This is a genomic window from Aureimonas psammosilenae, from assembly GCF_009176975.1.
Classification (GTDB): domain Bacteria; phylum Pseudomonadota; class Alphaproteobacteria; order Rhizobiales; family Rhizobiaceae; genus Plantimonas; species Plantimonas psammosilenae.
In genome coordinates, this window is the sequence record NZ_WEZG01000004.1 from 57,672 (window position 1) to 172,009 (window position 114,338).

101 protein-coding genes and 1 pseudogene (2 of these 102 cut by a window edge) are annotated in these 114,338 nt (G+C 66.8%); 43 read left to right on the plus strand and 59 right to left on the minus strand.

Annotated elements, in window-relative coordinates; translation table 11 throughout:
• Positions 1-617 carry the beginning of a type I secretion protein gene (locus tag F9929_RS09035; protein WP_152046241.1) on the minus strand. Its footprint begins 1,447 nt before the window's first position, so 617 of the gene's 2,064 nt are visible here — the first part of the coding sequence; the start codon lies at positions 615-617; its stop codon lies off the left edge, out of view.
• 99 nt (positions 618-716) lie between these two features.
• Complete coding sequence (locus tag F9929_RS24670) at positions 717-2,672, minus strand: hypothetical protein (protein ID WP_152046242.1); 1,956 nt, start codon at positions 2,670-2,672, stop codon at positions 717-719.
• 751 nt (positions 2,673-3,423) lie between these two features.
• On the opposite strand from F9929_RS24670, the gene F9929_RS09045 reads away from it, so the two are divergent.
• The 3 genes from F9929_RS09045 (at position 3,424) to F9929_RS09055 (ending at position 5,896) form a co-directional block, all read left to right on the plus strand.
• The gene (locus F9929_RS09045) at positions 3,424-4,122 is read left to right on the plus strand and encodes a helix-turn-helix transcriptional regulator (RefSeq protein ID WP_193227675.1); all 699 of its coding nucleotides are present in this window, start codon (positions 3,424-3,426) and stop codon (positions 4,120-4,122) included.
• Complete coding sequence (locus F9929_RS09050) at positions 4,119-4,625, plus strand: hypothetical protein (RefSeq protein ID WP_152046244.1); 507 nt, start codon at positions 4,119-4,121, stop codon at positions 4,623-4,625. Before F9929_RS09045 ends, F9929_RS09050 begins: the two co-directional genes overlap by 4 nt.
• A gap of 233 nt (positions 4,626-4,858) precedes the next feature.
• Positions 4,859-5,896 (plus strand): HD-GYP domain-containing protein, encoded by a 1,038-nt coding sequence (locus tag F9929_RS09055; RefSeq protein ID WP_152046245.1) that lies wholly within the window; start codon positions 4,859-4,861, stop codon positions 5,894-5,896.
• Positions 5,897-5,906: 10 nt separating this feature from the next.
• On the opposite strand, the gene F9929_RS09060 is transcribed toward F9929_RS09055, so the two are convergent.
• Together F9929_RS09060 and oiaX are read right to left on the minus strand one after the other, a co-directional pair.
• Complete coding sequence (locus F9929_RS09060; RefSeq protein ID WP_152046246.1) at positions 5,907-7,217, minus strand: four-carbon acid sugar kinase family protein; 1,311 nt, start codon at positions 7,215-7,217, stop codon at positions 5,907-5,909.
• Between the two features lie 5 nt (positions 7,218-7,222).
• Positions 7,223-8,497, minus strand: a complete 1,275-nt coding sequence (gene oiaX / locus F9929_RS09065; protein ID WP_152046247.1) for a 3-oxo-isoapionate-4-phosphate decarboxylase OiaX — start codon at positions 8,495-8,497, stop codon at positions 7,223-7,225.
• A gap of 108 nt (positions 8,498-8,605) precedes the next feature.
• On the opposite strand from oiaX, the gene F9929_RS09070 reads away from it, so the two are divergent.
• Positions 8,606-9,352: a transcriptional regulator NanR gene (locus tag F9929_RS09070; protein ID WP_152046248.1), complete on the plus strand. Its 747-nt coding sequence runs from the start codon at positions 8,606-8,608 to the stop codon at positions 9,350-9,352.
• On the opposite strand, the gene apnL is transcribed toward F9929_RS09070, so the two are convergent.
• The 11 genes from apnL to F9929_RS09125 all read right to left on the minus strand — a co-directional run bounded on the left by apnL (position 9,307) and on the right by F9929_RS09125 (position 22,614).
• Positions 9,307-11,220 carry a D-apionate lactonase gene (gene apnL / locus F9929_RS09075; RefSeq protein WP_152046249.1) on the minus strand — a complete coding sequence of 638 codons (1,914 nt, stop codon included), beginning with the start codon at positions 11,218-11,220 and terminating at the stop codon, positions 9,307-9,309. The two genes, F9929_RS09070 and apnL, sit on opposite strands and share 46 nt — an antisense overlap.
• 5 nt (positions 11,221-11,225) lie before the next feature.
• Entirely contained in the window at positions 11,226-12,254 is a 1,029-nt protein-coding gene (locus F9929_RS09080; protein WP_152046250.1) for a Gfo/Idh/MocA family protein, read from the minus strand.
• Entirely contained in the window at positions 12,251-13,606 is a 1,356-nt protein-coding gene (locus tag F9929_RS09085; protein ID WP_152046251.1) for an MFS transporter, read from the minus strand. The genes F9929_RS09080 and F9929_RS09085 overlap by 4 nt, the downstream gene beginning before the upstream one ends.
• 77 nt (positions 13,607-13,683) lie before the next feature.
• Positions 13,684-14,511, minus strand: a complete 828-nt coding sequence (locus F9929_RS09090; protein ID WP_152046252.1) for a phosphogluconate dehydrogenase C-terminal domain-containing protein — start codon at positions 14,509-14,511, stop codon at positions 13,684-13,686.
• A gap of 40 nt (positions 14,512-14,551) precedes the next feature.
• Positions 14,552-15,619, minus strand: coding sequence for an ABC transporter permease (locus F9929_RS09095; protein WP_152046253.1), 1,068 nt, complete (start codon positions 15,617-15,619; stop codon positions 14,552-14,554).
• The gene (locus F9929_RS09100) at positions 15,619-17,184 is read right to left on the minus strand and encodes a sugar ABC transporter ATP-binding protein (protein ID WP_152046254.1); all 1,566 of its coding nucleotides are present in this window, start codon (positions 17,182-17,184) and stop codon (positions 15,619-15,621) included. Before F9929_RS09100 ends, F9929_RS09095 begins: the two co-directional genes overlap by 1 nt.
• The gene (locus F9929_RS09105) at positions 17,181-17,831 is read right to left on the minus strand and encodes a DUF2291 family protein (RefSeq protein WP_152046255.1); all 651 of its coding nucleotides are present in this window, start codon (positions 17,829-17,831) and stop codon (positions 17,181-17,183) included. The genes F9929_RS09100 and F9929_RS09105 overlap by 4 nt, the downstream gene beginning before the upstream one ends.
• 68 nt (positions 17,832-17,899) lie before the next feature.
• Positions 17,900-18,811, minus strand: a complete 912-nt coding sequence (locus F9929_RS09110) for a D-ribose ABC transporter substrate-binding protein (RefSeq protein WP_407922219.1) — start codon at positions 18,809-18,811, stop codon at positions 17,900-17,902.
• Between the two features lie 158 nt (positions 18,812-18,969).
• Complete coding sequence (locus tag F9929_RS09115) at positions 18,970-19,440, minus strand: GreA/GreB family elongation factor (protein ID WP_152046257.1); 471 nt, start codon at positions 19,438-19,440, stop codon at positions 18,970-18,972.
• Between the two features lie 67 nt (positions 19,441-19,507).
• The gene (locus F9929_RS09120; protein ID WP_152046258.1) at positions 19,508-20,245 is read right to left on the minus strand and encodes a DUF4336 domain-containing protein; all 738 of its coding nucleotides are present in this window, start codon (positions 20,243-20,245) and stop codon (positions 19,508-19,510) included.
• Between the two features lie 8 nt (positions 20,246-20,253).
• Positions 20,254-22,614, minus strand: coding sequence for an FdhF/YdeP family oxidoreductase (locus F9929_RS09125; RefSeq protein ID WP_152046259.1), 2,361 nt, complete (start codon positions 22,612-22,614; stop codon positions 20,254-20,256).
• Between the two features lie 236 nt (positions 22,615-22,850).
• On the opposite strand from F9929_RS09125, the gene F9929_RS09130 reads away from it, so the two are divergent.
• From F9929_RS09130 to F9929_RS09145, 4 genes are all read left to right on the plus strand, one after another.
• Positions 22,851-24,221: an extracellular solute-binding protein gene (locus F9929_RS09130; protein WP_152046260.1), complete on the plus strand. Its 1,371-nt coding sequence runs from the start codon at positions 22,851-22,853 to the stop codon at positions 24,219-24,221.
• 91 nt (positions 24,222-24,312) lie between these two features.
• Positions 24,313-25,218 carry a carbohydrate ABC transporter permease gene (locus tag F9929_RS09135; RefSeq protein WP_193227697.1) on the plus strand — a complete coding sequence of 302 codons (906 nt, stop codon included), beginning with the start codon at positions 24,313-24,315 and terminating at the stop codon, positions 25,216-25,218.
• Between the two features lie 11 nt (positions 25,219-25,229).
• Positions 25,230-26,117 (plus strand): ABC transporter permease subunit, encoded by an 888-nt coding sequence (locus F9929_RS09140; RefSeq protein ID WP_152046262.1) that lies wholly within the window; start codon positions 25,230-25,232, stop codon positions 26,115-26,117.
• A gap of 12 nt (positions 26,118-26,129) precedes the next feature.
• Positions 26,130-27,269 carry an ABC transporter ATP-binding protein gene (locus F9929_RS09145; protein ID WP_152046263.1) on the plus strand — a complete coding sequence of 380 codons (1,140 nt, stop codon included), beginning with the start codon at positions 26,130-26,132 and terminating at the stop codon, positions 27,267-27,269.
• Between the two features lie 92 nt (positions 27,270-27,361).
• Here F9929_RS09145 and F9929_RS09150 read toward each other — a convergent pair whose 3' ends face one another.
• The 13 genes from F9929_RS09150 to F9929_RS09210 form a co-directional block, all read right to left on the minus strand.
• Complete coding sequence (locus tag F9929_RS09150) at positions 27,362-28,006, minus strand: DUF2076 domain-containing protein (protein ID WP_152046264.1); 645 nt, start codon at positions 28,004-28,006, stop codon at positions 27,362-27,364.
• 80 nt (positions 28,007-28,086) lie between these two features.
• Positions 28,087-28,809, minus strand: coding sequence for a Bax inhibitor-1/YccA family protein (locus F9929_RS09155; RefSeq protein ID WP_152046265.1), 723 nt, complete (start codon positions 28,807-28,809; stop codon positions 28,087-28,089).
• A 68-nt stretch (positions 28,810-28,877) separates the two neighbouring features.
• Positions 28,878-29,654 carry an anti-sigma factor family protein gene (locus F9929_RS09160; protein WP_152046266.1) on the minus strand — a complete coding sequence of 259 codons (777 nt, stop codon included), beginning with the start codon at positions 29,652-29,654 and terminating at the stop codon, positions 28,878-28,880.
• Positions 29,638-30,183, minus strand: coding sequence for a sigma-70 family RNA polymerase sigma factor (locus tag F9929_RS09165; protein WP_152046267.1), 546 nt, complete (start codon positions 30,181-30,183; stop codon positions 29,638-29,640). The genes F9929_RS09160 and F9929_RS09165 overlap by 17 nt, the downstream gene beginning before the upstream one ends.
• Positions 30,184-30,259: 76 nt before the next feature.
• Positions 30,260-30,727 carry a heme-degrading domain-containing protein gene (locus F9929_RS09170; protein ID WP_235919156.1) on the minus strand — a complete coding sequence of 156 codons (468 nt, stop codon included), beginning with the start codon at positions 30,725-30,727 and terminating at the stop codon, positions 30,260-30,262.
• 16 nt (positions 30,728-30,743) lie between these two features.
• The gene (locus F9929_RS09175; protein ID WP_152046268.1) at positions 30,744-34,202 is read right to left on the minus strand and encodes an ATP-binding protein; all 3,459 of its coding nucleotides are present in this window, start codon (positions 34,200-34,202) and stop codon (positions 30,744-30,746) included.
• Positions 34,202-35,470 (minus strand): metallophosphoesterase family protein, encoded by a 1,269-nt coding sequence (locus tag F9929_RS09180; RefSeq protein ID WP_152046269.1) that lies wholly within the window; start codon positions 35,468-35,470, stop codon positions 34,202-34,204. The genes F9929_RS09175 and F9929_RS09180 overlap by 1 nt, the downstream gene beginning before the upstream one ends.
• A 58-nt stretch (positions 35,471-35,528) precedes the next feature.
• The gene (locus tag F9929_RS09185) at positions 35,529-36,224 is read right to left on the minus strand and encodes a pentapeptide repeat-containing protein (RefSeq protein ID WP_152046270.1); all 696 of its coding nucleotides are present in this window, start codon (positions 36,222-36,224) and stop codon (positions 35,529-35,531) included.
• Positions 36,225-36,309: 85 nt separating this feature from the next.
• Positions 36,310-36,891 (minus strand): transglycosylase SLT domain-containing protein, encoded by a 582-nt coding sequence (locus tag F9929_RS09190; RefSeq protein WP_152046271.1) that lies wholly within the window; start codon positions 36,889-36,891, stop codon positions 36,310-36,312.
• Between the two features lie 62 nt (positions 36,892-36,953).
• Complete coding sequence (locus tag F9929_RS09195) at positions 36,954-39,209, minus strand: glycosyltransferase (RefSeq protein WP_152046272.1); 2,256 nt, start codon at positions 39,207-39,209, stop codon at positions 36,954-36,956.
• Complete coding sequence (locus tag F9929_RS09200; protein ID WP_152046526.1) at positions 39,206-42,394, minus strand: glycosyltransferase; 3,189 nt, start codon at positions 42,392-42,394, stop codon at positions 39,206-39,208. Before F9929_RS09200 ends, F9929_RS09195 begins: the two co-directional genes overlap by 4 nt.
• A gap of 77 nt (positions 42,395-42,471) precedes the next feature.
• Positions 42,472-44,733, minus strand: coding sequence for a UDP-galactopyranose mutase (gene glf, locus F9929_RS09205; RefSeq protein ID WP_152046527.1), 2,262 nt, complete (start codon positions 44,731-44,733; stop codon positions 42,472-42,474).
• A 164-nt stretch (positions 44,734-44,897) separates the two neighbouring features.
• Complete coding sequence (locus F9929_RS09210) at positions 44,898-46,079, minus strand: glycosyltransferase family 4 protein (RefSeq protein ID WP_235919157.1); 1,182 nt, start codon at positions 46,077-46,079, stop codon at positions 44,898-44,900.
• Between the two features lie 249 nt (positions 46,080-46,328).
• Here F9929_RS09210 and F9929_RS09215 point away from each other — a divergent pair, with 249 nt between their 5' ends.
• From F9929_RS09215 to F9929_RS09255, 9 genes and pseudogenes are all read left to right on the plus strand, one after another.
• On the plus strand, positions 46,329-46,919 hold the full coding sequence (locus F9929_RS09215) for an ANTAR domain-containing response regulator (protein WP_152046273.1): 591 nt from the start codon (positions 46,329-46,331) through the stop codon (positions 46,917-46,919).
• 8 nt (positions 46,920-46,927) lie between these two features.
• On the plus strand, positions 46,928-48,127 hold the full coding sequence (locus tag F9929_RS09220) for a CmpA/NrtA family ABC transporter substrate-binding protein (RefSeq protein WP_235919158.1): 1,200 nt from the start codon (positions 46,928-46,930) through the stop codon (positions 48,125-48,127).
• Positions 48,128-48,554: 427 nt separating this feature from the next.
• A complete protein-coding gene (locus tag F9929_RS09225; protein ID WP_235919186.1) occupies positions 48,555-49,793 on the plus strand; it encodes a CmpA/NrtA family ABC transporter substrate-binding protein in 1,239 nt (412 codons plus the stop codon).
• 32 nt (positions 49,794-49,825) lie between these two features.
• The gene (gene ntrB / locus F9929_RS09230; RefSeq protein WP_152046276.1) at positions 49,826-50,725 is read left to right on the plus strand and encodes a nitrate ABC transporter permease; all 900 of its coding nucleotides are present in this window, start codon (positions 49,826-49,828) and stop codon (positions 50,723-50,725) included.
• A gap of 14 nt (positions 50,726-50,739) precedes the next feature.
• On the plus strand, positions 50,740-51,546 hold the full coding sequence (locus tag F9929_RS09235) for an ABC transporter ATP-binding protein (protein ID WP_152046277.1): 807 nt from the start codon (positions 50,740-50,742) through the stop codon (positions 51,544-51,546).
• Positions 51,546-52,763, plus strand: a pseudogene (locus F9929_RS09240) (NAD(P)/FAD-dependent oxidoreductase); the annotation flags it as partial. The gene F9929_RS09235 and the pseudogene F9929_RS09240, both read left to right, overlap by 1 nt.
• A gap of 8 nt (positions 52,764-52,771) precedes the next feature.
• Positions 52,772-55,450: a nitrate reductase gene (locus F9929_RS09245; protein ID WP_152046278.1), complete on the plus strand. Its 2,679-nt coding sequence runs from the start codon at positions 52,772-52,774 to the stop codon at positions 55,448-55,450.
• 14 nt (positions 55,451-55,464) lie between these two features.
• Positions 55,465-57,216 carry a NirA family protein gene (locus tag F9929_RS09250; protein ID WP_152046530.1) on the plus strand — a complete coding sequence of 584 codons (1,752 nt, stop codon included), beginning with the start codon at positions 55,465-55,467 and terminating at the stop codon, positions 57,214-57,216.
• On the plus strand, positions 57,213-58,838 hold the full coding sequence (locus F9929_RS09255; RefSeq protein WP_152046279.1) for a sulfite reductase subunit alpha: 1,626 nt from the start codon (positions 57,213-57,215) through the stop codon (positions 58,836-58,838). Before F9929_RS09250 ends, F9929_RS09255 begins: the two co-directional genes overlap by 4 nt.
• A gap of 7 nt (positions 58,839-58,845) precedes the next feature.
• Here the strand turns inward: F9929_RS09255 and F9929_RS09260 are convergent, their stop codons facing one another.
• The gene (locus tag F9929_RS09260; RefSeq protein WP_152046280.1) at positions 58,846-59,508 is read right to left on the minus strand and encodes a TetR/AcrR family transcriptional regulator; all 663 of its coding nucleotides are present in this window, start codon (positions 59,506-59,508) and stop codon (positions 58,846-58,848) included.
• Positions 59,509-59,574: 66 nt separating this feature from the next.
• Between F9929_RS09260 and F9929_RS09265 the strand changes: the two genes are divergently transcribed.
• From F9929_RS09265 to F9929_RS09275, 3 genes are read left to right on the plus strand one after another with little or no spacing between them, the layout of a single operon-like run.
• Positions 59,575-60,699, plus strand: coding sequence for an efflux RND transporter periplasmic adaptor subunit (locus F9929_RS09265; protein ID WP_152046281.1), 1,125 nt, complete (start codon positions 59,575-59,577; stop codon positions 60,697-60,699).
• Entirely contained in the window at positions 60,696-61,790 is a 1,095-nt protein-coding gene (locus tag F9929_RS09270) for an efflux RND transporter periplasmic adaptor subunit (protein WP_152046282.1), read from the plus strand. The genes F9929_RS09265 and F9929_RS09270 overlap by 4 nt, the downstream gene beginning before the upstream one ends.
• Positions 61,787-64,861, plus strand: a complete 3,075-nt coding sequence (locus F9929_RS09275; protein WP_268915644.1) for an efflux RND transporter permease subunit — start codon at positions 61,787-61,789, stop codon at positions 64,859-64,861. Before F9929_RS09270 ends, F9929_RS09275 begins: the two co-directional genes overlap by 4 nt.
• On the opposite strand, the gene F9929_RS09280 is transcribed toward F9929_RS09275, so the two are convergent.
• The 5 genes from F9929_RS09280 to F9929_RS09300 all read right to left on the minus strand — a co-directional run bounded on the left by F9929_RS09280 (position 64,845) and on the right by F9929_RS09300 (position 67,567).
• Complete coding sequence (locus F9929_RS09280; protein ID WP_152046283.1) at positions 64,845-65,219, minus strand: response regulator; 375 nt, start codon at positions 65,217-65,219, stop codon at positions 64,845-64,847. The genes F9929_RS09275 and F9929_RS09280 overlap by 17 nt on opposite strands.
• A gap of 41 nt (positions 65,220-65,260) precedes the next feature.
• A complete protein-coding gene (locus F9929_RS09285) occupies positions 65,261-65,986 on the minus strand; it encodes a Crp/Fnr family transcriptional regulator (protein WP_152046284.1) in 726 nt (241 codons plus the stop codon).
• A 208-nt stretch (positions 65,987-66,194) separates the two neighbouring features.
• The gene (locus F9929_RS09290; RefSeq protein ID WP_152046285.1) at positions 66,195-66,389 is read right to left on the minus strand and encodes a hypothetical protein; all 195 of its coding nucleotides are present in this window, start codon (positions 66,387-66,389) and stop codon (positions 66,195-66,197) included.
• 8 nt (positions 66,390-66,397) lie between these two features.
• Complete coding sequence (locus F9929_RS09295; protein WP_152046286.1) at positions 66,398-66,901, minus strand: MarR family winged helix-turn-helix transcriptional regulator; 504 nt, start codon at positions 66,899-66,901, stop codon at positions 66,398-66,400.
• Between the two features lie 108 nt (positions 66,902-67,009).
• A complete protein-coding gene (locus F9929_RS09300) occupies positions 67,010-67,567 on the minus strand; it encodes a GNAT family acetyltransferase (RefSeq protein WP_152046287.1) in 558 nt (185 codons plus the stop codon).
• Positions 67,568-67,813: 246 nt separating this feature from the next.
• Here F9929_RS09300 and F9929_RS09305 point away from each other — a divergent pair, with 246 nt between their 5' ends.
• On the plus strand, positions 67,814-68,122 hold the full coding sequence (locus F9929_RS09305; RefSeq protein ID WP_152046288.1) for a hypothetical protein: 309 nt from the start codon (positions 67,814-67,816) through the stop codon (positions 68,120-68,122).
• A 4-nt stretch (positions 68,123-68,126) separates the two neighbouring features.
• Here the strand turns inward: F9929_RS09305 and dhaL (F9929_RS09310) are convergent, their stop codons facing one another.
• The 8 genes from dhaL (F9929_RS09310) to F9929_RS09345 all read right to left on the minus strand — a co-directional run bounded on the left by dhaL (F9929_RS09310) (position 68,127) and on the right by F9929_RS09345 (position 77,152).
• On the minus strand, positions 68,127-68,732 hold the full coding sequence (gene dhaL / locus F9929_RS09310) for a dihydroxyacetone kinase subunit DhaL (RefSeq protein WP_235919188.1): 606 nt from the start codon (positions 68,730-68,732) through the stop codon (positions 68,127-68,129).
• Between the two features lie 109 nt (positions 68,733-68,841).
• On the minus strand, positions 68,842-70,926 hold the full coding sequence (locus F9929_RS09315; RefSeq protein WP_152046290.1) for a bifunctional sugar-binding transcriptional regulator/dihydroxyacetone kinase subunit DhaK: 2,085 nt from the start codon (positions 70,924-70,926) through the stop codon (positions 68,842-68,844).
• Between the two features lie 106 nt (positions 70,927-71,032).
• Positions 71,033-71,680 carry a dihydroxyacetone kinase subunit DhaL gene (gene dhaL, locus F9929_RS09320; RefSeq protein ID WP_152046291.1) on the minus strand — a complete coding sequence of 216 codons (648 nt, stop codon included), beginning with the start codon at positions 71,678-71,680 and terminating at the stop codon, positions 71,033-71,035.
• 19 nt (positions 71,681-71,699) lie between these two features.
• Positions 71,700-72,695 (minus strand): dihydroxyacetone kinase subunit DhaK, encoded by a 996-nt coding sequence (locus F9929_RS09325; RefSeq protein ID WP_152046532.1) that lies wholly within the window; start codon positions 72,693-72,695, stop codon positions 71,700-71,702.
• 17 nt (positions 72,696-72,712) lie between these two features.
• The gene (locus tag F9929_RS09330; protein ID WP_152046292.1) at positions 72,713-73,486 is read right to left on the minus strand and encodes an SDR family oxidoreductase; all 774 of its coding nucleotides are present in this window, start codon (positions 73,484-73,486) and stop codon (positions 72,713-72,715) included.
• Between the two features lie 70 nt (positions 73,487-73,556).
• Positions 73,557-74,546, minus strand: coding sequence for a substrate-binding domain-containing protein (locus tag F9929_RS09335; RefSeq protein WP_152046293.1), 990 nt, complete (start codon positions 74,544-74,546; stop codon positions 73,557-73,559).
• Positions 74,547-74,618: 72 nt separating this feature from the next.
• On the minus strand, positions 74,619-75,620 hold the full coding sequence (locus F9929_RS09340; protein ID WP_152046294.1) for an ABC transporter permease: 1,002 nt from the start codon (positions 75,618-75,620) through the stop codon (positions 74,619-74,621).
• Between the two features lie 50 nt (positions 75,621-75,670).
• Positions 75,671-77,152 (minus strand): sugar ABC transporter ATP-binding protein, encoded by a 1,482-nt coding sequence (locus tag F9929_RS09345; protein ID WP_152046295.1) that lies wholly within the window; start codon positions 77,150-77,152, stop codon positions 75,671-75,673.
• Positions 77,153-77,380: 228 nt separating this feature from the next.
• Between F9929_RS09345 and F9929_RS09350 the strand changes: the two genes are divergently transcribed.
• Positions 77,381-78,295, plus strand: a complete 915-nt coding sequence (locus F9929_RS09350) for a glycoside hydrolase family protein (protein WP_152046296.1) — start codon at positions 77,381-77,383, stop codon at positions 78,293-78,295.
• 28 nt (positions 78,296-78,323) lie between these two features.
• Here F9929_RS09350 and F9929_RS09355 read toward each other — a convergent pair whose 3' ends face one another.
• On the minus strand, positions 78,324-79,352 hold the full coding sequence (locus F9929_RS09355) for a LacI family DNA-binding transcriptional regulator (protein ID WP_193227676.1): 1,029 nt from the start codon (positions 79,350-79,352) through the stop codon (positions 78,324-78,326).
• Positions 79,353-79,475: 123 nt separating this feature from the next.
• Here F9929_RS09355 and F9929_RS09360 point away from each other — a divergent pair, with 123 nt between their 5' ends.
• From F9929_RS09360 to F9929_RS09385, 6 genes are all read left to right on the plus strand, one after another.
• A complete protein-coding gene (locus F9929_RS09360) occupies positions 79,476-80,723 on the plus strand; it encodes an ABC transporter substrate-binding protein (RefSeq protein ID WP_152046298.1) in 1,248 nt (415 codons plus the stop codon).
• Positions 80,724-80,814: 91 nt separating this feature from the next.
• Entirely contained in the window at positions 80,815-81,717 is a 903-nt protein-coding gene (locus tag F9929_RS09365; RefSeq protein ID WP_152046299.1) for a carbohydrate ABC transporter permease, read from the plus strand.
• Positions 81,714-82,640, plus strand: a complete 927-nt coding sequence (locus F9929_RS09370) for a carbohydrate ABC transporter permease (protein ID WP_152046300.1) — start codon at positions 81,714-81,716, stop codon at positions 82,638-82,640. The genes F9929_RS09365 and F9929_RS09370 overlap by 4 nt, the downstream gene beginning before the upstream one ends.
• A gap of 2 nt (positions 82,641-82,642) precedes the next feature.
• Positions 82,643-83,731, plus strand: a complete 1,089-nt coding sequence (locus F9929_RS09375; protein ID WP_152046533.1) for an ABC transporter ATP-binding protein — start codon at positions 82,643-82,645, stop codon at positions 83,729-83,731.
• Between the two features lie 28 nt (positions 83,732-83,759).
• Positions 83,760-84,524, plus strand: coding sequence for a sugar phosphate isomerase/epimerase family protein (locus F9929_RS09380; RefSeq protein ID WP_152046301.1), 765 nt, complete (start codon positions 83,760-83,762; stop codon positions 84,522-84,524).
• A 3-nt stretch (positions 84,525-84,527) separates the two neighbouring features.
• On the plus strand, positions 84,528-85,688 hold the full coding sequence (locus tag F9929_RS09385) for a Gfo/Idh/MocA family protein (RefSeq protein ID WP_152046302.1): 1,161 nt from the start codon (positions 84,528-84,530) through the stop codon (positions 85,686-85,688).
• Positions 85,689-85,694: 6 nt separating this feature from the next.
• On the opposite strand, the gene F9929_RS09390 is transcribed toward F9929_RS09385, so the two are convergent.
• The 6 genes from F9929_RS09390 to F9929_RS09415 form a co-directional block, all read right to left on the minus strand.
• On the minus strand, positions 85,695-86,588 hold the full coding sequence (locus F9929_RS09390) for an SMP-30/gluconolactonase/LRE family protein (protein ID WP_152046303.1): 894 nt from the start codon (positions 86,586-86,588) through the stop codon (positions 85,695-85,697).
• Positions 86,589-86,599: 11 nt separating this feature from the next.
• A complete protein-coding gene (locus F9929_RS09395; RefSeq protein ID WP_152046304.1) occupies positions 86,600-87,565 on the minus strand; it encodes an ABC transporter permease in 966 nt (321 codons plus the stop codon).
• Positions 87,562-88,506, minus strand: a complete 945-nt coding sequence (locus tag F9929_RS09400; protein ID WP_152046305.1) for an ABC transporter permease — start codon at positions 88,504-88,506, stop codon at positions 87,562-87,564. The genes F9929_RS09395 and F9929_RS09400 overlap by 4 nt, the downstream gene beginning before the upstream one ends.
• Positions 88,506-90,005, minus strand: a complete 1,500-nt coding sequence (locus F9929_RS09405) for an ATP-binding cassette domain-containing protein (protein WP_152046306.1) — start codon at positions 90,003-90,005, stop codon at positions 88,506-88,508. The genes F9929_RS09400 and F9929_RS09405 overlap by 1 nt, the downstream gene beginning before the upstream one ends.
• Positions 90,006-90,335: 330 nt before the next feature.
• Entirely contained in the window at positions 90,336-91,355 is a 1,020-nt protein-coding gene (locus F9929_RS09410) for an ABC transporter substrate-binding protein (protein ID WP_152046307.1), read from the minus strand.
• A gap of 177 nt (positions 91,356-91,532) precedes the next feature.
• Positions 91,533-92,543, minus strand: coding sequence for a zinc-binding alcohol dehydrogenase family protein (locus F9929_RS09415; protein WP_152046308.1), 1,011 nt, complete (start codon positions 92,541-92,543; stop codon positions 91,533-91,535).
• 109 nt (positions 92,544-92,652) lie between these two features.
• Here F9929_RS09415 and F9929_RS09420 point away from each other — a divergent pair, with 109 nt between their 5' ends.
• Together F9929_RS09420 and F9929_RS09425 are read left to right on the plus strand one after the other, a co-directional pair.
• On the plus strand, positions 92,653-93,348 hold the full coding sequence (locus F9929_RS09420; RefSeq protein ID WP_152046309.1) for a FadR/GntR family transcriptional regulator: 696 nt from the start codon (positions 92,653-92,655) through the stop codon (positions 93,346-93,348).
• Positions 93,349-93,362: 14 nt separating this feature from the next.
• Positions 93,363-94,895, plus strand: coding sequence for a UxaA family hydrolase (locus F9929_RS09425; protein ID WP_152046534.1), 1,533 nt, complete (start codon positions 93,363-93,365; stop codon positions 94,893-94,895).
• On the opposite strand, the gene F9929_RS09430 is transcribed toward F9929_RS09425, so the two are convergent.
• The 7 genes from F9929_RS09430 to F9929_RS09460 all read right to left on the minus strand — a co-directional run bounded on the left by F9929_RS09430 (position 94,888) and on the right by F9929_RS09460 (position 101,921).
• Complete coding sequence (locus F9929_RS09430) at positions 94,888-95,907, minus strand: Zn-dependent oxidoreductase (RefSeq protein WP_152046310.1); 1,020 nt, start codon at positions 95,905-95,907, stop codon at positions 94,888-94,890. The genes F9929_RS09425 and F9929_RS09430 overlap by 8 nt on opposite strands.
• 22 nt (positions 95,908-95,929) lie before the next feature.
• Positions 95,930-97,336: a TRAP transporter large permease gene (locus tag F9929_RS09435; RefSeq protein ID WP_152046311.1), complete on the minus strand. Its 1,407-nt coding sequence runs from the start codon at positions 97,334-97,336 to the stop codon at positions 95,930-95,932.
• A gap of 5 nt (positions 97,337-97,341) precedes the next feature.
• Entirely contained in the window at positions 97,342-97,914 is a 573-nt protein-coding gene (locus tag F9929_RS09440) for a TRAP transporter small permease (protein WP_235919159.1), read from the minus strand.
• 105 nt (positions 97,915-98,019) lie between these two features.
• Positions 98,020-99,006 (minus strand): sialic acid TRAP transporter substrate-binding protein SiaP, encoded by a 987-nt coding sequence (locus F9929_RS09445; protein ID WP_152046313.1) that lies wholly within the window; start codon positions 99,004-99,006, stop codon positions 98,020-98,022.
• Positions 99,003-99,770 (minus strand): FadR/GntR family transcriptional regulator, encoded by a 768-nt coding sequence (locus F9929_RS09450; RefSeq protein ID WP_152046314.1) that lies wholly within the window; start codon positions 99,768-99,770, stop codon positions 99,003-99,005. Before F9929_RS09450 ends, F9929_RS09445 begins: the two co-directional genes overlap by 4 nt.
• 133 nt (positions 99,771-99,903) lie before the next feature.
• A complete protein-coding gene (locus F9929_RS09455) occupies positions 99,904-100,935 on the minus strand; it encodes an Ldh family oxidoreductase (protein WP_152046315.1) in 1,032 nt (343 codons plus the stop codon).
• An 89-nt stretch (positions 100,936-101,024) separates the two neighbouring features.
• Positions 101,025-101,921 (minus strand): LysR family transcriptional regulator ArgP, encoded by an 897-nt coding sequence (locus F9929_RS09460; RefSeq protein WP_407922216.1) that lies wholly within the window; start codon positions 101,919-101,921, stop codon positions 101,025-101,027.
• Between the two features lie 62 nt (positions 101,922-101,983).
• On the opposite strand from F9929_RS09460, the gene F9929_RS09465 reads away from it, so the two are divergent.
• The 8 genes from F9929_RS09465 (at position 101,984) to F9929_RS09500 (ending at position 106,618) form a co-directional block, all read left to right on the plus strand.
• A complete protein-coding gene (locus F9929_RS09465) occupies positions 101,984-102,601 on the plus strand; it encodes a LysE/ArgO family amino acid transporter (protein WP_152046317.1) in 618 nt (205 codons plus the stop codon).
• A 59-nt stretch (positions 102,602-102,660) separates the two neighbouring features.
• A complete protein-coding gene (locus F9929_RS09470; RefSeq protein WP_152046318.1) occupies positions 102,661-102,975 on the plus strand; it encodes an ArsR/SmtB family transcription factor in 315 nt (104 codons plus the stop codon).
• Positions 102,972-103,334, plus strand: coding sequence for an SRPBCC family protein (locus F9929_RS09475; RefSeq protein WP_152046319.1), 363 nt, complete (start codon positions 102,972-102,974; stop codon positions 103,332-103,334). The genes F9929_RS09470 and F9929_RS09475 overlap by 4 nt, the downstream gene beginning before the upstream one ends.
• 40 nt (positions 103,335-103,374) lie before the next feature.
• The gene (locus tag F9929_RS09480; RefSeq protein WP_152046320.1) at positions 103,375-103,980 is read left to right on the plus strand and encodes an ATP-dependent Clp protease proteolytic subunit; all 606 of its coding nucleotides are present in this window, start codon (positions 103,375-103,377) and stop codon (positions 103,978-103,980) included.
• Between the two features lie 113 nt (positions 103,981-104,093).
• Complete coding sequence (locus tag F9929_RS09485) at positions 104,094-104,513, plus strand: hypothetical protein (RefSeq protein WP_152046321.1); 420 nt, start codon at positions 104,094-104,096, stop codon at positions 104,511-104,513.
• Positions 104,514-104,958: 445 nt separating this feature from the next.
• Positions 104,959-105,705 carry a hypothetical protein gene (locus tag F9929_RS09490; RefSeq protein WP_152046322.1) on the plus strand — a complete coding sequence of 249 codons (747 nt, stop codon included), beginning with the start codon at positions 104,959-104,961 and terminating at the stop codon, positions 105,703-105,705.
• A gap of 31 nt (positions 105,706-105,736) precedes the next feature.
• On the plus strand, positions 105,737-106,075 hold the full coding sequence (locus F9929_RS09495) for a hypothetical protein (protein WP_152046323.1): 339 nt from the start codon (positions 105,737-105,739) through the stop codon (positions 106,073-106,075).
• A gap of 18 nt (positions 106,076-106,093) precedes the next feature.
• Positions 106,094-106,618, plus strand: coding sequence for a hypothetical protein (locus tag F9929_RS09500; protein ID WP_235919160.1), 525 nt, complete (start codon positions 106,094-106,096; stop codon positions 106,616-106,618).
• A gap of 67 nt (positions 106,619-106,685) precedes the next feature.
• Here F9929_RS09500 and F9929_RS09505 read toward each other — a convergent pair whose 3' ends face one another.
• The 3 genes from F9929_RS09505 to F9929_RS09515 are packed head-to-tail and all read right to left on the minus strand — an operon-like array spanning position 106,686 to position 109,680.
• Complete coding sequence (locus tag F9929_RS09505; RefSeq protein WP_152046324.1) at positions 106,686-107,330, minus strand: ThuA domain-containing protein; 645 nt, start codon at positions 107,328-107,330, stop codon at positions 106,686-106,688.
• On the minus strand, positions 107,327-108,439 hold the full coding sequence (locus tag F9929_RS09510; protein WP_152046325.1) for a Gfo/Idh/MocA family protein: 1,113 nt from the start codon (positions 108,437-108,439) through the stop codon (positions 107,327-107,329). Before F9929_RS09510 ends, F9929_RS09505 begins: the two co-directional genes overlap by 4 nt.
• Positions 108,440-108,471: 32 nt before the next feature.
• Positions 108,472-109,680: an ROK family transcriptional regulator gene (locus F9929_RS09515; RefSeq protein WP_152046326.1), complete on the minus strand. Its 1,209-nt coding sequence runs from the start codon at positions 109,678-109,680 to the stop codon at positions 108,472-108,474.
• A gap of 187 nt (positions 109,681-109,867) precedes the next feature.
• Between F9929_RS09515 and F9929_RS24675 the strand changes: the two genes are divergently transcribed.
• The 5 genes from F9929_RS24675 to F9929_RS09535 all read left to right on the plus strand — a co-directional run.
• Positions 109,868-110,002 carry a hypothetical protein gene (locus F9929_RS24675; RefSeq protein WP_268915645.1) on the plus strand — a complete coding sequence of 45 codons (135 nt, stop codon included), beginning with the start codon at positions 109,868-109,870 and terminating at the stop codon, positions 110,000-110,002.
• Positions 109,996-111,051, plus strand: coding sequence for a sugar phosphate isomerase/epimerase family protein (locus F9929_RS09520; RefSeq protein WP_152046327.1), 1,056 nt, complete (start codon positions 109,996-109,998; stop codon positions 111,049-111,051). The genes F9929_RS24675 and F9929_RS09520 overlap by 7 nt, the downstream gene beginning before the upstream one ends.
• A 22-nt stretch (positions 111,052-111,073) precedes the next feature.
• On the plus strand, positions 111,074-112,258 hold the full coding sequence (locus F9929_RS09525) for a Gfo/Idh/MocA family protein (RefSeq protein ID WP_152046328.1): 1,185 nt from the start codon (positions 111,074-111,076) through the stop codon (positions 112,256-112,258).
• A 166-nt stretch (positions 112,259-112,424) separates the two neighbouring features.
• Positions 112,425-112,670, plus strand: a complete 246-nt coding sequence (locus tag F9929_RS09530; protein WP_152046329.1) for a hypothetical protein — start codon at positions 112,425-112,427, stop codon at positions 112,668-112,670.
• Positions 112,671-113,060: 390 nt separating this feature from the next.
• Positions 113,061-114,338, plus strand: partial view of an ABC transporter substrate-binding protein gene (locus tag F9929_RS09535; protein ID WP_152046330.1) — the 5' portion only. 255 nt of this gene lie beyond the right edge of the window; the window shows 1,278 of its 1,533 coding nt (coding positions 1-1,278); its start codon is at positions 113,061-113,063; its stop codon lies beyond the right edge, outside the window.

Here is a 114,338-nt window from a genome sequence, read left to right on the forward strand (position 1 = left end):
AGCAGGGCGCGCGCATCCGCCACGAACTCGCCGATCGCACCCACTGAGCCCGGAACGTCCGCGCCGGGAAGAAGATCGGCGAACAGGGGATCGAGCCCGAAGGCGGCGTCGAGGAGCGGCGCGAGATCGCGCCCGCCCAGCATGGCGACGTCGAGGAAGAGACCGTGGTCGCCGAGGCTGATCGTGTCCATGTCGGACATGGTGGAATGCTGTTCGACGATCGCGACCACCGATCCCGGCGGAGCGATCTTGAAGGCATGGGCGGCGGCCGATGCGCGGCTCGCGCCCGCCCCCTCGTCCAGGCCCGCCTGGGGAGTGGTGCTCGCGAAATAGAATGTCAGGGGCACGAAATGGGAAGGAACGGCGACGCTCGGAACCGGGCCCGAATGCACGCGCTCCATCTCGGGCGCCGGGGCCTCGTGCTCCACGGACGGGTCGAAATCCTGGAAATCGAAGGGCGCCTTGATGACCACCGGCGCGGCCTCGAGGGGAGCGTCCTTGATGCCCTTTTCCGGTCGCACATAGAAAGCCTGATAGTCGTGACGGCTGCGCGCTTCCTCGCTCGCCAGGGCGAAGGCCCCGATGAAATGAGCGATCTCCTCGCTGATCTTGTCCATCACGGTCTCCCCCTCCAAGGAGGCCGGCTTTATCGCCGGCGGGTGGACCCGCGCGGGGGAACTTCCCCGCGCGGGCCCTTTTTCAGCGCTCTCGAAGGATCAGTTCGAGTTGTGGTCGCTGCCGTCCTGGCCCGAAACGGTCGAGTAGTGGTCGCCGCCGACCACAGTCATGTCGACCGTGTTGCCCTGGAGGTTGGCACCCATCACGAAGGACTGGTTGAAGGCGTTGACGTCGATCACCGCGTCGGCCGAGGCGTGGCTGTAGCCGGTGACATAGCCGTCGTCGCCGTTGTTGGAGCCCCAGGAGCCGCCGTCGCCGCCGGCCCCGCCGTAGCCGGACGCCGCCATCGCGTCGCCGACCGTGCCGCCGACACCGCCATAGCCGATCCCGCCGGTCGCCGCGCCCCCGGCGCCGCCTTCGGCCCAGGCGCCTGTCATCGCCGTCGCCGTGGAAGCCCCGCCGGTCGCCGCGCCGCTCGTCGCGTCGCCGCCATCGGCCATGCCGGAGGTTCCGGCGCCGGCCGTGGAAGCGCCGCCAAGTCCACCTTCGCCGCCGGTGGCCGAACCGCCGCCCGTGCCGCCGGCCGAGCCGTTGCCCGTGCCCGATCCGTCGCCGCTGTCGCCGGCCGCGCCCGAAGCGCCGCCGCTGCCGCCCGCGCCCGAAGTGCCGGACCCGCCGCCGGTGCCGCCCGTGCCGCCGGCGCCCGTGCCGCCGACGCCGCCGCCGTCGCCCGCCGCGCCGCTATTGTCGGTTCCATTGCCGCCGGCATTGGTGGCGGAGGAGTAGTTGTCGCCGAGCGACGACATCACGGGGCTCATATCGAAGCCGTCGCTCGAAGCGTCGCCCGAGGTCGAGGACACGTCGATCGGTCCGCCGTCGCCGCCCGTTCCGCCGGCGCCGCTGTCACCGCCAACCCCGCCGTCGCCGGCATCGCCGGTCGAGCCCGTGGAGCCGCCGCTGCCGGCCGAGCCGGTGTCGCCGCCGTCACCGCCGAGCCCTGCGCCAAGGCCGACGCCGAGACCGAGGCCAAGGCCGAGGCCCGCCGCCGTGCCGCCGGCACCGCCCGCGCCGCCCGTGGAGCCGCCGCCGGTGCCCGAGCCGGTGGATGCCGCGCCGCCCGTGACGGTGCCCGTCCCCGCCCCGCCGCCGTTGCCGGACGCGCTGGACGGACCCGCCGTCGACGAACCGCCATAGCCCGAGCCGCCATTGGCATAGCCGCCGGTGCCGCCTTCCCCGCCGCCGGCATAACCGCCGATGGCCCCGGCCGCTCCACCGCTCGCGCCCGAACCGCCGCCGGTGATGCCGTCGCCCGAAGTCGCCTCGCCGCCGTCGGCATTGCCGCTCTGGGTCAGCGTTCCGTCGAGGGAAATGGACGACGCCGTGTCGTTGTCCGACATATGGGCGTTCTGGCTGATCACGGCGGCGTTGTTGGAGCCGTCGCCGTTCAGGGCGTTGTTCAGGATGTCGTTGAAATCGACGCTGAACAATCCGTCGACGCTGGCATTGTCGATGTCGATGCCGTCGTCGTCGGTGGGCTGGTAGTCGTCGAGGTTCAGCCCGACATCCACCGTCACGTTGGTCGTGCTGGTGACGTCGGTAACGCTGGAAACGTCGGTGCTGCTGGCGTTTTCGTTGGTGTTGCTGGAAGCGTTCTCGTTGGTGTTGGCGTTCGAATTCTCGCCGATGCTGGAGCTTGTCGACGAGGCATCGCCGCTGGAGCTGGAATCGGAGGCCGAAGTCGAATCCGCGCCGCTATCGGAGGTCGAGCCCGAGTCGGAGGTGGAACCGGAGTCGGAATCGCTGAGGGCGCCCGAACCCGCCAGCGCTCCCGAGCCGGCAAGAGAGCCCGCGCCGCTGAGCGCGCCGCTGCCGGCCAGGGCTCCCGCCCCGGCGCCCGCTCCCGACATGCTGTCGGAACTCGTGTCCGAGGTGCTGTCGTTGGAGTTGCTGTTGGTGTTCGACTGCGTCTGGTCCTGATCCTGGGTCTGATCCTGGCTCTGGTCACCCAGCGGCAGGCCGCCGAATTGAGAGCTCTGATTTCTGTTGGCTGACATTGCCGTATCCCTCCCGGATACCGCGAATGCGGACCGCCTTCATCTTGGATGCGGCCATGGCGAAACGCGGAGGTTGATATTGATCTTCCTGCGATTTCCTCGAGAAGCGGACGGCCGGGCAAAACCCCCGATCCACGGATCGGAACAGCGTCGTATTTTCGGCAAATCCGCTTTCTTCGAAGAATACTCAAGCACACCGACATGATGCGTCATGTCGTTACGAACTCTACTTCGATATCTTTTTGGGCACGTCTTCCCGGCAACTTTGAGCCGAGAATGTAAGGATTTGTAAACCCAGAGTGAGCGAACGCCAGTCGTTACTTCGATCTAGATCGTTCCACCGGCTCGACGTTCCGCGCTCGCGATCCATGGCCGATGTTTGCTTCTATCGGAGGCAGTTGCATCCCGACCGAGCAGGCCACATGCGTCGCGTCTGAAATTTCTGACTTAAGGGAAAGATACCTCGCCAATGGAAATATCGTAGACAGCCGCTGATCTCGCCTTTAGCTTAAAAATTGCGATCTAGTCCGGGCAGAAAAGGGAAGTAAATTCCTTCGCAGGACCTCGCGATTTGCATTGCATGGAAGAATTTTGCACCGCAGCAACAAACCGCCCTTCGAGCGGCTACGATCGAATGATTTGCGCCATGAAAGCAGTCGAGCATCTTCCCGAGCCTCCTCGTCCTCGAGTCCCGCCCCAGGCAGGCGGGCGGCGACGAACCCTTCTCGTGGTCAGCGGTGACGAGGACTGTTTGTCGCGCAGCCTGCTCCACGCCATGGAACTCGAATTTCCGTGGATCGAGATTGCCATCGCGGACACGCCGGACGCCGCCTGCCGGGCTTTCGACCTGCCGCTGGCCCTGGTTCTGGTGGACGTTTCCTTGTTCGAGCCCTTGCGCGACCACGCTCCCGAGATCGCCCGTCGCCATCCGGGCGCGCTTCTGGCGCTGTTCCAGCCGAGCGATCAGCGGGCCCTGGCGCTCGCCGAACTTCTCGCCTGCCCGGAAATCCGCAGCTTCCTGCCGATGAACCTCAAGCTCGACGTCTGGCTGGCGGCGGTGCGGCTGATCCTGCTCGGCGGCGATTATCTGCCCTTGAACCTCCTGCGCAGCGACGCGCTGCGCGTCAAGGCATCGTCCCTGCCGGCGATCAGCCCTTGGGCGGGTGGGCACGAGCCGGCGAGCCGGTCGCACATGCAGACCGGCCTTCGCGATCTCACCGTGCGCGAGCACGAAATCCTCGCCCTCGTGGCGCGCGGCCTTCAGAACAAGGTGATCGCCTCCGCGCTCGTGCTTTCCGAGCATACGGTGAAGATCCACCTCCACAACATCATCCGCAAGCTCTGCGTCCACAACCGCACGGAAGCGGCGCGCCTTTACATGGAGCGGGTCGCGCCCTTTCCCCCGCCAGCCGCACAGGTCGCGCCGCCGCGTCTCGACGCGCGCCGATGAATGCGCCCCTCAACCCGCGCTTGTCGCGGTTCCAGGAAGTCCTGCTTCTCGTCGGGCAGCTCAACTACGCCTGGACCAACACCGAGAGCCTCCTGATCCACCTCATCGCCGGTCTGGCGAAGGTGCAGAAGGAGGTCGCCATCGTGATCTTCCTCACCCTCAACACGGGCAAGGCGCGGATCGAACTGGTTGAACGCCTTGCCAAGGTGAAGGGCACCGATCCCCGTTGCCGGCAGGAGGTTCTGGCCGCGATGCGCCAGATGTCGCGTCAGGCGCGGCTGCGCAACAAGTACAGCCATTGCATCTATGCCTTCGACGAGACCGGCTCGCGCGCCACCACGCAACTCATGCGCATCGCCGACGGCGAAACGGAAATCCGCTACGGCAAGACGGAAGAACTCGGGCCAGACGAGATGCGGGCGATCCTGAACGCCATCGCCGAAATCCGCGCCGTGAACGAGGCGATCTGGGCGATCGTCCGCCGTTACGACTTTCCGCGCTGACCTGAACGTCCCTCCCCTTGCCGTCCGGATGACCGAGTTCGGGCCGCGATAAGAGCGCCACGACCGTATTCTCAGGCTGAAATCTTAAGAGGTCTCGCTTACAAAGCCTTGGACATGCCGCTGGGTAAAGACGATGGGGCAAGTGTGTCGAAGGATCGACGCGGTTGCCCTTCGTCCTTCGAGCCTCGGTCGTTCCAGAGAATGACAGCCGCCGAAGGGCGAGGGGAAAAGGGATGCTGAAGCGCATCGGCCGCGACGAGGTGCGGCTCGGCATGTTCATCGAGCGGCTCGAAGGAAACTGGCTCGACCATCCCTTCTGGCGCAAGCGCTTCATTCTGACCGAAGCCGCCGATCTCGCCAAGCTGCGCGCCAGCGACGTGACCGGCGTCGTGATCGATGAGAGCCTCGGCGCGCCCTTGACGCCGCGCCCGGCCGGCGACCTCGCACGGGCGGCCCCGGTGCGGCGAGCGCGGCCCCTCCCGGCCGCAGAACCCGGCGAAGTGACCCTCGCGCGCAAGGCGCTGCGCCAATGCGGCAAGGCCGTTCGCGACATCTTCGAGGACATCCGCATGGGGCGTCCGATGAAGCGCGACCAGGCCGAGAACGTGGCGGGCGAGATCACGCGCCTTCTGGATCGCAGCCCTGCCGCCCTTCATTCGCTGACGCGCCTGCGCTCCCTCGACAACTACACCTATCTTCATTCCATCGCGGTGGGCGCGCTGATGATCCAGTTCGCCCGCCATCTGGAACTGCCGGAAGAGGAAGTGCAGGTTCTCGGCATCGCCAGCCTTCTCCATGATATCGGCAAGGTCGCCGTTCCATCCAGCGTTCTCATGAAGCCGAGCGGACTGACGCCGCGCGAACTCGATCTTCTCCGCCAGCATCCCGCCAAGGGCCACGAGATGCTGGAAGCGCAGGGCGAGACGTCCGCCGTCGTCATCGATATCTGCCGCCATCATCACGAGCGGATGGACGGCACCGGCTATCCCGACGGGCTCGGCGCGGAAGAGCTCAGCCTCCATGCGCGCATGGCGGCCATCTGCGACGTCTACGACGCGGTGACCTCAGTGCGCCCCTACAAGACGGCCTGGACGCCGCTTCACAGCCTAGCGCAGATGGCGAACTGGAAGGGGCATTTCGACGGGGAGCTTCTGGAGCGCTTCGCCGTGTCGATCGGCTATGGCGGCCAGATCGAAACGGCGCTGAAGGCCAACCAGGACCGCGCCCGGACCCGCTTTGCCGAAAACGGCTATTCCGACCCTTCCGCTTGAGAGGCTCCGTTCACCCGCCGTTGCGAAGCGCCACGAAATAATCGTCGCCGCCGACCTGACCGCCCTTCATCGCGATCTCGACGCCGTCGAAGGCGGGATCGTCGCTGTGGACGCGCGTCACCGGCGAGCCCGGCGTTTGCGGGAAGGGCAGGCGCAGCGTCAGCGCGAAAGCGCCGAGTTCCGCCAGGGCGTGGCTCGACGTGTCGCCGCCGGCGATCACCGCGCGGGTCATGCCGGTTTCCCGCACGAGCCGCGCCTGAAGACGCCCGAGCCCGATGCCGATGCGATGGCGCGCGCCCTCGAAACGGTCGATGGATGCGCCGAGATCGGTGTCCGGCCCCAAGGCCGTCGCCAGGATCGTGCTGCGCCCCGCGTTCAGCTCGGCCAGCGCTTTGGCGAAAAGCGCCTCCACCGCCACCTCATTGCCGTCTATGAGCGCGCGCGGATCGGCATGAACGAGGGTGAAGCCCTGGGTTTCGGCAAACCGGATCTGCTTTTCGGTGGTCGGCGAACAGCTTCCCGATACGACGGACAAGCGCTCCACCGGCTTCAAGGCGGCAAAGACCGGCGGCGCTTCCGGCGGCTCGGCGAGGGCATATTCGACGCCCGACGAGCCGACGACGAAGCGATGCCCCCTTTCAGCGAGGCGTTTCAGGTGCCGCCCGGCGGCGCGTTGCGTTGCCTCGTCCGCGACATCGATCAGGATCGCGCCGGGATCGTCATTCAAAAGCGCATCGAGGCGCTCGTCGGCATCGGGCGCGATCGTGGCGGCGAGATCGAGAAGCGCCACGGCCAGCGAAGTCTGTTCGCGAAGATGCAGGCGCAGGTCCGCTTCGCGCATCGGCGTCACGGGATGGCGGCTCATCACCGGATGGCGGTCGATGCGGAAGGTTTCTCCGCGAAACGCCGCAAAAAGGTTACCGAAGGCGGTGTAGCGTATCAGTTGCGGCGCTCCGACCACGAGCGGCACCGCCACCTCGCCGAAGACGCGCCGGCCGATCTCGGTCGCGCGCCCGATCGAGCCGACATGGGGGGCGGAATCGAAGGTCGAGCAGACCTTGTAATGGGTGAGAAAGGCTCCGCGCGCCGCCAGCCATTCAAAGGCGGGAACGAGATGCTCCTCCATCCAGTCCGGCGTCTGGCTGCGGCTCGTGCCGGCGATGCCGAAGGCCCGCATCCCGGCAAAGCGCGCGAACTGACCCTCGCTCGGCACGCCCGTGAAGAGCACCGTATCCACCCCGCGCAGGGACAAAGCCTCCATCACGTCGGTGGAGCCAGTGAGATCGTCGCCGTAGAAGGCGAGAAGCGGTTGCGTCGCCATGATCGTCACGCGCCCTTGCCGTTCGCGAAGAACTCGATCGAGCGGGCAAGCTCGCGATGGTCCTTGGCAAAGGTGGCGAGATCGACGCCCGCCACCGCCGCGTCCCAAGCCTGACGCACGGCCCTGACGCCCGAGGCGGGCCCGTCCGGATGGCTGACGACGCCGCCCCCGCACAAATAAAGAAGATCGGTCGAGCCGCCGGTCGCGGCGTAGGTATCGGGCGCCTGCCCGCCCCATTGACCGGAGCCGACGACGGGCAAGGGCCGGTCGGAGGGCGAGAAGATCGGCTTTTGCAACGCATGGAAGGAGCGCACGAAACTTTCGTCCGGCTCCCAATACTTCACGCGGATGCCGTTGATCTGGAACTGGTCGATCCCCGACAAGCGCCAGAAGATTTCCCAGGCGGCAAATTCCATGCCGACGGCGGCGTTGCGAGTGAGGATGTCCCAGCCGTTGCGATGGGCGTGGAGAACGAGGCGCGACCGCTTGCGCAGGAAGGTCAGGCTCCCAAGGCCGATCGAGGCGATGTTGATGACGGCCGCATTGCCGCCAGCCTCCGCCACGATGTCGTGGTTGCGCAGCATCGTGTCGGGATCGGCGGCGGAGATGCCGAAGGCGTACATCACCTTCTTGCCGGTCTTCTGCTCGTGGTCGAGGATCACGGGCATGATCGCCTTCACGCGATCCTCCAGGCTCGAATAAGCCGGGCTCATCAGCTTCTCGTCGTCCTTGATGAAGTCGACACCGGCTTCCAGGAGTTCGCGCACCATCGCCGCCATTTCCGGCGGGCGAAGGCCGAGCGCGGGTTTCACGATGGTGCCGATCAGCGGCCGCCCGTGGACGCCGGTCAAACGGCGCGAGCCTTCGATGCCGAATTGCGGACCGGGATAGGCGCCGGCGAAGCTTTCCGGCAGGCGGATGGCGGTGACACGCACGCCCGACAATTCGCGGATCGAATAAACGCCGCCGATGGCGATGGTCATCAGCGCCGAGAGATCGGTGCCGACGGCTTCCACCGGAAAGGCAATGTCGACATCGGCGCGGTTGAAGCGCGTTCCCGTTTCCAGACCGGCGTGCGATCGGCCCCAGCCGGGCTCGGTCGCGGGTTCGAGCGGGCGGATGGCGAGGACGCGCGCGGCGACACGCGCCTTCAGTTCCGGCGTTTCGCCGGGAAGCGCGACGAAGGTGCCGGTGGACTGATCGCTCGCGATCTTGGCCGCGACCTTTTCGGGATCGCCGGGCGTTTCGACACGATAGGTAAGGATGATGCTATCCTGCACGGCTTTTCGACCTTATTTCAGCGACCTGCCACGACACCCGTCGCATCGACGTCCGGTTCTGGTATGATGAGTATACGAGACATTCGCCCTTTTCGAGAGGCTGCGGCCATGGCGCTCCCATCCGAACCCATCCAGCGCCGCAAGCTCTCGACCGAGGTGCTCGACCGGCTGAAGGTCATGATCACCTCCGGCAGCCTGAAGCCCGGCGATCAGATGCCCTCCGAGCGCGAATTGATGGAGCGCTTCGGCGTCGGGCGCCCGGCGATCCGCGAGGCGATGCAGGCCTTGTCGAATATGGGGCTTCTCGCCATCCAGCATGGCGAGCGCGCGCGTGTCACCGCGCCGACGCCGCGCGCCCTGATGGGGCAGGTGGACGACGCCGCGCAGATCATGCTGCAAACCTCGCCGCAAAGCCTCGGCCATCTGAAGGAAGCGCGCATCTTCTTCGAGCGCGGCATCGTGCGTCAGGCGGCCGAGCGGGCAAGTGCCAAGGATATCGCCGACCTGTCGCGCCTCATCGACACGCAGCGCGCCGCGCTCGGCCAAGCCGAGACCTTCATCGCCGCCGACATGCGCTTCCATGCCCGCATCGCCGCGATCCCCGGCAACCCGATCTTCGAGGCCGTGTGCGAGGCGATGCTCGGCTGGTTGAAGGAATATCACACCGACATGCTGATCTGGACCGGCAAGGAGCGCTTCACCCTGGCCGAGCACGAGCACATCCTGCGGGCGCTTTCCGAAAACGACCCCGCCGCCGCCGAGGCCGCGATGATCGTCCATCTGGAGCGGTCCAGCGCGCTCTACGTCCATCAGTCGGCCGAGGAGGTGGAAGCCTCGAAAAGCGCGACGGCGTAGGGGCCGAGCGCGAGCCGGCCGCTTGACGGCACGCTCGAAGGCGTCGGGCCACCATTCGCGTCGAGAAGCGTCGCGGTCCATCCGCCGCGCGAGTCCGGCAGGCGGACCTCCTGGGTTTCGGGCGTCAGGTTGGCGAGCCAAAGCAGAAGGCTTCCGTCCTCCGCCCGCACCGCGATGCCGTCGACCCGCCCGCGCGCCGCGGAGCGCAAGGACAGAAGCGGCAGGCCGGACAGGGCGGCAAGGCCCGCCGCGACATGGAAGGCGGGAAGCGGCGCACCCTCCGGCGACAGGAGCCCGCGCGGGCCAGCGAGCGAGCCGCCGGTCCATCGCGCCAGCCGCGCGCCGGGAAGACGGGCGGCATAGCCCACCAGCCAGGCGGCGGCGAAAAGGCCGGCCTGCCGGGGATCTTGCGCCGCCATGGCGATGCGCTTGTTCTCGGGGTTGGGGATGGTGCGCGACCCGTAGGGGTTCTGGCGCATCCCGATCGTGGTCGGCCCCAGATGATAGGGCTTGTTCTCCCCGATGATTTTGCGCGCCGAGCGCCAGATGAAGGGCACGGCTTCAAGCGTTTGCATCACCGACAGATCGTCCGCCGCATGGACGATCGGGCAGGTCGCGTGGGACACGAGGTCGAGCATATCGACCGGCGGGCGCTTGCGGTTGAGCTCGGTGAAATAGCTGAACATCCCCCCGCCGAGGGTGACGCCCGGAAAGGCGCGGCGCGCGGCTTCGTAGACCTCCTCCAAGGGCGGACAGGGCGGCCACTCGCTCCCCGGCGGCGTCGACTGGCGATCCACGGACGGGCCGACCGTCACCGCATCGATGCGAAGCCCGCTCGCCTGCACGAGTCGGGCGGCGTCGAGGAGTTCGGCTCCCGGCTCACTTTCGCATGGCACGACGCATTCGAGCATGGCGTGGGTTTCGGGCACCAAAGCCTGCACGCTCGCCATGGCTTGGAGTTCCGCCAAGCCATGGCCGGCGACGGGGTCGAAGTGGAACAGGAGATGGCGGGGACCGAGAGCCTCCAGCCGATCGGGCGCGTTCAGGATCGCGGCCACGTCTTCCGGCGAAACCAGGACGCCGAAGGGCGGAAATGTCTCGCCGAGCGCCGGACCGACATCCACGTGCACCGGCCCATCGTCCGGGGACTGCGCGGGGCGCGTCGGAAAAACGGATTCGATCTCGAGAGTCACGCTTTGCCGCGTGGTTTCACCGGCCGGCAGAAGATAGGGCCAGGGCATCGCCAACGGGCGCACATAGGTCTTGAAGGAGGCGTCCGACCAGGCGCGCTGGTCTTCCATCTCGAAGATGTCGCCTTCCATGCGGCAGGTGACGAAGAGGCCCGGCGCGGCCTCGTGGCGGATGGCGGCAATGTCCTTGAAGGGCTGCCAGGGTTCGATCAGGTCCGGAAAGGTGGCGGTCTCGACCCCGCCGTCGCCATGCGCTACGGCAACCGGTTGCCCGGCGACGCCCTCGATCGGGTGGAGGATGCAGAAGCCGCAGCGATTGGTCTCAAAATCGCGCGAGGGCGTCGCCTCGACGGTGAAGGACAACACGCCCGACGCCTCTCCCCGGAGCGTCGCGGTCAGAAACAGCCGCGCCCCGTCCGGCGCGGTGCAGGCGGTTCTCCACGACACCGCGAAGCCGCTCGCGTCCTCCAGAACCTCCGGGTCGGAAACGCCGAGTTCGTGGGTGCCCCAGTCACGGTCGCGCACGACATAGGCGAGCGCCCGGATGACCTCGTGTCCGGCAAAACGGATCGTTCGAAGGTTGCCGTCCACGAGATCGGCTTCCAGTGCTCCCGCCCTCAATCGCCGCGCTCGGGCCGGCGGCTCGTCGGTGCCGTAAAGGGCGAGAGGGTCGCTCATCTTTCTCAGAACCCGTTCGGATCGAGCGTGCCGCCGCCATCGGCGGCGCTCGCATAGGCGGCCTCGACCAACGCAAGAGTCTTCAGGTTGTCCGCTCCCGAAGTTTCGGGCTCGGTCCCGGCGGCAAGGCAGCGCACCCAGTGCTCCTGGATCGCCGCCACGCTTTCCTGGATGTTGTGCCAGGGGCGCTCCGCCCAAGGCAGAAGGGGCGGCGACACGTCCTCGTGGCGCGTCCCCTCCCCGTTCGTGACGGTCAGGCGATAATTCGCCCCGAGCCGGATCGAGCCTTCCGTCCCGTCGATCTCGATCAGCGTCTGGGGGAACAGTTCCTCCTCCAGCTTCGTCGCATAGGAACAATCGACGACGCTCGTCGCGCCCTCGTGGGCCAGCAGCATGGTGGCGACGTCCTCGCCCCGGATGCGCGGATTGATCCGCGCGGTGCGCGCCGTGATCGCCGATACGTCGCCGAACAGGAAACGCGCGATGTCGAGGGCGTGGATGCCGAGATCCTCGATGATGAAGCGGTTCCCTTCGGCCAGATAGGGCTGGCCGGAATAAACGTCATAGGCCGAGCGGAAGGAAACGCGGCCGAAGAAGGCCTTGCCGATCGCCCCGTCCTTGAGGATCTTGCCGACCGCCTGGATCGGAGACTGCCAGCGGAAGTTCTCGTGCACCATCAAGGGCACGCCGGCCTTCGCGCAGGCCGCGACCATGGCCCGCGCGTCATCCATGGAAGGCGCGAAGGGTTTTTGGCAGATCACCGGGATCTTCAGGGAAGCGGCGAGTTCCACGAGAGCGCGGTGGCTCGGCGCGGTGGTCGCGATATCCACGAAGTCGGGCCCGACCTCTTCCAGCATGGCGCGGGCATCGGTGAAGCGGCGCTCGATCCCGAACCGCTCGCCCATGTCGCGCAGCCGCGTTTCGTCGCGGTCGCAGATGGCGGCGATGGATACGCCATCGATCCCCGCCCAACCGTGCATCTGGTTGACGGCGAAGAAGCCGCAGCCGATCAGGGCGCCCTTGAGTTCGCTCATGCCGGTTCTTTCGTCAGGTCTTCAGGGTCGCGGATGCGCCCGGCGATGGTGAAGGTCAGGATCGCCGACACGAGCATCGCCACCCCGACGATGGCCATGGGCGCGCCATAGCTGCCTGTCCAGTCCTTCACCGCGCCGGTGACGAAGGGCGCGGCGAAGCCCGCGACATTGCCCATCGTGTTGATGAGGGCGATGCCGGCCGCCGCGCCCGCGCCGGAAAGAAAGCGGGCGGGAATGGACCAGAAGTTCGGCAACGCCGAGAAGATCGCGCAGGCCGTGACCGTGATCACGGCGATGGTCGCGGCGGGCGTCGGCATGGACAAAGCCAGCGGGATCGAGACCGCGCCGACAAGCGCCGGAATGCCGATATGCCACGGGCGAACGCCACGGCGCGTGGCGTCGCGGCTCCACAAAACGAGGGCGATCGCGGCCGGCAGATAAGGGATCGCGGTGATGAGGCCCTTCTGCATCACGGTGAACTTCGTGCCGAAGCTCGATTCGAAGCCGCCGATGATGGTCGGCAGAAAGAAGCCGAGGGCGTAAAGGCCGTAGATGAAGCCGAAATAGATGGCCGAGAGCACCCAGACGCGCCCGTCGAGAAGCGCCCTGGCGGTGCCCTTGCCGTGATGACCGGTCTTGATCCGGTCCTCGCGCGAAAGCTCTTCGTTCAGCCAGCGCTTTTCCTCGGCGTTCAGCCAGCGCGCGTCGTCCGGGCGGTCGGGCAGATAGAAATAGGTGACGATGCCGATGAGGATCGCCGGGATCGAGACGCCCGCGAACATCAGGCGCCAGCCTTCCAGGCCGAAGGCGCCGTGCATCCCGATCAGGAGGGACGCGATCGGGGCGCCGATCACGGTGGTCAGAGGCTGGGCGACATAGAAGATCGACAGGACCTTCGAGCGATGCCGCGAAGGCACCCAAAGGCTGAGGAACAGGATCGCGCCGGGAAAGAAGCCGGCTTCCGCGATGCCGAGAAGGAAGCGCAGCCAGTAGAGCTCAGTCGCGCTGCCGACCCAGGTGAAAAGAAGGGACACGATGCCCCAGCTCACCATGATGCGCGCCAGCCATTTGCGCGCGCCGAAGCGGTGAAGAGCAAGATTGCTCGGCACTTCCAGAAGGATGTAGCCGAGAAAGAAGATGCCGGCGGCGAAGCCGAACTGCGCGGCCGACAGGCCGAGATCCTGCGTCATGCCGTTCGGCCCCGCGAAGCTGATCGCGGTGCGGTCGAGGAAGTTGATGAAGAACATCAACCCGAGAAAGGGCACGAGCCGCCAGGTGATCTTGGAGATCGCCGAGTTTTCGACCTCGCTCGTCTCTGCCGCGCCGAGCCCGCGCGATGTCGCTGCCGTCATATCCACCCTCCCCTTCGGAAAACGGGCGACGACCGATCCGCCGCCCGTTTTCGGTTTTTTCGCGCCAGGACGGCGCGTCAGGTGATCCGACGGATGGAGTCGGCGAGTTCCTGCGGCTCGAAGACCCGCTTCCAGTCGTCGCGCATCAGCATCGGCTTGCCGAACTCGATCGCCTTGTTGCAGGCATCCGAGAAGACGCCGGGGGTTTCCTCGAAGATCACGGAACCGAGGACGTTCATGTGGCCGAGCAGGAAGTCGCGCGCGGCTTCCTTCGGCACGCCGCGCTTCACCACCTCGTCCATGGCCTCGCGCATGACCACGAGAAGGGAAGCGCAGACCGTCTCGGAAAGCCCCGGCTCCAGAAGCGCCATCTGTTCTACGGAAACGCGGTGCGAGCGCATCACCGGCGCCCAGATGACCTTCGCCACCTCCTCGCCCAGCGCGTAATGCTCGTCCGGTCCCTGCATCAGGGCCGAGACGATGTGCTGCTTGGCGGCGATGCCGCCGAAGAAGTCGCGCTTGGCCGCCATCTCCGTTTCATCGTTGAAGATCGGCGGGTGGCAGGGATGGGTGACGAAATAGGTGAGGTCGGAGCGCTCCGGCAGATGGCCGGCGAAGGGCGCGGCGGCGTCGAGGATCACGACGATCGTGCCGGGTTTCAGGTCCTTCTCGATGCCCGCCGCGACCTTGCCGATCACGGTGTCGGGCACGGCGAGGATCACGACCTCCGCGCCGTCGAGCGCTTCCCCTTGAGGCACGCAGTCGAAACCGAGGCCCGTCTTCAGCCGCTCCTGGCCCGCTTCGCTCAGCTCCACATGGCGGACTTCGAAGCGCGAGTTCTTCAGGTTGCTGGCGAGGCGATAGCCCATCTTTCCGCCGGCCCCGAACAATGCGACTGCCGTCATCGCAATCCCTTTCTTTGTTTATTGTGTTGGGCCGCTTTCGTCAGCGGCCGAGCGCCGCCTGCCGTTGAAGCGCGAGCTTCTGCTGGAGGCGCTGCTGGAACTGGTCGACCACGACGGCCGCGATGATCACGAGGCCCTTGATCACGGTCTGCCAGAAGGAGGAAACGCCCATCATCACGAGGCCGTCCGACAGAATGCCGATCACGAAGGCACCGACGATCGTACCGCCGATCCGGCCGCGCCCGCCCGACATGGAGGTGCCGCCGAGCACGGCCGCCGCGATGGCGTTCAGCTCGAAGGTCTCGCCGGTGGCGGGATGTGAGGCGACGAGCTGGGAAGAGATGATGAGCCCGACGATCGCGGCGCAGAAGCCGGAGAACATGTAGACGAACATCTTCACCCGGTTGACCTTGATGCCGGACAAGGCCGCCGCGCGCTCGTTGCCGCCGACGGCGTAGATCTGGCGCCCGAGCGGGGTGCGCGCGGCGAGATAGGCCGCGCCCAGGCCCACCGCGATCAGGACGAGGATCGAAACGGGGATGCCGAGCACCGAGCCCGCGCCGATGAAGGGAAAGCTCTGCGTCCCCCATTCGGCATTGCCCGACAGGTTCGGGAAGGTCGCGCCGCCCGACGACAGAAGCGCCGCGCCGCGCGCCACGTAGAGCGTGCCCAGCGTCGCGATAAAGGGCGCGACGTTCAACCTCGTGATCAGAAGGCCGTTCACGACGCCGACGAGAACGCCGACCAGGAGCGTGATGCCGACGATTTCCCAGGTGTTGAAGAACACCGTGTAGCCGGTGAATTCGAGGTTCACCCCGTTGAGGACGAGATAGCCCGCCACCATGCCGCAAAGGCCGACGATGGAGCCGACGGACAGATCGATGCCGCCGGTGATGATCACGAAGGTCATGCCGATGGCGAGAAAGGCGTTCAACGCCACGTGCTCGGACATGATCACGAGATTGGCCGTCGACAGGAAGTTCGGCGCGGCGAAGGAGAAGAACAGAACCACCGCGATCAGCGCGATGAAGGTCCGGGCCTTCAGGAGAAGAAGGGTCGGCGACACGTCGCCCGATGCCTTGGGGGCCGTCACGGCTTCGACGCTCATCACTGCAGCTCCCGCCGGCCGGAGCCGGTTGTCTTGTGGGGTTCGTGTCCGAGGAAGGACAGCGCCACCACCTTCTCCTCGGCGGCTTCCGCCCGCGCCATTTCCCCGGTGATCTTGCCGTTCGACATCACGACGATGCGGTCGGAAAGCTCCATCACCTCTTCGAGGTCCGAGGTGACGAAGAGGATGCCGAGCCCTTGCGCGGCGAGTTCCCGCATCACGCGGAAGACTTCCGCCTTGGCGCCGATATCGATGCCCCGGCTCGGCTCGTCCATGAGAAGCACCTTCGGCCCCGTCATCAACGCCTTGCCGATCACGATCTTCTGCTGGTTGCCGCCCGACAAGGACGATACCGGCGCGTCGAGCGAGGCGACCTTGACGGCGAGCTTCTTCACGAATTCCGCGACGCCGCGCTTTTCCTTGGCGACATCGAGATGAATGCCGGCACGGGTAAAGGCGGCCAGACTCGACATCGTCATGTTCTCGGCCACCGACAGGATCTGCACGAGCCCTTCCGCCTTGCGGTCCTCCGGGATCAGCGCGATGCCGCGCTTGATGCGCCCGTGGATCGAGCGTTCAGTGAGTTCCTGGCCGGCGAGCGTCACGCGGCCCTTGGCCTCCGGCATCCGGCCCATGATGCAGTCGAAGAGTTCGGACCGTCCCGCGCCCATCAACCCGTAGATGCCGACGATCTCGCCGGATTTAAGGGAAAGCGACACGTGGTCGACGGCAAAGCCCCCGCCCTTCCTCGGCAGGGTCATGTCTTCCACAGTGAGGAGTTCCGGGCCGTAGTCGTGATGGATGGTCTTGGCGAAGTCCTTGGAGGCCGAGCCGATCATGGCGCGCACGATCCAGGGCACGTCGACTTCCCCCATCGGGCGCGATCCGGTGATGCGCCCGTCGCGAAGAACGGTGATGTAGTCGCCGATCCGCACCAGTTCTTCCAGGCGGTGCGAGATATAGACGATGGCGACGCCCTGGGCGCGAAGCTCACCGATGACGCGGAAGAGGATGTCCACTTCCGCCGCCGAAAGCGCCGAGGTCGGCTCGTCCATGATGATGATGCGCGCGTCCTGGGCGAGGACTTTCGCGATCTCCACGATCTGCTGCTCGCCGATGCGAAGATCGCCGACCGGCGTCGCGGGGTCGTTGGCATGTTCCAGCCGTTTCAGCAGCTTTGCCGCTTCCGCGTTCTGGGCTTTCGCGTCGATGTCGATACCCCCGCGCGTTTTCTCGCGGCCGATGAAGATGTTCTCGGCGATCGTCATGTTCGGGAAAAGGTTGAGTTCCTGGAACACGATGCCGATGCCGTGCTTGGCGGCGGCCGCCGTGTCGGACAGGGTGACCGGCTCGCCGCCCATCAGGATCTGCCCTTCCGTCGGCTGCTCGACGCCGGCGATGATCTTCATAAGCGTCGACTTGCCCGCGCCGTTCTCGCCGACGAGAACGTTGACCGCGCCGCGCCGCACGTCGAAATCGACGCCTTTCAGGGCTTGCGTGCCCGGATAGACCTTGGTCGCGCCGCGCACCGACAGGACGATATCTGGATTGGACGAAGCGCTCACGATTGCGGCGCCTCCACGCGCATGGAAACGGGCGTGAAGAGCACCCTCTCGGTTGAAGAGCGTAAGGTGAAGACGCCGGTCGCCTCGACTTTCGAGCCGACGAGCCGGTCGCGCGGCAGGTCTTTCAGCACCTTCTCGTAGGCGGCGGTATTGAAGCTTTTGGCGACGTCCGCAAACTCGATCTGGTTCCTGACCTGCGTGAAGCTCACGAAAGGCAACGCGTCGCGGATGGACGTGCCCTTGATGACGGGGCCGAGCTGGATCGTGGCGTCCGGCTTCCCGTCGCCATCGACATCGACTTCGGCGGTCGCGGCGCGCGAGCCCGTATTGGCGGCCGTCACCGTGCCGGAAAGGCGCGAAACGAAGTTCCAGGGCGCGCCCTCGCCGACCTCGCGATAGCCGTATTTCTCGCCCGCCAGCTTCAGATCGGCCTTGGCGGCGGCGGTGACTTCCGGGAAAGGCGCGGCCTTCTCAGTGACATAGGGCACGACCTTGGTGTCCCAGAGCGCCGTGGCGTTGGCGCCGGCGCTCGGCTTTGCAGCCGCTTCCGCCCGCGCCTTCAGTTCCGCCGTTTCGATGATCTTGCAGCCGGAAAGCCCGGTGCAGAAAATAGTGAGAAGGCAGGAAGCGAACAAGGTCCGCATCATTTCCAATTTCCCGATTCTCTTGAAAGACGAGAAGCGTCGCCCGTCATGGACGCCGCTCAAAGGGAAGATCAGTCCTTCAGCGCGAAGGTTTCGAGCTTGTCGGCATTGTCGGCATTGATGAGGATGCAGTCCATGAGCTGCTTTTCCTCGGCGCCCGTCTTGCCGGTGTCGAGATATTGCTTGGCCTGTTCCACGGCGAGCTGCGCCTGGCGATAGGCCGGCTGGAGAACGGTGGCCTTGATGCCGCCCTTCTTGATGGAGTCGCGGACATCGTTGGAGCCGTCGAAGCCCACGACGATGACGTCGGTGCGGCCCGCCGCTTCCAGCGCGGCCCAGGCGCCCATGGCCATCGTGTCGTTGCCCGAGATGACGCCCTTGATCTCAGGATTGGCCTGAAGGATCGTCTGCATCCGCTCGAAGGCTTCCGTCTGGCTCCAGTTGGCCGATTGCTGCGCGACGCGCTTCATGTCGGGATACTGGTCGAGCACGTCCTTGTAACCGCCGGAGCGGATACCGGCATTGGTGTCGGCTTCGCGCCCGAGAAGCTCGGCATAGGGGCCCTTCTCGCCCATCAGCTTCACGAATTCCTCGGCCCCGAGCTGCGCGCCCTGATAGTTGTTCGACACGATCTGCGACACGGCGATGCCGGTCTCGTTGATCTCGCGGTCGATCAAAAAGCTCGGAATGCCGGCATTCTTGGCCTTCTGCACGGCGGCGGTGGTGGCGGCCGCGCCCGCATTGTCGAGAACGATGGCTTTCGCGCCGCGCGCGATGGCCGTGTCGAAAAGCTGGTTCTGCTTGTTGGCGTCGTCGTCATGGACGAGGATCAGGGGCTCGAAGCCGAGTTCCTTGGCCTTTGCCGCCGCACCCTCGGCTTCGGCCTTGAAGAAGGGGTTGTCGTGGCTTGGCGTGATGATCGCCATGAGATCGGCGGCACTCGCCAAGCCGGGCGCGCCGGCCAGAACCGCCGCCAAAGTGATGGATTGCAGGACACGCTTGAGCACGGCTTCCTCCCTGATGCCGACGACGCGCGCTGCCCAGCCTCCCAGCCGGCAGCGGTCGCCACGAGACATAGCGAGCCGCTGCGCAACTGGTCAACTGGTATAATGACTATACAGAGAAGAGACTTTAGCCAGCTTCAGTCCACGGCGATGCCGACGATCTCCGCTTCGCCCTCGCCCGCCCTGACGCTTTCGCCGACGCCCTTGCCGATCAGGGCGCGCGCCAAGGGCGAGGAAAAAGACAGGAAGCCCGTTTTCGGATCGGCCTCGTCGGTGCCGACGATGCGGAACGTCTGCTGCCGCCCGTCATCGCGTTCGATGGATACGGCGCAGCCGAACTGGACGATATCGGCGCCGGCATCCGGCACCACGACCTCGGCCAGCGCCCGGCGGGCCCGCCAATAGCGAAGGTCGCGGTTCAAGGTCGCCATACCCACCTTGTCGCCGGCCTCGCGCGCGGCGGCCAGTCTCGCTTCGTCGGCCGCGATCGCCTCGTCGATCAGTTTGAGCCCCCGTTCGGTGACGAGGCTCGGTTCCTGGCCGAGTTCCCGGTCGGGCAGAACCTCGACCTGATCCTCGTTCGGCTCCTTCACGAAGGCGACGCTCATGGCTTGAACTCCGAAAACTCCAAACCTCCCATATGGTCGCTCCGTGGCTTGTTTTCGAGGCCGGACCCTATTTCAGGAGCCAGTCGAGGGACCGGCGAAGCCGCGCCGCGCCATCCGTTTCGAACCACGCGCCATGGGTGAAGATCACCCGCTCCGGCTCGAAGGCGACGATGCGCCGGGCGGCTTCGCGCGCGAGATTGCCGCGCAGGGCGATCACCGCGCGCAAATAGGCCGGCGCCCGGCCGTTCGGCGCCGCATTGCCGGCAAGGCGCGCGAAGACGCGCATCGGGGCGGGCAGCTTCTCCGGCTCCAGATTCTGCACGAGATCGGTGAGAAGCAGCGTGCGCGAGGCCTTGTGGAACAGGGCCACCTCGCAGAAACCGCCGATGCCCGGCACCGCGACCTGATCCACCTCGGCGTCCCATTCGGCCCGGCCGGGTCCGAGATCGGCGTCGAGGCGGACACCGGAGCGCTTAACCTGCCCCCGCTCGCGTAAGCCCGGCGCGGCCCAGGTCTTCGCTTGGGGAAGATGGTCCTGCCACTCTTTCAGGTAGGTCCAGTGCGCGCTGTTGGGCGCGACCAGATGCCGGATCGGCCCGATCCGCTCCAGCGCCTCGTGGAGAGCCGCGCTGTAGCGGGTCGGCGAATGGAGGAGCAACCCGCCATTGCCGAGGCGGATCGCGCTCATCCGCACCGGCAAGGGTATCCCCATCGCCCGGATCGGCCCGCTATCCACCACGAAGACGCCCTCCGCCACCTCCTTCGGCACGTCGAGCGGCGGATAGGTGACGTCGGTGTCGTTCATGGCGCGACTCAACTCGTCGGCATGGCGACGCGCGGCAGCGTCGGATGTTCCGACACTTCCGGCTCGTAGGAGGCGGGAGCGCCTTCGCGCACGGCGCTGATGCGCACGGGCACGGATTTCGCCGCCGGCGTGTTGGAGCGCTCGTCGCGGTGGTAGAGCGGCAGAAGCGCGTTGGTTTCGGGATAATAAGCCCCGCAGCAGCCTTCCGGCACGTCGAAGGCGACGACCTTGAAGCCCGAAACGCGCCGCTCCACCCCGTCGAGCGACAGGGTCGTGAACTCGATCAGGTCGCCCTCGCGAAGGTTCTGGGCGGCCATGTCGCGCTCGTTCATGAACGCCACCATCCGCTGGCCCGACACGCCGCGATACCGGTCGTTGTCGGAATAAACGGTGGTGTTGAACTGGTCGTGGCTGCGCAGCGTCATGAGCTGGAAATGCGGTGCGTCCGGTACGTCGTCGTCCTCGTCGCGGATCTTCGGGTTGAACAGGAAATTCGCCTTGGCCGTTGGCGTGTTCCATTTGCGCTCCGCAGCCGCGTTCGGCAGGCGAAAGCCGCCCGGCTCGGCGATGCGCCGGTTGTAGTCCTTGAACTGGTCGGGAAACACCGCCTCGATCCGCTCTCGGATCAGGGCATAGTTTCCGCACAAGGCGTCCCAGTCGATCTTCTCCGAGCTGCCGACCGTGGCCTTGGCGAGTTGCGCCACGATCCAGGGCTCGGAGCGGCAATGTTCGCTGGCCGGCGTCAGCATGCCGGTCGAGCCGTGCACCTGGGAAAAGCTGTCCTCCACCGTGATCGTCTGGCGACCGCCGCTCTGGATATCGGTTTCGGTGCGTCCGATGACCGGGAGGATATAAGCGCGCTTGCCGTGGATCAGATGGCTGCGGTTCAGCTTCGTCGCCATGTGAACGGTGAGGCCGATCGTCGGCACTTTCTCCGCGACGCGATCCGTATCGGGAATGGCGCGGAAGAAGTTGCCGCCGAGCGCCACGAAGGCATCCACCTCGCCGTTGAGGATCGCCTCGCAGCATTCGGCCGTGTCGTGACCGTGGGCGCGTGGGCTGGTGAAGCCGAAGACCTTGTCCATCTGGGCGAGGAAGGCTTCCGTCGGCGTCTTGTTGATGCCGACGGTGCGGTCCCCTTGCACGTTGGAATGACCGCGGATCGGACAGGCGCCGGCGCCGAGCTTGCCGACATTGCCGCGCATGAGAAGAAGATCGAGAATGGCGTGCATGGCCTCGCCGCCGTGGCGGTGCTGGGTGATGCCCATGCCCCAGCAGACGATGACGCGCTCGGCCTTCATGTAGATTTGAGCGGCATCCTCGAGCTGGCTTCGCGTCAAGGCGGTGGTGCGCTCCACCACGTCCCAGGAGAGTTCGCGCACGAAGGTGGCGAATTCCTCGAAGCCCGCCGTGTGCTCGGCGATGAAGTCGAGATCGAGGATGCGTTTGCCGCCCGCCGCCTTCGCGGCGTCGTCGGCCGCGATCACGGCTTTGCACATCCCTTGCATGGCCAGGATGTCGCCGCCGGTGCGAAGCTGGTAGTAGCGCGACGAGATCGTCTGGCCGCCGCCCGGCAGCATGTCGCGCACGCTCTGCGGGTCGGCGAAGCGCAGGAGGGCGCGTTCCTTCAACGGGTTGAAGGACACGATCGGCACGCCGCGCTTGGCCATGGAATGAAGATAGGTCAGCATACGCGGGCTGTTGGTGCCGGGATTCTGGCCGATGATGAAGACCGCGTCGCAGGCTTCCCAGTCGTCCAGCGTCACCGTGCCCTTGCCGACCCCGATGCTTTCGGGCAGCGCCACCGTGGTGGTCATGTGGCACATGTCGGAACAATCGGGGAAATTGTTGGTGCCGAGCCGGCGCCCGAAGAGCTGCCAAAGAAATGCCGCCTCGTTGGAGGCGCGGCCCGAGGTGTAGAGCTCCACCCGGTTCGGATCGAGATCGCGAAGCGTGCCGCCGATCTCGGCAAGGGCCGTGCCCCAGTCCACCGGCTCGTAGCGGTCGCTCGCCGCGTCGTAGCGCATGGGATGGGTCAGCCGGCCTTCGTTTTCGAGGTCGTGGTCGGTCCACCCCTTCAATTCCTCCACCGTATGGGCGGCGAAGAAATCGGGGCCGGTGCGCTTCTTCGTGGCTTCCCAGGCGACCGCCTTCGCGCCGTTCTCGCAATATTCGGCGACATGCGGGGTGCGGGGGTCCGGCCAGGCGCAGCTCGGGCAGTCGAACCCCCCCGGCTTGTTCATCGACAGAAGCGCGCGGTTGCCCTTGATGAGGATCTTCTGCTGGCCGAGATGCTTCTCGACGGCATTCAACGCACCCCAGCCACCGGCGGGGGGCGGATTGGGGGCGTTCTTGCGACCCTCGCTCATGAAATTCCTTCCTTCTTCGAACGCCAGATGAAAGCGGAGGGCGCGATGCTTTCAAGGCTATAGATCGGCATCCGGGTAAGGAAGTCGTCTTCGCGGGCCAAGGGATCGTCGCGAGAATGTCGTGAAAGCGAAATCCGCGCGTCACGGCTCGCCGGCTAAAGGCTGGCTCCAAGCCGGCGCGAGGGGTGTCGCGGCCGGCGCTTCTTCGTTTTTGAGGGGCTAGCGCGATGAACGCCATGGTTTCACATGACAATTCGAAACGGCGGGCCGGCAGAACCGTGCTCGCCTCACTCGGCGCAGCGCTAGCCGTATCGGTTCTCGGCGCGAGCCCGGCTCTGGCCGAAAAGACCAGGTTCGAGTTCTGGTTCGGCCTCACCGGCGATCTCGCCGAGCGCGTCCAGGATGCCTGCCGCAAATTCAACGAGTCGCAGGGCGATTACGAGATCACCTGCACCAGCCAGGGCAATTACGACGCCAACCTCCAGAACACGATCGCGGCTTATCGCGCCAAGAAGCAGCCGGCGATCACGCAGGTCTACGATGTCGGCACGCTCGACCTGATGATGTCGGGCGCCTTTCTGCCCGCCAAGAAGCTGATGGCCGACAACGGCTACCAGATCGACTGGAACAACTACTTCCCCGGCATCGCGAACTATTACGCCACCGCCAAGGGCGAGCTGCAGAGTTTCCCCTTCAACTCCTCCACCGCGATGTTCTATTACAATGCCAGCGCCTTCAAAAAGGCCGGCATCGCGGAAGGGCCCAAGACCTGGACCGATGTCGAGGCCGCCGCGCGCAAGCTGAAAGCCGCCGGCTTCGATTGCCCAATGGGCTTCAACTTCGACCCCTGGCAGACGCTGGAGCAGTTCTCCGCCATCCACGACCAGCCGATCGCCACGAAGAACAACGGCTATGGCGGGCTCGATGCCGAAGTCGTCTTCAACAAGACGAAGTTCGTGGACCAGGTGACGTTCATGAAGCGCTTGGCCGACGAGAAGCTCTTCGTGCCGAAAACCAAGCAGCTCGGCATGGACATCGTCCCGTCCTTCACCTCGCAGACCTGCCAGATGATCATGACCTCGATCGGCGATCACGGCACGATCGGCAAGACCATGCCGGAAGGCGTGGAATGGCATGTGACGCTCCTGCCGGTGATGGAAGGCACGCAGCGGAAGAACTCGCTCGTCGGCGGCGCTTCCCTTTGGGTGCTGAACGGGCGCCCGGAAGCCGAATACAAGGGCGCGGCCGCGTTCCTGAACTTCATCGCCCAGCCCGACATGGTGGAATGGTGGTCGACGGTCACCGGCTACATCCCGGTGACGAAGACCGGCTTCGAGGCGATGAAGAAGAACGGCTTCTACGACAAGCCGCTGTTCAAGGGCCGCGAGCTCGCCATCGAAAGCCTCACCTATACGCCGCCGTCGGAGAATACGCGCGGCATCCGCCTTGGCGGCATGACGCAGATTCGCAAGGAGGTCTCGACCGCCTTGGAGGCGATCTTCATGCAGAATGCCGACGTGCAGGCGAGCCTCGATCAGGCGGCAGAGCGTTCCAACGCGCTTCTGCGCCGCTTCGAGAAGACCTATGCGGGCCGCACACTTGACTGACGCGACCCTCGATGCAGCGCTCGCCGGTGGATCGGACCCGATCCGCCGGCGGCGTCCTCTCTCCCGCCGCCCGCCCAGTGCCGCCCTTGCCGTGGCGGCAAACCAGAAGCGCGCCGTGTTCCGCTCGCGGCTCGTGCCGGTGCTGGCCGCCCTGCCGCAGCTTCTCCTGATCGCGTTGTTCTTCTACTGGCCCGCCGTGTCGGTGATGAACTGGGCCTTCACGCTGGAGCCGGCTTTCGGCGGCGCGGGGGAACGGCTCTTCGTCGGATTCGACAATTTCCGCGCCGTCTTCGCTGACGATCTCTACTGGTCCTCCGTGTCGATCAGCCTGATCTTCTCCGCGACGGCGACACTCGCGACGCTTGTCCTGGCGCTCGTTCTCGCCCTTTGCGTCGACCGCCAGTTGAAGGGCTCCAAGGCCTTCCGCTTCTTCTACATCTGGCCTTATGCGCTGGCCGGCCCCGCCATCGGCACGGCCTTTCTGTTCGTTCTGTCGCCCGAGCGCGGGCTGATGGCGATCGTCAACGCCGCCTCGCCCGACTTCTGGAACCCGGCCAGATCCGGCAACCAGGCCATGATACTGATCGTCACCTGCTTCGTATGGAAATGGGTCGGCTACGCCTTCATCTTTATGCTGGCGGGCCTTCAATCCATTCCGCGCTCGCTTCTGGAAGCCGCGGCCATGGACGGCTCCGGCCCGGTGCGCCGCGCCCTCGATATCCAGATTCCTCTCCTGTCGCCAACGCTGTTCCTGCTTCTCGTCCTGATCCTCACCGAAAGCTTCGTCGGCAAGGACACGTTCGGCATCGTCGACCGCACCACGGAAGGTGGCCCGAACAACGCCACCAACGTCATGGTCTACAATATCGTCAATCAGGCCTTCCGGGGGCTCGATTATTCCGGGGCGGCGGCCCAGAGCCTCGTCCTCATCGGGCTCATCATGGTCTTCACCTTCGTCCAGTTCCGCTTCGTCGAGCGGCGCGTCCATTATCGCTGAAGGCGGACCCCATGATCGAACGCACCCCCGCCGCCAATGCCGTCACCTACGCGATCATGACGCTGGCCCTCGGCAGCGTCCTCCTGCCCTTCTGGATCGTGTTCTGCGCGTCCACGCAGTCGCTCCAAGCGGTGAACGCCGTTCCCTTCTCCTTTCTGCCGGGCGGCGAGATGCTGGCGAACTACGCCAATGCCTGGGACCGGGGGGATCTCGGCACGGCCCTCTTCAACTCCTTCGCCATGGCGGCCCTGGTGACGGGCGGCAAGATCGCCGTCTCGGCGCTCAGCGCCTTCGCCATCGTCTACTTCCGTTCCTCCTGGGGCACCGTGTTCTTCTGGCTCGTCTTCATGACGCTGATGCTGCCGCTCGAAGTGCGCGTGGTGCCGACCTACAACATCGCCGCCGACGCCTTTCAGCCGATCCGTTTGCTTGTCCAGACGCTGACCGGCATCGAAGTGTCGGTGGAATGGAACCTCCTCAATTCCTATTCCGGCCTCACCCTGCCACTCGTCGCGACCGCCACCGGCACCTTCCTGTTCCGCCAGTTCTTCATGACGGTGCCGGACGAACTGGCGGAAGCCGCGCGCATGGACGGCTCCGGCCCCTGGCGCTTCTTCGTGGATATCCTCCTGCCCTTGTCGCGCACCAACATGCTGGCGCTCGCCACCATCCTCTTCGCCGATACCTGGAACCAGTATCTCTGGCCAAAACTCATGGTGACGGACCCCGCCTATCGCACGGCGCAAACCGCGCTCGGCGCGCTGATCCCTTCGCCGGACGGCGCGCCGCAATGGAACGTCACCATGGCGGGCGCGCTTCTCGTGGTCCTCCCGCCCCTCATCGTCGTCGCCGTACTTCAGCGCTGGTTCGTGCGCGGCCTCATCGTGACCGAAAAGTAAGGAGAGACGCCGATGGCCAGGATCGAGATCCGCGATCTTCGCAAGTCCTACGGCTCGACCCGGACGCTTCACGGCATCGACCTCGACTTCGCGTCGGGCGAGTTCGTGGTGGTGCTTGGGCCGTCGGGCTGCGGCAAGTCCACCATGCTGCGCATGATCGCGGGGCTGGAAGACATCACCGGCGGCGAGATCGCCATCGACGGGCGCGTCGTGAACAGCCAAGAGCCACGCGAGCGCGGCTGCGCCATGGTGTTCCAGTCCTACGCCCTTTATCCGCACATGAGCGTCGCGCAGAACATCGGCTACGCCCTGAAGGTGGCGGGGATGAAAAAGGCCGAGATCGAGCGGCGCGTGAAGGAAACGGCAGCCGTGGTCGGCCTCACCGATTATCTCGACCGCCGCCCTGCGGCCCTTTCCGGCGGCCAGCGCCAGCGCGTCGCCATGGGCCGCGCCATCGTGCGCGAGCCGCGCGTCTTCCTGTTCGACGAGCCCTTGTCCAATCTCGACGCGAAACTGCGCGTTTCCATGCGTGCCGAGATCCGCAAGCTGCACAAGCGCTTGGCCGCGACCTCCGTTTTCGTCACGCACGATCAGGTGGAGGCGATGACGCTCGCCGACCGCCTCGTGGTGATGAACAAGGGGCTGGTGGAACAGGTCGGCACGCCGACCGAAATCTACGACCGCCCACGCACCACCTTTGTCGCGTCCTTTATCGGCTCGCCGGCGATGAACCTCCTGCCGGCGACCTTGCAATATGGCGGGGCGGGCGTGTCGCTCGGGCGCGTCCATATTCCGCTGCCCGCCAAGATCGAGGGGCTGGCCTCCGGCACCGAGGTCACGCTCGGCATTCGGCCGGAGCGGATCGAGGTGGTCGACGCCAGCCATCGCGCAGCGCTTCCGGTGACGGTGGACTTCGTGGAGGAACTCGGGCCCGCCCGCGCGATCCATGCGGTGGGACCGGGTTTCACGGTCGCGCTTCTCAGCACCGAGAATCTGCGCCCCGAGGCCGGCGAGCGGCTATATCTGCGCCTGCCCTCCGAACACCTGCATCTCTTCTCGGCCAAGACCGGCCTTCGCCTCGACGCCACGCCGGGCCCCGTGCCCGAGCCCCGCTCCCTGTCCGAAGCCCCACCTTCGGCCGCCTATGCCTGACCGGCAGCCGTCATGAAAAAGGCCGGACCCCACGAAGGTCCGGCCTTTTTGTTTGGGAAAGAAGCAAGCCGAGAAGGCCCGCCCCGATAGGATCACGCTTCCTCGTCGAAGCCGAAGTCGCCGCCGGCATCGGCCATTTCGGTGGCTTCCTGTTCCACTGCGTTGCCGGCATCCGCCACCGCACCCTCCACGGCCGCCGCCGGATCGCCACCGAAGGCGTTGGACAGCATGGAGCCGAGCATCATGCCGCCCGCGACGCCCATCGCCGTTTGCGCGGCGCCCGCCATGAAGCCGCCACCGCCGCCCGCACGATTGCCGAACGCACCGCCCGGCTGCTGCTGGCCATAGGCGTTCTGCTGACCGCCGTTCCAGGGACCGCCCTGCTGCGCGCCGGCAGGAGCGCCGTAGCCGCCCTGTTGACCGTAAGCCGGCTGCTGCGGCGCTTGACGAGAGCCTTGCGACCCACCGCCGAAGAGCGAGCCGAAGAAGCCGCCGCCGGACGACTGCGGACGGTTTGAGGCTTGCGATTCCAGCGCCTGGATGCGCGCTTGCGCGGCTTCGAGCGCTTGTTCCTGCATGATGATGGTCTGCGCCATGTAGTAGGGCGCGCCGGGCTGGCGGGACACGCTATCCTTGATGAAGCTGTCGGCGCTCTCGTCGCGCGGCGGGGCCGAGCGCTCGGCATCGGCCAGCTTGCCGAAAAGGTTCTGGATGAGGGACTGCTCGTTCTGGTTCATGGTGTTTCCTCGAATTTCTGTAAGGCTCGGCGGGGCACGCAGCCCCGCCCGGCCGTGTCTGGCGATCCAGGAGCTGAGGATTATTCCTCGCGCTGACCGGTGAAGTTCAGGAGGAGCTGGAAGAGGTTGATGAAGTTGAGGTAGAGCGACAGCGCCGCCATGACGGCCATCTTGCCGGCCGCTTCCGCGCCGTGATGCTCGGAATATTCCTCCTTGATGCGCTGCGTATCCCAGGCGGTGAGGCCGGTGAAGACGATGACGCCGATCACGGACACGACGAACTGCAAGGCGCTCGACTGGAGGAAGAGGTTCACGAGGCTGGCGAGGACGACGCCGATGAGGCCCATCATCAGGAACGAGCCCATGCCGGCCAGACTGCGCTTGGTGGTGTAGCCGTAGAGGCTCATGGAGCCGAAGACGGCCGCCGTGATGAAGAAGGTCTGCGCGATGCTCGCCCCGGTGAAGACCAGGAAGATCGAGGCCATGGACAGGCCCATGATGGCGCAGAAGGCCCAGAACATCATCTGCGCCGTGCCGAAGCTCACGCGCTCGATGCGGAACGACAGGAACATCACGAAGGCGAGCGGAGCCAGCATCACCACCCACTTCAAGGGCGTGGTGAAGATCGGCACGTAGAGCGCGGGCGTCGAGGCGACGCCGAAGGCCACGAGGCCGGTGATCACGAGGCCGGCGCCCATGTAGTTGTAGATGCGCAGCATGTGCTGGCGCAGGCCCTCGTCGAAGAGGACTTGTGACTGGGCCGGCGCGCTTTGGACGCCGAAGCCCCGGAAGGGGGTGTTCATGGTGGTTCGGTCTCCCTTTGGGTTCTTGTGGAATGGATGGCTGGACGCAGGTCGCGAAGGATGCCCCGTCAGCGAAGGCTTCTTTCGATGCCGGAGGCGCGGCGCTCCAGCATCTCAGGGTCCGCCCCGGACGAGACCAGGGCGTAGGCGACGTCTCCGACCTGCCAGTAGGCGGCGGTGGCGCCGTTCTGCGCGGTCTTGGCGACCGGCAGGACGTCGAATACACCCGGCCGGACGGCGAAGAGCGACAAGCGGCCGAGATCGGCGGTTTCGATCGCGACATCGACGCTCGGCCCGAAGGCCGAGGGGAAGATCTGCATGTCGTCCACCGTCCAGCCTGCCGGGAGTTCCGGCATGGCGATGGCGGTGGCGGCGAGGATTTCGGCCCGGTCGTAGCTCTTCACTTCGAGCTGCGAGGGCATGTCGGCGCGCACCAGCGCCGTGCGATGGGCGACGAGCGCATCGTGCACGAAGGCCGGCGGCGGCACGGAGGCGACGCTCTGGCGGGGCCCGAGCGCGTTGAACTCGGCATGGGCGATCCAGCCGGCGCCGAGCAGAAGAACGAGGGCTGCGACGCGCGAGAAGCGGCGCACCTGCCCGCGCCGCAAAAGCGCGCGTTCCAGCCGTCCCGCCAGTTCGTTGGTGGCGACGCTGACCGGCAGGGGCGCAGCGGATAAAGCGAGGCGCAGCTCGTCGCGCGAGCGTAGGTCCGCCATCACCCGCGCCGCGTCTTCCGGGCGAGCGGCGAGATAGGCTTCCACTTCGATGCGGCGGGCGGGAAGGAGCTGGTCGTCCACGTAGGAAACGAGGTCCATGTCCGTGATCGGATCAACGCTCTGACGCATCCTGACCTCCCTTGGCGTTGAAACTGACGACGTTGGACGGGGTCTCCCCGGCTTCCCATTCGCGCAATCGCTGGCGGGCGCGGGACAGGCGGGACACGAGCGTACCGACGGGTATGCCGAGCGAGGCGGCGGCCTCGTCGTAGGACAGCCCCTCGACGGACACGAGATGAAGCGCGGCGCGCTGCTCGTCCGGCAGTGCCATGAAGGCGCGGCGCACGTCCGCCAGCCGCGCCGCGCCGTGCTGCGACCCTTCCGCCGCCGGATCGACGCGAAGGCCGATCTCGGCGTTGCGCAGAGCCTCGGCCCGGCGGGAACGGAGCTGGTCCACGAAGCGGTTGTGGAGGATCGACATCAGCCAGGGGCGAAGCGCGCGGCCTGTCTGGAACTGGTCGCGCTTTTCCATGGCGCGCACCAGCGCGTCGTGAACGAGGTCTTCCGCTTCGTTCGGGTCGCGCGTCAGGGACAACGCGTAACGGCGCAGGGGGCCCAAAAGGCCGATCACGTCGATGTCGCGCTTCTTGTCGCTCATGTCTCGTATACGGACGGCAGACGACTTCCATCCATGAAGCGCGAGATTTTTTTCGCCGGTCCGATCCGGCTAACCCTCACCCTTGCGGCGAAGCCAGAATCTCGCGCATCGCCTCCACCACGAGGCGGTGATCCTCGACGTCCGGCAAGCCGCTCACCACGACGGCCCCGACGCAAGCCCCGCCCCGGATCAGGATCGGCACGCCCCCGCCGCTCGCCACGTAATCGGTCTCGGAAAGGCCGTAGCGCTCGGCAAGGCTCTTGCCCTTCGCCTCGCAAAGAAGCCGCATCGCGAGCGAGGACTGGTGGAAGCGCATCACCGTGTTGCGCTTGCGGCGGATCCATTCCGTGTTGTCCGGGGTCGCGCCCGGCAGCGCGGCGGCGAAAAGCAGGTGGCCGGCGAGCGTGATCTCCGTCGCGATGGCGAGCTTGCCCGCATCGCCCTTCTCGCGGATCAGGCAACCGAGACGCCACGCGGTTGACGTGTCGAAGTGCGCAAACACGATGTCCTGCATCTCGGCGGCAAGTTCGTCCAGCGTCGGCAAGGGATCGTCCTTCCTGTCAGATCTCGTGGATGCGCACGTCCGGCGCGACCTGTTTCGCCAGATCGCAGAGATGCCGGTGATGGGTGAGATAAACGACCTGCCCCGTCCGAGCCATGCCGGCGAGAAGGCGAAGCACCTCTTCCGAGCGCGGCTCGTCGAAGGTTTCCATGATGTCGTCGGCCACGAAAGGCACCGCGCGGCGGGCGCTCGCGAACTCCTCGTAGCCGGCGAGGCGCAGGCTCAGATAAAGCTGGAAGCGCGTGCCCTTCGACATATCGCCGGCGAGCTTGGACGCCCCGTCGCGGGTGATGCCGATCAAGGTCTCGCGGTCCTTTTCGGGGCGCGCGGAAAGCCCGGCATAGTCGCCGCGCGTCATGGCGGCGAAGGCGGCGGAGGCGCGGTCCATCATGGTGGAGCGGTGTTCGTCGCGGAACGCGGCGAGCGCCCCTTGCGCGACGAGAAGGCCGGCCTTCAGGCGCAGCCAGCGCAAGGCCGCTTCTTCCAGCGCCAGCAGCACCGTCTGGCGCTCGCCCTGCAGCCGTGCCGCCGCGTCGTCGCCGCCGACACGCTCCAGCGCGTCGCGGCTCGCGGTCATGGCGGCATAGAGTTCCCGCGTGCGGCCGTGGAGATCCTCGGCCCTGGCGGCAAGCTCGGCGCGCGTCGCCTCCGCTTCCACCGGATCGACAAGGTCCAGTTCGCTCGACGCGTCATCGACGGAAGGGGCGCGCATTTCGGTCAGCAGACGGTTGCCGGCAGCAGCCAGTTCGGTTTCGAGCCGGGCGCGCGCGGCATCCCGCTCCATCGCGTCCGAAACCTCCCGAAGAGTCTCGACGCCGAAGAAGGCCAGCATTTCGGTGCGGCGCGTGTCGAAGCGGCTTTTTTCTTGCCCGAGTTCGCGTTCTTGTTCGATCAGTTGCGCCAGCGAGCGCTCCTTGTCGGCCCGCAGATGCGCCGCGCGCTCGGCGGTGTCGAGGCGCTCCGTCAGGCGTCCGAGAATGTCGGCCGGGGACGAGCCTTCCTCCTTCGCGCCGAGGCGGGCTGCCAGCCCTGACACCTCGGCGGCGAAAGCCTGCCGCTCGGCCTCGACACCTGCGATCTCGGACGCGATCTCGCGGCGCTCGGCCAGAAGAGTTTCCAGGCGGCGCCCGATATCGAGAAGGGCGCGCACCGCCGCCGGCCCCTCGCCGGGCGCGATCCAGGTCTGTGCCAGCGCCTCGCTCCAGCGCCGGCTCCACTCGTCGAAACGGGCAGCGGCAGCCCCCGCTTGGCGCTCGCGCGTCGCCAGCGCGGCTTCGCATTCGGCAAGGCGGCGGGCAGCCCCCGCGCGCTCCGTGCGCCGGCCCGCTTCCCCCGCAACGAGCCGCTCGGCCGCGCCCACCATGTCGTCGCCATCCGCGAAAGCATCGAAGCCGAAGGGCGCGAGCGCTTCGCCGAGACGCCGGCGGTCGGCCTCGATCTCATTTCGCGCGGCCTCGGCGCGCTCCTCGGCTTCCGCCAGGGCATCCAGCCGGGCAAGTGCATCGAGGCGTCGGCGCTCGAACCCGTCCAGCCGGTCGAGCAGGCGGTCGAGGCCTTCGCCGCCCTCGGCGCGGAAGGGAAGGCTCGCGCGGACTTCACCCTCCAGCTCGCCGCGCTCCGCTTCCGCCCCTTGGAGAAGTTCGCGCGCGCGCCGGCCCGCCTCCGTGGCGAGCGCCAGATCGCGGGCGGATTTCCGCATGTCCTCGAGATCCCGCGCGCGGGAAAGGCGCGCGTCAGCCAGCCGGTCGTTCTCCGCCATGGCCGCCTCGAAGGCATCGGCGCTGGCATCGTTCAAACTTTCGCGATGGCGCGCCCAGGCGGCGTCGCGCATTTGGCGAAGGTTCTTCGCCGTCTCGTCGTCGATCGCGCCGGCATCGGCTTGGAAAGCGTCGAGCCGCGTCCGCTCCGCGCCGACCCGCGTTTCGACCTCGCGAAGACGCTCGCGCTCGGCCGCGATCCGTAGACCCAAGTCCGCGCCGCGCTTGCGCCATGCCTCGACGCGCCGCGCATCGGGAACGTCCAGCGCGCGCAACTCCGCCGGCTCGCCGCGCCAGGGCTGGAGAGCGTCCACCGCCTCGCCCGCGCGGCGCGACAGGGTGGCGATCTCGCGCACCTCATGGCGCAGCCGTCCCGGCGCGTCGCTGCGGCGGGAGGCGGCGAGCGCGTCTTCCAGGGCCTCGGTCTCGGCGCTTTCCCCCTCGCCCAGCATCTCTGCCTGGCGGCGGGCGCGCTCCAGCACCTCGGCGGCTTCCGCCAGTTCGTTCGCCGCCGCATTCCGCCGCTCATCGAGCCCGGCGCGCGCTTCGATCAGTTCGGACAGCGTCGCGGCAAGGGCCGGCGGCAGGGCCAAGGTTTCCGGCGCGAGCCCGGCGGCGGCATTGCCGAGGTCGCGAAGAAGCGCGGCGATGCCGTGGTTCTTGTCGTCCCACAACCTCTGGCGCTTGGGCAGCGCGATTTGCGTCGCGCGGTCGGCGCCGAGGCGCTCGGTGAGATGCCGGATGCCAGCCGCTTCGCCGAGGATCGCGCCGTCGGGCACGAGCCCGTTGATCTCGGCGCGATGGCGCTCGATAGTGTCCTTCAGCGTTTCCGCCAGCGCCCCGATCCGCGTTTCATCCAGAAGAAGGCGCGGCGTTTCTTCCCGCCAGGAAGAAGGCGGGCGGGGCAGATCGGCGTGGGCGTGAAGCTCGGCGCGAAGGCGCTTCAGGTCGGCGGCGAGCGGCAGGGCGCGCGCGATCCGCTCGGCGCGTTCCAGCCGCGCCAGCACCTGTCCCCGCTCGGCGCTCGCCGCCTCGTAGTCGCGGGCACTCGCATTCGCGGTGTCGGAAAGCTGGCGATAGGTCGAGGCGGCGGTATCGATCGCGTCGCGCTCGGTCTTCAGGTCGTTCAACCGCGCCTTCAAGGCGGCGATCTCGGTGGAGCGGGCGCGCTTCTTGTGGATCGCGTCGGCTTCCTCGGAGGCTTTGGCCAGATGTGCGCCGAGCCGCCCAAGGCCGCTGCTTCCCGAAAACAGAAGCTCGCCGAGATCGCCCCGGCTTTGCAGGATGGCGTCGCCGCCCGCTTCCAGCGTTTCGTCGTCGAGCGAGAACATGGTGCGATAAGCGTCGCGCCCGAGCCCTGACAGGGCGCCGGCGACCAGCGCCTCGTTGACGAGCCCGCCATCGGGCCCGGTGAGCGATCCGGCGCGCTGCTTGCGCCGCACGATCTCGTGGGTTCCGCCGTCCCATTCGAGGCAGCCGCCGATCTCCATCAGCTTGTAATCGTGAAGGAAACCGTAGCGGCTACGCTCCTCGATGCCGAAGAGAAGGTCGAGATAGGCCGACAGGGCCGTGGACTTGCCTGCCTCGTTCAGGCCGTAGACGATGTGAAGATCGGGCGCGCCGGCTTTGGCCGCGCCGAAATCGAGACGGCGATCGGTGAACTTGCCGTAACGCGTCAGGTCGAGCCGGCGAAGGCGCATCAGGCGTCCTCGCCTTCAACCGCCGCCAAGCGCGCCAGCACTTCCTCGCTGCCTTCCCCGATCACGCGGGTCAGAAACTCGGAAAACTCGGCATCGTCGGCGCCCGAAAAGCCGCGCGCTTCGGCGGGCAGGTCGTTCAAAAGCTCGCGCGCCAAACCCTCGATCTCGTGGCGAAGGCCGTGGGCGGCGCGGATTTCGCCGCGCATCAGGCGGGAAAGTTCGCTCAACGGGTCGCCGGAAGCGGGCGCGCCCTCCTCAACCGGCTCGCCGGCCTCCACCACCAGCTTGTCGATCCACAGTGTTCCGAAGCCCACCGCGAAGGCCTCGATCTCCTCGGCCAGAACGTCGCGGTCGCGGCGCAGGCGAAAGGCGAGCGGCGTCGCGCCGGTGAGATGAAGGCGCGCCACGAGATGGGGCGAGCGCGCTTTTTCCCGCGCCCGGCCGAGCGCCGCTTCCATCGCTTCGCGCGCTTCTCGCCAGGAGGCGATGCCGGACAGGTCCACCGTCACGCGCCCGAACTCGGCGACGCTGGTGATCCGCTCCTGCGCCTGGACGGAGCCGTCGTCGCTGACCGTCACCAGCGTCACGCTTTTCGCGCCCGCCTCGTTGATGTCGCGCCCTTGCGGGATGCCCGGCATCACCACGGTCGCCGGGCCGTCGGCATAGGCGTCGCGCTTGTGGATATGGCCGAGCGCCCAATAGCGAAAGCCGCGCGCCGAAAGCTCGGCCAGCGAACAGGGAGCGTAGACGTCGTGCCCGGCCGTGCCGCCGAGGCTGGTATGGAGAAGGCCGATATTCACGGCGTCCGGCACGGGGGCGGCAAAGCGCGGCAGCAGGCTTTCGGGCGCCTGGGGTTTGGCAAAGCTGATGCCGTGGAGCACCACGTCGACGCCGGTCGACACCGTCACCGTTTCGGCCTTCTCGCCGAAGACCTTGACGTTGTCCGGCAGGCCGAGCCGGGCGGTGATGCGCGAGGTTGCGTCGTGATTGCCCCGGATCTTGAAGACCGCGATGCCGGCATCCGCCAGCCGCGCCATTTCGGCTCCGAGGAAGCGCGCCGTCTTCATGGAGGTCTGGTCGCCGTCGTAGAGGTCGCCGGCGATCAGAAGCGCGTCGACCCGCTCTTCGATGCAGAGATCGACAATGGCGGTGAGGGCCGCGCGCGTCGCTCCGCCGATCAGTCCCGCCAGTTCGGGATTGCGCAGCGACAAGGAACGGAGCGGGGAATCGAGATGGAGATCGGCGGTATGGACGAAGCGGAAGGCCATGATCCCCGTCTATAGAGCATTGTCCGGCAAACCGAAATCGTCGCGGACGACCGTTCGATCAATCGAAGCCGCAGGGCCAGCCGGCGGAGCCGGTGAGGCCGGCGGGCAGCTTGGTGTCCTTGTCGCCGCAGGCAAGGTCGATCTGCCCCTGCTGGAGCCCGGTCACGGCGGAGAGATCGGAGCCCTCGATGCGCGTCAGGAACATATAAGCGCCGGTGAAGTTCAAAGGCCCGCCGATCGCCGCGCCCTTGAAGCTCGCGCGGGCGAGATTGGCGAAGGTGAAGTTGTTGTCGCCGAGTGCCGCGCCGGCGAAATCGACGCGCCCGAGTTCGGCTTTCTCGAAATTGCTTCCCGCCAGCGCCGCGCCGGCAAAGGAAGAGCGCTGAAGCTCGGCGCTGCGGAAGGACGCTCCTTGCGCGGAGATCTTGGAAAGGTCGGTGCGGTAGCCCTCGATCGCGGCGAAGTTCGCGCCGTCGGCTTTCGCCCCGGCGAGCGAGGAACGGCCGAGCTTGGCGTCTTCGAGATTGGCGCCGGTCAGGATGGTTTCGCGAAGGTCGCTTTGGCCGAGATCCGTGCCGCGAAGATCCGCCCGGTCGAGATTGGAGCCGGACAGCATCAGGTTGCGGCGGTTGCAGCCGCTCCAATCGCGCCCCGGCTCGGCTTCGCCCCGGCAGTCCGCCGCTTGCGCCCCGAACCCCGTGCCGATCAGAATCGCAAGCGCCAGGACGCCGCGTTTCATTCCCTTCTTCGACATGGCTCCCGTGCCTCCGTCACTCATGGGCACAGCTATACTCCAAGAACGGGTGCGCCGTCATGGGGAAGGCGCTGTCCGTCCGAACTCAGCAGCGCCGAAGCTGCGCCTCGTAGCGCGCCGCCATGGTGGCCGCGCGGCGCGCGCCGCGAAGGGCTTCCGGCCGCTTGCGCCAGACCTCGCGCTCGTAGCCCGCATGGCCGGAATGGTAGGCGAGGTAGAGCCGGGCGGCGTCGCTTCGCGAAATGCCGAGCCGGCGGCTCGTATCGGCGTGGTACCAGCCGATGAAGTGGATCGCGTCGGCGAAGTTGTCGCGCCGGGCGAAGCTCCGTCCGGTTCGGCGGCGATATTCGTCCCAGGTGCCGTCGAGGGCCTGGGCATAGCCGTAGGCGCTGGAAATTCGGCCCGTCGGGATGAACAGGAACCAGGTGCGCGGCGGCCGGGCATTCGGCTTGAAGTTCGATTCCGCCTGGATGGTCGCCATCAGCACGGAAACAGGCACGCCGAACTCGGCTGACACGCGCTCGGCATCGCCCCGCCAATCGGTGAAAAGCCCGCTACGCTGCTCGAAGATCGCGCAGGAATTGCCCGTGTTCTTCGGCGGCGAAGCGCAAGCACCCAGCGTCAGGATGGCGAGGAGGGCAAAAAGGCGCGTCGCGTGTCCTGTCATGGCCGCGAAGGCTAGGCGTCACTCGTTACCGAATCCTTGCGCCTTCGCTCACACCCCCGGCATCACCCTTCAAAGACACCCCGCCATTTCGCCACGGCCTTGGCCACGAAGGGCTCGGCGACGCGCTTCTCGGCTTCCCCAGAAAAGCGCAGGAGGCCGTTCGGGCAATAGCGTTCGTCGTCCCAGCCCGGATGGTCCAGCACCGGATAAAGGCAGATGCCCTCCACCGGCACGCCGGCGCGCATGGCGGCGCGCACTTCGCCCCCGACATAGTCCAGCCATTCCGCCCGCCGCTCGCCTTCCACGCCGGTTTCGGCGACGAAGATCGGGCGGCCGTAGCGCGCATGGGTCTCGGCAAGGATGGCGCGGAAGGGCTTGTAGAGCGGATGGCCGATATCGATCGGCGGCCCGCCGTGAATCCACTGGTTGTTGAAGTAGTAGTTCACCCCGACGATATCGAGCAGCTCTTCCCGCCCGCCGATCTGCGGCCAGGCGCGTCCCGCCAGCATGTCCCAGGCCTGGAACTGCGCCTGCCGGTGCCCTTCAGCATGGGAGGCCTCGTGCGGGCGGAAAGGATCGGTGACGACGTTGATGACCGGATCGGCGTGAACGAAGCGGGCGCGGGGGTCGACCTGCAGGATCGCCTCCATCGCCGAGATCGCAGCGCGCGACAGCTGGACCTTCAACTCGTGGCCGCGCCCGTGGAAGAAGGGGTTGAGATAGGCCGCGTCCCCACCGCCCCAGGCGAAGAAGGAAATCTCGTTCACCGGCGCATAGAAGGGAACGCCGTCCGTTTGCGCGCCGACCACTCTCGCCGCTTCCGCCGCAAAGCGTGTGAAACGCTGGACGAATTCCGGCCGCCAGATGTCGAGATCGTCCGGCCAGCCGTAATGGAGGATGTCCCAGACGACCTGAACGCCCGTCGCCTTCGCCGCGCCGAGCTGCGCGTCGAGGCTCGACCAGTCGTAGCGGCCGGGTTCCGGCTCGATCAGGTGCCAGCGCAGGCCATCGCGCACGGTCGCGATGCCATGGCTGCGAAGCGCGGCATAGTCGTGTTCGGCGAAGCGGTCGTGATAGCTCGCCGCGATCATGTCGAGCCGCCGGCGGTCATGCGCGCGCCGATGCGTGGAGGACTCGAAGCCGCCGTGGAAGAAGGAGCGGAAAAGCGAAGGGCGGTGGGCCGGGCGCCGGGCCTCGGCCACCACCTCGTCGATCAAGGCTTCCCAAGCCCGCGCGACCACATCCACCGCGTATTCGCGCTCGACCTTTTCGCGTAGGCCGCTTCCAAGGCGCTGGCGAAGCGCGGGATCGGCGAGAAGGCGGGAGATCGCCGCCGCCACGCCCTGCGGGCTTTCATGCGGCACAAAAATTCCGCTGACGCCGTCCTCGATCTGCTCCAGCGCGCCGTTGTCGGGCGTCGCGATCACTGGCAGGCGCGCCGCGCCCGCTTCCGCGATCACATGCGGCATGCCCTCACCGCGCGACAGCCAAACGAAGACATCGAGCGCCGACAGGAGTTCGGGGATGTCGGCGCGGTCGCCGAGGAAGTGGAGAACCTCGCCGAGCCCGAGCGATGCCGCCAGCGCTTTCAACTCGTCCGCATAGTGCGGCAGGAAGGCGTCGGGGCCGCCGATCACCAGGAAGCGGGCCGCCGGGTTCTGCCGCGCGACGACCGCCGCGCCCCGGATGAAGTCCTCGACGCGCTTCTTCGGATCGAGCCGCCCGACCCAGCCGATCACGGGCGCGTCCAACGCGATCCCCAATGCGCGACGCGTCGGCGCGCGCGCGGCCGGATCGAAAGCTCTCAGATCGACGCTCGACGGAATTTCGATCGCATCCGTTTCGCGGCCCGGCATATGCGAGGCGGCGGCGTCGCGGATCGTTCGGCAAACACCGACATAGCGGTTGGTGAAGTGCTTCGGGCCGCTTAATGCTTCAGATACGAGCCCGCCATGCTCGATCAAGGGCGGGCGGAAATAGACGCGCTCCAGCGCCGGATAGATATCGGCGACGTTCTGGCAGGATACGACGAGGTCGTAACCCGCCACCTTGCCGGCAAGGTAGGAGACGGTGTCGTCGAAGGACAGCGTGTAGGGCGTGCGGTCGACTGCCACGCCCGCCGCTTCCAACTGCTCGTGCGTCTGCTCCGGCATGCCCTCCTTCCGGAAACAGGCGACGACGTCGATGCGGTAGCGCTTGGGGTCGAGATGGCGGGCGAGGTGCCGCACCTCGGTTTCCTCGCCGCCCACCACCAGCCAGGCGAAGACGAAGAGGATGCGCGTCACATCCTCTTGCGCATCGGGAACGTTTCCCGTCATTCGCCGACCTTGAAGACGATCTGCAGGAATTCCGGCCGCTCCTCCACGAGGTGCTTGAGGAAGCGAGGCGCCTCGTCGAAGGGCACGACATGGGTGATGACGTGGCGCTTGATGTCCTCGCCGCGCGCGGAAAGAAGGGCGACCGTTTCTTCCGCGAGGCGGCGTTTGTTCCACGTGAAACCAAGACCGCGCGGCACGCGGTTGATCTGCGCGCAGCGGATCGACAGCCCGTTGTGGTGGAACTCCTCGCCGAGCCTGAGCGCTTCCGCGCCGCCCTGGTAGAAGGCGAGGTCGATCACGGTGCCCTGCGGGCGAAGGGCGCGAAGCGCCGTGTGAAGCGCGCCCGCATGGCTGCGCGTTTGGAACACGAAGTCCGCGCCCCGGTCCGCGCCGCCATGGTGCCAGCGCGATTTAGCGTGGTTCCAGGCCTCGTCCTCGGTCATGGGGGTGAGGCCGAGCGCGGCGATGCGCTCGCGGCGGAAAGGCGAGGGGTCCGCGACGACGACTTCCGCCGCGCCGGCCTGTTTCGCGAAGAGCGCTGTCAGGAGACCCACGACGCCGCCGCCGATCACCAGAACCGGGCGGCCGGACACGCCCTGCCCCAGGCGCTCGACATGGGCGCCCGCGAGTTCAGCGTCGGCGTGAAGAATGCCGTTCGCCGCGATCGGCCCCATCTGCGCGACATAGATGCCGAGGATCGGGTCGATCGCGGCCGGCATCTTCACGAGAAGGTCGTGGAACGGATTGGCCGTGTGGCCGGACTTGTGGGCATAGGTCGAAGCGACGACATCGCCCGGCGCAAAGCCTCCGGTGCGCGATTCCGAAACGCGCGCGACTTCCATGTAGCCGAGGAACGGCACCGGAAAATGCTGGCTCGCCTCGTTGGGAATGAAGACGCTGCGCCCGTCGTCCCAACGCGAATGGAGATATGGGTTGGTGTTCTTCATGAAGGTCAGCTCGGTGCCGGCCGAGAAGCCGGTATAGAGCGTGTCGAGACGCACCGCGCCGTCGCCGGGAGGGCCTTCCTCGTACTGAAAGAAATAAGCCTCGCCCGGCCGCTCGATGCCGAGCGAGCGGATATGGCGGTGGCCGGGCGGCAGACCGGCAGGCGGCTCGGGCGGCCGGGGCTGGAACTGCAGGGGCGCGAGCGCCGGGCGCTCGTAGTCTCCCACCGGCAGATGCACGACGTCGCCCGAGCGCGAGGATTCCACCACGGCCAATGCCAGGCGATGGGTGCGAACGGCTTCCCCATAGGGGCAGCGGATGCGGTTCTCTCCGCCTGCGACTGCGTCGATGAAGTCGCGATCCTCGCGCCAAACGGGATCGCCGTCCGCGCCGCGAACCGGCCGCCCGCGCCCGACATCCACCATGATGTCGCGGTCGGTCAGCTCGATGGCGAGCTTGTCGGCGAAGATATGGAGGCCGACGCGGTGGTTCCAGCCGAGAAGGCAGGTCGAGGCGACATTGGCGACGACGCCGTTCTCGAAGGTGAGGCTGGCGGTGGACACGGTCGGCACGTCGAGACCGGGAAACTCGCCGCGATCCTTATGCCCCGCGCGGCCGTAAACCTCCTTGACCTCGCCGACGAGGAAGCGGGCGAGATCGAGAAGATGCGTCGCCTGTTCCACCATCTGCCCGCCGGAGCGGTCCTCGTGCCACCACCATTGCGGCGGGGGCGTCGAATCCAGCCAATAGCCGGAAAGAAGCTGCGCCGGGTTGTCCGTGAGCAGCGCGCGCGCTTCCTCCACCGTGTCGAGATAGCGCCAATGATAGCCGACGGCGGTGACGAGGTTCTTTTCCGCGACCTTCGCGGCGATCTCCTCGGCGGTGCCGAGATCGAGCGAAACCGGCTTTTCCACGAAGAAGGGGAGGCCCCGCGCGATCGCCGCCCGTTCCGGCGCGCCATGGGCGAAGGGCGGCACGCAGATATAAAGGGCGTCGGGCTTGGCCTCGTCCATCATCGCCTCAGCCTCTGCGAAGGCTTTGGCGCCGAAGCGCGTGGCCGCTTCCTCGGCCTTCGCCAGATCGGGATCGGCGAAGCCGACGATCTCCACATCCTCGAAATGCTCCAGGATGCCGAGATGCCGATGGGCGATGCCGCCCGCTCCGACGAAACCGATGCGGATGCGCTTCATGTCGTGGTCCTGTTTACCGTGATCGGATGCCGCCAGAAGGCGGAAATAAAGCGAGGCGGTCTCGTTTCCCATGCGGGCGGCACGGAACTCGGCCTCGAAGCGTCGCCGCCCTGCCTGTCCCGCCGCGCGAAGGGCGTCGTCGTCATCGAGGGCGGCGAGAAGGGCATCGGCCAGAGCCGATGGATCGCCCGGTTCAGTGAGCCAGCCGGTGCGGCCGTGGTCCACCGCCTCGTCGGTGCCGCCGATGCGGGTCGCGACGACGGGGAGCCCCGCGCCCATGGCCTCCAGCGCGACGAGCGGCAGGCCCTCGAACAGCGAGGGCAGCACCAGAAGATCGCCCGCCGCCATGAGGTCGGGAACGTCGTGCCGGTCGCCGAGAAGGCGCACATGATCCGAAAGGCCCGACGCCTCGATCCGGTATTTCAGATCGGCCCGCAGCGGCCCGTCGCCGACGATGAGGCATTGAAGGGACGCGAGGCGCTCTTGCGGTAGGTGCCGGAGGGCGTGAAGGAGAACGGCATGGCCCTTCTGCTCGGTCAAACGGGCGACGCAGAGGAGAAGCCGCGTATCGGGAGCGATCCCGAACTCGGCCCGCACTTCGTCTCGGCCACGCCGGGGCGCCGCCACATCGAGCCCGTTGCGGATGGCGTGAAGGCGAGCGGGATCGACGCCGGCTTGCACGAAGCTTCGCCGCGCCCCTTCCGACACGCAGACCACCGCGTCGAGCCCTTCGATCCCTTCGAGATAGGCTGCGTGCTCGGTCTCATCGGTGATGACGAAGGGCAGGTGCTCGGTGCGAAGCACGATCGGCACGCCCACCTCGCGCCCTGCTCCAGCGAGCCCATGCCCTTCCCAGCCGATCCCGGCATGGACATGGACAATGTCGAACGCGGCGCGCGCGAGCGCGGCCCGAACGGCGTCCGGGTCGTCGAGATCGAGGGCAAGCGCCGCTTGGGCCCCCCGCAAAGCCTTTTCCAAGAGCCCGCTTCGCGGATCGGCCGCGACCGTCACGTCGAAGCGGTCGGTCAGCGCCGAGGCGAGCGCCAGCATATGCGCGCCGACGCCCGACGGGATCAGGCTGTCGGTCGCAAGGCAAAGGCGCGGGCGACGCTCCCCTCCCCTTGGCCTCAAGTGGCAGGCCCCGCCGGCACGAGATGGGAAGCCGTCGCCGCGCTTCCCGTGACCGCCCGCTCGGTCAGCCGCCGATAGGTCGCGAGCGCCTGCCCCACCACCTGGTCCATGTTGTAATAGCGATAGGTGGCGAGGCGCCCGACGAAGCTCACATCCGGCCGCTCGCGCGCCAGGGCCTCGTAGCGCCGGTAGAGCGCCTGGTTCTCCTCGCGCGGCACCGGGTAATAAGGCAGCCCTTCGGCGCAGGGGAACTCGTATGAGATGCTGGTCTTGGCGTGCACCTGCCCCGTCAGGTGCTTGTATTCGGTGATGCGCGTCTGCTTCACGTCTTCGGAAGGGTAGTTCACGACGCCGACCGGCTGGAAGCGCTCGCGGTCGTGCGTTTCGTGCCGGAACTGGAGGCTGCGATAAGGCAGCTTGCCGAAGCGATGATCGAAGAACTCGTCCACCGGCCCGGTGAAGACGGTGTGGGCGACATCGAGCACGTCGCGCACGTCGCGATAATCGACCCCGAGCCGCAGGGTGATGTTCGGGTGATCCAGCATCCGCTCGAACATCGCGGTGTAGCCGTCCGCCGGCATCGCCTGGAAGCGATCCTGGAAATAGCGGTCGTCCGCGTCGCACCGGGTCGGCACGCGGGCCGTGACGGAGCGGTCGAGCTCGGACGGGTCGAGGCCCCATTGCTTGCGCGTGTAGCCGCGAAAGAAGGTCTCGTAGAGTTCGCGCCCGACGGTGGACACCACCATGTCCTCGGCGGTACGGATGTCGGGCAGGTTTTCGGCGCGGGCCGCAAGAAAGCTTGTGGTTTCCGCGTCGCTTCGAAGGTCGAGGCCGTAAAGGAGGTTCAAGGTGGTGCGGTTGATCGGCATCGGCACGAGCCGTCCCCCGACATCGGCCAGAACGCGGTGCTCGTAGGGGCGCCAGCGGGTGAAGCGCGACAGGTAGTCCACGACGCTTTCGGCGTTGGTGTGGAAGATGTGCGGCCCGTAGCGATGAACGAGGATGCCCGCCGCGTCGCGGTGGTCGAAGGCGTTGCCCGCGAGGTGGTCGCGCTTGTCGATCACAAGGACGCGCTTGTTCGAGCCCTCCGCCAGCCGCTCGGCCAGCACCGCCCCGGCAAAGCCCGCGCCGACCACGAGAACGTCGAAGTCCTCATGCGACGCCACCGGGCGACGCGAGGGCGCGGCGTCGTTGGCGGGCTTGGCGCGCGCGCTTCGATGGGCCGCGACGCATTCGCCGAGGATCGCGGCCATTTTCGCCTGCGTCCTGTCCCAGGAGATATCCGCGATCGTCCGGTCCGCTTCGTCCAGCCAGTCGCCGTCCCGGCCGAGCCTCAAGGCCGCCTCGCAGGCCGCGACGAAACCGGCGGCGTCCGGCGCAATGGCGCAGCCCTTTAAGCTCCCGTAATGGCGTTGGACATCCGCGATCGGCGTGGACACCACGGGCTTGCCGCCCGCCAGATATTCCGGCGTCTTGGTGGGGCTGATGAAGCGCGTCGCCTCGTTAATGGCAAAGGGCATCAGGGCGACGTCCCAACCGGAAAGGTAAGCCGGCAATTCGCCGTAGCTCCGTCCCCCCAGCCAATGGATGTTGGGCGCGCGCGGCAACTCGTTCGGGTCGATCTTCACCACCGGCCCGAGCATCACGAGGCTCCAGTCCGGGCGAAGTCGGGCGAGATCGGCGATGAGGGGCAGATCGAGACGCTCGTCGATCACGCCATAGAAGCCGAGGATCGGCCCCTTCAACCCAGCCTGATCGGCGGGCGCGGCAAGATCGCTTCCGCGCGCCCGGCGGAAATGGTCCGCATCCACCGCCGAGGGGAAGGGGTGGATGTTGGCATGGCGGTGGCGTTTGGCCTCGTAAAGGCTCCAGCCGCCGGTGAAAACGGCATCGGCCCGCCTTAGGAGCTCGGACTCACGCTCCAGAAGGCGCGGATCGGCGAAGCGGAAGGCCGAAAGCTCGTCCATGCAGTCGTAGACCACGGCGGCCGCCGGAAGGTCGCGGGCAAAGCCGAACATCATCGGCGTGTAGAACCAAAAAACCGGCTCGCCTTGAACGGACGTGTCGATCAGCATCGCGAGGAGATCGCGCAAGCCCGCTTCCCGCTCGGCCTCGCTCCACCAATGCGGCAGGCGCGGGCGCAGCGCGATGACACGGTCGGCCGGGAAGGGATGATATTCGAGGTAAGGCAGAGGATGGTCGCAGGGAATCCATTCCTCGAAGAAGAACACCTTCCGGCCTTCCGCGAAGCGGCGCATCAGATGCTGCGGGCGCTGCGTGACGAAATCCCAGCGAAGATGCGAGAAGCAGATGATCGGCGCTTCGCCGTGAAGACCCGGATGATTGTCGCCGGAACGCGGCTTCGTGGGGGCGGAACCGTCGATCGTCGCAGCCGGCAATGGTGATCCCTCGTTTGAAAAAGTCATGGCGCTTCCGCCTGCCGGGCGGCGGCGAACCGTGGGGGCAGAAGCGCGGCAAGGCGTTCCGCCGTTTTCGGCCAGATCCAACGCTCGAGCACGGCCTGCCTCGGCTGGAAGGTGTCGATGTCGTTCAGGGTGGCGACCAGCGCCGCGCCGAAATCTTCCGCAGAGGCCGTGCGGCCCGTCTCGGACGTGATGAACTGAAGGCCGCAGGACAGCTTCTCGTTCGCCAGAACCGGCAGGCCGGCGAGCATGTATTCGGTGAGGATCGCCGGCGCGCCGTCGTCGACGCCGCAAACGACGCCGACCCGCGCCTGGTTCATCAGGGTGTTGACCTCGGCAAAGGACACGCCCGGCGGCCCGACGAACTCGACATCGAGATCGCGGCTCGCCGCCTCGCGGCGAAGCTCTTCGCCCATCTCGCCATAGCCGAAGACGCACAGGCATTTCAGGCGGCGCGGCGCGTCGGCGAGCGCGTCGAAGAGAATGTCGTGGCGCTTGTACTTCTGCGCCGCCGCGACATAGACCACGTCGTAGCGCTTCTCCCCGCCCAAGGGCCGAAAGGTCTCCGGGTCGGCAAATTCCGGCCCGATCGGCATGATCGCGGTCGCGGTGCCGGGCAAACGCGCCTCCACCTCGTCGGACTGCCATTGAGCCCCCGTCAGAACGAGATCGAAATGCCTGCCGACCTCGTTCGGTACGCGAAGCGCGGGCGCGTCGATGGAATTATAGATGCGAAAGGAGCGGGAACAGGCGGCGAGCACCGCCTCGTCCACCCCGAGCCCGAGCACCACCAAAATGTGCGGTGCGCCGAAGGCTTCGATGAAGCGCAGCATATGGGTGGAGGCAAAGGGCGCGCGCTCCTCGTCCAGCCGGAACACGCGGCGCGTCAGCCAGGGCGTTTCGGCTTTCGCCGGCGGCACGTGGAGCGAGCGGGCGTGATGCCAGATCTCGGCATGGTCCGCCCATCCGGCCCGCACCATCGCCAAGGGCAGGCGCTCCAGATAGCCGCCCGTCACGGCCACCGCCTCCCGCTCGGCCTGCAGCATCCGATGGCCACGACCGAAGGCGCCGGGCAGATGCTCGCCGAGATCGGGTTCCTCGTGCGGCGGCTCGGTGAGGCCGTGCGGCGGCCAGCCCTCGACCAGATCGCCGATCACGACGATCGATGGACGCTCGGTCAAACGCGGATTCTGGAAAGGCATATTCGCGTTGATCAAGGGAGAAGAAAACCGCACGTAAGGTTGATCGCTTCGCGGCCCTGCATGGCGGCTTTCGCAGGCTTGAAGCTACCGCTTCTTCCTTGGCTTGCCACGCATTTAGGGTCTCATGCGTCCAAAGGTCCTATTCTACCTCGGCGCGAAACGGTTTCCCGCCCAACAAACGTCGATTCGGCTGTTGCCTAAAATTCCTGCATGGGCAAAATAAAGGCAATGGAGCCCAGGCCGCTGACCATCCTCGTAATCGACGATAACCGTGCGCGCAGTGCGGTGATCGAGGCCGGACTACGCGAAGCGGGACATGCACAAGTGCGGGTCGTCGCCGACATGCTGGGGCTGGTGCGCGAAATCGAGTCCTATGCGCCCGACGTCATCGTGGTGGATCTGGAAAACCCCAACCGCGACCGGCTGGAGCAGTTCTTCCAGGTGTCGCGCACCGTGCGCCGGCCGATCGCCATGTTCGTGGACCGCTCCGACGCCGAGGCGATGGAAGCGGCGATCGCGGCCGGGGTGTCGGCCTATGTGGTGGACGGGCTGCGCAAGGAACGGGTGAAGCCGATCCTCGACATGGCGATCCTGCGCTTCGAGGCCTTTTCGCGGCTGGAGCGGGAACTCGACCAGGCGCGCTCGGAACTGGCCGAGCGCAAGGTGATCGAGAAGGCAAAGAAGATCCTGATGCGGATGCGCGGGCTCTCCGAGGACGACGCCTACAAGCTTCTGCGCACCACCGCCATGAACGAGAAGAGGAAGCTCGTGGACATCGCCGCAAGCGTCGTCACCGCCGCCTCGCTGCTCAGCGGATGAACGGCTCGATGAACGACGACCAGACCTTCGAGGCAACGCGCGTGGTTCGCGCCGGCTTCATTCCGCTTCTCGACGCCGCCGTGCTCATTGCGGCCGCTGCGAAAGGCTTCGACCGCGAGGAAGGGCTGGCGCTCGATCTCGTGCGCGAGGTGTCCTGGTCGAACATCCGCGACCGCCTCGCCTTTCGCCAGTTCGACGTGGCGCACATGCTCGGACCGATGGCGATCGCGTCGCAACTCGGCCTCGGCTCCAATCCCTATCCGGTGATCGCGCCCTTCGCGCTCGGCCAGGGCGGCAATGCCGTGACCCTCTCCGTTCCGCTGTTTGCCGCCATGCGCGACGCGGCGGGCGCAGATTTCCGCGACGAACCCAAGGCCCATGCCAGGGCTTTGAAGCGCGTGGTGGAGCGGCGACGGGTGGCCGGATCGCCGCCGCTCGTCTTCGGCGTCACCTATCCCTTTTCCTCGCATAATTACGAGTTCCGCTTCTGGATGGCCGAAGGCGGGATCGATCCCGACCGCGACGTGACCATGACCGTGGTGCCGCCGCCCTTCACCACGGACGCCCTGAAGGCCGGGGCCATCGACGGCTTCTGCGTCAACGCGCCCTGGAACGTCTTGGCGGTGGAAGCGGGCATCGGGCGCATCGTGGCGGTGAAGGCCGACATCGCACCTTCGTCGCCGGAAAAGGTGCTGGGCGTCAGGCCGGACTGGTGGGCGGAAAACGAGGACACCGGCCATCGCCTCGTCCGGGCGCTCCACCGCGCCGCCCATTGGTGCGCCGAATGCGCCAACCACGCGGAACTCGCCGCCATCCTGGCCAAGCCGGCCCATGTCGGAGGCTCGGCCGAAACGATCCTGGCGGTGCTGTCGGGCCGGCTCGCCGTCGACCCGGACGGCACGGTGCGCGACATCCCGAACTATCTGCGCTTCCATGGCGAGGGCGTGAACCGCCCGGCAAGCGCCGAAGCGCGCTGGGTCTTCGGCCAGATGGCGCGCTGGGGCCAGGTGCCGCTCGATGAAACAAGCGCGCACCGCGCCGGTCTCGCCTTCCGGCCCGATCTCTTCGACCGCGCGCTTGGCCGGGCGGATGCAGGGATCGCAGGGGAAGAAACGAGCTTCGATCCAAGGCGGATCGCGACAGACCTCGAAGCCTTCGCGATCCGCCACCCGATGGGACAGGGTCGGCCGGATGAGGGTTTGGAATAGGCGCATCCATGCCTGTTCCCTGCGATCATGTTGCGCTGCACAGCATTTGGTCGCCCGATCGCGAAATGGGCAGCGGGTCCGCACACGATAAAACACATATAGGACAGCGCTTTAAGACGCTTATTGCCTAGTTATTAGGCCTGCCCTCTGCGCAACATTTGGACTTTCAAATCGCTCCAAACTGGGGCTTAATCGCCATTGTGCCCGTCAACGAGGACGAGGCGCAACGAGCTTCGAGTGAAGCTTCTCAAGACATCGACGTCGCGTGACCGCTCTCGCGTCCCTCCATCGGGACCGATCGAGCCCGATCGCTCGCGTCCGACCTTTTCCGCCGCTCTTCCATTCACCGATCCCGACCGAAGGACCGTTCATGTCCGACCTGCCCAAGACCGATCTCAGCCGCCGTCGCTTCCTTCACGCGACCGCCATGACGGCCGCGCTGTTTTCCGGCCTCGGCGCAGCCTTCCCGCGCGGCGCATTCGCTGAAGGCTCCGGCCCCGAGACCACCAGGGCGGTGCTCGGCTTCATCGCGCTGACCGACGCCGCGCCCCTCATCGTCGCCAAGGAAAAGGGCTTCTTCGCCAAGCACGGAATGCCCGATGTCGAGGTGGTGAAGCAGTCCTCCTGGGGCACGACGCGCGACAATCTCGTGCTCGGCTCGGCGGGCTCAGGGATCGACGGCGCGCATATCCTGACGCCCATGCCCTACCTGATGAGCGCGGGGAAGATCACGCAGAACAACCAGCCGGTGCCGATGCAGATCCTGGCGCGGCTCAATCTCGACGGACAAGGCATCTCGGTCGCCAAGGCCTATGCCGATCAGAAGGTCGGGCTCGACGCCTCGGCGCTCCGGGAAGCCTTCGCCGCCAAGAAAGCCGCCGGCACCCCGGCCAAGATCGCGATGACCTTTCCAGGCGGCACGCACGATCTCTGGGTGCGCTACTGGCTGGCGGCTGGCGGCATCGACCCGGACAAGGATGTCGAGACCATCGTCGTGCCCCCGCCCCAGATGGTCGCCAACATGAAGGTCGGCACCATGGACGCCTTCTGCGTCGGCGAACCGTGGAACGCGCAGCTCGTGGAACAGGGCATCGGCTATACCGCGCTCACCACCGGTGAGCTTTGGGCCAAGCACCCGGAAAAGAGCTTCGCCATGCGCGCCGACTGGGTGGACAAGAACCCGAAGGCGACCCTCGCCCTTCTGATGGCGATCCAGGAAGCCGCGCAATGGGCCGACGACATGGCCAACAAGGACGAGCTGGCCGCCATTCTGTCGAAGCGCGCCTGGTTCAACGTCAAGGCCGCCGATATCGGCCCGCGCATGAAGGGCGTCTTCGACTACGGCAACGGCCGCGCGACCGAGAACTCGCCGCATTTCATGAAGTTCTGGCGCGACCACGCCTCCTACCCCTTCGCCAGCCACGACGCCTGGTTCCTCACCGAGGACATGCGCTGGGGCAAGCTGGAAGCTGCGACCGACGTGAAGGCGACCGTCGCACGCGTCAATCGCGGCGATCTCTGGCTGGAAGCGGCCAAGGCTCTGGGCGTGTCGGACCTGCCGGCCTCGCCCTCGCGCGGTGTGGAGACCTTCTTCGACGGCAAGGTCTTCGATCCCGAGAACCCCGCCGCCTACCTCCAAAGCCTCGCGATCACCCGCATCGCCTGACGCAGCCCGCTTCTTCGCCGGAGACGTTTTCCATGTCCCAGACCGCCTTGAAGACGCCGCTCGCGCCCGAAACGCGCACCGCGAATGCGGGCCCCAAGGTCGTGGCGCTCCGCCGCCCCGGCATGGGCTCCGCCGAGCGCCTGCGGCGGCTGGTGGCCCAAGTCGGCGGAACGGTTCTGCCGCCGCTCGTCACCCTCGCCCTGCTTCTCGGGCTCTGGCAGCTTTTGTGCAGCGGCGGCACGTCGGCGCTTCCCGCGCCGAGCCAGGTCGTTTCGGACAGTTGGGAACTCATCGCCCATCCGTTCTACACCAATTCCGGCAACGATGTCGGGCTCGGCTGGCAGATCTGGGCGAGCCTCCAGCGCGTGGCGCTCGGCTATGCCTTGAGCGTCGTCGCCGGCATCTCGCTCGGCGTCCTCGTCGGGCAGTCGGATCTCGCCATGCGCGGCCTCGACCCGATCTTCCAGGTTTTGCGCACCGTGCCCCCGCTCGCTTGGCTGCCCTTGTCGCTCGCCGCCTTCCAGGACGGTCAGCCGAGCGCGATCTTCGTGATCTTCATCACCGCGATCTGGCCGATCATCATCAACACGGCGGTGGGCATCCGCAACATCCCGCAGGATTATCGCAACGTCGCCAAGGTCCTCCGCCTGTCGCCGCTCGAATTCTTCGCCAAGATCATGATCCCGGCGGCTGCCCCTTACATCTTCACCGGGCTTCGCATCGGCGTCGGCCTGTCCTGGCTCGCGATCGTGGCGGCCGAGATGCTGATCGGCGGCGTCGGCATCGGCTTCTTCATCTGGGACGCCTGGAACTCGTCCCTCATCTCGGACATCATCGTGGCGCTCGTTTATGTCGGCGTGGTGGGCTTCGTGCTCGACCGGATCGTCGCCCTGATCGGCCGCCTCGTCACCCGCGGCACCGCGGCCGCGTGAAGGAGGCGGAATCCATGAACGCCATTCAGAAACCCTTCCTGTCGATCGAAGGCGTGACCAAGGTCTTCCGGCGCGGCAGCGCCACGACCGAGGTGCTGCAGAACATCGGCCTTTCGGTCGCCAAAGGCGAATATGTCTCGATCATCGGGCATTCGGGCTGCGGAAAGTCGACCCTCCTCAACATCGTCGCGGGGCTGACGGACGCCTCCACGGGCGGCGTCATCCTCGAGGGCCGCGAAGTGCGCGAGCCCGGCCCCGACCGCGCCGTGGTGTTCCAGAACCATTCGCTCCTACCCTGGCTCACCGTCTACGAGAATGTCGCGCTCGGCGTCGACAAGGTCTTCGGGCGCACGAAGAGCCGCGCCGAGCGCCGCGAATGGGTGATGAAGAATCTTGAACTCGTCCATATGGGCCACGCCAAGGACAAGCGCCCGTCCGAGATTTCCGGCGGCATGAAGCAGCGCGTCGGCATCGCCCGCGCGCTCGCCATGGAGCCGAAGGTCCTTCTTCTCGACGAGCCCTTCGGCGCACTCGATGCCCTGACCAGAGCTCATCTCCAGGACGAGGTGATGCGCATTCAAACCGAGCTCGGCACCACCGTCATGATGATCACGCACGACGTGGACGAGGCGGTGCTCCTGTCGGACCGCATCGTGATGCTGACCAACGGTCCTTCGGCGCGCATCGGCGAAATCCTCGACGTGCCCCTGCCCCGCCCGCGCGAGCGCATCCGCCTCGCGACCGACGCGACCTATCTCAAATGCCGGCAGGCGGTCCTGAAATTCCTCTACGAGCGCAACCGCTTCGTGGAAGCCGCATGATGCCTCAGAAACTCGTCGTCGTCGGCAACGGCATGGCCCCGGGCCGCATGCTGGAGCGCTTGTTCATCGAGGCGCCGGGCACTTTTGACGTCACCATCTTCAATGCCGAGCCGCGCGTGAACTACGACCGCATCATGCTGTCGCCCGTTCTGTCCGGCGAGAAGCGTTTCGAGGACATCGTGATCCATGGCGACGGCTGGTACGAGCGCCACGGCGTCACGCTCCTGAAGGGCGAGCGCGTGGTGTCGATCGATCGCGACGCCCGCACCGTCACCTCGGCGGCGGGCACGGTCGCGCCCTACGACAAGCTCGTCATCGCCACCGGCTCGGTGCCCTTCGTTCCCCCGATCCCCGGTTCCACCATGGCGGGCGTCCTCACCTATCGCGATCTCGACGATGTCGAAGCGATGATCCTCGCGGCGCAGTCGGGAACGAAAGCCGTGGTGATCGGCGGCGGGCTGCTCGGGCTGGAAGCCGCGGCCGGTCTGAAGGCGCAGGGGCTCGACGTGACGGTGGTCCACCTGATGCCGACCCTCATGGAGCGCCAGCTCGATCCCGCCGCCGGCCGGCTTCTGGCGGCGGCCTTCGAAGCGCGGGGCATCACGGTTCTCACCGGCGCGAACACGAAGGCCGTGCGGGGAGAGACCCATGCCACCGGCGTCGAACTCGCCGACGGGCGCGTGATCGAGGCGGGGCTCGTGGTGATGGCGGTCGGCATTCGGCCGTCCGCGACGCTCGCGAGGGAGGCCAGACTCGCGGTCGGTCGCGGCATTCTAGTCGACGCCCACATGCGCACCAGCGATCCCGACATCCTGGCGCTCGGCGAATGCGCCGAGGTGGACGGCCGCGTCTACGGGCTCGTCGCCCCACTCTACCGGATGGCGGAGGTCGCCGCGCAGAGCCTTCTGGACAGGCCCGGCGAGCCTTTCCACCATCTCGATACCCCGACCAAGCTGAAGGTGTCGGGAATGGACCTTTATTCGGTCGGCGACTTCGCTGAGGGCGAAGGGCGCGAGGAGATCACGTTCGAGGATGCGGCGGTCGGCGTCTACAAGCGCCTCGTGGTGGAGAACGGCCGGCTCGTCGGCGCGGTTCTCTTCGGAGAGACCGGCGACGGCGGATGGTTCTCCGATCTCGTCGGGAAAGGCGCGCCCATCGCCGACATGCGCGAGGCGCTGATCTTCGGCAGCGCCTTTGCCCCCACACCGATGGCGGCCTGACTCCCATGCGCGCCGAGCCGAACATCAGCGCCACCGTCCGCACCACCTGCCCTTATTGCGGTGTGGGCTGCGGCGTTCTGGCTTCCCCAGGCGGCGACGGCTCGGTCGCGATCGCCGGCGATCCGCACCATCCGGCCAATTGGGGACGCCTTTGCTCCAAGGGCTCGGCGCTCGGCGAAACGCTGGCTCTGGACGAACGGCTTTTGGCCCCGCGCATCCACGGGCGCGACGCGGAATGGGACGAGGCGCTGGACCTAGTGGCGCAAAACTTCTCGCGAGCGATCGCCGAGCACGGGCCCGACTCCGTCGCCTTCTATGTGTCCGGCCAGCTTTTGACGGAAGACTACTACGTCGCCAACAAGCTGATGAAGGGCTTCCTCGGCTCGGCCAATATCGACACCAATTCGCGCCTTTGCATGTCCTCCTCGGTGGCGGGCCATGTGCGCGCCTTCGGCTCCGACACGGTGCCCGGCACCTACGAGGATCTGGAGGAAGCCGATCTCGTGGTGCTCGTCGGCTCCAATCTCGCCTGGTGCCATCCGGTTCTTTATCAGCGCCTTTGCGCCGCCAAGGCCGCGCGGCCGGAGATGAAGGTGGTGCTGGTGGATCCGCGCCGCACCGCGACCGCCGATCTCTGCGATCTCCATCTCGCCCTCGCGCCGGATGCCGATGTCGCGCTGTTTTCCGGTCTCCTGGCGCATCTCGCCGATACGGGTTGCGTGGATGAGGACTTCGTCGCCGAACATACCGAAGGGTATGGCAAGGCTCTGGAAGCCGCGCGCCAGTGGGACATACCGCGCCTCCTCGCACGCTCGGGCCTCCCTGAGGCCGACATCCGCGCCTTCTTCGCGCTTTTCGCGGGCTCGGAGAAGGTCGTCACCGTCTACAGCCAGGGCGTCAACCAGTCGGCCGAGGGCACAGACAAGGTGAACGCGATCATCAACTGCCATCTGGCTTGCGGCCGGATCGGGCGTCCGGGCACGGGGCCTTTTTCCGTCACCGGCCAGCCCAACGCCATGGGCGGGCGCGAGGTCGGAGGCCTCGCCAACATGCTCGCCGCCCATATGGCGATCGAGAACCCGGACCATCGCGCCCTCGTGCAGGACTTCTGGCAGAGCCCCGCGATCCCCGAGAAGCCCGGCCTGAAAGCCGTCGACCTTTTCCGCGCCGTCGGCGAGGGGCGGATCAAGGCGCTCTGGATCATGGGCACCAATCCGGTGGTGTCCATGCCGGAGGCCGACAGCGTGAAGGCGGCGATCGAGAACTGCCCCTTCGTGGTCGTGTCCGACGTGATGGCCCGAACCGACACGCTGGACCTCGCCCATGTCGCGCTGCCCGCCGCCGCCTGGGGCGAGAAGAACGGCACGGTGACGAATTCCGAGCGCCGCATCTCGCGCCAGCGCCCCTTCCTGCCGCTGCCGGGACAAGCGCGGCCGGACTGGTGGATCGTGACGCAACTCGCGCGCCGCATGGGTTTCGGCGCGGCCTTCGCTTATCGAAACGCGGCCGAGATCTTCGCTGAACATGCACGCCTGTCGGCGACCGAGAACGCCGGGCAGCGCGACTTCGACCTGTCCGGTCTCGCCGATCTCGATGCCGAAAGCTACGAGACGCTGGCTCCGGTGCAATGGCCGCTGCGTGCGGACGGGTCGACGCAAACGCGCTTCTTCGCCGATGGCGGCTTCTTTCGCCCGAACGGACGGGCGCTCTTCGTCGTCCCGCGCGTGGCCGGGCCAGCGGTGCCCAAACCCGGCTTCGTTCTCAACAGCGGGCGCGTGCGCGACCAGTGGCACACGATGACGCGCACCGGCCTGTCTGCCCGGTTGTCGGCCCATGTGCCGGAGCCCTATGTGGAAATTCACGCCGAAGACGCGGCACGGCTCGACTTTCGCGGCGGCGACATCGCGCGCCTTTCCTCCGCGCACGGGGAAGTGCTCCTGCGCTGCCGCGTGACGCGGGACGTCGCGCCCGGCTCCGTCTTCGCACCCATGCACTGGAACGCGCGGTTCGCCTCGAAAGGGCGGATCGGCGCGGCGATCGAAGCGCGGGTCGATCCCGTTTCCGGCCAACCCGCGCTGAAAGCCTCGCGCGTCGCCGTTGAACCCTATCCGGCCGCCTGGCACGGCTTCGCGGTCTGCCGCGAGCGCCCCCCGGGAGACCTCGCCGACTATGCCGCCATCGCGCGCACCGACGGCGGCTGGCGGGTGGAACTCGCCGATGCCGGCCCTTGCAATGCGGATGCCCTGATGCGCAGGCTCCTGGCTTGCGAGATCGCGGAGCCCTTCGCGAAATATCGCGACGAAGCCGCCGGCGCCCATCGCCTCGCCGCCTTCGATGGCGAGCGCTTGTCTGCCGCCTTATGGGTCGCGCCCAAACCCCTTCCCGTATCCCGCTCCTTCGCCGCCGCGCAGCTCGCGAGCCCGAGGCTGACCGCCCTCGACCGGATGCGGCTTCTGGCCGGTCGCGGCCGCGCGGATCGCCCCGATCCGGGGCGCATCGTCTGTTCCTGCCTTCAGGTCGGGGTGAACGACATCGCGCGCGCCGCTGCCAAGGGGGCGGGAACCGTCGCGGCAATCGGCGAGGCGACGAAGGCCGGCACGAATTGCGGCTCCTGCCGAGCCGAGATCGCGGCGCTTCTCGCCTCGCGGCCGCTCGCTGCCGCGACAATCGGAACCATCGCATGACGGAGCTTCACACCATGGGCGAGGCCTTCTCATCCGAACAACGGCGCTGGCTGGAAGGTTTCGCGTCGGGCGCGGCCGCGGTGAAGACGCTACCCGCTCCCGCGACCCAGGCCGAGCCGGCGGGGCCGGACGCGGACATGCTGAAATCGCAGAACGCGGCACTGGCGCGCGGCGCCAAGCTCGCCGATCAGGAAAAGTGGAAGCGCGAGGAGCATCCGCTGGAAGCCTACGGCCGGTTGAAGCGGGAAGCGGAAGGGGGCGCCAAGCCCAAACCCGCCGACAATTTCCGCTGGCGCTACCACGGCCTTTTCCACGTCGCACCCGCGCAGGACAGCTACATGTGCCGGATGCGCATCCCGAACGGCATCCTGAAGCACTGGCAATTCGCCGAAATCGCCGGGATCGCCGAGCGCTTCGGCGGCGGCTATTCCCATGTCACGACGCGCGCCAATCTCCAGATCCGCGAGATCAAGCCCGAAAACGGCGCCGCCCTTCTGGAAGCGCTCACCGATATCGGCGTCGTGTCGCGGGGCTCGGGCGCCGACAACATCCGCAACGTCACCGGCTCGGCGAGCGCCGGCATCGACCCGGCCGAGCTTCTCGACACGCGGCCCCACGCGCGCGACTGGCACCACCACATCCTGAACTCGCGCACCATGTACGACCTGCCGAGGAAGTTCAACGTGTCCTTCGACGGCGGCGGCGTGATCCCGACGCTGGAAGACACCAACGATATCGGCTTCCAGGCGGTGGAGGTGCTGCCCGGCGCGCCCATTGAGCCCGGCATCTGGTATCGCCTGATGCTCGGCGGGATCAGCGGCCACAAGGATTTCGCGCGCGACACGGGCGTCGTCCTGAAGCCCGCCGAGGCGGTGGCCGTGTCGGATGCGATCATCCGCGTTTATCTCGAACACGGCGACCGCACCAACCGCAACAAGGCGCGGCTGAAATACGTCCTCGACGACTGGGGCTTTCCCCGCTTCATCGAAGCGGTGGAGGAAAAGCTGGGGCAGAAGTTCGCGCGCGTCGAAACAGCCTTCGTCGCCCCCCGCCCCGTTCACGACCGGCAGGCCCATATCGGCGTCCACAAGCAGAAGCAGCCGGGCCTCAACTGGATCGGTGTCGTTCTGCCGACGGGCCGCATGACGGGCGAGGAGATGCGCGCGGTGGCGGCAATCGCCGGCGCGCTCGGCGACGGCGACGTGCGGCTCACCGTCTGGCAGAACCTGATCCTGTCGGGCGTGCCCGACGACAAGGTGGAGGAAGCCAAAGCGCGGATCGTCGCCGCCGGGCTTCACTGGACGACAACGGCGGTGCGCGCCGGCCTCGTCGCCTGCACGGGCAATCGCGGCTGCAAGTTCGCCAATGCCGACACGAAGGGCCATGCGCTCGCCATCGCCGACCATCTCGACGCCAAAGGTTTCGATGTCGACCAGCCGGTCAACATCCACCTCACCGGCTGCCCCAATAGCTGCGCCCAGCATTATATCGGCGATATCGGGCTGCTCGGCGCCAAGGTCACGGTGAACGAGGACGGCGATCAGGTGGAAGGCTACCACCTTCATGTCGGCGGCGGCTTCGGGGCGGAGGCCGGCATCGCCAAGGTGATCTATCCCGACCTCAAGGCCAAGGACTTGCCGCGAACGGTGGAGAAGCTCCTCAAAGCCTATCTCGCGAACCGCGCGACCGGCACCGAAAGCTTCGCCGCCTTCACGCGGCGCGTCGAGGCCGATCAGTTGAAGACCATGGCGGAGATAACCGCATGACGATCCAGACCCCCGTTATTCCCCGCATCGCGATTCCCGAAACCGCGCCCTTCTCGCCCGAACAGCGCGAATGGCTGTCGGGCTTCTTCACCGCCGCCCTGGTGCCGCTCGCGCCCGCCGGCGCGGTCAGCGACATCGCCGGGCTCGGCGAGGCCGGCAAGGCCGACGGCCCGGTTCTCGCCGACAACGACGCCGCGCCCTGGCACGACCCCTCGATGCCAGCGCCCGAGCGCATGGAACTCGCCAAGGGTGCCGCCCCCGCCCCGCGCCTGATGGCGGCCATGGCGCAGCAGGATTGCGGCCAATGCGGCTACAATTGCGCCGACTACGCCAACGCGATCTTCCTGAAGACGGAAGAACGGCTGAACCTTTGCGTTCCGGGCGGCAAGGAAACGCTCAGGCTCGTCAAGCAGCTTGTCGCCGACCTGCCCGATGCGGGCGGCGCGAAGGCGGACGCCCCGCCGGTCAAGCTCGCCCCCGCCGAGCCGGGGGCCAAACCGATGGACGCCGCCGGCACATCCCGCGACAACCCCGCCGCCATCACCTTCCTGTCGCGCCAAAGGCTGAATGCGGAGGATTCCGATAAGGAAACCTTTCATGTCGAGTTCGACATTTCGGACTCGCCCTTGTCCTACCGCGTCGGCGATTCCTGCGGCATCTTCGCCACCAACGATCTCGGCTATGTCGACCAGATCATCGCCATGCTCGGCTTCGCGCCGCGTACCGAAATCCGGGGCCGGACCCTGCGCGAGGTGCTGACGGAAGAGGTTTCGCTGGGAGCCGCGCCCGACGCCCTGTTCGAACTCTATTCTTATCTCCTGGGCGGCGCGGCGCGCGACAAGATGCGGGCGCTGGCGCGCGGGGAGGACCCGGACGGCGACGCCGCCCTTCTCGACGTCTTCGCCGTGGTGCAGAAGTTCCCCCAAGCCCGCCCGCACCCGGAAGCCTTCGTGGAAGCGCTGGAGCCGCTGCAGCCGCGCCTCTATTCCATTTCCTCCTCGCCGAACGCCACGCCCGGCCGCTTGTCCTTGTCGGTCGATGCGGTGCGCTATCTCGTGGGCAAGCGCAAAAGGCTGGGCGTCGCTTCCACCTTCATCGGCTCCCGCGCGAAGCCGGGCGAACGGGTGCGCGCTTATATCCAGAAGGCGCATAATTTCGCCCTGCCGGCCGATCCGAACGTGCCGATCGTCATGGTCGGCCCCGGCACCGGCATCGCCCCCTTCCGCGCCTTTCTCCATGAGCGGCAGGCAATCCGGGCGCCGGGGCGCAACTGGCTGTTCTACGGACATCGGCATGAGGGGAAGGACTTCTTCTACCGCGACGAACTCGAAGCCATGCGACGAGTGGGGCACCTCTCCAACCTGTCGCTCGCCTGGTCGCGCGACGACGGTGAAAAGGTCTATGTGCAGGACCGCATCCGCGAGAACGGCGCCGAACTCTGGCGCTGGCTCGAGGAAGGCGCGCATTTCTACGTCTGCGGCGACGCCAAGCGCATGGCCAAGGACGTGGAAGCGGCCGTGGTGGACCTCACCGTCCGACATGGGCAGAAAAGCGCCGCCGACGCCGCCGACTTCGTGACCGCCCTGAAGAAAAGCGGCCGCTATCAAGCCGACGTCTACTGACCGACCTTCAGGTTCGGCGAGCGTAATAGGTGACGAACATATCCACGGCGCAATCCGCGCGCCGTACGAGATCGGCCTTGGAAGGCGTCTGCGACAGAAGAAGGCCGCGCAGTTCCAGATCGCTTTGCAGGAGGCTGTGGAACTGGATCGCGGCAAATTCCGGATCGGGAATGGCGGCGTTCCCCTTCTCGGTTTCGACGCGCAGGAAGTCGGCGATCCTCGCCATCACCGCCGCCGGTCCCTTCGCGTAGATCAACTGCCCGAGTTCGGGAAAGCGCGGAAGAATGCCGAACAGCATTCGCCGGAATCCGACGGCCTCGTTCGTCAGGAACACGTCGTAGAAGTTCACGGCGATCCGGCGCAGCACCGCGCTCATGTCTCGGTCGCTCTCGCCGAGCGTCCAGATGCTTTCGTTGATGCGCTTCAGCCATTGAAGGACGATCGTCGTCAGAAGCTCGTCCTTGCCGGCGAAATACTTGTAGATCGTCACCTTCGACATGCCGGCGCTCGCCGCGACCATGTCCATGCTGACGGCGTCGAAACCGTGCGTCACGAACAAGGCCTGCGCTTCCGCCATGATCGCTTGCGCGCGGGCGTTGCGGCGCGCGAGCGCGCGCTTTTCGCGAGCCTCGTCGTTGCCGGAAGGGCGGGTCGGTTGCGGATTGGCCATGATCCCTCTATGAACTGAACCGTTCAGTTTATGAAGACCCTCCGTAGATGATGATGGAAGCCGCGAATGGATAAGGCATGCCGCATCGCTCGCTTGCGCTTCTCACATCTGGCGCTCGGCCTCGTCGCCCTGCTTTTGGCGGCCTGCGGCGAGGAGCAAGCGCCGAAGACGCGGGCACCGACGCCCGTTCTGACGCAAAAGGCGCTTCTCACGGACCAGCGGCCGCAGGTCGCCCTCACCGGAACCATCGCAGCCGAAACCACGAGCAATCTCGGCTTTCGCTTGAGCGGGCGCGTGGCGAGCCGCGCGGTGGATGTCGGGGACCGCGTCGAAAAGGGTCAGGTCCTCGCGACGCTCGAAACCCGCGAACAGGAAGCGGACGTGAAAGCGGCCGAGGCCGGCGTCCAGTCGGCCGCCGCTTCCCTTCGCCAGGCACAGGCGACCTTCGAGCGCCAGTCCGCCCTGTTCGGAGGCGGCAACGCGACGCGCTCCAGCTTCGACGACGCCAACGAGCGGCTGGCTTCCGCCAAGGCGACGCTTGCCACGGCGCAAGCCGGGCTCGGCACGGCGCGCGACAATCTTGCCAATACCGAGCTTCGCGCCGATTCCGCCGGCCTCGTCACGGCCCGCAACATCGAGGCGGGACAAGTGGTGGAAGCGGCGCAAACGGCCTTCACGCTTGCCGAGGACGGGGCGCGCGACGCCGTGTTCGACATCTACGAAGCGCTTCTGGCGCGCCCGCCCTCGAACGACAGGGTGGAGGTCAGCCTCCTGTCCGACCCCTCCGCGCGCGTATCCGGCACGGTGCGCGAGGTGTCCCCGGTGATCGATCCGGGTACGGGCTCGGTGCGGGTCAAGATCGCCCTGCCCCCCGATCTTCCCGCCGCCATGACGCTCGGCGCTCCGGTTTCGGGCGTCGGCACCTTCGATTCCGGCAAGGCCGTCGCCCTGCCCTCGGCCGCGCTGACGAAGGATGCGGGCAAGCCCGCCGTCTGGGTGGTCGATCCGGCGACGAACAAGGTCGCCCCGCGCACGGTGGGGATCGCCGGATACCGGACGGGCATCGTGCTTCTGGGCGAGGGCTTGCGGGACGGCGACATCGTGGTGACGGCGGGCGGCCAGTTGCTGCGCCCCGGCGAGGTGGTGGAGCCGAGGGCCGGACCGCCGGCCCCGGAAGGAGCGCGCACGTGAACCGGTTGTCGTCGCCTGCCCTCGTGATCGCCGCCCTGGCCGGTCTTTCGGCCTGCACCGAAAAGGATGACGAGGCTCCCCCGCCGCCGGTGCGGCCCGTTCTGTCCACCGTCGTGCGCTCGGTCGAGCGGGTGGACGCGCGCTTCGCCGGCACGGTGCAGCCGCGTTTCCAGACCGATCGCGGCTTCCAGGTGCTCGGCCGCATCCAGTCCTATGACGTGGATGTCGGCGACCTCGTGAAGAAGGACCAGCCGCTCGCCGCCCTCGATCCGACGCCATTCGCGCTCGACGTGCGCTCGCGGGAAGGCGATCTGGAGCGGGCGCGCTCGCAGGCTGCCAATGCGGAAGCGGGTGCCGAGCGCACCCGCCGGCTGGTCGCGCAGAACGTGTCTTCCCAGGCCGAGCTCGACGCGGACATCCAGGCGCGTGAAGCGGGCGAGGCCTCGGTGCGTCAGGCGGAAGCGGAACTCGCCAAGGCGCGCGAGCAGCTCGGCTACGCCACGCTTTTGTCGGACGGCGACGGCGTGGTGACCGCCAAGGACGCCGATGTCGGTCAGACGGTGGCCGCCGGCCAGAAGGTGATGACGGTGGCGCGCACCGATATCCGCGAGGCGGTGGTGGACCTTCCCGAAACCGTGGTCGGGGCGCTCGGGCGAAACGCGACGTTCCGCGTTCTTCTTCAGGCCGATCCGACGATCACGGCCACCGGCCGCGTGCGCGAGATCGCGCCCCAGGCCGACGCGGCGACGCGAACGAGGCGCGTGCGCATCACGCTGGACGATCCCTCGCCCGCCTTCCGGCTCGGCACGACCATTACCGCGACGCCGGTTTCCCCGCCGCGCGAGGGCGAGCCGGTGGAACTGCCGCGCTCGGCGATCCTCCAGAAGGATGGCGCGGCGCGGGTCTGGCTCGTGGACACGGCCGCGCGCACGGTGCGGACCGTACCGGTGGAACTCGCGTCCGGAAGCCAAAGCGATGGGGTGGCGCGCGTTTCCGGTGGCCTCACCGCCGGCCAGCGGGTGGTCGTCGCCGGCGTCCATGCCCTCACTGAGGGCCAAGAGGTCAAGCTCGACGAGGAGAGCGGCAGTTGAGTTCCGGTGGCTTCAACCTGTCCGACTGGTCGCTGCGCCATCGCTCGCTGATCTGGTACTTCATGCTCGTCGGCGCGGTGGCCGGCCTTTTCTCCTATTTCAATCTCGGCCGCGCCGAGGACCCCGACTTCACCATCAAGACCATGATCATCCAGGCCGAATGGCCGGGCGCGACGATGGAGGAAACGGTCAACGAAGTCTCCGACCGGATCGAGAAGAAGCTCGAAGAGCTGAACAACATCGACTACACCAAGAGCATCAACCAGCCCGGCCGCGCGGTGGTGTACCTGTTCCTGAAGGACACGACCCCGGCTTCGCAGGTGAAGCCGACCTGGACGCGCGTCCGCGAGCTTTTGAACGACATCAAGCCGGACCTGCCCGAAGGCGTGCGGGGGCCGTTCTTCAACGACGATTTCGGCGACGTCTACGGCAATGTCTACGCCTTCACGGCGGACGGCATCTCGCAGCGCCAGCTCCGCGACTATGTCGAATACGTGCGCTCGCAGATTCTGATGCTGCCCGACGCCGGCAAGGTGAACCTCATCGGCGCGCAGGACGAGGTGATCTATCTGCGCTTTTCCACCCGCAAGGTCGCGGCCCTCGGGCTGACGCAGGAAATGGTGGTGGACCGCCTGAAGGCGCAGAACGCCGTGTCGCCGTCCGGCGTCATCGAGGCGGATGGCGAGCGCGTCAGCGTGCGCGTGTCCGGGCAGTTCGAGTCCGAGGAAAGCCTTCGCGCCATCAACCTTCGCATCAACGACCGCTTCTTCCGGCTGGGGGACGTCGCCGAGATCAGCCGGGGCTATGTCGACCCGCCGCAATCGCTCTTCAGCTACAAGGGCGAGCCGGCCATCGGCCTCGCCATCGGCATGAAGACCGGCTCCAACATCACCACCTTCGGCGAGGAGCTGAAGACGAAGATGGCGGGCGTCGAAGCGCAGCTTCCCTATGGCGTCGGGGTTCATCTCGTGTCGGACCAACCGCAGATCGTGGAGGAAGCGGTGGGCGGCTTCGTGAAGGCGCTGATCGAGGCGGTGGTGATCGTTCTCGCCGTATCCTTCATCAGCCTCGGCGTTCGCGCCGGGCTCGTGGTGGCGGTGACGATCCCGCTCGTCCTCGCGCTCACCTTCATGGTGATGGAGGTCTATGGGGTCGGCCTCCAGCGCATCTCGCTCGGCGCGCTCATCATCGCGCTTGGCCTTCTCGTGGACGACGCGATGATCGCGGTGGAGATGATGGTGGCGCGGCTGGAAGCGGGCGATCCGCTGGGGAAGGCCGCGACCTATGTCTACAGCCACACCGCCTTTCCCATGCTGACGGGAACGCTCGTCACCGTGGTCAGCTTCTTTCCCGTCGCCTTCAACAATGGCGGCGCGGGCGAGTTCACCTTCACGCTGTTCGTGGTGATCGCGGCCGCGCTTCTGATCTCCTGGGTGGTGGCGGTCCTGTTCGTGCCGCTTCTGGGCGTCACGCTTCTGCCGAACACCATGAAGGGTCACGGCGAGAAGAAGGGCGGCTTCTCACGGGCCTTCGGCGCGCTTCTGAGATTCTGCGTGCGCTGGAAATGGCTGACGGTCGCTGCCACCGTCCTCCTCTTCGCCTTCTCGATCTTCGGCATGCGCTTCGTGCAGCAGCAGTTCTTTCCCTCCTCCGACCGCGTCGAGCTGGTGGTGGACTGGACGCTGCCGCAGAACGCCTCCATCACCGAAACGCGGCAACAGATGGAGCGCTTCGAGAAGACGGCGCTCGCCGGCGACGAGGATATCGCGCGCTGGTCCTCCTATGTCGGCCAGGGCGCGGTGCGCTTTCTTCTGTCCTTCGACGTGCAGCCTTCCACCCCGAACTACGGTCAGTTCGTGATCGTGACCAAGGATCTGGAAGCGCGCGAGCGGGTGCGCGCCAAGCTGGAAGACGTGATCCACCGCGATTTCGCCGGCACCGACGGCTGGGTCCATCTTCTCGACATAGGCCCCCCGGTCGGGCGTGCCGTGCAGTACCGCATCAGCGGCCCCGATATCGAGGGCGTGCGGGAAGAGGCGCAGAAGGTCGCCTCCATCGTCTCAGCCAATCCCAATCTCGGCCTGACGGTGCAGGATTGGAACGAGCCGGCGCGCGTGGTGAAGGTCGACGTCCTTCAGGACAAGGCGGCGCAGCTCGGCATCACCAACGAGACCATCGCCTCCACCCTCAACAGCATCGTCGGGGGAACGGCGGCGACGCAGGTGCGCGATTCCATCTACCTCATCGACGTTCTGGGACGCGCCGAGGATGCCGAGCGCTCCTCCATCGACACGCTCCAGAACCTCCAGATCGCCACGGGCAACGGCGTCACCGTGCCGCTCGCGGCCATCGCCAACTTCCGCTACGAGCAGGAACCGCCCGTGGTCTGGCGGCGCGACCGCCTGCCGACCATTACGGTGAAGGCCGCCGTGATCACGGACGTCCAGCCGGCGACGGTGGTGGCCGAGCTGCAGCCACAGCTCCAGCCGCTGATCGATGCCCTGCCGGTGGGCTACGCCGTGGTCACCGGCGGCGCGGTGGAGGAAAGCGCCAAGGGCCAGGGGCCGATCGTCAAGGTCGTGCCGATGATGCTCCTTGCCATGGCGACGATCCTGATGCTGCAGCTTCAAAGCTTCCAGCGCTTGTTTCTGGTGGTGGTGGTGGCGCCGCTCGGGCTCATCGGCGTGGTGGCGGCCCTGGTGCCCAGCGGGGCGCCGCTCGGCTTCGTGGCGATCCTCGGCATCCTCGCCCTGATCGGCATCCTGATCCGCAATTCCGTGATCCTCGTGATGCAGATCGAGGAATTGCGCGGCGAAGGGCTGGACGGTTGGAGCGCGGTGGTGGAAGCGACGGAGCACCGGATGCGCCCGATCCTTCTGACGGCCGCCGCCGCCAGCCTCGCGCTGATCCCGATCGCCTTCGAGATCTTCTGGGGGCCGATGGCCTTCGCCATGATGGGCGGCATCATCGTGGGAACGGTGCTGACGCTTTTGTTCCTGCCCGCGCTTTACGTCGGCTGGTTCCGCCTGAAGGAGCCGGAAAGGCAGGCAAGCCCTATCCCACGCGGGTGAAGCGCAGGTGCAGGACGTTGGAGCCGTCCGAAGGCATCTGGCGAACCGAGGGCTCGTCGAGCCCTCCCGAAAGGCACCAGTCGTCGTAGCCCGCGACGAACCGCACCAGGATGCCGGCATCCCGCAACGCGTCGGCGGTCGCGAAGGACGACGCATCCCGTGCCTGGATGTCGAGCATGGCGAAATCGGCCCGATCCTCGCCGGCCATGGCGATGGCGCTCAAGGCGTCCGGGACGGGGCCGAGGACGAAACCGCCCGCCCGGCGCACCGCTTCGGCCATGTTATCGGCGACATGGGGATCGCCATCCACGACGAGCACCCGTCGGCAGGCATATTCGGTGTGGTCGAGGCAGAACAAGGGAAGGATCGATCCGTATCGGGAAGGGTCGAGCCTCCGGCTCAGCGATGCGACGCTTCCGCGCCGATGATCGCGTCGTAGATCGCTTCCGGCTGCCCGTAGCAGCCGCCGGCGACAGTGAGCAGGCGTTCGCGGTCGATGATGCGGACGACGCCGCGCGTCGCGCGCACGAGCCCCATGCTTTCCAGAATGGTGAGCTCGCCCGTGACGCCGGCCCGCCGAACCCCGATCATCAGGGACAGGAACTCGTGGGTGAGCGGCAGCTCGTCGGATTCGAGGCGGTCCTGCGCCATCAGGAGCCAGCGCGCCAGGCATTCGCGAAGGTTGTAGCGGGCATTGGCGAGGGCCGAATAGGACACCTGCATCTGCTGCGTGTAGACGTAGCGCAGAAGCAGCGGCACCAGGCTCGGCCGGTCCGCCGCGAGCATATGGTAATCCGACAGGCTCAACCGCCAACCACGCCCGCCGACCTGCATGAAGGTGCGCGTCGTCGCCACGGACACTCCCAGGCAGGCGGCCGAGCCCGTCATGCCCTCCCGGCCGATATGGCCGATCTCGATCGCCTCGTCGTCGCTGCTGGCGACGATCACGGAAGCGAGGCCGCTTTCGATGAAGTGGAGATATTCGATCTGGCGCCCGTTCGGGACGACCACGGTCCTGACCTCGAGATCGACGTCCTCCAGGCAGGAACGGACGGCCTCGAGATCGCCCGGCGGCAGGGCACACAACAGGCGGTTGCGGATGGGAGTTGTGGAATTTTGGCGCATCGGGCTCTCCGTCGATTGGAAGAACCGGACGATCCCGAAGCAGATACTTCCAGCATCGGGTGTCGGCTGGACCGCCATATGGACGATGCAAGGCAGGCACGCCAGAGATGCCACCCGAACCGTACGGTATTTACGTTATGCCACCAATGACATGCTTTGAAAAAGCTGAGTTTTTCTTTTTCCGCTTCGTCATGTTTCCTCGCTAATGTTACCGCGGAAACGGATTGGACTTGCGCAAATCCGGCTCGCTTTCGGCTCGGCTGCGGACGACGTCCTCGAACAACCGCCTGAGATTGGCGCCGCGACCCCAACCTTGAACCAGCGTCAGCCCTTTGGCGGCCGCTCCCAGTTCGCAAAGGAACTGTTGGTCGATGTCCTCCTCGCCGCTTCGCAGGTCGCGCATGGCCGGTGTTACCGCAAGCGGCGGAGACGGGTGTTCAAGATCCGGTCGAGGCTGGCCAGGGCGTCGATCGTTCGCCCCCCGGCTTCGCCGAGAACCCGCATCAGTTCCTCCTCGAACTCGGCCATGACGAGGTGGATACGGTCCTGCATGGCGACGCCTTTCTGCGTCAGGCCGACGCGCACCTTGCGGGCGTCGGTCGGGTCGGACACGCGGGTGATGAGATCCTTCTCCATCATGCGGTCCATCATCTTGGACACCGTGGAAGGACGCACGGAAAGCACTTCGGCGAGCGTGCAGGCCGCCATGGTCTCGCTCGGACTGAGCACGAGGATCATCTGGTCCTGGCCCGCCACGAGATCGAGCGCGGCGAGCTTGATGCCGAGAATGGCGCGGGTCTGCTTGGCCAGCATCAGGAGCGAAGGAACGAGTTCCAGCGGCTCCGGGCTTGCGTCCGGCCGGGGTGGATCGCCCGCCGGCCCATGGCGCAACGCGTGATGGGTTCCGTGCTGCATGTCACCACCCGTTCGGTTGCATTGAAAGACAACTAAGGATTTACGGGCCGGCACCCTCGAAGAAAGGTCGGAACCGTACGGAGCGCGGCAAATCTTTGGCCATTGTTGTTACCTGCGCAATTCTGCTTTCGATGCGCGGCGTCCGGGATCGGTTGCGCCTGCCACCTTCCCGTCGGCCTCGCGTTCGAGTTCCTCTTCCTCCGGCGGGTCCTCTGCCTCGGCCTCCGCGCTGACCGACAAGCGCTGGTAGACGCCGAGCCCCACGAACAGGAGAACACCGACAAGGAGAAGCAGCGTCGGATACAGCATCCGCGTCGCATCCTCCTTGCCCGCCTCGAACACGGTGACGATCGCCTCCAGAAGAACGGCGATCACGATGGTGGAGATGAACTTGGTGAGGCTGCGGCGCGCTTCGCCGGCATTGCGCATCTCGCGGCCCCGGATCGCCTCTTCCTCCAGAAGGTATTTTCCGACATCGAAGACGGCGATGGCGATCACCGTATAACCGACCGCTTCCAGAAGCGCCGTGCCGACATCGCGGTCCGGCGTGCCGAAACTGCCCCAAACCCCGCCCACCGCATAAACGATGAGACCGCAGGCGAGCAGCATCAGGACGACGCTGGCAAGGCCGAAGGCGGCGCGGGTGAGGATTTCGAAGGCGCGCATGAAAATCCGATCGGATCGAAGACCAAGTCCAAATTGTTTCGGGTGCGTTCGTCGGCAAGACGTGACCGGTTCTGCCGGATCGCGCCCTCCCGATGCCGTTAAAAGCCAGATTGGAACGATAATAGATCTAAATCATTGTTATTGCTGACAGAAGAGAGTTTCTCCATATTGCGCCGCAAAGGCGTCATCGCGTTTTCCGGAAAGGACTCGTTCCGGAGCGGACGCATCATCGACGGATGGGAATCCATGGCGAGCGTGACGGGCTTCATCGAAAGGCTGGAAAAGCGGATCGCACCGGACGCGACCTTGTCCCAGGCGGAGGAATGGTGGTCGCTGGCGCTCACCATCGGCTCCTCGCTGGAGCGGGACGACGAGAGTTCGGGCGAAGAAAAGGCCGCCTCGCACCGCCTGCTTTGGGCAGTTTCTGCCGCCGTCAGGGCGGTGAAACGCTTCGAGCGGCCGGATCAGGCGGCCATCCACAGCGTACTGGCGAGCCTCGAGCGCTCCGTGCGCGACCGGCCCAGCGAGGGCAACCGGGCGGCCTTGCCGAACTGAGCTTCTAGACTTCCAGTCGGTGTGCCAGCGTTTCGGCCATGGCCCGAAGGATCAGAACGGCGGAAGCCGCGCCCGGATCGCGGTGGCCGAGCGAGCGTTCGCCGAGCCGCGCGGCGCGGCCTCGCAGGGCCAGCATGGAACTCGTGGCCGCCGCGCGCTCCTCCGCCTTGGCGACGCTTACGGGCCAGATCTGCTCGCCGCGCTCCAACGCGGCGCGCGCTGTTTCCGCCACCGGCAGCCAGACATCCAGCATGGTCTTGTCGCCGCGCTGCGCCTTGCCGCGCTCGGCGACGCCGGCCGCGATCCCTTCCAGCATCAGAACCTGTTCGGGCGCGCCGAAGCCGGAAACGGCGTCGAGACGCTGCGCGGCGCGTCGCAGGCCCGTGGCGTAGAGCGGCCCGGTGGAAGCGCCGACGGCATTCAGAAAGGCCTGCGCCCCTTCCCGGAAAAGATCGGATGGGGGAAGATGCCCCTTGTCCGATAAAGCGCGCTCCACTGCGCGAAAGCCGAGCGCCATGGTCGTGCCGTGGTCGCCGTCGCCGATCGCCCCGTCGAGATCCGACAGCCAGCCCTTGTGCGCCTCGATCGCTTCGGTCACGGCGGCGAACATGGCGAGGATGGTCGAACCCGCAGCCTCTCGATTCACTGTGCCGTCTCCTTTCGCCGCGGCCATCCTTAACCCCGGCAGCCGACGGCGGACAAGGAATGACGCACGCATCTCACGAAGCCGTCACCCGCATGAACGGCGCGTCGCAGGGGTGATCGAGGAGGAGGAGAAGCTCGTCGTCGAGATGAAGCACCGAAACCGACGCGCCCACCATGTCGAGGGAGGTGCAGTAATGGCCGATCCAGTTGCGCGCCACGGTGAAGCCGCGCGCATGAAGGCGCTGCTCCACCCGGCGATACAGTATGTAGAGCTCCATCAAGGGCGTCGCGCCGAAGGAATTGAGAAGAAGCGCGACGCGTCCGCCCTTCTCCATCGGCAGCTCGCCAAGGATGCGGTCCATCACGAGGTCGGCGACGTCGTCGGCCGAGCCGAGCGGCTCGCGGGCGACGCCCGGCTCGCCATGGATGCCGACCCCGACCTCCATGTCGCCTTCGCCGATCGCGAAGTTGTAGCGCCGGCTTTGCGGCAGCGAGCAGGGCTCCAGCGCGACGCCCATCGTGAGCGTGCGGGCATTCACTTTCCGGGCGACGCGCTCGCAAGTCTCCAGCGACCAGCCGAGGGTGCAGGCCGCGCCCGCCACCTTGAACACGAAGACGTTGCCGGCAACGCCCCGGCGGCCGTCGCGGTCTTCCAGCGGCGAGGACGCGACATCGTCGGTGGTGACGACGCTGCGCACCTCGATGCCTTCCTCGGCAGCAAGCTCGGCCGCCATCTCGAAATTCATCGTGTCGCCGGCATAGTTGCCGTAGATGAAGAGGACCCCCGCCCCGTTCGACACCGCTTTGGCGGCGCGAAGGATCGGATCGGGCGGCGGCGAGGAAAAGACGTTGCCCACCGCCACCCCATCCACCAGCCCTTCGCCCACGAAGCCGAGAAAGCAGGGCTCGTGGCCCGACCCGCCGCCGGTGACAAGCGCGACGCGGGTTTTTTCCGGGCCGCCCTCGGCACGCCGCGCCATGAAGGCGCGCCTGGTGCCCTCGACGCGCTCGATGTGGCGGCCGTGGGCGCGCATCGCGCCGTCCAGCATCTCGTCCACCGCGTCGTCGGGATCGTTCAGGAACTTCTTGACGAAGCGCCGCTGAAGCTCCGGCGCGGGCGCCGCCGTTTCCACGGCGCGAAGCGGGCCGCGACGCGGGCCTTGCGGCGGGGCGACGCCTTCCACGTCGAGGATGCCCCGCGCGGTGGCCGCGTCCGTGACGAGCACATCGCAATGGCGCCCGCGCAAGGCGGCGAGGATCGCCGGCACCTTTTCGAAGCCGCCGGCCACCGCGATCCGCTTCTCGATGCGCGACAGGTTGGCGAGGGTCAGCCCGACCGTCCGCCCGTCGAGCGGGCCGTCGACGGCGCGCCCATAGGGGTCCAGGAACCGACCGGCGATGACGCCGACGGCGTTGAGCGACAGATAATCGGCCAAGGGCACGGCGTCGAAGAAGCCAGCGGAATGGATGGTGGAATTGGGCCGAAGCGAAGCGATGCCGAAAACGGCGCGGTTGGCCGCCTCCAGGATCGCGAACTGCGCCCGGAGCACGGGCTCGGCCAGGAGAAGATCGCGGATCGCCGGCGAGGACACGACGCCGGGCGCCGGCAGGGCGACGCACAGCGCGCCGAGCGCTTCGGCGAGCGTCGACGCGCAGCGCTCCGGCGAAAAGGACGTGTCGCTGCCGAACCCCCCGGTGGACTGGACGACGCGCAGGTCCTGAAGCGAGACCTTCCGCACCTGTCGCGCAAGAGCCATGACGGTGCGGCCCCAGCCGACCGCGAGCGTGTCGCCGGAGCGAAGCACCTGCCCCAGCGCCAGCGCGCCCGCATGACCCAGCCGGTCGATGAACTGGCCGGCCGGCACGCCGCTCGGCACCACGAGGCAATCGGCCAGATCGAAGTGCCGTTTCATCTCCTGCGCCAGCGACAGGGCCGCGAGGCGCTGCGGCTCGATGGTGATGTTGACGAGGCCGCGCTCGCGCGCGTCGGCGAGCGTTGCGTTCACCGTGGCGCGCGAGATGCCCATGGCATCGGCGATCTCGCCCTGCGTCAGCCCGTCCTCGTAGTAGAGCCAGGCCGCCCAAAGGCGCGCATCGTCGCCGAACTGAAGGGGGATAGCCGGCTCCGACGCCTCGTCAGGGGCGCCGCCGCGCGCCATTCTCGTCTTTCCCGCCGACGACGCCAATGCGATCCCCGTTCTCTCAGCCCGACCGTTCCAGCCTATCCTTCACACGCGGCAGGCGAGCGGCGCAAGCGAGCCGCCCTCACCCCTTCAGTCTCGTTTCCGCCCCTTCGGCGAGGCTGGCGAGGATCATGGCGCAGGAGGTCGCCCCGGCGTCGAGATGCCCGCGCGAGCGCTCGCCGAGCCGGCTCGCCCGGCCGATCTTCGCCACGAGGTCGACGGTGGAGTCGCGGCCCTTCTCGGCCGCAGCCGACAAGGCATGAAGCGCCTCGGTGAAAGACTTGCCCTCGCTCAAGGCCGCGTCATAGGCGTCCACGGCCGGAACGAAGGTATCGAGAAGGGTCTTGTCGCCGACCTTCGCCGAGCCGATCGCCTCTACCCCTTCCAACCCCTTGCGCAGCATGGTGCCGAAAAGAACGGGGTCGATCGCGGCGTGGCTGTCGATGGCCTCGGCGAACTCGGTGAACATTACGCCGTAGAGCGGCCCCATGGAGCCGCCGATCTCGCCCATCAGCACTTCGCCGAGCGTCGCCATGGCCGAAGACAGGCTGTCGTTATCGCCATCGCCGATGCGCGTCGCGGCCATGCCGAAGCCCTTGGCCATGTTCACGCCGTGGTCGCCGTCGCCGATCTTGCCGTCGATCTCGGAAAGATACGCCTTGTTCTCCACGATGCGGCTCGCCATGGCGAGAACGATGCCCGCCGATCCCGGATTGGAAAAATGCTGCATGGACTTCAGGCTCTCGATGTCAGCGAAGGGCGGGGGAATGGGCCGGGGCGTCGAGAAGGCTTTTCAGCTCCTCGTCCAGCGCCAGAACGGTGAGCGTCGCGCCGACCATTTCCAGCGAGGTGAAGTAGTTGCCGACATAGGTGTGGGTGACGACAAGGCCGCGCTTGGCGATCTCTTCCTCGATCGTGTCATGGAGGATGTAGAGTTCGTTTAAAGGCGTCGCGCCGAGCCCCGACACGAGAACCGCGACTTGCGTGCCTTGCGGCAAATCGTGGTCGTCGAGAACGATCTTGGCCATGTCGCGCGCGACCTCCGCCGCCGGCTTCAAGGGCTCGACGCGGATGCCGGGCTCGCCGTGATGGCCGATGCCGACCTCCATCGTGCCGGGCTCGATCTGGAAGTTCGGATGGCCGACGGCGGGCAGCGTGCAGGGACCGAGGCCAATGCCGATCGAGCGGCAATTATCGATCGCCTTCTGGGCGGTGGCGCGCACTTCCTCGAGGCTCGCACCCGCTGCCGCCTTCGCGCCGCCGATCTTCCACATGAAGATTTCGCCCGCGACCCCTCGGCGCTTCTCGCGCTCAGACGCGGGGGCCGAGCAGACATCGTCATTGGCCACCACCGTCGCGATCTCGATGCCGTCCTTGGCGGCGAGCTTGGTGGCCATCTTCACGTTCATGTTGTCGCCGGCATAGTTGCCGTAGAGGCAAACGACGCCCGCGCCGCCATTCGCCTCGCGAAAGGCGTCGTGGAAGCTTTTGGCGGTCGGCGAGGAGAAGAGTTCGCCCACCGCGACGGCATCGAGGAGATTGCGGCCCGTATAGCCGATGAAGGCGGGCTCGTGGCCCGAGCCGCCGCCGGTGATGAGGCCGACCTTGCCCTGGACCGGCGCGTCCTTCGCCACGATCACGCGCCGATTGCGCTCCGACAGGCGAACGAGATCGCGATGGGCCTTCACGAAGCCCTTCACGGTGTCGTCCACCACCTCGTCGGGGTCGTTGATGAAACGCTGCATCATGAAAAAAATGTCCCTCAGAGAATGGTGTAGCCGCCATCGACCAGAAGGTCGGCGCCGTTGATCATGTCCGCCGCGTTCGAAGCGAGAAACACGGCGGCGGCGGCGATCTCTTCCGGGTAGGCGAAGCGCCCAGTCGGAATGCGGGCTTTCGCCGCCTCGCCCTTTTCGCCGGCCCATGCCGCCTTGCCGAGTTCGGTGAGGACGATGGTGGGCGAGATCGTGTTCACCGTGATGCCGTGCCGGCCCCATTCGGCGGCGAGCGTCTTCGACAGGCCGATGACGCCGAACTTCGATGCGCAATAAGCGGCGTGCTCGTGGATCGCGACCGTGCCGGCCTGCGACGCGAGGTTGACGATCTTGCCGCCGCGGCCGCTCGCGATCATCGCGCGCCCGACCGCTTGGCTGACGAGAAATGTGCCCTTCAGGTTGATGGCGACCGTGCGATCCCACGCCTCCAGCGACAGGTCCTCGGCGGGGGCAAGGGCCACGATGCCGGCGCTGTTCACCGCGATGTCGATCCGCCCGAAGGCTTCCATCACGTTCTTCACCGCTTCCGTCACGGATGCCGGGTCCGACACGTCGCAGCGGAAGGCCCGCGCGCCATTGCCGAGTTCCTTCGCCTTCGCCTCGGCGCCGTCGATCTGGATATCGAGAACCGCGACGCGCGCGCCCTTTTGCGCATAGGCCGAGGCGATGGCCGCGCCGATGCCGGACGAGCCGCCGGTGACGAGCGCGACCTTATCCTTCAGCGAGAAGTTCAGATCGACGGTGGGGGCGGTGTCACTCATGGCAAGGTCTCTTCAGGTGGACGGGTCGGACGGGGCGGCGCGCGACAAGCGCCGCCCTTGCGGTGTCGAGTTACTTGCGCGACTCGAGCAGCTTGTCGGCGTTCTCGAGGGTGATCGGCGTCCACGGCACGAGGTAGTCCTTGGCCTTGCCGTCCTGCCAGCCCATGGTCGGGTACTGCTTCCAGATGTCGGATTTCGGCTCGTAATCGGCCTTCACCGCCTTGATGGCGACATCCAACGCGCCTTGCGCCTGCGCGTTCGCGTCCTGAAGGATGGAGGCCATCTCGCCGGCCTTCACCGCGTTGATCGCGTCCGTCACGCCGTCGATGCCGGCGATGCCGTAGCTCTTCACGTCGCCGCCGGCGGCCTTGATCGCCTCGATCGCGCCGAGCGCCATCTCGTCGTTCTGCCCGAAGATGCCGTTGATCTGGTTCGGATGCGAGGTCAGCCAGTTCTCCATCAGGGTCTGCGCTTCGGCGCGCGACCAGTTGGCGGTCTGCTGTTCGAGAACCTTCACGTCGGGGCAGGCCTTCAGGGCCTTCTCGTTGCCTTCCAGGCGCTGGATCTGGCCGGACTGGCCGATCGGGCCCTCGATGATGACGATGTTGCCCTTGCAGCCGATCTTGTCGAGAACGGCCTTGCCTTCCAGCTCGCCCGCTTCCACGTCGTTGGAGCCGACATAGGCGGTGAGGAGGTCGGAATTGACGCGCGCGTTCGAGCCGACCACCGGAATGCCGGCGTCGTGGGCGGACTGGACGGCGGCGGCGCCCGCCTCGACATCCATCGGCACGAAGATGATCGCGTCGTATTTCTGCGTGATCATCGTGTTGAACTGTTCCTGCTGGACCAGCGCGTCGTAGCGACCATCGAAGATCGTCACCTCGACTTCGCCGCCCGTCACGGCCGGATGCTTCTGGAGCGCGGCGGTCCAGATCTGCATGAACTCGGCGTTGAGGCCGTAGACGGTGGCGCCGATCTTCAGCTTCTTGTCCTGCGCGACGGCCATCGTCGGGGCGACGAGCGCCGAGGCCACGGCCAAGGCCAGCATGAGCTTCTTCATGGGTGTGTTCCCTCCCTGGGATGCTTGGAGCGCCGCCTTGGCGCGCCGATGGATGACGAATGGCCCGTCGGCTCAGGCCGACTGGTTGCGCTTCTGGTCCAGCATCACCGCGCCCACGATCAGGGCGCCCTTCAGGATCTGCTGGTAGTAGGACTGGATGCCGAGGAGATCGAGGCCGTTGTTCATCACGCCGATGATGAGGGCGCCGATCAGGGTGCCGGTGACGCGCCCGACGCCGCCCGACAGCGAAGTGCCGCCGATGACCACCGCCGCGATGGCGTCGAGCTCGTAGGCGACGCCGGCTTGAGGCAGGGCCGAGCCGGTGCGGGCCGACAAGATCATGCCGGCGACGCCCGACAAGGCGCCGGAGATGACGTAGACGAGGAAGCGGATGCGCGTGACGTCGATACCGGAAGTCTTCGCCGCATGCGGGTTGCCGCCGACGGCATAGATGTAGCGGCCGAAGCGCGTGCGCGCGAGCACCCACCACGACAGAAGGAACACGACGGCGAGGATCACCACGGGCAGCGGCACGCCGAAGAGGTTGCCGGTGCCGATCCAGCGGAAATCGGGCACGAGGCCGGGCACCGGGCGGCCGTTGCCGTAGATGAGGACCGCGCCGCGCGCGGCCGACAGCATGCCGAGCGTCGCGACGAAGGCGGGAACCGCGAAGCGCGACACGATCACGCCGACCACCGCGCCCGTCGCCATGCCGACGAGGATGCCGGCGGCGAGCGCCAGGGCCACCGGATAAGGACCGCCTGCGACGCCCGCCGGCGAGGTGGTGGCAAGGCTCGCCGACACCATGCCCGCCAGCGCCACCACCGAGCCGACCGACAGGTCGATGCCGCGCGTCAGGATCACGAAGGTCATGCCGATCGCCAGAACCCCGTTGATGGAGGTCTGGAGCAGGACGTTGGAGATATTGCCGGCGGTCAGAAAGAACTCGTTGGAGAACGAGAGCACCGCCACCAGCACCAGAAAGGCGATGAAGATGCCGTATTCCTGGACAAGGAGCCGGCGCCTGTCGGAGCCGAACCAACCGGTCGCCGGCTTTATTTCGATGTCGGACAAGGGTCGAGTTCTCCCGATGCGGTCCCGTGTTTCAGGCGGCTTGGCAATGGTCAGGTCGAAAGGTGGACGAGGCTCTGGGCCGTGGCCTCGCCCCGGTTGAGGATGCCGGCGGAATGCCCTGAGCGCATCACCATGATGCGGTCCGACATGCCCAGCACCTCGTCGATCTCGGAGGAGATCATCACCACCGTGCCGCCGCTTTCGGCGAATTCGCAGATGATGCGGTAGATCTCGCGCTTGGCGCCGACATCGACGCCGCGCGTCGGCTCGTCGAGAAGAAGCAGGCGCGGGTTCCGGAGAAACCACTTGCCGAGGACGACCTTCTGCTGGTTGCCGCCCGACAAGCCGGAAACCGGCATCGTGTCGCGCGCCGCCTTGATGCCGAAGCGCTCGATGATCGCGCGGCTGGCCTCTGCCTCCTGCCGGCGACGCATCACGAGGCTCGGGCTCATTTCGGGCAGGCTCGCCAGCGCGATGTTGGAGCGCACCGAGTCGGACAGGTTGAGGCCGGTCTGCTTGCGGTCCTCCGTCACCAGCGCGACGCCTTGCGCCATCGCCGCGCTCGGCGACGTGACGGATACGGGCGCGCCCTCGATGCGGATCTGGCCTTGCGCCTTCGGATCGAGGCCGAACAGGCATTCGAAGATCTCGGTGCGCCCCGAGCCCATCAGGCCATAGATGCCGAAGATCTCGCCCTTGCGGACCGAAAAGGAGATGTCGGTGATGCGGCCGGGGCTCGCCAGTCCCTCGACCTCGAGGCCGATCCTGTCGGTCGGCGCGTTGGTCTTGATGTATTCCTCAGCCAGGTCGCGCCCGACGATCATGCGGATCAGGCTTGGGCGGTCGGTGTCGGCAAGCTTGCCGCTTTCCACATAGGCACCGTCGCGGAACACGGTGTAGCTGTCGGCGATCTGGAAGATTTCCGACAAGCGGTGCGACACGTAGACGATGCCGCGCCCTTGGGACTTCAGCTTGCCGATGGCGGCGAAGAGCTGCTGCGCTTCGCGCTCGCCGATGGCCGAGGTCGGCTCGTCCATGAAGATCACCTCGGCGTCGTGGCTGAGGGCTTTCGCGATCTCCACGAGCTGCATCTGAGCGACGCTCAAGGTTTGCATGGTCTGGTTCGCGCGGATGGCGAAGCCGAGATCGTCGAGAAGCTTCTGCGCCGACTTGTTCATGGCGCGAAAATCGATGCCGCCGAAGCGCCCGGAGGGCTCGCGGCCGAGATAGATGTTCTCGGCCACCGTCATGAAGGGAACGGGGCTGAGTTCCTGCTCGATAATGGCGATGCCGGATGCGAGGGCTTCGGCGGGCGATGAGAACTCGACCTCCTTCCCGCCGCGCCAGATCGTGCCGCCGTCGCGCTTGTGGATACCCATGAGGATGGACAGAAAGGTCGACTTGCCCGCGCCGTTGCCGCCGCAAAGCGCGTGGACGGAGCCGGGCGCCAGCTCGAAACGGCCGTCGCGCAAAGCCGCGACGCCGCCGAACGACTTGCGCAAACCCTCCACGCGGAGAAGCGGAACGGACATCGGCGATTTTTCTCCCACAAGGACGAAGCGGAAATCCTCACTCCGCCGCATCCCGAACCCGACCGGCCCTCCCCGTTCGAGTTCGACAATGTTCGACCACGTTTTGACATTTGTCAACGCGGACTGCCGGATACGAAGGGCACGATCGCCTCGTCAATTATTTAGCCGGCGTGCCGAACCCTCGGTTCCCCTCTTGTTCCGGATCGCGGCCATCGGCGATAAGGCTCCATGCTTCCCATTCTCGCAGGCTTCGAATGCGGGCGGCTCGGCTGGAACGGGCACGATCTGCTTCTGACGACCCGGCACGTGCCGGGCGACCGCATGGCGGCGCATTACCGCCTCGCGGCCGAGCACGGGCTCACCAAAGCGCGCGACGGGCTGCCCTGGCGGCACGATACGGCCAGGCGTCTGCAAACCGCCGAAGCGCTCGGCGCCGACGTGATCTGGGACCTCAGCCATTTCGACCCGCCGGACGATCCGGTCGGCCATGCGCGCAGCGTCGCTCAGGCCGCGCGGCAGGACCGGCCCTTGTGGATCTGCCCGGTGAACGAGCCCTCGATCTATCCGATGCTGGCGGGGATGGGGTGGGAAGACGCGGTGCGGCTCGCCGTGACGATGATCCGCGTCGCCAAGGACCACCATCCCGACATCCGCGTTCTCACCTGCGATCCCTTGAACGGCATCGGCGAGCGCCAGTTCGCCGCCACCGACGCGCTTGTCGCGACCGGCCTCGTGGATATGGTGGGCGTGAACTACTACCCGCACACGGCGCGAACCGTCCTGTCGAAGGTTCTGGTAAAGACGGCGCGGCGCTACCGCCTGCCGATCCTCGTGGCCGAAACGAGCTGGCACGACGGCCACCGCGAGCAGATGCGCCGGTATCCGGGCTGGAACAAGGGCGACTGGCTGCGCCACGTTTTGAGCGAGGCCGCGGTCGCCGGGGCGAAGGGCGCCGATCTCAAGGGCGTCTGCTGGTATCCGATCGTGGACAGCCCGCCCTGGGACCGGCCGGGCTCGCGCTCGCGCTGGTCGCACGGCCTGATCCGCCAGGATCTCGGCCTCGACCCGCATCTGGCCGCAGCGCTCGCCGAGCGACGGGAACCGAGCGGCCAGTTTTCCTTCGGTTACGCGTCGAACGGCTGAAGCGCCGGCACCCCCGCGCCCTCGAAGCTCAGCTTGACGGCAAGGGCGGGCGCGGCCCGGTGGACGCGGCCACGCGCAGGTCGTCGGGAAGCGTGATCGAGTCCGCCGCCTCCCCCCGCAGCATGGCGAGAAGGCGCGCGGCGCCGGTATGCCCCAGTTCCCGGCGCGGCTGGCGGATCGTCGTCAGCTTCGGCCGGCAATGGTCGGCGAACTCGATGCCGTCGAAGCCCGTCACCGAAACATCGCCCGGCACGTCGAGGCCGGCATCCTGCGCCGCGCCCATGAAGCCGATGGCGATCTCGTCGCTGCAGCACAGAACCGCCGTCGGCCGGGGGTCGAGCGCCATGAACGCAGCAGCCGCCGCTCGCCCCGCTTCCAGCGTGAAGTCGCCGGCGATCACGTCCAGGCCGCAATCGGAACGCTCGCGAAAGAAGCTTTCCACCGTTCGCCGGCGGACACCCTCGTTGGCGTTCACCGCCGGCCCCGTGACATAGGCGATCTCGCGATGCCCGAGCGAAACGAGGTGCCAGCAAAGGCGCAGCATCGCCGCCTCCTCGTCCACCACGATCGAGGGGATCGCCTCGACGCTCGCCCCGATCGACACCACCGGCAGGCCGGCATCCAGCATGGAACGGCCCCCGCTCGACGCCACCATGCCCGACAACACGATCGCCCCGTCGATATGGCCGGAGAACATCATGTCCACCACCGCCGCCTCGCGCGGGGTGCCGGTGTCGAAATTGGCGAGGATCATGGAATATCCGGCTACCGCGAGCGCGCTTTCGATGCCGTGCAGAACTTCCGAAAAGAAGGGCGCGCTCCAGCGCTTGCGCGTCACCACGAGAATGGTGCGGGTGCGCCCTTCGCGCAAAGAGCGCGCCGCCGCGTTCGGAGTGTAGCCGAGAACGCGCACCGCTTGCCGAACCCTTTCCAGGAGTTCGGGCCTGACGCTCGCCGGATCGGCCAGCGCGCGGCTGACGCTCGCGGTGGAAACGCCGGCCTTGGTGGCGACATCGGCGATGCGAGGCGCGCGTTCGGTATTTCGATGAGGGGGCACTTCAGAAAGGTCCGCATGCAGAGCGAGTATTTTTAAGCTTGCCATCGCGTTGAAAGCGACATAGCCTCCTCAATGTAATCGATTACAGCACGATAATCGAGACGTCTCTGGGAGGAGATCGGCATGTTCGGGCATTGGAGGCACGCTCTTCTGGGCGGGGTCGCGATCGGTCTTTTCTCCAGCGCGGCGATGGCGCAGGAACCCTTGCGCGCCGAGGTCATGCATTGGTGGACGTCGGGCGGCGAGGCCGCGGGCGTCAAGATCTTCGCCGAGCGCTTCGACGCGGCGGGCGGCCAATGGGTCGACAACGCGGTGGCCGGCGGCGAGGCCGCCAGAGCCGCCGCGATCAACCGCATTGTCGGCGGTAATCCTCCCGCCTCCTCGCAGTTCAATACCGGCCGGCAGTTCGACGATCTCGTGGGCCAGGGGCTTCTGGCCGACATGAGCGCGGTCCAGACCGAAAACGGTCTCGACAAGGTCATCCCGAAAGCCGTGCTCGACGCCGCCTCCCGCGACGGCAAGCTCTTCGCCGTGCCGGTCAACATCCACGGCCAGAACTGGATGTTCTTTAACACGGCCGTTTTCCAGAAGGCCGGCGTCGCCGAAGCGCCGACAAGCTTCGAGGACTTCTTCGCCGCCATGGACAAGTTGAAGGCGGCGGGCGTCACGCCCATCGCCTGGGGCGGCCAGCCCTGGCAGGAAGCGCTCGTCTTCGACGCCGTGCTGCTCGGCGCCGGCGGCAAGGACCTCTTCCTCAAGGTCTACCGCGACCATGACGCGGAAGCCGTGAAATCCGACGCCTTCCGGAAAGTCGCCGAGACCTTCCACAAGATGCGCGACTATGTCGATGCCGGCGCGCCGGGCCGCAACTGGAACGACGCCACCGCCATGGTGATCACCGGCAAGGCGGGCGTCCAGATCATGGGCGACTGGGCCAAAGGCGACTTCATCGCCGCCGGCATGACGCCCGGACAGGATGCCGGCTGCGCCTTCGTGCCCGGGAACGGCGGCTTCGTGATGGGCGGCGACGTCTTCGTCTTCCCCAAGCTCGGCGACGCCGCTTCGCCTGCCCAGCTTCTTCTCGCCAAGACCATGCTCGATCCCACCACCCAGATCGAGTTCAACAAGAAGAAGGGCTCGATCCCGGTGCGGACCGATGTCGACATCTCCTCCATGGATGCCTGCGCCCAGAAGGGCAGCGCCCTCGTGAAGGACCCCGAGAAGCAGATCCCCTCGGTCAACTACTTCAATTCGGCCGATACGGTGGGCGGCGTCCAGGACGTCGTGACCGAGTATTTCAACAACGCCTCCGCCACACCGGACGACTTCGTCCAGGCCTTCGGCGATATCATCGCCTCCGCCGGCGGCTGACGCGATTGCCGACCGGCCGGGGAGCCTCCTTCGGCATCCCGGCCGCCCATCCTGTCGCCGTTCCCTGCCCGTCTTCCGAAAGGATGATCCCATGGCAGCATCTCCGGCCGCGGCCCGACTCCGGCGCAACGTCGCCCCGGTTCTCGCCCTGTCGCCCGCGATCCTCATCGTTCTTTTCGCCTATGTCGGAACGATGCTCTGGACGATCTGGATTTCGTTCACGAGTTCCCGCCTCCTGCCGGTGAACAACTTCGTCGGCACGCAGCAGTACGAGCGCCTGCTCGGCGATCCGCGCTGGCTCCTGTCGGTGCAGAACCTCGCGCTGTTCGGCGTCCTCTTCGTCGGCATCTGTCTCGTTCTCGGCTTTCTCCTGGCGGTGGCCATCGACCAGCGGGTGCGCGGCGAGGATGGGCTTCGCACGATCTTCCTTTATCCCCACGCCATGAGCTTCATCGTCACCGGCCTCGTCTGGCAATGGATGATGAACCCGACGCTCGGCATCCAGAAGGCCGTGCACGATCTCGGCTGGACGAGCTTCCAGTTCGACTGGGTGGTGCGCCAGGACATGGCGATCTACGCCGTGGTGATCGCCGGCGTCTGGCAGTCCTCCGGACTCGTGATGGCGCTGATGCTCGCCGGGCTCCGGGGCGTCGACGAGGAACTCTGGAAGGCCGCCAAGGTCGACGGCATTCCGGCCTGGCGCGTTTATGTCTCGATCGTCCTGCCGCTTCTCAAACCCATGATCGTCACCTCGGTCGTGCTTCTCTCCATCGCGGTGGTGAAGGTCTACGACCTCGTGGTGGCGCTCACCAACGGGGGGCCGGGCACGGCGACCATCGTGCCGGCGAAGTTCGTGATGGACTACCTCTTCTCGCGCCAGAATATCGGGCTGGCGACGGCCGCCTCCACCGTCATGCTCGTGTCCGTCCTCTGCGTCCTGACGCCCTGGATCTATTCGGAATATTTCCGCAAGGCCAAGGGAGGAGCGGCATGAGTTCGACGGCCACGCAAACCGCCTTTCCCGCAACGGTCGGCGCTGCGCTCAGCCATCGCGGGCCCAAGCCCAAGCACCTCACCGCCGGCCGGGTCGGCCTTTATGTCTTCCTCGGCTTATCGGCGGCCTTCTTTCTTCTGCCCCTCTACATCATGGTCGTCACCTCCCTGAAGACCATGGACGAGGTGCGCCTCGCCAACATCTTCGCCTGGCCGGGTTCGGTGAACCTCGATGCCTGGATCGCCGCCTGGTCCACCGCCTGCACGGGCCTCGACTGCAACGGCATCCAGGTCGGCTTCTTCAATTCGGTGAAGATCCTGATCCCGAGCGTCGTCCTGTCGATCGCGCTCGGCTCGGTCACCGGCTATGCCCTGTCGCTTTGGCGGGTGCGGGGGGCGAACCTTCTTTTCGCGGTGCTGCTGCTGGGCGCCTTCATCCCGTATCAGGTCTTCGTTTATCCGCTGGTCCGCATCTTCTCGGTTCTCGGCATCTACGGCTCGCTGCCGGGCATCGTCTTCGTCCACGTCATCTTCGGCCTGCCGATCATGACGCTTCTTTTCCGCAACTATTATTCCGGCCTGCCGGTGGAGCTGTTCAAGGCGGCGCGGGTGGACGGGGCGGGCTTCTGGCAGATATTCGCCCATGTCCTTCTGCCGATGTCGACGCCGATCCTGATCGTCGCGACGATCCTTCAGGTCACCGGCATCTGGAACGACTTCATTCTCGGCCTCGTCTTCGCCGGCCGCGACAACCTGCCGATGACGGTGCAGCTCAACAACATCGTCAATTCGGGCCAGGGCGAGAAGCTCTACAACGTCAACATGGCGGCGACGATTCTCACCGCCACCGTTCCCCTCCTCGTTTACTTCCTTTCCGGCCGCTGGTTCGTGCGCGGCATCGCAGCCGGGAGCGTCAAGGGATGATGATGTCCACGACCATCGAGGCGACGAGCGTTTCGGTCCGCGAGCTCGACATCCATTACGGCGCGGTGAAAGCGCTGGACAAACTGGATCTCGAGATCCAGCGCGGCGAGTTCCTGGTGCTGCTCGGGCCCTCGGGTTGCGGGAAGTCCACCCTTCTCAACGCCATTGCCGGCCTTCTCGACATCACCGACGGCGAGATCTGGATTTCGGGCAAGAACGTCACCTGGGCCGAGCCGAAGGACCGGGGCATCGGCATGGTGTTCCAGTCCTACGCGCTTTATCCGCGCATGAGCGTGAAGGACAACCTGTCCTTCGGCCTCAGGATGGGTGCGACGCCACGCGACGAGATCGAGCGGCGCATCGCCAAGGTCGCGGCGATGCTGCAGCTCGAACCGTTGCTCGGCCGCCGCCCGTCGGAACTTTCGGGCGGCCAGCGCCAGCGCGTCGCCATCGGCCGGGCGCTGGTGCGCGAGGTCGACGTGTTCCTGTTCGACGAGCCCTTGTCGAACCTCGACGCGAAACTGCGCGCCGAGCTTCGCGTCGAGATCAAGCGCCTCCACCAGGACCTCGGCAATACCATGATCTACGTCACCCACGACCAGATCGAGGCGCTGACGCTGGCCGACCGGATCGCGGTGATGAAGGGCGGCATCATCCAGCAGCTCGCCTCCCCGGCCGAGATTTATCACCGGCCGGTGAACCGCTTCGTCGCCGGCTTCATCGGCTCGCCCGCCATGAACTTCCTGGAAGGCGACATCGCCGGCGGCTTCTTCCAGACGAGGGACGTGTCCATTCCCCTGCCCGGCGACGCGCAGCCCGGCTCGGGCGTGCCCAAAGCCGCCCATCTCGGCATCCGACCCGAACATATCGCGGTCGGCGAGGAAACGCGCCACGCCTTTTCCGCGACCGGCGAGATCAAGGTGGTGGAGCCGATGGGGGCCGACACCCTGCTCTGGACCGAGCTCGGCGGCACGCCCCTCTCGATCCGGGTGGATTCGGAGCGCTCCTTCGCGCCCGGCCAGATTATCCCCTTCTCGTTCGACCCGAACCGCGCGTCCGTCTTCGACGCCCAGTCCGGCGAGCGCCTTTGACATCTGACGCAGAAATCGGAAAAGCCCCATGACCGAGACCTTGTCGATGCAGCTCTATTCGGGCCGCAACTTCCCGCCGCTCGCCGATCAGCTCCGCATTCTGTCCGAAGCGGGCTATAGCGATGTCGAGACTTTCAGCGGCTTGTACAATGACCTTTCCGGCCTGAAGTCGGCGCTCGATGCGGCAAACCTCAGCACCACGAGTGGCCATTACAGCTTCGATCTTCTGGAAAACGAATACGACCGCTCGCTGGAGATCGCAGGCACGCTCGGGCACCGCATCCTCGTTCTGCCCTATCTCATGCCGGACGAGCGCCCAAGCGATGTCGGCGGCTGGGCGGGGATCGGGGCGCGCGTTCATAAGATCGCCGAGAAACTGAAGGGCGAGGGTCTACGCTGCGCTTGGCACAACCACGATTTCGAGATGCGCCCGCTCGCCGACGGCACCACTCCCCTGGAGCACATCCTCGGCGACGACCCGGCGGCGGTGGAATGGGAAGCCGATCTCGCCTGGGTGGTGCGCGGCGATGAGGACCCGGTGAAATGGCTCCAGCGCTATCGCGGTCGCATCGCCGCGCTCCATGTCAAGGACATCGCGCCGGCAGGCCAGAACAAGGACGAGGACGGCTGGGCCGATGTCGGCAAAGGCACGCTCGGCTGGGACCGTCTTTGGCAGGCCGGGCGCGAAGCGGGCGCCAAACTGATGATCGCCGAGCACGACAATCCGAGCGACTTCCGGCGCTTCGCGACCACCAGCCTGGCCGCCATGCGCGCTTTCGCGGAAAGGACCTGAACCATGGTGCAACGGATCGGTCTCGTCGGCTGCGGCGTCATTTCCGGCATCTACCTCCACAACGCGTCGCTGTTTCGCGACATCACCTTCACGGCCTGCGCCGACATGCGCCCGGAGTCGGCGAAGGCGCGGGCGGATGAATACGGCATCCGGGCGCTGACGCTCGATGAGCTTTACCGGAGCGAGGAGGTGGACATCGTCCTCAACCTCACCAACCCGGAAGCCCATGCCGAGGTCGCGTTGAAGGCGCTGGAAGCCGGCAAGCACGTTTATGGCGAGAAGCCGCTCGCCACTTCGCTCGCCGACGGGCAGGCGATCATGGATCTCGCCGCGCGACACGGCCTTCGCGTCGGCTCGGCGCCCGACACGATCCTCGGCCCCGGCATCCAGACCTGCCGCCGCCTCGTGGAGGACGGAACGCTCGGGCACGTCATGTCGGGCGTCGCCAGCATCATGTCGCGCGGCATGGAGAACTGGCATCCGGCGCCGGCTTATTATTTCCGCGCCGGCGGCGGGCCGGTGCTCGACATGGGGCCGTACTACATCTCGACGCTCGTCACCCTGCTCGGCCCCGTTTCCAAAGTCACGGCCGGCGGGCGCATCGGGCTGGCGGAACGGGTGGTCACGGCGGAAGGGCCGAATGTCGGCCAGCGCATCGTGCCGGAAGTGCCGACCACGATCCACGCGATCCTCACCTTCGCGTCGGGCGCGCAGGTGACGCTTCTGGCTTCCTGGGACGTCTGGAACCACGGCCACCGCCCGATCGAGCTGCATGGCGAGAATGCGTCCCTGCGCGTGCCGGACCCGAACTTCATGGACGGTCCCGTGGAGATCGCGACGACCCGCGAGGATTGGGAAAAGGTCGATACCGGGAACAGCCTTTATTCGGTGCTGAACTACCCCTTCGCCGCGCCGAAATACGCCAACTACCGGGGCCTCGGGCTCGCCGACATGGCGTCCGGCATCGAGACCGGCCGCCCGCACCGGGCCGACGGGGCGCTCGCCTTCCATACGCTGGACGTGATGCTCTCGATCCTGCAGGCGGCCGAGGAAGAGCGGACGGTTTCCATCCGCTCGACCTGCCCGACCCCCGCCCCCCTGTCGCTGGAAGAGGCCGTAGCCCTGCTCGAGCCGAATGCCGAGCGCGCGCAGAAGATTGCGTAAGGGAAATCAGCAGCCCCGGACGCGGGTGTAGAGGGCATAGATCGAGGTCGTCGCGGCGATGAAGAGGCGGTTCTTCTTGGGGCCGCCGAAGCAGAGATTGGCGACGACCTCCGGCACCAGGATCTTGCCGAGGAGCGTGCCGTCGGGATGGAAGACGTGGATGCCGTCCGCCGCGCTCGACCACAGGCGTCCATCCGTGTCGAGGCGGATGCCGTCGGGCACGCCGGCATTCTTGATGTCCGCGAAGACCTCGCCGCCCGACAGCTTGTCGCCCTCCACCCGGAAGGCGCGGATATGGCGGCGGCCCGTCGGATCGTGGCTGCCAACGGAGTCGGCGATGTAGAGCACCGAATGGTCCGGCGAAAAGGCGAGGCCGTTCGGCTGGCCGAAATCGTCCGCGACGCGCGTCACCGCGCCGCTTGCCGGGTCGATCCGGTAAACGCCCTGGCAGGGCTGCTCCTGCGCCCCCTTGTGCCCTTCGTAGTCGTCGCGGATGCCGTAGTTCGGATCGGTGAACCAGACCGACCCGTCGCGCCGCACCACGACGTCGTTCGGCGAGTTGAGGCGCTTTCCCTCGAAACTGTCGGCCAGAACGGTGATGGTGCCGTCGGGCTCGGTCCGTGTCACGCGCCGCGTCCCGTGCTCGCAGGACACGAGCCGGCCTTGCCCGTCGCGCGTATGGCCGTTCGTGTAGTTGGCGGGTGCGCGGAAGACGTGGGTGCCGACATCGGGAATCCAGCGCAGCATCCGGTCGTTCGGAATGTCGCTCCACAGGAGATAGTTGCCCTCGCCGAACCAGACCGGGCCTTCCGCCCAGCGGCAGCCGGTATGGATGCGCTCCAGCGAGATGTTGATGAGGGCGACTTCGGAAAAGCGGGGATCGAGAACTTCGTAGAGCATGGTTGCGGGTCTCACGAACGGCTGGCGCGCGGGTTTCCGGCGACGGTGATGATGGCGATGATGATGAGTCCCGTCAAAAGGAGCCGCAGCCCCGCGCCGACGCCGAAGGTGTTGAGCATGGTGACGAGGAGGTAGAGGAAGAGCGACGCGCCCCAAAGGCCGGCGACGTTGGATTGCCCGCCGGCGACGGACGAGCCGCCGACCACCACCACGGCGATGGAGGCGAGGAGATATTCCTCGCCCATGTTGAGGGAGGAGCCGCCGGAGAAGCCGGCAAGCACCGCGCCGCAAAGGCCGGCGAGCGCCGCCGACAGGACATAGGTGGCGAACCGCACCCGGTCGACGCGGATGCCGGCGAGCCCTGCCGCCCGCGCGTTCTGCCCGATCGCCGAGACCGAGCGCCCGTAGACGGTGCGATGGAGAAGAACCGCCATCAGGATGGACAGAAGGAGGGTCGCGATCGCAAGAAAAGGCAGGCCGAGGACGCGGCCGGTGGTGAAGGCGGCGAAGCCTTCCGGCGGGCGCACGCGCAGGCCCCGGCCATAGGCGATGGCCGCCGACTGCACGAGAAAGCTCATGGACAGCGTCGCGATGATCGGCGGAATGGAAAGAAGCCGGATCAGCCCGTAATTGCAGGCACCGACCAGGACGCCCGTGCCGAGCGCGGCGGCGAGGCCGAGGAGGACGCGCCCGTCGCTGCCGGCCATCGTCACCATCGCGACGGCGCCGGAAAGCGCGATGGTGGCCGGGATCGACAGATCCACGTTGCCGGGGCCGGTCGTGATCACGAACATCTGGCCGAGGCCGACGATCACATACATCGTCGCGAAGGTCAGCGCCGTGGAAAGGATCTGCCCGCCCCCGACGCCGCCGGTGAAAACGAGCGTGGCGGCGAAGATCAGCGCGGCGCCGACAAACGAGAAGGCGAAGGGCATGGCGCCCACGCGGCGCTTGGAGGCCTGAGGTCCCGCGCTCATGCCATTCTCCGCTCGGTCTGGTTGACGAGAGCCCGCAGCGCCAGAACCACGATCAGGATCGCGCCTTGCGCGCCGATCTGCCAATCCGGCGAAATGCGCAGGAACGACAGGAGCGAGCCGGCGAGCGTCAGGGTCAGCGCGCCGATCACCGCTCCCACCGGCGACACGCGCCCGCCGGTGAACTCGCCGCCCCCAAGGATCACGCCCGCGATAGACAGAAGCGTGTAGCGCAGCGCGATATTGGCGTCGGCCGAGGTGGTGAGGCCGACGAGGCAAAGGCCGCTGAGGACGCCGAAGAAGCCGCACAGCGCGTACATCGCCATCTTGGCGCGAAGGAGCGACCAGCCGGCGCGCTTCAGCGCTTGGCTGTTGCCGCCCGCCCCGCGCAAGACCGTGCCGACCGAGGAGCGCATCAGGAAAAGATGGGCGAGGATAGCAAGAGCGGCGCTCGCCAGGATCGCAAAGGGGATCAGCGGCGTTTTCAGCTTCACCAGCGCCGACAGCCAGGCGGGCGCCGAGCCGCCCGGCGAAGGCAGGATCAGAACCGCCGCCCCGAGCCACACGAAGCTCAAGCCCAGAGTCACCACGATGGAGGGAAGATCGCGCCAATGGATCAGCGCGCCGACGCCGGCATAGATCGCGATGCAGGCGAGAAGCGCGAGCGTGCCGAGGACGGGGGACGCCGGCAGCCATGTCGCGCCGATGCAGGCGACGAGGCTGACGAAAGCGCCGACCGACAGGTCGAGATCGTTGACGGTGATGACGCAGAGTTGCGCGATCGTCGCCAGCGCGATCGGCAGCGCCAAATTCAGCATCAGGTTGAGGCCGAGATAGCTCATGGCGCGCGGCTGGATCACGAAGATCGCCGCGAGAATGAGGATAAACGAGACCGGCGGCAGAAGGGCCCGCAGGAGCCGGGGATTGGCGAGCGGATTGGCCATCAGGCGGCTTCCTCCTCGAAGGACGACTGGAGGATGCGCCGCTCGGACAGTTCATGGCGCGGCACCTCGGCGACGATGCGGCCCGCCCGGAAAACGTAAGTGTGGTCGCAGCTTTTCAGCTCGTCGAATTCGGTGGTGTACCAGAGAAAGGTGCGGCCCTTGGCGGCTTCCGCCCGGACAAGCGCGTAGACTTCCTGCTTGGTGCCGATGTCGACGCCGCGCATCGGGTCGTCCATCAGGATGATGGCGGCGTCGGAAGCGAGCGCGCGGGCGAAAAGCGCCTTCTGCTGGTTGCCGCCCGACAGCGTCAGGATGTTGTTGGCCATGTCGGGCGTGCGGATGGCGATGCGTGATCGCCATTCCTCTTCCATCGTCCGGATCGCCGGGGCGTCGAGAAGGCCGAAGCGCGACAAGCGGCCGAGCGAGCGCACCGAGATGTTCTCGCCGATGGACCAGAGCGGAAAAACGCCGTCCGTTTGGCGGTCGCCCGCCACGAAGGCGACGCGGCCTTTGACGGCGGCAAAGCGCGAATGGCGATAAGCGGCGTTCTGGAGAAGAACGAGAAGCCCCGTTTGGCCGTGGCCGGCGAGGCCCGCGAGCCCGACGATCTCGCCGGCCCGCGCTTCGACGCGCATCGAGCCGCCCTTCGGCGTCGTGGCGCTCGCCACCACGGGCGCGGCGGAACGGGCCTTGGGTGCGGTTTGAATCGCCTTTTCTTCCTCGTGCGCAACGACATGGCCCATCGCTTCCACGAGCGAGGAACGGTCGAAGGCGGCGGCCTCGCGCAGGTCCACCACGCGCCCGTCGCTCATCACGGCGATGCGGTCGCAAGTCGAGAGGATTTCGCCCAGAATATGCGAGATGAGGACGATCGAACCGCCCGTTCCCACGAAGCGGCGCACATAGGCCAGAAGCTGGGCAGCGCGGCTCGCATCCAGCGAGGATGTCGGCTCGTCGAGGATCACGAGGCGAAGCGGCTCGCCGGTAGAAGCGAAGACGCTCGCGATCTCCACCATCTGGCGTGACCCAAGCGCCAGATCGGAGACGAGGTCGCCGGCACCGATGCCGTGGCCGGGAAAGATCTCGTCGAGCTTCTCCCCGATCAGCCGCGCGGCGCGCGCCCGCCAGTTCCAGCCGCGCAACCGCGCGTGGCGGATGCGGGTGTTTTCCAGAACCGTGAGGTTCGGGCAGAGCGAGAGTTCCTGGAACACGCAGGCGACACCGGCCCCTTGCGCCCGCGCCACGCCGTAACGGCCCGTCAGGTCCTCAGCTCCGATCTCCAGGCGCCCTTCGTCGGCCGCGACATTGCCGGCCAGAACCTGCATCAGCGTCGACTTGCCCGCACCGTTATGGCCGGCAAGGCCCAGGCATTCGCCCGCACGGATATCGAGATCGACGCCCCGCAGCGCCTTCACCGCCCCGAAGCTCCGGGTGATGCCGGACAAGGCGATGAAGGGGCGGTTGGCGGGGGAATCTTCGGGCCTATCGACTGCCGGCATGGCTGCTCCGAGGGGAGGAAAAGAGGCGTTTGCTTGAAGGGGGTAGTCACCCGCCTCGCGACCGGCACTCTCCGCCTCCACGCTGAAGGCTCCTTCCACCCTCATCCTGAGCGTGTCGAAGGACGAGGGTGGAAGGAAGCGGGGACGCCAAGCGCCCTCGTGCTTCGACAAGCTCAGCATGAGGCCTACGGATACGGCGGCGCCGGGTTCATGAGCGGGCCGGGCATGATGCTTCGACAAGCTTAGCATGATGCTTCGACAAGCTCAGCATGAGGGCCAGGGCTCAGCGGGATGTGAAGCGAAGGGGACAAACCCCTTCGCCGATATTCCTTACTTCCCGGCTTCCGCGATCACCTTCTTGGCGTCGTCCAGCGAATATTCGACATTGGCGACGCCGCCGGCTTCCGTGGTTTCCAGCGACTTCTCTAGGGTTCCCTGATCGATCGCGAGGAAGGGCACGACGAGGTCCTTGGGCACGGTCTGTCCGTCCAGAATCTGCTGCGCCACCCAGAAGGCGAGCGTGGAAACGCCCGGCGCGATGGAGACCGACATGGTCTCGTAGCCGGACGCGTCCTTCTGGCTCTTCCACCAGCGAAGCTCGTCCTCGCGATTGCCGAGGATGATGGTGGGCGTCGGGCGACCGGCCGCCTTGAAGGCTTCCGCCGCGCCGAAACCGTCGCCGCCCTGCGTCACGACGCCAACGACGTCGGCCAAGCTCGGCAGCACGCCGGCCACCGACTTCTGCGCGACGGTCTGCGTCCAGTCGCCCTGAACGGCCGAAACGATCTTGAACTTCGAATTGGCGGAAACGCCCGACGCGATGCCCTCGTGGATCTCGGTATCGACCGAAGTGCCGGGAAGGCCACGGATTTCCAGAAGGTTGCCGCCGTCGGGATAGCGCTTGGCGAGATAATCGAGCTGGCCGGAGCCCATTTTCTTGAAATCCACCGCCACGCGCCACGCGCAGGGCTCGGTCACGATACCGTCGAAGGACACCACCACGATGCCGGCGTCGCAGGCTTCCTTCACCGCGCCGTTGAGGGCGGTCGGCGACGCGGAGTTGATGACGATCGCGCTATAGCCCTGCAGGATCATGTTCTGGATCTGCGCGGCCTGCTCGGTCGCCTGGTTCTCGGCCGTGGTGAAGGCGTCGGCGCTCTTCACGATGCCATCGGCGACGGCCTTGTCGGTGATCTTCTTCCAGCTCGTCAGCATCGCCTGACGCCAGGAATTACCGGCATAGTTGTTGGAAAGCGCGATCGTCTTATCGGCCGTTTCGGCCGACGCGACACCGGCCGACGCCATTGTGAGAACCGCGGCCGACAGGCCGATGGCGAGCTTGAACTTCATGGTGTTTCCTCCCGAGGATCAACGAGCCGGCCTCCCAGCCGGCGACAAGGATGCCGAAGCGTTTCACCGCCCGGCCGTCTTTTTGCGAAACTGCGGCAGCGCCGCAGTTCCTGTCCAGGCCTTCGTATCGCGCACTCCGGCGAAATGGAAAGCCGGAACGGCAAGTTTATTCGCCGCTCACGCGACTTCCACCAGCGCCTTGACGACGCCCTTGGCGGGATCGGCGAGTTCGGCGAATTTTTCCGGCACCTCTTCGAGCGACAGGCGATGCGTGACGAGGGCTGCCGGCACATGGCCGCCGCGCATCGCAGCGATCACGTGGGCGAAATCCTCCGTGGTCGCGTTGCGGCTCGATAGAAGCGTCATCTCGCGCTTGTGGAATTCGGGATCGGAAAAGGCGATATCGCTCGCCACGATCGAGACGAGAACATAGCGCCCGGCATGGGCGACGAAGGAAAAGCCGCGCTCCATCGCCTTCGGGCTGCCCGTCGCATCGAACACGGCGTCGAAGAAGTCGCCGCCCGTGATGCGCGACAGCTCTTCCACGTCCCCGTTGCCGAGCGCCACAGTGGACGAAATGCCGATGTGCCGCCGCGCCCATTCCAGGCGGTCCTCGCGCCCGTCGATCAGCGTCACGTCGGCGCCTTCGAGCTTGGCGAAAATCGCGACGGCAAGGCCGATCGGCCCGGCCCCGGCGATCAGCACCTTCTCGCCCCTTTCGAGCTTGGCCCGCGCCACGGCATGGGCGCCGATCGCCAGGAACTCGACGCAGGCCGCCTGATCCGCGTCGAGCCCCTCCGCCTTCACGAGGAAGCGCTCCGGCAGGCTCAAATATTGCGTCATGCCGCCGTCGCGATGAACGCCGAGAACGCCGATCCGGCGGCAGCAGTTCGGGCGGTTCTTGCGGCAGGCGTCGCAGGTGCCGCAGGCGATATAAGGAAGGATCGACACGAGATCGCCCACCTTCACGCCGCTGCCTTCCGGCGCTTCTGCAACCGTGGCCGACAGCTCGTGCCCCATCACGCGCGGATATTGGAGATAAGGCTGGCGGCCCGCGAAGATGTGGAGGTCCGTGCCGCACACGCCGACGCGCCGGAGCTTCACCAGCACCTCGTCCGCGCCCCGCACCGGCAGATCGCGCTCGACCGCCGAGAGCTTGCCCGGCGCGTCGCAGACGATGGTCAGCATGAAACCCCTCCCGGCCCTTGTCGCTTCGCTGCCATTGATATCAAGGGCAAGGGATTGGTCAAGCCAATATAGCATGATATGACCGTGTGGTCAGGCCAATGGAAAGGCGATGAGCGAAACCCGAGACATCGAGCGCCGGCTCTACCAGCAGGTCGCCGACCGCATCCGCACGCTTGTCCAGGAAAAGCGGATCGCGCCGGGATGCCGGCTGCCGGCCGAGCGTGAACTGGCCCAACAACTCGGCGTGTCGCGCCCCTCCTTGCGCGAGGCGATGATCGCGCTCGAAATCGAGGGAACGGTCGAGATCCGCATGGGATCGGGCATCTATGTCACCGAAGCGCCGACGGAGCGGGGCGCGCGGCCGACGGCCACCGGGGAAAGCCCGGTGGACCTGATGCAGGCGCGCTTCGCCATCGAAGGCACGACGGTGATGCTGGCCGCCATGCGCCTGACGCCCGAGCGGCTCGGCGAACTTCGCCGCACTTTAAGCGCCATGCGCCGCACGGCGGACGCCGGCGGCGAGCCGATCGAGCACGACCGCCGGTTCCACATGATCCTCGCCGAGGACACCGGCAACGGCGTTCTCGCCCGCCTCGTGGCCGAACTGTTCGACGAGCGGCACAATCCGATCTTCGCCAGGGTCCGCTCGCGCTTCGAGCCTTCCACCACCTGGGCGATGGTGGCGACCGAGCACGAGGCGATCCTGACAGCCTTGGAAGACCGCAACGCCCTTCTGGCGCAATCCATGATGCAGGCCCATCTGGAACAGTCGAAGCGGCGCTGGCTGGACAACGATCCTCGATGAAGGAGACGACCCCCATGCTTGAGGCGAGCGCGCCCATCATCCTGCTCCATCCCGACGACGACGTGGCCGTCGCGCGGCGCACCATCCAGGCCGGCGCTCCCGCCGGGCACGGCGCGCTTCACGCCGCCGAGAATGTCGGGCGCGGCCACAAGATCGCGGTGAAGCCGGTTCCCGCTGGCGGCGAGGTCCGCAAATACGGTCAGGTGATCGGGATCGCGACCGTCGACATCGCGCCCGGCGCCCATGTCCACCTCCACAACCTCGCCATGGTGCCTTCCGTCCACGAGCACCGCTTCGGGGCGGGCGTGGAGGATGTCATGATGGTGCCGGAAGCCGAGCGCCGCACCTTTCTCGGCTTCGATCGCGGGGCTGGGGGTACGGGCACCCGCAACTATATCGGCGTCATCTCCTCCGTGAACTGCTCGGCCACCGTGTCGCGCGCCATCGCCGACCATTTCAACAAGGCGGGCGGGCTCGAAGGCTTCCCCAATATCGACGGCGTCGTGGCGCTGACCCATGGCGGCGGCTGCGCGCTCAACAACAAGTCGGAAGGCTACCGCGTCCTGATCCGCACCATCCAGGGTTATGCCCGCCATCCCAATTTCGGCGGCATCCTGATGATCGGCCTCGGCTGCGAGACCAACCAGATCGCGCCGATCCTCGAGCACTACAAGCTGGAGGAAGGTGACCGTTTTCGCACGATGAACATCCAGGCCTATGGCGGCACGAGGAAGACCACCGAGGCGGCCATCGCGATGATCAAGGAGATGCTGCCTTCCGTGAACGAGGCGCGGCGCACGCCGCAGCCCTTGTCGCGGTTGAAGCTCGCCCTCGAATGCGGCGGCTCGGACGGTTATTCCGGCATTTCGGCCAATCCCGCGCTCGGCCACGCCTCCGACCTCATCGTGCGCCATGGGGGCACGACGGTTCTCTCCGAAACACCGGAAATCTACGGCGCCGAGCATCTCCTGACGCGCCGCGCGGCTTCGCCGGCGGTGGCGCAGAAGCTTCTCGACCGCATCGACTGGTGGCGCGACTACACGGCGCGAAACGGGGATGAGCTCAACAACAACCCGTCCTTCGGCAACAAGCTCGGCGGGCTGACGACGATCCTCGAAAAATCGCTCGGCGCGGTCGCCAAGGGGGGCTCGATGCCGCTGAAAGCCGTCTACGAGTTCGGCGAGATCGTCACCGAGCCCGGCTTCGTCTTCATGGACACGCCCGGCTACGACCCCGTCGCGGTGACGGGACAGGTGGCGGGCGGCTGCAACGTCATCTGCTTCACCACGGGGCGCGGCTCGGTGTCGGGCTTCAAGCCGGCCCCTTGCATCAAGATCGCCACGAATTCCGAAATGTACTCGCATATGAGCGAGGACATGGACATCGACTGCGGCGGCATCCTCACGGGCGCCGAAACGCTGGAGGAGTCCGGCGCGCGCATCTTCGAGGAGGTGATCGCGGTGGCCTCCGGGCGGCAAACGGCGAGCGAGCTCTACGACTACGGCGACAACGAGTTCGTGCCCTGGCAGATCGGCGCCGTCACGTGAAATCGAGCTGCACCTTCAACGCCTGATCGGGGTGTTTCTCGGCAAAATCGAAGGCGGCCTTCGCATCCTTCGCCGGAAAGACCTGGGTGATCATCGGCGCGGGGCTCAACTCCCCGCGCTCCAGCCAGCCGACGACGTCCCCGATGAAGCGCCGGTTGAGGCGCGAGCCGACAAGCGTCAGTTCCTTGCGCACGATCTCGGCCTGCGAAATCTCGCAAGGAGCGGCAGAAAAGCCGAGAAGCCCGATCCGGCCCGCCGGCGCGGCGACGCGGCAGGCCTCAGCGAGGAGCGCGGGCACGCCCGCCCCGTCGATCACGACGGAAGGGCCGAGCCCGTCCATCTCGCCCGACACCGCGTCGGCCACCGATTCCACGCGCGAATGGATCACGCGGTCCGCGCCGAAGGCCCTCGCCCGCTCCAGGCGCGCGGGGTCGATATCGGCGAGGATGCAGCGGGCCCCGCGCATCTTCGCCACCTGAAGAACGGTGAGCCCGACCGTGCCCGCGCCGTAGATCAGGACGCTGTCCTCCGCCGTCAATCCGGTGCGCCACAGGACGTTGGCGGCGACCGCCAAGGGCTCGGCGAGCGCCGCGACATCGAGCCCGAGCGCCGGCGACACGCGGACGGCGTTCTGCGCCGGCACCACGGCCACGGAGCGAAAGCCGCCGTCGCGATGGACGCCGATGACCTGGAGATGGGCGCAGACATTCGGGCGGCCGGTGCGGCAGGGATGGCAGTGGCCGCAGGCGACCACCGGATCGGCGACCACATGGTCGCCGATGCCGAGCGTCGAGACGCCTTCGCCCAACGCCTCCACCGTGCCGGCGAATTCATGGCCGATGACGCGCGGATATCGGGCGAAGGGGTTGGAGCCGTGGAGGATGTGCATGTCCGAGCCGCAGATGCCGGCGCGGTGGACGCGGATCGCCACCTCGCCGGGGCCGGGCTCTCCCGTCGGCCCTCCCTCCGTCACCTCGAGATGGTGCGGCTCGCGCACCGAGATCGTCACCATGCCGGACGGCCCCCACGCGCGCTCATCGGATCAGCCCCATCTGCGTCGGCAGCCACAGCGTCACCGCCGGAACGAAGGTGATGACGAGGAGCGCGATGAAGAGCGGCACCAGCCAGGGCAGGATGGCGACCGTCGTTCGCTCCACCGAGAGTTTGGCGACGCGCGACAGGACGAAGAGCACCATGCCGAGCGGTGGATGAAGAAGGCCGATCATCAGGTTCAGCGTGATGATGAGGCCGAAATGCACCGGATCGATGCCGAGCCGCAGCGCGATGGGAAGAAGGATCGGCACGATGATGGTGATGGCCGCGATCGTGTCGAGAAAGCAGCCGATCACGAGAACCAGGATGTTCACGAGGATCAGGAACACGATCCAGTTGTCGGTGACGGACAGGATCGCGTCGCTCATGAGCTGCGCGGCCTGGCTGACGGTGAGAAGCCAGGCGAAGACGGAGGCGGCCGTCACGATGAAGAGCACGGAGGCCGTGGTCTCGATCGTGTCGAAGCTCGCCTTCGCCAGCGTGCGGAACGTCATGGTACGGTAGCGCACGAAGCCGAGGAAGAGCGACCAGATCACCGCCGCGACGGCCGCTTCCGTCGGCGTGAACCAGCCCATGGTCATGCCGCCGATCAGGATCACCGGCGTCATCAGGGCCATCACGGCCGAGAAGTCGAAAGTCCAGTCGAGCGCGACGAGAACCACGAGCCCGACCAGCACCGCCATGTTGACCGACAGGCCGACCAGCGTCAGCGCCCAGATGAAAAGCGGCACGGCGAGAACCACCGCGATCTCGACCGAAGCGCCGGCAAGCTTGGCCATCTCGAAGGGCGCGTCCGAGCCCCAGCCCTTGATCTTCGCGAAAATGGCGACCGTCACCATCATCAGAAGCGTCATCACGATGCCGGGCAGGATGCCGGCCATGAAAAGCGCGCCGATGGAAACGTTGGCCATCATGCCGTAGATCACGAAGGGCAGGGACGGCGGGAAGATCGGCCCGAGCGTGGCGGACGCCGCCGTGACACCGACCGCCGCTTCCACCGGATAGCCGTGGTCCTTCATCGCCTTGATCTCGATCGTGCCGATGCCGGCGGCGTCCGCCAGCGCCGTGCCGGACATGCCGGAAAAGATCACCGAGCCGATGATGTTGACCTGCGCGAGACCGCCCTTCATCCAGCCGACGAGCGCGACGGCGAAGGAATAGATGCGGCCCGTGACGCCAGCGATGTTCATCAGGTTGCCGGCGAGGATGAAGAACGGCACGGCCAGAAGCGGGAAGCTCTCGACGCCCGCGATCATGCGCTGCGCGATGATGATGTCGGGCGCGATGCCGTAAACGAGGAGATAAAGGCCCGACGCCACGAACATGGAGATCGCGACGGGCAGGCCGACGAGCATGAGAAGGAGAAAGGCCCCGATCAGAAGGGTCATGGGCGTCAGGCTCCCGTTCCGTCGAAGGCTTCAGGCTTTTCCAGGACCGAATAACCGCGCCGCCAGTTGCGCCACGCGACTTGGATGGCGCGCAGGAGCATCAGAACGAAGGCGGCGAACACGGCGTAGAAAACGATGGAGCGCGGCAGGTCGATCGTCACCATGCGCTCGCGCGACACGATGTTGACGTAGCGCCACAGGAGCTTGCAGGCATAGGCGAAGAAGCCGATGCGCACGACATCCACGAAGGTCGACAGACCCCGCGCCAGCCCCGCCGGCATGTAGTGGTAGAGAACGTCCACCTGGATGTGGCGCGACAGGCGCACGCACATCACCGCGCCCACGAACACCACCACCACGAGGCAGTTGATCGCGATCTCCTCCGTCCAGGCGAGGCTGTTGTTGAGGACGTAGCGCGTGAAGAACTGGAGAAAGACGCAGAGCGCCATGCCCCAGAAAACGAGGAGGCCGACCCAGTCCTCCACGGAGAAGTGGGACAGGTCGGGCGGCCCGTGATCCTCCTCGAAGGCCTGGGCGAGTTCCTCGCCGGTGACGGGCGTGTGGGGTGTTGCGGACAAGGGCGTCTCCCTCGGGCGCGCAAGGCGGCGCGGCCCGTCAGCCATGGTTTCATCGGGGAGAGGAAAGGCCAGGACGGCGGTGAAGCCGCCCTAGCTCGAAACTAACTACTGGACGGCGCGGATCGCGTCGTAGTCTTCCTGGCGGTAGCCGTATTTCTCCAACGGCGCGCGCTCCTTCACCGTTTTCTCGAAATCGGCCTTGTCGACCTCGGCGACATCGATGCCCCGGCCGCGGAAGGTTTCCACGAGCGCGGCCTCGCGCTCCTGCACGATCTTCGTCGCGCGGGTCGCCGCTTCCAGCATGACCTCCGAGAAGATCGCCTTGTCGGCGTCCGACAACGAGGCCCAGCGCGTTTGCGAGACGACGGTGTTGAGGTGGTCGGTGATGTGGCCGGTCAGCGCGATATGCGACTGGACCTCGTAGAACTTCTTGGCCTCGATGGTCGTCAGCGGGTTTTCCTGCGCTTCCACCGTACCGTTCTGGAGCGCGAGATAGACTTCCGCGAAGGCGATGGGCGCGGTGTTGGCGCCGCAGGCCTGGGGCATGGCGAGATAGGCCGGAACGTCCGGCACGCGCATCTTCACGCCCTTCAGGTCGGCGCAGGTCTTCACCGCCTTGTTCGCCGTGGTGTGGCGCGTGCCGTAATAGGTGACGGCCGCGATGTGGTGGCCGGACGCTTCCTCGTAGCCCGCCGCCAGGCGCTTGAAGACGTCGCTCTTGGCATAGGCGACGAGATGGGCCGGATCGCGGAAGATATAGGGGTAGTAGGTCACGCCGATGGGCGGATATTCGCGGGCCGCGAAGGACGAGCCCGAGATGATGATGTCGACCGTGCCGAGCGTCAGGCCCTGATTGATGTCGGCTTCCTTGCCGAGCTGCGAGGCGGGATAGACCTGGATCTCGTAGCGCCCTTCGGTGCGCTTCTTGATTTCTTCCGCCGCCCATAGGGACTCGGTGTGGAAGGGCTCCGTCACCTCGTAGACATGCGCCCAGTTCAGCTTTTCGGCGGCGCTCGCCCCACTCGGGGTCAGCCCCGCGATGACTGTTGCCAGGGCGCCCGCCGCGCCGAGAATGGTTCGTCGCGCGATCATACCGTATCCTCCCGTTGATGTTTTCGGGGCGTGCGGGGGCGGTGCCGCCCCGGTCCCACGCCTTCGGCGTTCCCCTCGCCGAATCCGATCTGGAACCGCTTCTGCGATTCCTGAAGGTGGTGCCGCATGGCGGCCTCGGCCGCATCGCCGTTGCCGGACGCGATCGCGTCGCGCACCTGCCGGTGTTCGCCATGGGCGAGACGCCAGCTTTCGCCATTCTCGAAATATTGCGACAGTCGCGCGAAATAGGGTGTCAGCCGCTGGTCGAAGAGTTCGCCGACGAAGCGCTGGAGCACCGCATTGCCGAGAAGACCGGCGACGGCGACGTGAAAGGCGCGGTCGAGCGCGATCGTTTCGCTTGAGGGATGCGTGCCGTCCTCCATGCGGGCGAGGACAGTGTCGAGCGCGGCGAGACCCGCTTCGTCGCGAAGGTTGGCTGCTTCGCGCGCCACGGCGCTTTCCACGACCTCGCGGGCGCGCAGCACCTCGAAGGGGCCTTCGGTCTGCGCCGGCACGAGCGCCTTTTTGGCCGGCGGGCGGGCGACATAGATACCGGAGCCGACGCGGATGCGGACGCGCCCTTCCACCTCCAGCGCGATCAGGGCTTCGCGAACGGTCGGGCGCGAGATGCCGAGCCGCTCGGAAAGCTCCCGCTCGGTCGGCAGGCGGTCGCCGACCGCATAGGTGCCGGACTCGATCAGGCCGCGAAGCTGGTCGGCGACCTGTCGATAAAGGCGGCGTGGTTCGATGGCTTCGAGCGGCATGGCGTCGTGAAGCCCCTCCCAAAGCGTCCACAACAGGTCAATTGATCTGACCAATTGACCGGAATGTTCCCCATCGCGAGGCCGGGGTCAAGCCGCTCGCACTGTTTGCCGACCGGAAAAACGTCAGCCGGTCTCAGCCAAGCCGAAGAAAGGCGGCCGTGTCGGGATCGATCGGCACGCCGTTTGCCCGGCGCTCGGCCTCCACCGCCCATTCGCGGTCGCCGGGGGCGAGGATCGGGCCGGCCCTTTCCGCCGTCGCGCTCCCCCGCAGGGCGTCGAGATAGGCGCGCATTCCGGCCGCGAACACGGCTTCGCCGCCAAAGCGCGCCGGATCGACGGCCAGCACGAAATGGCCCATGCCGCGCGGCGTTTTCATGTCCCCCTGCCCCACCATCGGCTCGAAGGCGTGGTCGAGCGTCGCGCCGGTGAGGATCGCCGAGAACAGCGTCGCGACGCCGGCCAGCGCCGCGCCCTTGAAGCCGAAATCCGCGCCGCCGAGCGGCATCAGCATTTCGGCGGTCTCCGCGTTTCGCGTAGGGACCCCCGTCTTGTCGGCCGCGACGCCTTCCGGCAGTTCCCGCCCGAGCGAGCGGTACAGAAGAACGCGGTTCAACGGGATGGACGAGGTCGCCATGTCGAGAAGCCAGGGCCTGGCGCCCGCGACGGGCGCGGCGAAGGCCAGCGGATTGGTGCCGTGAAAAGCGGCGGCCCCGCCGAAAAGCGCGACGATCGAGTCGGCATTCGTGGTGGCGAAACCGACCATGCCGGCCTCCGCCACCGCCAAGGCATAAGCGCCCGCCGCGCCGAAATGTGAGGAGCGCACCGCCCCCACCGCGCCGACCCCGCTTTCGCGCGCGATCTCCACGGCGCTTTCTGCCGCGCGATAAGCGACGAGATGGCCGAGCCCGTCGTCGCCGTCCACGAGCGCGGTGGCGGGACCGGTGCGCTTCACCGCGAGGTTCGGCCGCGGATTGACCCGGCCGGACTGCAGCACCCGGCAATAATGCGCCACGAGGCGGGCCCCGTGGCTGTCGACGCCCAGAAGCGAGGCATGCATCAGCGCGCGCACCGTGGCCGCCAGCGATTCCTCCGATGCGCCGGCTTGGCGAAGCGCATCCTCCAGCGCGCGCCGCAATGCGGCGGCTTCGACGGTGATCTGTTGCATGGCCATCCTCCAACGGCGTCGTTCGGCCGATCCGTAAACCGGCACCGCCGGCTTGTCCCCCCTGATCCTGCGCTCGGGTTCGGGCAAGGTCAGTCGAGAAACGCGCTTGCCACCGCGCGGATCGCTTGCGTCAGTTCGCCAAGCGCGGCGACGGGAAGGCGCGCGACGGTCCAATGAAGCGTGACCTCGACCCTGAATGCCGGCGGCAGTTCCACGAGGCGCCCGGCGGCAAGATGCGACCGGGCGAGCGAAACCGGCTGCATCCCCCAGGCGAGGCCGGCAAGGGCGAGATCGAGAAAGCCGTGCGTCGACGGCACCCGGTGCGTCGGCGCGGCGAGGTTCACACCATACGCGGCTGCCGCCCAGCGCGCCTGCAGCATGTCGCGCGTGTCGAAGCGAAGGCACGGCGCTTGGCTCAAGGCCTCGGCATCCATCCCGCTGCCGAAGAAGCGCTCCACGAAATCGGGACTGGCGCAGGCGGCGTAGCGCATGGTGCCGAGCGGGATCGTCCGGCATCCCTGCACGGGCTCGGGATCGGCGGTCACCGCCGCCAGAACCTCGCCCGAACGTAAGCGCTCGGCGGTATGGGCCTCGTCGTCCAGCGTCAGGTCGAGAAGAACGCCGGCCTTGCGGCCGAACGCGGCGGCGGCATTGGGAACCCACGTCGCCAGCGAGTCGGCATTCACCGCGATCTTCAGGATGGCGGGCGCGCCCTTGTTCTTGGCGGCCAGCGTCGGCTCAAGATCCTCTTCCAGAAGGCGCACGCGGTCGAGATGGGCGCAAAGGGCGCGGCCGAGTTCGGTCGGCCGGCACGGCTGCGCCCGCACGATCAGAACCGCGCCGAAGCGCTCTTCGAGGCCGCGCACCCTTTGGGACACGGCCGAGGGCGTCAGCCCCAAGGCGCCCGCCGCGCGCTCGAAGCTGCCTTCCCGGATCACGGCATTGACGGCGAAGAGCGCGGGATAATCCAGCATGGATGAAGCCATGCTTCATCGGGTGAAGAAGAACAAGTTTCCCTTCAGCGCGCTCGCGCGGCATGAAACGCCGCATGGCACCCTCCCTGTCTCCCTTCCTGTCGGGCTTCGCTTTGTCCGCCGCGCTCATCATAGCGATCGGCGCGCAAAACCTCTTCGTTTTGAGGCAGGGTCTCAAGGGCGAACATATCGGCCCTATCGTCCTTTTCTGCGCTCTCTCGGATGCCGTTCTGATCGCGGCCGGGGTCGGGGGGATCGGAGCCTTTCTCACTGCGGCGCCTCAGCTCGCCACGGTTCTGGCGCTCGGCGGGGCGGCGTTTCTCTTCTGGCACGCCGTCGCGGCCTTTCGCCGAACCGCCGCGCCCGTTTCCGCTCCGGTCGGTTCGCAGCCGCGCGTCACCCTCGAACGGGCGCTCGCGACCTGCGCCGGCTTCACCTTCCTCAACCCGCATGTTTATCTCGATACCGTGCTTTTGATGGGAACGGCGGGGTCGGCCCAGCCCGCCCCCATGCGCCCGATCTTCGTTCTCGGTGCAGCCTTGGCGAGCTTCGCCTGGTTCGCGGGCCTCGGCTACGGCGCGCGGCTTCTCCAGCCGCTCTTCGCCCGTCCCGCCGCGTGGCGCATCCTCGACGCCGGCGTCGGCACGGTGATGCTGGCGCTGGCCGCGTCGCTGGCGTTCAAGGCTGTTTGATCCCGGAAATGGCGAAAACGAGCTTGCGAATCACATAAGTATCGACTTATGCATCTTGCATGGTCGAGAACGACATCTTCCGGGCACTCGCCGACCCGACCCGCCGCCGCATCTTCGAGAAGCTGGCGACGGGCGGCATGAATGCCAGCACCCTTCGCGAAGGGCTGGCGATCAGCCAGCCGGCCATGTCGCAGCATCTGGCGGTTCTGCGCGGCGCGGGGCTGGTGCGCGAAGAGCGGCAAGGGCGCTTCGTGCTCTACGAGGTCGATCCCGGCGGCGTGGCGGCGATCGCCGGCTGGCTGGAGAGGTATCGCGCCTTCTGGCCGACCCGCGTGGAGGCCCTCAGAACCGTCCTGAAGGAGATGGACCCATGAGCCTGGACGAGTTGCAAGAGCGCGCGCCACGCATCGTGGAGGACTACGAGTTCGACGAGCCGCCAGAGGCGCTCTGGCGCGCGGTGAGCCTGCCCGCCATCCGCGAGCGCTGGCTGCCGGCCAACGCCCTCGCCTCGCACGAGCCGATCTCGCAAGTACCCGGTCGGGAAGCCAGCTACCGGATGCGCGAGGACGCGCCGCCCTTTCTGGAAAGCATCGTGACCTTCCGTCTCGATCCGAGCGGGGCGGGCGGAACCCGCCTTCGCATCATCCACGAACTGAACGACGCCCGGCTTCGCGAGCCGGGCCTCGCGCCCGCCAACGGCAACGCCCGCCCGCCCCTCATGCGCGCCGCCTGAAGCCCGCTTTCCTCACGATCCAACCTGCCGGAGTTCGCCCATGCGCGAAGCGATGCAACTCGTCCCCATGGTGGTGGAACAGTCCCCGCGAGGGGAGCGGTCCTTCGACATCTATTCCCGCCTCCTGCGCGAGCGGGTGATCTTCCTGAACGGCGAGGTGAACGACACGGTTTCGGCGCTGGTTTGCGCCCAGCTTCTGTTTCTGGAAGCCGAGAACCCGTCGCGGCCGATCCATCTCTATATCAACTCGCCGGGCGGCGTCGTCACCAGCGGCATGGCGATGTACGACACGATCCAGTACATCCGCGCGCCGGTGCACACGCTTTGCATGGGCACGGCCTATTCGATGGGCTCGTTCCTGCTGATGGCAGGCGAGCCGGGCGAGCGCGCCGCCCTGCCCAACGCCTCGATCCTGATCCATCAGCCGCTCGGCGGATTTAAAGGTCAGGCGTCCGACATCCTGATCCACGCGGAAGAAACGCTGCGCACCAAGAAGCGCATGACCGAACTCTACGCCAAACATTGCAAACGCTCCTTCGAGGAGTTCGAGCGCGCCATGGACCGCGACCGCTTCATGACGGCGGAAGAAGCCCTCGAATGGGGCCTCATCGACCGCATTTTCCAAGTGCGCGATATCGAGCGGTAACGGGTGAGCCGACGGCTGGCCGATCATCGATCGCTGGCCATATGGAGACCCTGCCAGCCGCCCGGTCGGACGACGGGAAGCCGATCGGGCATTCCAGACAAGGACGATCCACCATGATGCGCTCCATCCTCGCCCTCGCCTCGGTGCTTGTCGCCCTCCCCGCAGCGGCCGCTCCGGCGGCGGAGAAGTGGTCCGCCACGAGCACGACCGCGATGTCGATCACCGGCGACATCACCTTATCGCCGACGCAACTGAAGGCTGCCGGCAAGACATGGCCGCTCAAGGTGGCGGGCGACACCAGGACCTTCGGCACCGACCGGGGACCGCAAAGGGCGCGCATCCTGGAAGTCGTCAAGCCGAGCAATCCGAAGCTCCTGAACGGAAACACCCTTTGCGCCGCGCCGGTGCGCTGGATCGTCGTCTACCAGTCCGACGCGGGCAGCACGCTGCATCTTGCGGCATTCACCGGCTCCTCCCGCCCGACCGGGGAGGACGGACCGGGGCTCTGCGGGACCTTTCTCTTTTCGCGCTGAGGTGAAACGGGGCGCCTGCGCCCAGTTGCCGAAATCGCCAAATTCCTGGCTCTCCACGAGCGGCACGGTCGCGTCGATATCCTCAACGATGCCGGCATCGCGATCGGCAACCTGCCCGCCAAACCATGATAAACGAGGTCCGGCTGAAGGCGGGAAGCCGATCTCAACGGCCTGTCCACGAAATCGGCGCGGAGCCAAAGGGAAAAGCGCGGCGGCAGCGCCATGGCCTTCGTTTCCCTGGCTTCGCATGGGGCGGCACGCGCGTTCGGTCGAGCATAGGTCTCGGGCCCCACGAAATCCAAATCGCCGCGCCCCGTCATTGCGGCCGGCGGTCCCGCAAGGGTAGCATGATCGCCATGACGGTCTCCGGTTCAGCGCTCGCCGCCCTTCTTCTTCCCATCGCGCCAGCAATGGCTTGCGATACCGGGTCGAGCCTATGAGCGAGGTGAGCACTGGAAGCAGCGAAGCGAAAAACGTCGCGCGGAACCGTCCCGGCGGTTTCGACAGCCGCGCCTGGACGGGACCGGAGCCCCAGCCCCCGAAGATCGATCCCCGACCCGCGCGGGCGGCCTTCGCGCAGGCGGGCGGCGCATCGGCGCGGCTGCCGCAGCGCGTCGCCTCCGGCCTCGTCGCGCTCGGCGTGGTTCTGCTTCTCGGGCTGGCGCTTCTTCAGCCTGCGGTTCTCGACCCCTGGCCGGTGCCGGGCTTTGCGCTCGAACGCTTCCGCGAAGGATGGACCGCGTCCGGCCTCGGCGCGCTCATGCCCCTGCCCACATGGACGATCACGGGCAACGACATCCGGGTTCTTCTTCTCGGCCTCACCCTTCTGGCCGCCTCAGCGGGCGTCGTTCTCGCATGGTGCGTGCGCCACGCCCTGGCGAGAGGTTTCGAAGCGGCGGAGTCGGTTGGGCCGCATGCCGTCTTCGTCACCCACCCCGTCGATCTTCTGGCGCCCTTGGCCTGTTTCTGCGTGCTTTCCGCCCCGCTCGGAAGCGGAAGCCTTTCGCTGCTGCTTCTCCTGCTGCTCGGCCTTCTGGCGCGTCTCGTCTCGCGCGCGATGACGGCGATCGCGGAACGGCGCTTTGCCGGGCTGCCCGCCCGCTCGAACCGCGCTTCGCACTGGGACGCCGCCTCGCTCGCGGCGGGCTTCGGGGCGCTGGCCGCCGGCCTCGTCTACGGCTTGTCGGCCTGATCGGCTTGCGCTTCCATCGATCGGAAACCCGATGATCATGATCCTCCTGTTTCCGATCGCTGTCGTCGGCGCTTTTCTGCTCCTCATCGCCCTTCGCCGACGCGCCGGCCGGTGGAGCGCGGCGCGCGGCGGCCCGCTTCTTCTCCTGGCGACGCTCGCCGCGAGCTATCTCGCGGCCTTCGTGATGCTGTATGTCGAGCCCTCTTACGACGACAACGGCTGGCCGGAATACATGGAACTCAGCTATCGCTGGGTCTGGGCGGCGGTTTTCGGCGGCATGTTTTCCCTGGTGACCGTGCCGGCCGCCTTCGCCTTTCGCGCCCTTTGGCTGTGGTGGCGCGACCGGCATCGGAACAAGGGTCCTGCCTGACGACAACCCGAAAGCGCCATGAAGCCGCCCGTGGAGCCCGAACACGAGATGCCGATGCCGCGCAAGTCAACCCGCAAGGCGGCCCGCTCCCGTCCCGTCCCGATCGAGGCGACGAAGAACAAGCCGCTCCTGTTTCTCGTGTCGACGGCGATCCTCCTGACCGGGCTCGGCTTCGCTTATTGGAGCGTCACTGAGATTGCCACGCTCGTCACGTCGTTGCGCGCGGGCGCGCCCGTCGTGGAAACGGTGAGCGCCATGTATCTCCTGCCGGTGCTGGCGCTGGCCTTTCTGGCGGTCGGCACGCTTCTCATGGCCGAACTCTCGTGGCGCCCTTCGGCCGAGCGGGTGGGCACAGCCTTGATGGCCGTGCTTCTGGCCACGATGCTGCTCATCTGCGTGTTCGGGCTGACGGGCGGCATCATGAACTGGCTCCTGATGAGCCGGGCCGGCTACGAGCTTTGCGACACGCGCGCCGGGCTGCGCGTGAGTTGGACGGTTTGGGCGAAGCTCCCCGGCGGCTGCGGCTCTCTCCCAGCCACGTGAGCGCGGCACCGGCGGGATCGGAGCGTCTCGGCCGCCCGTGGGAGCGGCCGGGAGTTCGCGACGATCCTCAGTCCCTCGCCGCCCAAAGAAGGCCGCGCCGCACGATGGTCGCCATTTCCGGCACCTGGAACTCAGAAGCGATATGGCCGAGCGAGGAATAAAAGACGCGGCCCTTGCCGTAGCGCCGCTTCCACACCACCGGCATCACGGTTCCCTCGATCCAGTCGGCGTGGTCGCCGGTGAAGCGGGTGGTCGCCAGAACCTCGTTCGAGGGATCCACATGCATGTAATACTGCTCCGAGCGGTAGGCGAAGCTCTCGATCCCCGCCATCACCGCGTCGTCGGGGCGCGTCACGTCCACGCGGTAGTCGATGATGTTGCCGGGATGGGCGACCCACTGCCCGCCCACCATGAACTGGTACTCCGGCTGGTCGCGAAAGGCGTCGGCCATGCCGCCATGATAGCCGCCGAGCCCGACCCCGCCCTTCACGGCCTCGCAGAGGTTCGAGAGTTCCTCCTTCTCGATCTTGGCCATGGTGATGATCGGCACGATCAGCGAAAGGTCGCGGATCGAGGGATCGGCGAAGGCTTCCGTGGTGGTTTCGGTGAAGACGTTGAAGCCTTCCTCGCGCAAGATGTCGCCGACGATGCGCGCGCCGGCCTCGGGCTCGTGCCCGCTCCATCCTCCCCAGACGATCAAAGCTTCCTTCATGACAGGGCCTCCTCCATTTGGTGGCCAAGCGCCGGATGCTCCCGAAGGGGAGCGGGACGCTCGGGCCTCGTTTCGATCTCGATGAACCGGCCGGTCTCAGCCGAGCGCCCGAAGGCCTCCATGACCTCCAGAACGTGCAGCGCCAGCGCCCCGCTCGCGCGGTGCGCGCGGTTCTGCCGGATGGCGGCGGCCATGTCGGCGAGGCCGATCGACCGGTAGTTGCCGTCCGCGAAGGGTTCGGTGACCGCGACCGGCTCCCATTCGCCGCCCTTGCGCAGAAACAGAGGCTCGCCGCCGAAATGGTTGGGATCGGGCACGGTGAGCGAGCCCTCGGTTCCGTAGATTTCGAGCGGCAGATGCTTGTGGCCCGCGACATCGAAGCTCATCGCGACGGTGACCACGGCGCCGTTGGTAAATTGCAGCGCGCCCGCGACATGGGTCGGCACCTCGACGTCGATCATCTGGCCGCGGCGCGGCTCGCTGCCGATCGGGCGCTGGCGGCGCGGTTCCGGCGACAGGCCCGCGACGCGCGCGACCGGCCCCAGAAGGTTGACGAGGTCGGTGATGTAATAAGGGCCCATATCGAGCATCGGCCCGCCGCCCGGCTTGTAGTAGAAGTCCGGATCGGGGTGCCAGCGCTCGTGGCCGGGGCACATGAACACGGCGCTGCCGCCGACCGGCTGGCCGAGATGCCCTTCGTCCACGAAGCGCCGCGCCGCCTGATGGGCCCCGCCGAGAAAGGTGTCGGGCGCGGACCCGACCCGAAGGCCCCGCCGTTCAGCTTCCTCCACGAGGCGCGTCGCGTCGCGAAAGCGGATGCCGAGCGGCTTTTCGCCATAGGCGTGCTTGCCAGCGGCGAGAATCTGAAGGCCCACCTCCACATGGGCGGCGGGGATCGTCAGGTTCAGGACGATCTCGATAGACGGGTCGGCGAGGAGTTCATCCACCGTAACGGCGGGGATGCCGAACTCCGCGCCCCGCGTTTTGGCGGCGTCCAACCGCTGGTCGGCGAGCGCGCGGATGTCGAGAACCGGAAAGCCCTGCGCAGCCTTCAGGTAGGCCGCGCTGATATTGCCGCAGCCGATGATGCCGATGCCGACGGGTTTCATGATCGCGATCCTCCCGAGATCCGTATGCGTTGTCAGGCCGGGCGAACCGGCCCGGTGGTGCCGAAGGGCGAGCCGTAGAGTTCGCGAAGGGCGATTGCCGCCGCGCCTTGCCCCAAGCGGGCGGTGCCTGCCGGCGGCTCGAAGACAAGGGCCGTCACCGCGCGCAAGGGCGCGCTGACCGCTTGCGTGAAGCTCGCGGTGACCGTTTCCCGGAAGGGTGTGCCGAGATGCAGCAGCGAGCCGGTGACGACGATCCGGGGCGGGGCGAAGATGGTCGCGACATTGGCGACGCCGATGCCGATCGCCCGCCCCGCGCGCTCCACCGCGTCGGGCATCTCGGCGCCCGACGGCGCCAGCCGGTCGAGGACGGGACCGAAGCCGAGTCCTGCGTGAACGGCGTCGCGCGCGGCGGGGTCGGTCGCGAGTTCGCTCAAAACCGCCTGCTCGGAGGCGATGTCGACGAGTCGCAGGAGGGAGCCGTCCGCCTTTGCGCCGATTACCAGTTCGCCGATGTCGTGGCTGAGGCCGTGCGCGCCGCGAAACAACTGCCCGTCATGCAGGATGCCGAGGCCGATCGCCTGTTCCAGAAGCACCAGCGCGAAATCCTCCACGTCGCGGCAGCGCCCGAACCAGTGCTCGGCCAGCGCCAGGGCGTTCGCGTCGCTTTCCACGATCGCCGGCACGCCGAGGCGCATCGCCACCGCTTGCCCGAAAAGAACGTCGCGGTCGGCGAAGGTCGGCCCGAACCGCACCAGCCCGCTGCGGAACTCCACCGTTCCGGGCAAGGTGACGCAAAGGCTGCCGATGTCGCCGAGGGTCAGCCCCGCTTCCACGACGACGCGCCGCACCGTGTCCTCCACGAGGTCGGCGACAACCGGCACCGGCTGGCGACGCACCCGCAAGGCGAGTTCCAAGCTGGCGAGGACGTCGCCTTTGAAGTTGGCGACGGCGGCGACGATGCCGTGCGGCCCGATGCGCACGCCGACGACCCGCGCGGCGTTCGGATCGAGCTGCAGCATGACGCGCGGACGGCCGCGCGTCGGCTCGTGGATGCCGCCGAGCGCCACCGGTTGGATGATGCCGTCCTCGATCAGGGCGCCGGTGATCGCCGAAACGGTGGTGGGCGATATCTCGGTGCGGGCCGAGATCTCCACACGCGCGATCGGCCCGTGGCGACGCACGATGTCGAGAATGCGGAAGCGGTTGATCTCCCGCATCAGTTCGGGGTCGCCGGTCTTCATGCCATTCCGGTGATAATTACGGACTGCGAAAAATCAGGATCTTCCCAAGAGCACCCGACCTTGACGGGTGGGGTTAGAAAACCCGCTTTCACGGCGCATCGTACGGGACGGACCTTGACATGAGCAAGTCGTCGAGACCTATTTAATTCCGATATCGAAGAATATGTCGTTCGGGGAGGAACTCCATATGTTATCCATGATCCGAATGGCCACCGTGCGTTCGGTGCCCCGCCACAAGGGCCACCTGTTCGACCTTTTCCTGTTCGACACGGCCGACGGCCACCGCATTCCCATCGACATCAACGGAACGGAACCATCATGACCATCAAGGGTCCGGGCATCTTTCTGGCGCAGTTCGCGGGCGACGCGGCGCCTTTCTCCTCGCTCGACGGCATCTGCGGCTGGGCGGCCGATCTCGGCTACAAAGGCGTCCAGATCCCGACCTGGGATGCGCGCTTGTTCGATCTCGCCAAGGCCTCGGACTCGCAGGACTATTGCGACGAGGTGAAGGGCGTGGTCGAGGGTCATGGCCTCGCGATCACTGAGTTGTCCGCCCATCTGCAAGGCCAGCTCGTCGCCGTTCATCCGGCCTATGACGAACTCTTCGACGGTTTCGCCGCCCCCCATGTGCGCGGCAACCCCAAGGCGCGTCAGGAATGGGCGGTGGATCAGGTCAAGCGCATGGCCACCGCCTCGCGTCGTCTCGGCCTCGGACAGGCCGCCGCCTTTTCCGGGGCGCTGGCCTGGCCCTATGTTTATCCCTGGCCGCAGCGCCCGGCCGGTCTCGTGGAAACGGCCTTCGACGAGTTGGCGAAGCGCTGGCGCCCGATCCTCGACCATTTCGACGAGAACGGCGTCGACGTCTGCTTCGAGATCCATCCCGGCGAGGACCTCCATGACGGCGTCACCTACGAGATGTTCCTGGAGCGCACCGGCAACCATCCGCGCGCCCGGATGCTCTACGACCCCTCGCACTACATCCTGCAAGGCTTGGACTATCTTAGCCATATCGACATCTACCACGAGCGCATCGGCATGTTTCACGTGAAGGACGCCGAGCTGAATCCGGACGGACGCCAGGGTGTCTATGGCGGCTACCAGCCTTGGGCGAACCGCGCCGGCCGTTTCCGCTCGCTCGGCGACGGGCAGGTCGATTTTGCTTCCGTGTTCTCCAAGTTGACGCAATACGGCTTCGAGGGCTGGGCGGTTCTGGAATGGGAATGCGCGATCAAGAGCGCCGAGCAGGGGGCCCGCGAGGGCGCGCCTTTCATCGCCGCCCACATCATCGAGCGGGGCGACAAGGCCTTCGACGATTTCGCGGGTTCGGGCGCCGACGAAGCGGTGAACCGGCGCGCGCTCGGCTTGTCCTGAGATTCAACGGAGACGCTTCAACATGACGATCGAAGCCAGCCGCGCCGACACGGCTGCCGGCCGCATCCGCCTTGGCATGGTGGGCGGCGGTCAGGGGGCCTTTATCGGCGCCGTGCACCGCATCGCGTCGCGCATCGACGACCGCTTCGAGCTCGTGGCGGGGGCCTTGTCCTCCGACCCCGAGCGCGCCCGCGCTTCCGCCGCCGATCTCGGGATCGATCCGGCGCGCGCCTATGGCTCGTTCGCCGAGATGGCTGAGGCCGAGGCGGCGCGGCCGGACGGGATCGAGGTCGTGTCGATCGTGACGCCGAACCACATGCATGTGCCGGCCGCCAAGGCCTTTCTTCAAGCCGGCATCCACGTCATCTGCGACAAGCCGCTATCGATCAGCCTGAGCGAGGGCGAGGAGCTGGCAGCGCTCCTGAAGGGCTCGGACCGGCTCTTCGTTCTCACCCACAACTATACGGGCTATCCGATGATCCGCGAGGCGCGGGCGCGCATCCGGGCCGGCGAGCTTGGCGAGTTGCGCCTCGTCCAGGCGGAGTATCCGCAGGAATGGCTGGCGGAGGCCACCGAAACGCAAGGCTCCAAGCAGGCCGAATGGCGCACCGACCCGGCGCGCTCGGGCGCGGGCGGGTGTATCGGCGACATCGGCACCCACGCCTTCAACCTCGCCTCCTTCGTCACCGGACAGGAGCCTTCCGAGCTTCTGGCGCAGCTCACCACCTTCGTTCCGGGACGGCGGCTGGACGACGACGTGCAGATCCTCCTGCGCTATTCGGGCGGGATGCGGGGCATGCTCTGGGCGAGCCAGGTGGCGGTCGGTCACGAGAACGGGCTGAAGCTGCGCGTCTACGGCACCAAGGGAGGCCTCGAATGGACGCAGGCCGACCCGAACTATCTGTGGGTAAGCCGCCTGGGCGAGCCCAAGCAGCTCGTCACCCGCAACGGCGCGGGGTCCGGCCCCGACAGCCGCCGGGTTTCGCGCATTCCGTCGGGACACCCCGAGGGCTATCTCGAAGGCTTCGCCAACGTCTACACCGAGGCGGCCGACGCCATCGTCGCCGCACGCAAGGGCGAGCGGTCGCCGTCCGCCGACCTGCCGGGCATCGAAGCCGGACTTGCCGGCATGCAGTTCATCGAAACGGCCGTGCGTTCCAGCCGCAACGGATGCACCTGGGAACCTCTCGGCGGTTCCGGCGCGTAAACGGCGGAGCAACCCCGCCGATCCTGCTTCGCGGCTGGGGTCGGCAGGCTTGCGCCATTCGTTTTTGTGGACGGCATGAAGAGATTCACGCGTCCACTGGCAATATGAGTGATATCCCTCCCGTGCCGGGCTCTCGATGTCCGATCCGTTTGGAAGGACACCTCCTATGCCCGAAAAGACGCTGTTCATCGTCCAGCAATTCGAACGTCGCGGCAAGAAGCTGACCGCCGGCCGGTCGGTCGAGTACCGGACGGCGGACGAGGCGATCGCCCGTGCCGGACGGGACTCGGAGAAGTTCGCCGGCGTCGTCGCCCTGACGATGACGATCGACACCGATACCGGCGAGGTTCTCGAAGAGCCGAAGGTGCTGGCGAAACACGGCGAGGTCGGCAAGGAATTCCAGGAGGAATAACCAGGGTCTCGGACCCAGGACAGGTTTCTTGCTCCTTGCCGGAAGGCATGCACTGCCCTCCGGATAGATCCCCGAGGGGCCTATTCGTTTGCTCGATCCGATCCCCTAGAAAATCGCTGACGCGCCGAGCGCACCGTTGTCGGACAAGCGACGGTGCGAAGGATACCGCGCGCAGGCGACGGGAAGTGGTCGCGCGTCAGCGGACGCGCCGCGCCGCGCCGCGCCGCGCCGAAGCGCAACCCTTCCGAGTTTCACTCACACGCAAAAATTGCCGCCGGAATGATGCACTGCACCAAATCGGGCAGGCTACGCATTTGCCGTGTTGACGGGCAGGAAAATGCCTGCACAATAACTAGGGAACTTATTCCACAACTGTGAAACGAGGTTTCGATGCGGATTGCCTGCCTGCTAACCGCCTTTTCGGTGACCCTCCTGAGTTCCACGGTTTGGGCGCAAACGGATGCCCCGCAGCGCGGCGGCGTGATCGATGTCGCCACCATCGGTGAGCCGCCGACGCTCGATCCCATGGCCTCCACCGCCGACCTCGTCGGCATCGTCTCGCAGCACATCTTCGAAACGCTCTACACTTTCGGCAGCGACTGGAGCGTCGTGCCGCTTCTGGCTGAAACCCTGCCGGAGATTTCGGACGGCGGGCGCGTCTACACGATCAAGCTGCGCCAGGGCATCACCTTCCACGACGGCTCGGCCATGGACTCGGCCGATGTCCTGGCTTCGCTCAAGCGCTGGCAGGCGACCGCCTCGCGCGGCCAGCAGGCCGCCAAGCACATCGCCTCGATCGAGGCCGTCGACCCCGCCACGGTGCGCATCACCTTGAAGGAGCCCTTCGCGCCGCTCCTGTCGCTTCTGGCCTTCAACAATTCCGCCGCCGTGGTTCTGCCGGAAGAAAACGCGGCGGTGCCGATGGAAAAGCCGGTCGGCACCGGGCCCTACAAGCTCGGCGAGCGCCGGCCCGACCAATATATCCAGCTCCTGCGTTTCGGTGGCTACAAGCCGCGTGGCGATGCCGCGAACGGCTATGGCGGCGCGCGCCACCAATATCTCGACGAAATCCGCTTCGTGCCCGTGCCCGATCCCAATACGCGTGTGGAAGGCGCGGTCGCCGGCCAGTTCGCCTATGCCGATTCCATTCCCGTGGAGTCCGTCGGGCGATTAGAGGGCGGCAAGACCGAAGCCGTGACGCTGAGGCCCTTCGGCTGGCCGGTCTTCGTGATGAACACCAAGCAGGGCCTCCTGTCGGATGTCGCCAAGCGCCGCGCCGTGCTGACGGCCCTCAACCCCGAAGACCTCCTGATCGCCGGCTTCGGCTCGGCCGACTTCTATGCCGTCGACGGCTCGCTCTACCCGGAAGGCTACAACTGGCACAGCGGGGAAGGCGTTTCGGCTTACGGCAAGGGCGACCCGGAAGAAGCGGCGGCGGCCTTGAAAGCGGCGGGCTACGACGGCGCCACGCCGCTGCGCATCCTCACCAGCCGGCAATACGAGTTCCACTACAAGATGGCCGAGGTCGCGGCCGAATATCTGCGCCAAGCGGGCCTTCAGGTGCAGCTCGACGTGGTGGACTGGGCGACGCTCACCCAGCGGCGCCAGGACCCTGCGCTGTGGGACATCTTCATTTCCCACTCTCCCTTCCTGCCCGAGCCCTCGCTG

What these genes read in the sequence shown, in the direction of transcription:
- F9929_RS24670 (WP_152046242.1), bottom strand. Translation starts at nt 2,672, where the DNA reads ATGTCAGCCAACAGAAATCAGAGCTCTCAATTCGGCGGCCTGCCGCTG.
- F9929_RS09050 (WP_152046244.1), top strand. Translation starts at nt 4,119, where the DNA reads ATGAATGCGCCCCTCAACCCGCGCTTGTCGCGGTTCCAGGAAGTCCTG.
- F9929_RS09055 (WP_152046245.1), top strand. Translation starts at nt 4,859, where the DNA reads ATGCTGAAGCGCATCGGCCGCGACGAGGTGCGGCTCGGCATGTTCATC.
- F9929_RS09060 (WP_152046246.1), bottom strand. Translation starts at nt 7,217, where the DNA reads ATGGCGACGCAACCGCTTCTCGCCTTCTACGGCGACGATCTCACTGGC.
- F9929_RS09070 (WP_152046248.1), top strand. Translation starts at nt 8,606, where the DNA reads ATGGCGCTCCCATCCGAACCCATCCAGCGCCGCAAGCTCTCGACCGAG.
- apnL (WP_152046249.1), bottom strand. Translation starts at nt 11,220, where the DNA reads ATGAGCGACCCTCTCGCCCTTTACGGCACCGACGAGCCGCCGGCCCGA.
- F9929_RS09080 (WP_152046250.1), bottom strand. Translation starts at nt 12,254, where the DNA reads ATGAGCGAACTCAAGGGCGCCCTGATCGGCTGCGGCTTCTTCGCCGTC.
- F9929_RS09085 (WP_152046251.1), bottom strand. Translation starts at nt 13,606, where the DNA reads ATGACGGCAGCGACATCGCGCGGGCTCGGCGCGGCAGAGACGAGCGAG.
- F9929_RS09090 (WP_152046252.1), bottom strand. Translation starts at nt 14,511, where the DNA reads ATGACGGCAGTCGCATTGTTCGGGGCCGGCGGAAAGATGGGCTATCGC.
- F9929_RS09095 (WP_152046253.1), bottom strand. Translation starts at nt 15,619, where the DNA reads ATGAGCGTCGAAGCCGTGACGGCCCCCAAGGCATCGGGCGACGTGTCG.
- F9929_RS09105 (WP_152046255.1), bottom strand. Translation starts at nt 17,831, where the DNA reads ATGATGCGGACCTTGTTCGCTTCCTGCCTTCTCACTATTTTCTGCACC.
- F9929_RS09115 (WP_152046257.1), bottom strand. Translation starts at nt 19,440, where the DNA reads ATGAGCGTCGCCTTCGTGAAGGAGCCGAACGAGGATCAGGTCGAGGTT.
- F9929_RS09120 (WP_152046258.1), bottom strand. Translation starts at nt 20,245, where the DNA reads ATGAACGACACCGACGTCACCTATCCGCCGCTCGACGTGCCGAAGGAG.
- F9929_RS09125 (WP_152046259.1), bottom strand. Translation starts at nt 22,614, where the DNA reads ATGAGCGAGGGTCGCAAGAACGCCCCCAATCCGCCCCCCGCCGGTGGC.
- F9929_RS09130 (WP_152046260.1), top strand. Translation starts at nt 22,851, where the DNA reads ATGGTTTCACATGACAATTCGAAACGGCGGGCCGGCAGAACCGTGCTC.
- F9929_RS09140 (WP_152046262.1), top strand. Translation starts at nt 25,230, where the DNA reads ATGATCGAACGCACCCCCGCCGCCAATGCCGTCACCTACGCGATCATG.
- F9929_RS09145 (WP_152046263.1), top strand. Translation starts at nt 26,130, where the DNA reads ATGGCCAGGATCGAGATCCGCGATCTTCGCAAGTCCTACGGCTCGACC.
- F9929_RS09150 (WP_152046264.1), bottom strand. Translation starts at nt 28,006, where the DNA reads ATGAACCAGAACGAGCAGTCCCTCATCCAGAACCTTTTCGGCAAGCTG.
- F9929_RS09155 (WP_152046265.1), bottom strand. Translation starts at nt 28,809, where the DNA reads ATGAACACCCCCTTCCGGGGCTTCGGCGTCCAAAGCGCGCCGGCCCAG.
- F9929_RS09160 (WP_152046266.1), bottom strand. Translation starts at nt 29,654, where the DNA reads ATGCGTCAGAGCGTTGATCCGATCACGGACATGGACCTCGTTTCCTAC.
- F9929_RS09165 (WP_152046267.1), bottom strand. Translation starts at nt 30,183, where the DNA reads ATGAGCGACAAGAAGCGCGACATCGACGTGATCGGCCTTTTGGGCCCC.
- F9929_RS09175 (WP_152046268.1), bottom strand. Translation starts at nt 34,202, where the DNA reads ATGCGCCTTCGCCGGCTCGACCTGACGCGTTACGGCAAGTTCACCGAT.
- F9929_RS09180 (WP_152046269.1), bottom strand. Translation starts at nt 35,470, where the DNA reads ATGGCCTTCCGCTTCGTCCATACCGCCGATCTCCATCTCGATTCCCCG.
- F9929_RS09185 (WP_152046270.1), bottom strand. Translation starts at nt 36,224, where the DNA reads ATGTCGAAGAAGGGAATGAAACGCGGCGTCCTGGCGCTTGCGATTCTG.
- F9929_RS09190 (WP_152046271.1), bottom strand. Translation starts at nt 36,891, where the DNA reads ATGACAGGACACGCGACGCGCCTTTTTGCCCTCCTCGCCATCCTGACG.
- F9929_RS09195 (WP_152046272.1), bottom strand. Translation starts at nt 39,209, where the DNA reads ATGACGGGAAACGTTCCCGATGCGCAAGAGGATGTGACGCGCATCCTC.
- F9929_RS09200 (WP_152046526.1), bottom strand. Translation starts at nt 42,394, where the DNA reads ATGCTGGCGCTCGCCTCGGCGCTGACCGACCGCTTCGACGTGACGGTC.
- glf (WP_152046527.1), bottom strand. Translation starts at nt 44,733, where the DNA reads ATGCGCCGCTTCGCGGAAGGCCGGAAGGTGTTCTTCTTCGAGGAATGG.
- F9929_RS09215 (WP_152046273.1), top strand. Translation starts at nt 46,329, where the DNA reads ATGGAGCCCAGGCCGCTGACCATCCTCGTAATCGACGATAACCGTGCG.
- F9929_RS09220 (WP_235919158.1), top strand. Translation starts at nt 46,928, where the DNA reads ATGAACGACGACCAGACCTTCGAGGCAACGCGCGTGGTTCGCGCCGGC.
- F9929_RS09225 (WP_235919186.1), top strand. Translation starts at nt 48,555, where the DNA reads ATGACGGCCGCGCTGTTTTCCGGCCTCGGCGCAGCCTTCCCGCGCGGC.
- ntrB (WP_152046276.1), top strand. Translation starts at nt 49,826, where the DNA reads ATGTCCCAGACCGCCTTGAAGACGCCGCTCGCGCCCGAAACGCGCACC.
- F9929_RS09235 (WP_152046277.1), top strand. Translation starts at nt 50,740, where the DNA reads ATGAACGCCATTCAGAAACCCTTCCTGTCGATCGAAGGCGTGACCAAG.
- F9929_RS09245 (WP_152046278.1), top strand. Translation starts at nt 52,772, where the DNA reads ATGCGCGCCGAGCCGAACATCAGCGCCACCGTCCGCACCACCTGCCCT.
- F9929_RS09250 (WP_152046530.1), top strand. Translation starts at nt 55,465, where the DNA reads ATGGGCGAGGCCTTCTCATCCGAACAACGGCGCTGGCTGGAAGGTTTC.
- F9929_RS09255 (WP_152046279.1), top strand. Translation starts at nt 57,213, where the DNA reads ATGACGATCCAGACCCCCGTTATTCCCCGCATCGCGATTCCCGAAACC.
- F9929_RS09260 (WP_152046280.1), bottom strand. Translation starts at nt 59,508, where the DNA reads ATGGCCAATCCGCAACCGACCCGCCCTTCCGGCAACGACGAGGCTCGC.
- F9929_RS09265 (WP_152046281.1), top strand. Translation starts at nt 59,575, where the DNA reads ATGGATAAGGCATGCCGCATCGCTCGCTTGCGCTTCTCACATCTGGCG.
- F9929_RS09285 (WP_152046284.1), bottom strand. Translation starts at nt 65,986, where the DNA reads ATGCGCCAAAATTCCACAACTCCCATCCGCAACCGCCTGTTGTGTGCC.
- F9929_RS09290 (WP_152046285.1), bottom strand. Translation starts at nt 66,389, where the DNA reads ATGCGCGACCTGCGAAGCGGCGAGGAGGACATCGACCAACAGTTCCTT.
- F9929_RS09295 (WP_152046286.1), bottom strand. Translation starts at nt 66,901, where the DNA reads ATGCAGCACGGAACCCATCACGCGTTGCGCCATGGGCCGGCGGGCGAT.
- F9929_RS09300 (WP_152046287.1), bottom strand. Translation starts at nt 67,567, where the DNA reads ATGCGCGCCTTCGAAATCCTCACCCGCGCCGCCTTCGGCCTTGCCAGC.
- F9929_RS09305 (WP_152046288.1), top strand. Translation starts at nt 67,814, where the DNA reads ATGGCGAGCGTGACGGGCTTCATCGAAAGGCTGGAAAAGCGGATCGCA.
- dhaL (WP_235919188.1), bottom strand. Translation starts at nt 68,732, where the DNA reads ATGTTCGCCGCCGTGACCGAAGCGATCGAGGCGCACAAGGGCTGGCTG.
- F9929_RS09315 (WP_152046290.1), bottom strand. Translation starts at nt 70,926, where the DNA reads ATGGCGCGCGGCGGCGCCCCTGACGAGGCGTCGGAGCCGGCTATCCCC.
- dhaL (WP_152046291.1), bottom strand. Translation starts at nt 71,680, where the DNA reads ATGCAGCATTTTTCCAATCCGGGATCGGCGGGCATCGTTCTCGCCATG.
- F9929_RS09325 (WP_152046532.1), bottom strand. Translation starts at nt 72,695, where the DNA reads ATGCAGCGTTTCATCAACGACCCCGACGAGGTGGTGGACGACACCGTG.
- F9929_RS09330 (WP_152046292.1), bottom strand. Translation starts at nt 73,486, where the DNA reads ATGAGTGACACCGCCCCCACCGTCGATCTGAACTTCTCGCTGAAGGAT.
- F9929_RS09335 (WP_152046293.1), bottom strand. Translation starts at nt 74,546, where the DNA reads ATGAAGAAGCTCATGCTGGCCTTGGCCGTGGCCTCGGCGCTCGTCGCC.
- F9929_RS09345 (WP_152046295.1), bottom strand. Translation starts at nt 77,152, where the DNA reads ATGTCCGTTCCGCTTCTCCGCGTGGAGGGTTTGCGCAAGTCGTTCGGC.
- F9929_RS09350 (WP_152046296.1), top strand. Translation starts at nt 77,381, where the DNA reads ATGCTTCCCATTCTCGCAGGCTTCGAATGCGGGCGGCTCGGCTGGAAC.
- F9929_RS09360 (WP_152046298.1), top strand. Translation starts at nt 79,476, where the DNA reads ATGTTCGGGCATTGGAGGCACGCTCTTCTGGGCGGGGTCGCGATCGGT.
- F9929_RS09365 (WP_152046299.1), top strand. Translation starts at nt 80,815, where the DNA reads ATGGCAGCATCTCCGGCCGCGGCCCGACTCCGGCGCAACGTCGCCCCG.
- F9929_RS09370 (WP_152046300.1), top strand. Translation starts at nt 81,714, where the DNA reads ATGAGTTCGACGGCCACGCAAACCGCCTTTCCCGCAACGGTCGGCGCT.
- F9929_RS09375 (WP_152046533.1), top strand. Translation starts at nt 82,643, where the DNA reads ATGTCCACGACCATCGAGGCGACGAGCGTTTCGGTCCGCGAGCTCGAC.
- F9929_RS09380 (WP_152046301.1), top strand. Translation starts at nt 83,760, where the DNA reads ATGACCGAGACCTTGTCGATGCAGCTCTATTCGGGCCGCAACTTCCCG.
- F9929_RS09385 (WP_152046302.1), top strand. Translation starts at nt 84,528, where the DNA reads ATGGTGCAACGGATCGGTCTCGTCGGCTGCGGCGTCATTTCCGGCATC.
- F9929_RS09390 (WP_152046303.1), bottom strand. Translation starts at nt 86,588, where the DNA reads ATGCTCTACGAAGTTCTCGATCCCCGCTTTTCCGAAGTCGCCCTCATC.
- F9929_RS09395 (WP_152046304.1), bottom strand. Translation starts at nt 87,565, where the DNA reads ATGAGCGCGGGACCTCAGGCCTCCAAGCGCCGCGTGGGCGCCATGCCC.
- F9929_RS09400 (WP_152046305.1), bottom strand. Translation starts at nt 88,506, where the DNA reads ATGGCCAATCCGCTCGCCAATCCCCGGCTCCTGCGGGCCCTTCTGCCG.
- F9929_RS09405 (WP_152046306.1), bottom strand. Translation starts at nt 90,005, where the DNA reads ATGCCGGCAGTCGATAGGCCCGAAGATTCCCCCGCCAACCGCCCCTTC.
- F9929_RS09410 (WP_152046307.1), bottom strand. Translation starts at nt 91,355, where the DNA reads ATGAAGTTCAAGCTCGCCATCGGCCTGTCGGCCGCGGTTCTCACAATG.
- F9929_RS09415 (WP_152046308.1), bottom strand. Translation starts at nt 92,543, where the DNA reads ATGCTGACCATCGTCTGCGACGCGCCGGGCAAGCTCTCGGCGGTCGAG.
- F9929_RS09420 (WP_152046309.1), top strand. Translation starts at nt 92,653, where the DNA reads ATGAGCGAAACCCGAGACATCGAGCGCCGGCTCTACCAGCAGGTCGCC.
- F9929_RS09425 (WP_152046534.1), top strand. Translation starts at nt 93,363, where the DNA reads ATGCTTGAGGCGAGCGCGCCCATCATCCTGCTCCATCCCGACGACGAC.
- F9929_RS09430 (WP_152046310.1), bottom strand. Translation starts at nt 95,907, where the DNA reads ATGGTGACGATCTCGGTGCGCGAGCCGCACCATCTCGAGGTGACGGAG.
- F9929_RS09435 (WP_152046311.1), bottom strand. Translation starts at nt 97,336, where the DNA reads ATGACCCTTCTGATCGGGGCCTTTCTCCTTCTCATGCTCGTCGGCCTG.
- F9929_RS09445 (WP_152046313.1), bottom strand. Translation starts at nt 99,006, where the DNA reads ATGATCGCGCGACGAACCATTCTCGGCGCGGCGGGCGCCCTGGCAACA.
- F9929_RS09450 (WP_152046314.1), bottom strand. Translation starts at nt 99,770, where the DNA reads ATGCCGCTCGAAGCCATCGAACCACGCCGCCTTTATCGACAGGTCGCC.
- F9929_RS09455 (WP_152046315.1), bottom strand. Translation starts at nt 100,935, where the DNA reads ATGCAACAGATCACCGTCGAAGCCGCCGCATTGCGGCGCGCGCTGGAG.
- F9929_RS09460 (WP_407922216.1), bottom strand. Translation starts at nt 101,921, where the DNA reads ATGGCTTCATCCATGCTGGATTATCCCGCGCTCTTCGCCGTCAATGCC.
- F9929_RS09465 (WP_152046317.1), top strand. Translation starts at nt 101,984, where the DNA reads ATGGCACCCTCCCTGTCTCCCTTCCTGTCGGGCTTCGCTTTGTCCGCC.
- F9929_RS09470 (WP_152046318.1), top strand. Translation starts at nt 102,661, where the DNA reads ATGGTCGAGAACGACATCTTCCGGGCACTCGCCGACCCGACCCGCCGC.
- F9929_RS09475 (WP_152046319.1), top strand. Translation starts at nt 102,972, where the DNA reads ATGAGCCTGGACGAGTTGCAAGAGCGCGCGCCACGCATCGTGGAGGAC.
- F9929_RS09480 (WP_152046320.1), top strand. Translation starts at nt 103,375, where the DNA reads ATGCGCGAAGCGATGCAACTCGTCCCCATGGTGGTGGAACAGTCCCCG.
- F9929_RS09485 (WP_152046321.1), top strand. Translation starts at nt 104,094, where the DNA reads ATGATGCGCTCCATCCTCGCCCTCGCCTCGGTGCTTGTCGCCCTCCCC.
- F9929_RS09495 (WP_152046323.1), top strand. Translation starts at nt 105,737, where the DNA reads ATGATCATGATCCTCCTGTTTCCGATCGCTGTCGTCGGCGCTTTTCTG.
- F9929_RS09500 (WP_235919160.1), top strand. Translation starts at nt 106,094, where the DNA reads ATGAAGCCGCCCGTGGAGCCCGAACACGAGATGCCGATGCCGCGCAAG.
- F9929_RS09505 (WP_152046324.1), bottom strand. Translation starts at nt 107,330, where the DNA reads ATGAAGGAAGCTTTGATCGTCTGGGGAGGATGGAGCGGGCACGAGCCC.
- F9929_RS09510 (WP_152046325.1), bottom strand. Translation starts at nt 108,439, where the DNA reads ATGAAACCCGTCGGCATCGGCATCATCGGCTGCGGCAATATCAGCGCG.
- F9929_RS09515 (WP_152046326.1), bottom strand. Translation starts at nt 109,680, where the DNA reads ATGAAGACCGGCGACCCCGAACTGATGCGGGAGATCAACCGCTTCCGC.
- F9929_RS24675 (WP_268915645.1), top strand. Translation starts at nt 109,868, where the DNA reads ATGTTATCCATGATCCGAATGGCCACCGTGCGTTCGGTGCCCCGCCAC.
- F9929_RS09525 (WP_152046328.1), top strand. Translation starts at nt 111,074, where the DNA reads ATGACGATCGAAGCCAGCCGCGCCGACACGGCTGCCGGCCGCATCCGC.
- F9929_RS09530 (WP_152046329.1), top strand. Translation starts at nt 112,425, where the DNA reads ATGCCCGAAAAGACGCTGTTCATCGTCCAGCAATTCGAACGTCGCGGC.